This window comes from Micromonospora echinospora (genome assembly GCF_014203425.1).
GTDB classification, from domain to species: Bacteria; Actinomycetota; Actinomycetes; order Mycobacteriales; family Micromonosporaceae; genus Micromonospora; species Micromonospora echinospora_A.
On the sequence record NZ_JACHJC010000001.1, the window covers coordinates 1,700,070 to 1,812,633 of the forward strand.

The 112,564-nt window shown below is 72.1% G+C and carries 109 protein-coding genes and 1 pseudogene (2 of these 110 only partly in view); 61 read left to right on the forward strand and 49 right to left on the reverse strand.

What is annotated here, in order from left to right; genetic code table 11:
• The 3 genes from FHU28_RS08140 to FHU28_RS08150 all read left to right on the forward strand — a co-directional run.
• Positions 1-1,219 carry the 3' portion of a vWA domain-containing protein gene (locus tag FHU28_RS08140; protein ID WP_184682427.1) on the forward strand. It extends 737 nt beyond the left edge of the window, so the window shows 1,219 of its 1,956 coding nt (coding positions 738-1,956); its start codon lies off the left edge, out of view; its stop codon occupies positions 1,217-1,219.
• A gap of 927 nt (positions 1,220-2,146) precedes the next feature.
• Positions 2,147-2,722 (forward strand): hypothetical protein, encoded by a 576-nt coding sequence (locus tag FHU28_RS08145; protein WP_184682430.1) that lies wholly within the window; start codon positions 2,147-2,149, stop codon positions 2,720-2,722.
• Positions 2,723-2,859: 137 nt separating this feature from the next.
• The gene (locus FHU28_RS08150; protein WP_184689344.1) at positions 2,860-3,336 is read left to right on the forward strand and encodes a hypothetical protein; all 477 of its coding nucleotides are present in this window, start codon (positions 2,860-2,862) and stop codon (positions 3,334-3,336) included.
• A 22-nt stretch (positions 3,337-3,358) separates the two neighbouring features.
• On the opposite strand, the gene FHU28_RS08155 is transcribed toward FHU28_RS08150, so the two are convergent.
• A complete protein-coding gene (locus FHU28_RS08155) occupies positions 3,359-4,450 on the reverse strand; it encodes a GlxA family transcriptional regulator (protein WP_184682432.1) in 1,092 nt (363 codons plus the stop codon).
• A 71-nt stretch (positions 4,451-4,521) separates the two neighbouring features.
• Between FHU28_RS08155 and FHU28_RS08160 the strand changes: the two genes are divergently transcribed.
• Complete coding sequence (locus FHU28_RS08160) at positions 4,522-5,820, forward strand: MFS transporter (RefSeq protein WP_184682434.1); 1,299 nt, start codon at positions 4,522-4,524, stop codon at positions 5,818-5,820.
• 27 nt (positions 5,821-5,847) lie between these two features.
• On the opposite strand, the gene FHU28_RS08165 is transcribed toward FHU28_RS08160, so the two are convergent.
• From FHU28_RS08165 to FHU28_RS08175, 3 genes are read right to left on the reverse strand one after another with little or no spacing between them, the layout of a single operon-like run.
• Positions 5,848-6,570: an RICIN domain-containing protein gene (locus tag FHU28_RS08165; RefSeq protein ID WP_184682436.1), complete on the reverse strand. Its 723-nt coding sequence runs from the start codon at positions 6,568-6,570 to the stop codon at positions 5,848-5,850.
• A 48-nt stretch (positions 6,571-6,618) separates the two neighbouring features.
• Positions 6,619-6,903, reverse strand: coding sequence for a DUF427 domain-containing protein (locus FHU28_RS08170; protein ID WP_030501939.1), 285 nt, complete (start codon positions 6,901-6,903; stop codon positions 6,619-6,621).
• 40 nt (positions 6,904-6,943) lie between these two features.
• Positions 6,944-7,414 (reverse strand): aminoacyl-tRNA deacylase, encoded by a 471-nt coding sequence (locus tag FHU28_RS08175; protein WP_184682438.1) that lies wholly within the window; start codon positions 7,412-7,414, stop codon positions 6,944-6,946.
• Positions 7,415-7,505: 91 nt separating this feature from the next.
• Here FHU28_RS08175 and FHU28_RS08180 point away from each other — a divergent pair, with 91 nt between their 5' ends.
• From FHU28_RS08180 to FHU28_RS08215, 8 genes are all read left to right on the forward strand, one after another.
• Positions 7,506-8,891: an FAD-binding oxidoreductase gene (locus tag FHU28_RS08180; protein WP_184682440.1), complete on the forward strand. Its 1,386-nt coding sequence runs from the start codon at positions 7,506-7,508 to the stop codon at positions 8,889-8,891.
• The gene (locus FHU28_RS08185) at positions 8,888-10,231 is read left to right on the forward strand and encodes a class I SAM-dependent methyltransferase (RefSeq protein ID WP_184682442.1); all 1,344 of its coding nucleotides are present in this window, start codon (positions 8,888-8,890) and stop codon (positions 10,229-10,231) included. Before FHU28_RS08180 ends, FHU28_RS08185 begins: the two co-directional genes overlap by 4 nt.
• Before the next feature lie 91 nt (positions 10,232-10,322).
• Positions 10,323-10,883, forward strand: coding sequence for a winged helix-turn-helix domain-containing protein (locus FHU28_RS08190; protein ID WP_184682444.1), 561 nt, complete (start codon positions 10,323-10,325; stop codon positions 10,881-10,883).
• Entirely contained in the window at positions 10,876-11,703 is an 828-nt protein-coding gene (locus FHU28_RS08195; protein ID WP_184682446.1) for an SRPBCC family protein, read from the forward strand. Before FHU28_RS08190 ends, FHU28_RS08195 begins: the two co-directional genes overlap by 8 nt.
• A gap of 78 nt (positions 11,704-11,781) precedes the next feature.
• The gene (locus FHU28_RS08200; RefSeq protein ID WP_184682448.1) at positions 11,782-12,015 is read left to right on the forward strand and encodes a zinc-ribbon domain-containing protein; all 234 of its coding nucleotides are present in this window, start codon (positions 11,782-11,784) and stop codon (positions 12,013-12,015) included.
• Positions 12,016-12,017: 2 nt separating this feature from the next.
• Positions 12,018-12,194, forward strand: a complete 177-nt coding sequence (locus tag FHU28_RS08205; protein WP_184682451.1) for a hypothetical protein — start codon at positions 12,018-12,020, stop codon at positions 12,192-12,194.
• A gap of 81 nt (positions 12,195-12,275) precedes the next feature.
• Positions 12,276-13,346, forward strand: a complete 1,071-nt coding sequence (locus FHU28_RS08210) for a hypothetical protein (protein ID WP_184682452.1) — start codon at positions 12,276-12,278, stop codon at positions 13,344-13,346.
• Entirely contained in the window at positions 13,343-14,848 is a 1,506-nt protein-coding gene (locus tag FHU28_RS08215; protein WP_184682453.1) for a hypothetical protein, read from the forward strand. Before FHU28_RS08210 ends, FHU28_RS08215 begins: the two co-directional genes overlap by 4 nt.
• A gap of 10 nt (positions 14,849-14,858) precedes the next feature.
• Here the strand turns inward: FHU28_RS08215 and FHU28_RS08220 are convergent, their stop codons facing one another.
• The gene (locus FHU28_RS08220) at positions 14,859-15,812 is read right to left on the reverse strand and encodes a S41 family peptidase (RefSeq protein WP_184682454.1); all 954 of its coding nucleotides are present in this window, start codon (positions 15,810-15,812) and stop codon (positions 14,859-14,861) included.
• Positions 15,813-15,890: 78 nt separating this feature from the next.
• Between FHU28_RS08220 and FHU28_RS08225 the strand changes: the two genes are divergently transcribed.
• The 5 genes from FHU28_RS08225 (at position 15,891) to FHU28_RS08245 (ending at position 20,739) form a co-directional block, all read left to right on the forward strand.
• Positions 15,891-16,388 carry an ArsR/SmtB family transcription factor gene (locus FHU28_RS08225; RefSeq protein ID WP_184682455.1) on the forward strand — a complete coding sequence of 166 codons (498 nt, stop codon included), beginning with the start codon at positions 15,891-15,893 and terminating at the stop codon, positions 16,386-16,388.
• A 129-nt stretch (positions 16,389-16,517) separates the two neighbouring features.
• On the forward strand, positions 16,518-18,797 hold the full coding sequence (locus FHU28_RS08230; protein ID WP_184682456.1) for a putative bifunctional diguanylate cyclase/phosphodiesterase: 2,280 nt from the start codon (positions 16,518-16,520) through the stop codon (positions 18,795-18,797).
• Positions 18,798-18,926: 129 nt separating this feature from the next.
• Complete coding sequence (locus FHU28_RS08235) at positions 18,927-19,559, forward strand: hypothetical protein (RefSeq protein ID WP_043326326.1); 633 nt, start codon at positions 18,927-18,929, stop codon at positions 19,557-19,559.
• A 109-nt stretch (positions 19,560-19,668) separates the two neighbouring features.
• On the forward strand, positions 19,669-20,427 hold the full coding sequence (locus tag FHU28_RS08240) for a MerR family transcriptional regulator (protein WP_184682457.1): 759 nt from the start codon (positions 19,669-19,671) through the stop codon (positions 20,425-20,427).
• A gap of 27 nt (positions 20,428-20,454) precedes the next feature.
• Positions 20,455-20,739, forward strand: coding sequence for a putative quinol monooxygenase (locus FHU28_RS08245; protein WP_184682458.1), 285 nt, complete (start codon positions 20,455-20,457; stop codon positions 20,737-20,739).
• Positions 20,740-20,746: 7 nt separating this feature from the next.
• On the opposite strand, the gene FHU28_RS08250 is transcribed toward FHU28_RS08245, so the two are convergent.
• Both FHU28_RS08250 and FHU28_RS08255 read right to left on the reverse strand, forming a co-directional pair.
• A complete protein-coding gene (locus FHU28_RS08250) occupies positions 20,747-22,258 on the reverse strand; it encodes a GntT/GntP/DsdX family permease (RefSeq protein ID WP_184682460.1) in 1,512 nt (503 codons plus the stop codon).
• Positions 22,259-22,279: 21 nt separating this feature from the next.
• Entirely contained in the window at positions 22,280-23,821 is a 1,542-nt protein-coding gene (locus FHU28_RS08255) for a gluconokinase (protein ID WP_184682461.1), read from the reverse strand.
• Between the two features lie 265 nt (positions 23,822-24,086).
• On the opposite strand from FHU28_RS08255, the gene FHU28_RS08260 reads away from it, so the two are divergent.
• Positions 24,087-25,241 (forward strand): hypothetical protein, encoded by a 1,155-nt coding sequence (locus tag FHU28_RS08260; RefSeq protein WP_184682462.1) that lies wholly within the window; start codon positions 24,087-24,089, stop codon positions 25,239-25,241.
• A 6-nt stretch (positions 25,242-25,247) separates the two neighbouring features.
• On the opposite strand, the gene FHU28_RS08265 is transcribed toward FHU28_RS08260, so the two are convergent.
• Together FHU28_RS08265 and FHU28_RS08270 are read right to left on the reverse strand one after the other, a co-directional pair.
• On the reverse strand, positions 25,248-26,522 hold the full coding sequence (locus tag FHU28_RS08265) for a rod shape-determining protein MreC (RefSeq protein WP_184682463.1): 1,275 nt from the start codon (positions 26,520-26,522) through the stop codon (positions 25,248-25,250).
• Positions 26,515-27,036 (reverse strand): SigE family RNA polymerase sigma factor, encoded by a 522-nt coding sequence (locus FHU28_RS08270; protein WP_184682464.1) that lies wholly within the window; start codon positions 27,034-27,036, stop codon positions 26,515-26,517. Before FHU28_RS08270 ends, FHU28_RS08265 begins: the two co-directional genes overlap by 8 nt.
• Before the next feature lie 192 nt (positions 27,037-27,228).
• On the opposite strand from FHU28_RS08270, the gene FHU28_RS08275 reads away from it, so the two are divergent.
• On the forward strand, positions 27,229-28,437 hold the full coding sequence (locus FHU28_RS08275; protein WP_184682466.1) for an aminoglycoside phosphotransferase family protein: 1,209 nt from the start codon (positions 27,229-27,231) through the stop codon (positions 28,435-28,437).
• Here FHU28_RS08275 and FHU28_RS08280 read toward each other — a convergent pair.
• Positions 28,434-29,294 carry an AraC family transcriptional regulator gene (locus FHU28_RS08280; protein ID WP_184682468.1) on the reverse strand — a complete coding sequence of 287 codons (861 nt, stop codon included), beginning with the start codon at positions 29,292-29,294 and terminating at the stop codon, positions 28,434-28,436. The two genes, FHU28_RS08275 and FHU28_RS08280, sit on opposite strands and share 4 nt — an antisense overlap.
• A gap of 121 nt (positions 29,295-29,415) precedes the next feature.
• Here FHU28_RS08280 and yidD point away from each other — a divergent pair, with 121 nt between their 5' ends.
• Entirely contained in the window at positions 29,416-29,787 is a 372-nt protein-coding gene (gene yidD, locus FHU28_RS08285; RefSeq protein ID WP_311773542.1) for a membrane protein insertion efficiency factor YidD, read from the forward strand.
• 142 nt (positions 29,788-29,929) lie between these two features.
• Here the strand turns inward: yidD and FHU28_RS08290 are convergent, their stop codons facing one another.
• Genes FHU28_RS08290 through FHU28_RS08300 form a run of 3 tightly spaced genes read right to left on the reverse strand, consistent with a single transcriptional unit; the run spans position 29,930 to position 32,044 of the window.
• Complete coding sequence (locus tag FHU28_RS08290; RefSeq protein WP_184682471.1) at positions 29,930-30,664, reverse strand: YqjF family protein; 735 nt, start codon at positions 30,662-30,664, stop codon at positions 29,930-29,932.
• Between the two features lie 32 nt (positions 30,665-30,696).
• A complete protein-coding gene (locus tag FHU28_RS08295; RefSeq protein WP_069087558.1) occupies positions 30,697-31,062 on the reverse strand; it encodes a VOC family protein in 366 nt (121 codons plus the stop codon).
• A gap of 46 nt (positions 31,063-31,108) precedes the next feature.
• Positions 31,109-32,044, reverse strand: coding sequence for a hypothetical protein (locus FHU28_RS08300; protein WP_184682473.1), 936 nt, complete (start codon positions 32,042-32,044; stop codon positions 31,109-31,111).
• Positions 32,045-32,156: 112 nt separating this feature from the next.
• On the opposite strand from FHU28_RS08300, the gene FHU28_RS08305 reads away from it, so the two are divergent.
• Positions 32,157-34,322: an MMPL family transporter gene (locus FHU28_RS08305; protein WP_184682475.1), complete on the forward strand. Its 2,166-nt coding sequence runs from the start codon at positions 32,157-32,159 to the stop codon at positions 34,320-34,322.
• 22 nt (positions 34,323-34,344) lie between these two features.
• On the opposite strand, the gene FHU28_RS08310 is transcribed toward FHU28_RS08305, so the two are convergent.
• A complete protein-coding gene (locus tag FHU28_RS08310; RefSeq protein ID WP_184682478.1) occupies positions 34,345-35,007 on the reverse strand; it encodes a response regulator transcription factor in 663 nt (220 codons plus the stop codon).
• Positions 35,004-36,176, reverse strand: coding sequence for a sensor histidine kinase (locus tag FHU28_RS08315; RefSeq protein WP_184682480.1), 1,173 nt, complete (start codon positions 36,174-36,176; stop codon positions 35,004-35,006). Before FHU28_RS08315 ends, FHU28_RS08310 begins: the two co-directional genes overlap by 4 nt.
• A gap of 169 nt (positions 36,177-36,345) precedes the next feature.
• On the opposite strand from FHU28_RS08315, the gene FHU28_RS08320 reads away from it, so the two are divergent.
• From FHU28_RS08320 to FHU28_RS08330, 3 genes are all read left to right on the forward strand, one after another.
• Positions 36,346-36,918: an anthrone oxygenase family protein gene (locus FHU28_RS08320; RefSeq protein WP_311773543.1), complete on the forward strand. Its 573-nt coding sequence runs from the start codon at positions 36,346-36,348 to the stop codon at positions 36,916-36,918.
• A complete protein-coding gene (locus tag FHU28_RS08325) occupies positions 36,915-37,553 on the forward strand; it encodes a hypothetical protein (protein WP_260412860.1) in 639 nt (212 codons plus the stop codon). Before FHU28_RS08320 ends, FHU28_RS08325 begins: the two co-directional genes overlap by 4 nt.
• Positions 37,554-37,787: 234 nt before the next feature.
• Positions 37,788-38,867 (forward strand): DNA cytosine methyltransferase, encoded by a 1,080-nt coding sequence (locus FHU28_RS08330; RefSeq protein ID WP_184682482.1) that lies wholly within the window; start codon positions 37,788-37,790, stop codon positions 38,865-38,867.
• Positions 38,868-38,885: 18 nt separating this feature from the next.
• Here the strand turns inward: FHU28_RS08330 and FHU28_RS08335 are convergent, their stop codons facing one another.
• The 6 genes from FHU28_RS08335 to FHU28_RS08350 all read right to left on the reverse strand — a co-directional run bounded on the left by FHU28_RS08335 (position 38,886) and on the right by FHU28_RS08350 (position 46,634).
• A complete protein-coding gene (locus FHU28_RS08335) occupies positions 38,886-39,347 on the reverse strand; it encodes a very short patch repair endonuclease (protein WP_184682485.1) in 462 nt (153 codons plus the stop codon).
• A 29-nt stretch (positions 39,348-39,376) separates the two neighbouring features.
• Positions 39,377-40,186 carry a DUF6339 family protein gene (locus tag FHU28_RS33235; protein ID WP_221453150.1) on the reverse strand — a complete coding sequence of 270 codons (810 nt, stop codon included), beginning with the start codon at positions 40,184-40,186 and terminating at the stop codon, positions 39,377-39,379.
• On the reverse strand, positions 40,183-41,085 hold the full coding sequence (locus tag FHU28_RS08340; protein ID WP_184682487.1) for a hypothetical protein: 903 nt from the start codon (positions 41,083-41,085) through the stop codon (positions 40,183-40,185). Before FHU28_RS08340 ends, FHU28_RS33235 begins: the two co-directional genes overlap by 4 nt.
• A gap of 19 nt (positions 41,086-41,104) precedes the next feature.
• Positions 41,105-41,227, reverse strand: a complete 123-nt coding sequence (locus FHU28_RS32465; RefSeq protein ID WP_260026159.1) for a hypothetical protein — start codon at positions 41,225-41,227, stop codon at positions 41,105-41,107.
• Between the two features lie 1,754 nt (positions 41,228-42,981).
• Positions 42,982-44,004, reverse strand: a complete 1,023-nt coding sequence (locus FHU28_RS33240) for a PD-(D/E)XK motif protein (protein WP_184682489.1) — start codon at positions 44,002-44,004, stop codon at positions 42,982-42,984.
• Positions 44,001-46,634 (reverse strand): Z1 domain-containing protein, encoded by a 2,634-nt coding sequence (locus tag FHU28_RS08350; RefSeq protein WP_184682492.1) that lies wholly within the window; start codon positions 46,632-46,634, stop codon positions 44,001-44,003. Before FHU28_RS08350 ends, FHU28_RS33240 begins: the two co-directional genes overlap by 4 nt.
• Positions 46,635-48,061: 1,427 nt before the next feature.
• Here FHU28_RS08350 and FHU28_RS08355 point away from each other — a divergent pair.
• Entirely contained in the window at positions 48,062-48,940 is an 879-nt protein-coding gene (locus FHU28_RS08355) for an IS5 family transposase (RefSeq protein ID WP_376700856.1), read from the forward strand.
• A gap of 27 nt (positions 48,941-48,967) precedes the next feature.
• Positions 48,968-49,284, forward strand: a pseudogene (locus FHU28_RS08360) (transposase family protein); the annotation flags it as partial.
• A 32-nt stretch (positions 49,285-49,316) separates the two neighbouring features.
• Here the strand turns inward: FHU28_RS08360 and FHU28_RS08365 are convergent.
• A complete protein-coding gene (locus FHU28_RS08365) occupies positions 49,317-50,216 on the reverse strand; it encodes a phosphotransferase enzyme family protein (protein ID WP_184682494.1) in 900 nt (299 codons plus the stop codon).
• Complete coding sequence (locus tag FHU28_RS08370; RefSeq protein WP_260412861.1) at positions 50,213-51,613, reverse strand: helix-turn-helix domain-containing protein; 1,401 nt, start codon at positions 51,611-51,613, stop codon at positions 50,213-50,215. Before FHU28_RS08370 ends, FHU28_RS08365 begins: the two co-directional genes overlap by 4 nt.
• Positions 51,614-51,959: 346 nt before the next feature.
• Here FHU28_RS08370 and FHU28_RS08375 point away from each other — a divergent pair, with 346 nt between their 5' ends.
• The 9 genes from FHU28_RS08375 (at position 51,960) to FHU28_RS08415 (ending at position 57,516) form a co-directional block, all read left to right on the forward strand.
• A complete protein-coding gene (locus FHU28_RS08375; protein ID WP_116504297.1) occupies positions 51,960-52,190 on the forward strand; it encodes a hypothetical protein in 231 nt (76 codons plus the stop codon).
• Positions 52,187-52,429: a DivIVA domain-containing protein gene (locus FHU28_RS08380; RefSeq protein ID WP_184682498.1), complete on the forward strand. Its 243-nt coding sequence runs from the start codon at positions 52,187-52,189 to the stop codon at positions 52,427-52,429. Before FHU28_RS08375 ends, FHU28_RS08380 begins: the two co-directional genes overlap by 4 nt.
• Positions 52,422-52,676, forward strand: a complete 255-nt coding sequence (locus FHU28_RS08385; RefSeq protein ID WP_184682500.1) for a hypothetical protein — start codon at positions 52,422-52,424, stop codon at positions 52,674-52,676. The genes FHU28_RS08380 and FHU28_RS08385 overlap by 8 nt, the downstream gene beginning before the upstream one ends.
• Before the next feature lie 19 nt (positions 52,677-52,695).
• Positions 52,696-53,076, forward strand: coding sequence for a GIY-YIG nuclease family protein (locus FHU28_RS08390; protein ID WP_184682502.1), 381 nt, complete (start codon positions 52,696-52,698; stop codon positions 53,074-53,076).
• Positions 53,077-53,136: 60 nt separating this feature from the next.
• Positions 53,137-54,429 (forward strand): AAA family ATPase, encoded by a 1,293-nt coding sequence (locus tag FHU28_RS08395; protein WP_184682504.1) that lies wholly within the window; start codon positions 53,137-53,139, stop codon positions 54,427-54,429.
• 75 nt (positions 54,430-54,504) lie between these two features.
• On the forward strand, positions 54,505-54,738 hold the full coding sequence (locus FHU28_RS08400; protein ID WP_073830753.1) for a hypothetical protein: 234 nt from the start codon (positions 54,505-54,507) through the stop codon (positions 54,736-54,738).
• A gap of 47 nt (positions 54,739-54,785) precedes the next feature.
• On the forward strand, positions 54,786-55,091 hold the full coding sequence (locus tag FHU28_RS08405) for a DUF6403 family protein (RefSeq protein WP_184682507.1): 306 nt from the start codon (positions 54,786-54,788) through the stop codon (positions 55,089-55,091).
• Entirely contained in the window at positions 55,088-56,452 is a 1,365-nt protein-coding gene (locus FHU28_RS08410) for a hypothetical protein (protein WP_311773544.1), read from the forward strand. The genes FHU28_RS08405 and FHU28_RS08410 overlap by 4 nt, the downstream gene beginning before the upstream one ends.
• Positions 56,449-57,516 (forward strand): hypothetical protein, encoded by a 1,068-nt coding sequence (locus FHU28_RS08415; protein ID WP_184682511.1) that lies wholly within the window; start codon positions 56,449-56,451, stop codon positions 57,514-57,516. The genes FHU28_RS08410 and FHU28_RS08415 overlap by 4 nt, the downstream gene beginning before the upstream one ends.
• A gap of 27 nt (positions 57,517-57,543) precedes the next feature.
• Here FHU28_RS08415 and FHU28_RS08420 read toward each other — a convergent pair whose 3' ends face one another.
• The gene (locus FHU28_RS08420; RefSeq protein ID WP_073830756.1) at positions 57,544-58,110 is read right to left on the reverse strand and encodes a snapalysin family zinc-dependent metalloprotease; all 567 of its coding nucleotides are present in this window, start codon (positions 58,108-58,110) and stop codon (positions 57,544-57,546) included.
• Between the two features lie 116 nt (positions 58,111-58,226).
• Here FHU28_RS08420 and FHU28_RS08425 point away from each other — a divergent pair, with 116 nt between their 5' ends.
• From FHU28_RS08425 to FHU28_RS08445, 5 genes are all read left to right on the forward strand, one after another.
• The gene (locus tag FHU28_RS08425) at positions 58,227-58,625 is read left to right on the forward strand and encodes a globin (RefSeq protein ID WP_311773545.1); all 399 of its coding nucleotides are present in this window, start codon (positions 58,227-58,229) and stop codon (positions 58,623-58,625) included.
• Between the two features lie 144 nt (positions 58,626-58,769).
• Entirely contained in the window at positions 58,770-59,483 is a 714-nt protein-coding gene (locus tag FHU28_RS08430; RefSeq protein ID WP_184682513.1) for a hypothetical protein, read from the forward strand.
• A gap of 13 nt (positions 59,484-59,496) precedes the next feature.
• Positions 59,497-59,757 carry a class I SAM-dependent methyltransferase gene (locus FHU28_RS08435; RefSeq protein WP_073830758.1) on the forward strand — a complete coding sequence of 87 codons (261 nt, stop codon included), beginning with the start codon at positions 59,497-59,499 and terminating at the stop codon, positions 59,755-59,757.
• Positions 59,754-60,161, forward strand: a complete 408-nt coding sequence (locus FHU28_RS08440) for a hypothetical protein (RefSeq protein WP_184682515.1) — start codon at positions 59,754-59,756, stop codon at positions 60,159-60,161. Before FHU28_RS08435 ends, FHU28_RS08440 begins: the two co-directional genes overlap by 4 nt.
• A 45-nt stretch (positions 60,162-60,206) precedes the next feature.
• Positions 60,207-63,509, forward strand: a complete 3,303-nt coding sequence (locus FHU28_RS08445; RefSeq protein WP_184682517.1) for an ATP-binding protein — start codon at positions 60,207-60,209, stop codon at positions 63,507-63,509.
• 55 nt (positions 63,510-63,564) lie between these two features.
• Here the strand turns inward: FHU28_RS08445 and FHU28_RS08450 are convergent, their stop codons facing one another.
• The 3 genes from FHU28_RS08450 to FHU28_RS08460 are packed head-to-tail and all read right to left on the reverse strand — an operon-like array spanning position 63,565 to position 65,593.
• The gene (locus FHU28_RS08450) at positions 63,565-64,419 is read right to left on the reverse strand and encodes an ABC transporter permease (RefSeq protein ID WP_184682518.1); all 855 of its coding nucleotides are present in this window, start codon (positions 64,417-64,419) and stop codon (positions 63,565-63,567) included.
• On the reverse strand, positions 64,416-65,429 hold the full coding sequence (locus FHU28_RS08455) for an ATP-binding cassette domain-containing protein (RefSeq protein ID WP_184682521.1): 1,014 nt from the start codon (positions 65,427-65,429) through the stop codon (positions 64,416-64,418). Before FHU28_RS08455 ends, FHU28_RS08450 begins: the two co-directional genes overlap by 4 nt.
• 29 nt (positions 65,430-65,458) lie before the next feature.
• Entirely contained in the window at positions 65,459-65,593 is a 135-nt protein-coding gene (locus FHU28_RS08460) for an NAD(P)H-dependent oxidoreductase (protein ID WP_311773546.1), read from the reverse strand.
• A gap of 262 nt (positions 65,594-65,855) precedes the next feature.
• Between FHU28_RS08460 and FHU28_RS08465 the strand changes: the two genes are divergently transcribed.
• Entirely contained in the window at positions 65,856-67,400 is a 1,545-nt protein-coding gene (locus FHU28_RS08465; protein WP_184682524.1) for an MSCRAMM family protein, read from the forward strand.
• 47 nt (positions 67,401-67,447) lie between these two features.
• Here FHU28_RS08465 and FHU28_RS08470 read toward each other — a convergent pair whose 3' ends face one another.
• The 7 genes from FHU28_RS08470 to FHU28_RS08500 all read right to left on the reverse strand — a co-directional run bounded on the left by FHU28_RS08470 (position 67,448) and on the right by FHU28_RS08500 (position 74,600).
• Positions 67,448-68,431, reverse strand: a complete 984-nt coding sequence (locus FHU28_RS08470; protein ID WP_184682535.1) for an aldo/keto reductase — start codon at positions 68,429-68,431, stop codon at positions 67,448-67,450.
• Between the two features lie 108 nt (positions 68,432-68,539).
• Complete coding sequence (locus FHU28_RS08475) at positions 68,540-69,394, reverse strand: aldo/keto reductase (protein WP_184682537.1); 855 nt, start codon at positions 69,392-69,394, stop codon at positions 68,540-68,542.
• Between the two features lie 115 nt (positions 69,395-69,509).
• Entirely contained in the window at positions 69,510-70,685 is a 1,176-nt protein-coding gene (locus FHU28_RS08480) for an endonuclease (protein ID WP_184682540.1), read from the reverse strand.
• A gap of 44 nt (positions 70,686-70,729) precedes the next feature.
• Positions 70,730-71,269 (reverse strand): DUF1697 domain-containing protein, encoded by a 540-nt coding sequence (locus tag FHU28_RS08485; protein WP_184682541.1) that lies wholly within the window; start codon positions 71,267-71,269, stop codon positions 70,730-70,732.
• Between the two features lie 37 nt (positions 71,270-71,306).
• The gene (locus FHU28_RS08490) at positions 71,307-72,062 is read right to left on the reverse strand and encodes an FkbM family methyltransferase (RefSeq protein WP_184689352.1); all 756 of its coding nucleotides are present in this window, start codon (positions 72,060-72,062) and stop codon (positions 71,307-71,309) included.
• 13 nt (positions 72,063-72,075) lie between these two features.
• Positions 72,076-73,788 (reverse strand): alkaline phosphatase family protein, encoded by a 1,713-nt coding sequence (locus tag FHU28_RS08495; protein ID WP_184682542.1) that lies wholly within the window; start codon positions 73,786-73,788, stop codon positions 72,076-72,078.
• Positions 73,785-74,600, reverse strand: coding sequence for a CDP-alcohol phosphatidyltransferase family protein (locus tag FHU28_RS08500; RefSeq protein WP_221453152.1), 816 nt, complete (start codon positions 74,598-74,600; stop codon positions 73,785-73,787). Before FHU28_RS08500 ends, FHU28_RS08495 begins: the two co-directional genes overlap by 4 nt.
• 147 nt (positions 74,601-74,747) lie before the next feature.
• Between FHU28_RS08500 and FHU28_RS08505 the strand changes: the two genes are divergently transcribed.
• Positions 74,748-75,254, forward strand: a complete 507-nt coding sequence (locus FHU28_RS08505; protein ID WP_184682544.1) for an ArsR/SmtB family transcription factor — start codon at positions 74,748-74,750, stop codon at positions 75,252-75,254.
• A 23-nt stretch (positions 75,255-75,277) separates the two neighbouring features.
• Complete coding sequence (locus FHU28_RS08510) at positions 75,278-76,744, forward strand: serine hydrolase domain-containing protein (RefSeq protein WP_184682546.1); 1,467 nt, start codon at positions 75,278-75,280, stop codon at positions 76,742-76,744.
• A gap of 38 nt (positions 76,745-76,782) precedes the next feature.
• On the opposite strand, the gene FHU28_RS08515 is transcribed toward FHU28_RS08510, so the two are convergent.
• The 3 genes from FHU28_RS08515 to FHU28_RS08525 are packed head-to-tail and all read right to left on the reverse strand — an operon-like array spanning position 76,783 to position 79,171.
• Positions 76,783-77,493, reverse strand: a complete 711-nt coding sequence (locus FHU28_RS08515; RefSeq protein WP_311773547.1) for a YqeB family protein — start codon at positions 77,491-77,493, stop codon at positions 76,783-76,785.
• Positions 77,490-78,275: an ABC transporter permease gene (locus FHU28_RS08520; RefSeq protein WP_184682548.1), complete on the reverse strand. Its 786-nt coding sequence runs from the start codon at positions 78,273-78,275 to the stop codon at positions 77,490-77,492. The genes FHU28_RS08515 and FHU28_RS08520 overlap by 4 nt, the downstream gene beginning before the upstream one ends.
• Complete coding sequence (locus FHU28_RS08525) at positions 78,272-79,171, reverse strand: ABC transporter ATP-binding protein (protein WP_184682550.1); 900 nt, start codon at positions 79,169-79,171, stop codon at positions 78,272-78,274. Before FHU28_RS08525 ends, FHU28_RS08520 begins: the two co-directional genes overlap by 4 nt.
• Before the next feature lie 132 nt (positions 79,172-79,303).
• Between FHU28_RS08525 and FHU28_RS08530 the strand changes: the two genes are divergently transcribed.
• From FHU28_RS08530 to FHU28_RS08545, 4 genes are all read left to right on the forward strand, one after another.
• A complete protein-coding gene (locus FHU28_RS08530) occupies positions 79,304-80,530 on the forward strand; it encodes a sensor histidine kinase (RefSeq protein WP_184682552.1) in 1,227 nt (408 codons plus the stop codon).
• Positions 80,527-81,198 carry a response regulator gene (locus FHU28_RS08535; RefSeq protein ID WP_184682554.1) on the forward strand — a complete coding sequence of 224 codons (672 nt, stop codon included), beginning with the start codon at positions 80,527-80,529 and terminating at the stop codon, positions 81,196-81,198. The genes FHU28_RS08530 and FHU28_RS08535 overlap by 4 nt, the downstream gene beginning before the upstream one ends.
• A gap of 70 nt (positions 81,199-81,268) precedes the next feature.
• Entirely contained in the window at positions 81,269-82,693 is a 1,425-nt protein-coding gene (locus FHU28_RS08540) for an ATP-binding protein (RefSeq protein ID WP_184682556.1), read from the forward strand.
• 87 nt (positions 82,694-82,780) lie between these two features.
• Entirely contained in the window at positions 82,781-83,347 is a 567-nt protein-coding gene (locus FHU28_RS08545) for a hypothetical protein (protein ID WP_184682558.1), read from the forward strand.
• Between the two features lie 242 nt (positions 83,348-83,589).
• On the opposite strand, the gene FHU28_RS08550 is transcribed toward FHU28_RS08545, so the two are convergent.
• Positions 83,590-84,369: a D-Ala-D-Ala carboxypeptidase family metallohydrolase gene (locus FHU28_RS08550; protein ID WP_184682560.1), complete on the reverse strand. Its 780-nt coding sequence runs from the start codon at positions 84,367-84,369 to the stop codon at positions 83,590-83,592.
• A 256-nt stretch (positions 84,370-84,625) separates the two neighbouring features.
• Between FHU28_RS08550 and FHU28_RS08555 the strand changes: the two genes are divergently transcribed.
• On the forward strand, positions 84,626-85,267 hold the full coding sequence (locus FHU28_RS08555) for a DUF6642 family protein (RefSeq protein WP_184682562.1): 642 nt from the start codon (positions 84,626-84,628) through the stop codon (positions 85,265-85,267).
• Positions 85,268-85,298: 31 nt separating this feature from the next.
• Positions 85,299-85,763 carry a PPOX class F420-dependent oxidoreductase gene (locus FHU28_RS08560; RefSeq protein WP_184682564.1) on the forward strand — a complete coding sequence of 155 codons (465 nt, stop codon included), beginning with the start codon at positions 85,299-85,301 and terminating at the stop codon, positions 85,761-85,763.
• A gap of 16 nt (positions 85,764-85,779) precedes the next feature.
• Here the strand turns inward: FHU28_RS08560 and FHU28_RS08565 are convergent, their stop codons facing one another.
• Positions 85,780-86,421: an NAD(P)-dependent oxidoreductase gene (locus FHU28_RS08565; RefSeq protein ID WP_184682566.1), complete on the reverse strand. Its 642-nt coding sequence runs from the start codon at positions 86,419-86,421 to the stop codon at positions 85,780-85,782.
• 54 nt (positions 86,422-86,475) lie between these two features.
• Positions 86,476-87,708, reverse strand: a complete 1,233-nt coding sequence (locus FHU28_RS08570; RefSeq protein WP_184682568.1) for a serine hydrolase domain-containing protein — start codon at positions 87,706-87,708, stop codon at positions 86,476-86,478.
• A gap of 55 nt (positions 87,709-87,763) precedes the next feature.
• Here FHU28_RS08570 and FHU28_RS08575 point away from each other — a divergent pair, with 55 nt between their 5' ends.
• The 5 genes from FHU28_RS08575 (at position 87,764) to FHU28_RS08595 (ending at position 92,317) form a co-directional block, all read left to right on the forward strand.
• Entirely contained in the window at positions 87,764-88,357 is a 594-nt protein-coding gene (locus FHU28_RS08575; protein ID WP_184682570.1) for a pentapeptide repeat-containing protein, read from the forward strand.
• 53 nt (positions 88,358-88,410) lie between these two features.
• The gene (locus FHU28_RS08580; RefSeq protein ID WP_184682573.1) at positions 88,411-88,863 is read left to right on the forward strand and encodes a pyridoxamine 5'-phosphate oxidase family protein; all 453 of its coding nucleotides are present in this window, start codon (positions 88,411-88,413) and stop codon (positions 88,861-88,863) included.
• Positions 88,864-89,940: 1,077 nt separating this feature from the next.
• Positions 89,941-90,891, forward strand: a complete 951-nt coding sequence (locus FHU28_RS32470; protein WP_260412862.1) for a hypothetical protein — start codon at positions 89,941-89,943, stop codon at positions 90,889-90,891.
• A 117-nt stretch (positions 90,892-91,008) separates the two neighbouring features.
• A complete protein-coding gene (locus FHU28_RS08590; protein WP_311773548.1) occupies positions 91,009-91,917 on the forward strand; it encodes a hypothetical protein in 909 nt (302 codons plus the stop codon).
• 88 nt (positions 91,918-92,005) lie between these two features.
• Positions 92,006-92,317, forward strand: a complete 312-nt coding sequence (locus FHU28_RS08595) for a hypothetical protein (RefSeq protein ID WP_184682578.1) — start codon at positions 92,006-92,008, stop codon at positions 92,315-92,317.
• A 22-nt stretch (positions 92,318-92,339) separates the two neighbouring features.
• On the opposite strand, the gene dacB is transcribed toward FHU28_RS08595, so the two are convergent.
• The gene (dacB, locus tag FHU28_RS08600; protein ID WP_184682587.1) at positions 92,340-93,923 is read right to left on the reverse strand and encodes a D-alanyl-D-alanine carboxypeptidase/D-alanyl-D-alanine endopeptidase; all 1,584 of its coding nucleotides are present in this window, start codon (positions 93,921-93,923) and stop codon (positions 92,340-92,342) included.
• 193 nt (positions 93,924-94,116) lie between these two features.
• On the opposite strand from dacB, the gene FHU28_RS08605 reads away from it, so the two are divergent.
• A complete protein-coding gene (locus FHU28_RS08605; protein ID WP_184682590.1) occupies positions 94,117-94,398 on the forward strand; it encodes an iron-sulfur cluster biosynthesis family protein in 282 nt (93 codons plus the stop codon).
• Position 94,399: 1 nt separating this feature from the next.
• Here the strand turns inward: FHU28_RS08605 and FHU28_RS08610 are convergent, their stop codons facing one another.
• Complete coding sequence (locus FHU28_RS08610; RefSeq protein ID WP_260412863.1) at positions 94,400-95,422, reverse strand: beta family protein; 1,023 nt, start codon at positions 95,420-95,422, stop codon at positions 94,400-94,402.
• 413 nt (positions 95,423-95,835) lie between these two features.
• Between FHU28_RS08610 and FHU28_RS08615 the strand changes: the two genes are divergently transcribed.
• Together FHU28_RS08615 and FHU28_RS08620 are read left to right on the forward strand one after the other, a co-directional pair.
• Positions 95,836-96,189: a hypothetical protein gene (locus FHU28_RS08615; RefSeq protein ID WP_225980659.1), complete on the forward strand. Its 354-nt coding sequence runs from the start codon at positions 95,836-95,838 to the stop codon at positions 96,187-96,189.
• Positions 96,190-96,444: 255 nt separating this feature from the next.
• Positions 96,445-96,837, forward strand: coding sequence for a cupin domain-containing protein (locus FHU28_RS08620; protein ID WP_013284343.1), 393 nt, complete (start codon positions 96,445-96,447; stop codon positions 96,835-96,837).
• 37 nt (positions 96,838-96,874) lie between these two features.
• Here the strand turns inward: FHU28_RS08620 and FHU28_RS08625 are convergent, their stop codons facing one another.
• Both FHU28_RS08625 and FHU28_RS08630 read right to left on the reverse strand, forming a co-directional pair.
• Positions 96,875-98,056: a threonine synthase gene (locus FHU28_RS08625; RefSeq protein WP_184682595.1), complete on the reverse strand. Its 1,182-nt coding sequence runs from the start codon at positions 98,054-98,056 to the stop codon at positions 96,875-96,877.
• An 8-nt stretch (positions 98,057-98,064) separates the two neighbouring features.
• Entirely contained in the window at positions 98,065-99,099 is a 1,035-nt protein-coding gene (locus FHU28_RS08630; protein ID WP_184682597.1) for a DNA polymerase ligase N-terminal domain-containing protein, read from the reverse strand.
• Between the two features lie 78 nt (positions 99,100-99,177).
• Here FHU28_RS08630 and FHU28_RS08635 point away from each other — a divergent pair, with 78 nt between their 5' ends.
• Positions 99,178-99,960 carry an aldo/keto reductase gene (locus FHU28_RS08635; protein WP_184682599.1) on the forward strand — a complete coding sequence of 261 codons (783 nt, stop codon included), beginning with the start codon at positions 99,178-99,180 and terminating at the stop codon, positions 99,958-99,960.
• Positions 99,961-100,018: 58 nt separating this feature from the next.
• Here FHU28_RS08635 and FHU28_RS08640 read toward each other — a convergent pair whose 3' ends face one another.
• The gene (locus FHU28_RS08640; protein ID WP_184682601.1) at positions 100,019-101,152 is read right to left on the reverse strand and encodes a glycoside hydrolase family 12 protein; all 1,134 of its coding nucleotides are present in this window, start codon (positions 101,150-101,152) and stop codon (positions 100,019-100,021) included.
• A 328-nt stretch (positions 101,153-101,480) separates the two neighbouring features.
• On the opposite strand from FHU28_RS08640, the gene FHU28_RS08645 reads away from it, so the two are divergent.
• Together FHU28_RS08645 and ctaD are read left to right on the forward strand one after the other, a co-directional pair.
• Entirely contained in the window at positions 101,481-102,587 is a 1,107-nt protein-coding gene (locus tag FHU28_RS08645) for an FAD-dependent monooxygenase (RefSeq protein WP_184682603.1), read from the forward strand.
• Positions 102,588-102,714: 127 nt separating this feature from the next.
• Complete coding sequence (gene ctaD, locus FHU28_RS08650) at positions 102,715-104,472, forward strand: aa3-type cytochrome oxidase subunit I (protein ID WP_030501855.1); 1,758 nt, start codon at positions 102,715-102,717, stop codon at positions 104,470-104,472.
• Between the two features lie 532 nt (positions 104,473-105,004).
• On the opposite strand, the gene FHU28_RS08655 is transcribed toward ctaD, so the two are convergent.
• The 4 genes from FHU28_RS08655 to FHU28_RS08670 are packed head-to-tail and all read right to left on the reverse strand — an operon-like array spanning position 105,005 to position 110,854.
• Complete coding sequence (locus FHU28_RS08655; protein WP_184682605.1) at positions 105,005-106,246, reverse strand: MFS transporter; 1,242 nt, start codon at positions 106,244-106,246, stop codon at positions 105,005-105,007.
• Between the two features lie 39 nt (positions 106,247-106,285).
• Positions 106,286-106,867, reverse strand: a complete 582-nt coding sequence (locus FHU28_RS08660) for an isochorismatase family protein (protein WP_184682606.1) — start codon at positions 106,865-106,867, stop codon at positions 106,286-106,288.
• Between the two features lie 11 nt (positions 106,868-106,878).
• The gene (locus tag FHU28_RS08665; RefSeq protein WP_184682607.1) at positions 106,879-108,165 is read right to left on the reverse strand and encodes a nicotinate phosphoribosyltransferase; all 1,287 of its coding nucleotides are present in this window, start codon (positions 108,163-108,165) and stop codon (positions 106,879-106,881) included.
• Positions 108,166-108,181: 16 nt separating this feature from the next.
• Positions 108,182-110,854, reverse strand: a complete 2,673-nt coding sequence (locus tag FHU28_RS08670; protein ID WP_184682608.1) for a LuxR C-terminal-related transcriptional regulator — start codon at positions 110,852-110,854, stop codon at positions 108,182-108,184.
• Positions 110,855-111,046: 192 nt separating this feature from the next.
• Here FHU28_RS08670 and FHU28_RS08675 point away from each other — a divergent pair, with 192 nt between their 5' ends.
• On the forward strand, positions 111,047-112,564 hold the 5' portion of the coding sequence (locus FHU28_RS08675; protein ID WP_184682609.1) for a P-loop NTPase family protein. 45 nt of this gene lie beyond the right edge of the window; the window shows 1,518 of its 1,563 coding nt (coding positions 1-1,518); its start codon is at positions 111,047-111,049; its stop codon lies off the right edge, out of view.

Sequence of the window (112,564 nt, forward strand, 5' to 3'; positions counted from 1 at the left end):
GCAGCGCGAGGAACTGGCCGGACTGATGCGCCAGTCGCTCGGCGACCGGCTGGCCGGTGAGCTGTCCCAACTCGACGCCCACCTGCGGTCGCTGCGGCCGGACCTCAACTGGCAGCGCGGTGAGCGGGTCCGCGGCGACCAGCCGCTCGGCTACGGCGAGGCCACCGGCGCGCTGGACGAGATCGCCGAACTCGACGAGCTGCTGGACTCCCTCGACCAGGACCAGTCCGGCGGCACGCTCGACGACGTCGACGTGGAGGCGGTCGCCCGCACGCTGGGCCGCGACGCCGCCGACGACGTACGCCGGCTGCAGGAGCTGGAACGCGAGCTGCGCCGCCAGGGCTGGGTCACCCGCGACGCGGACGGGCTGACGCTCAGCCCGAAGGCGCTGCGCCGCCTCGCGAGCACCGCGCTGCGGCGTGTCTTCGCCGACCTGACGGCCGGCCCGCGCGGCCAGCACGACCTCCGCACCGCAGGCGCGGCAGGCGAGGTGAGCGGCGCGTCCCGCCCCTGGGAGTACGGCGACGAGCAGCCGCTGGACGTGGTGCGCACGCTCACCCGGGCGGTACACCGGGCCGGGCCCGGAGTGCCGGTGCCGCTCGCGGTCGAGGACTTCGAGGTGGTGGAGACCGAGCGGCGGGCGTCGGCGGCTGTGGTGCTCTGCGTCGACCTGTCGTACTCGATGATCTCGCAGGGCCGCTGGGGTCCGATGAAGCAGACCGCGCTGGCCCTGTCGCATCTGATGGCCACCCGGTTCCCGCAGGACGCGTTGCAGATCGTCGGCTTCGGCCGGGAGGCGATGCCGCTCACCCAGCAGGAGCTGGCGGCGGTGGAGCCGGACATGCAGCAGGGCACCAATCTGCAGCACGCGCTGCGGCTCGCCGGCCGGCACCTGCGCCGCCATCCGGGCGCCGAGCCGGTGGTGCTCGTGGTCACCGACGGCGAGCCCACAGCGCACCTGGACCCGGAGGACGGCGAGGCGTACTTCCACTGGCCGCCGCTGCCGGAGACCATCTCGGCGACGATCCGGGAGGTGGACCGGCTGACCCGGTACGGCGCCACGCTCAACCTGTTCATGCTGGGCGACGACCCGGGACTGCGCCGGTTCGTGGACGCGGTGGCACGGCGCTCGGGTGGCCGGATGTTCACCCCAGACCTGGACGACCTGGGCGAGTACGTGGTGTCCGACTACCTACGCGCCCGCCACGGCCGCCGCTGACGCCCTCGCGCTCCCCTCGTCGATCTTGGACTTGTGGCGCCCAGGATGCCCGGTTTACACCCTTCGCGAGGTGCCACAACTCCAAGATCGCCGACCCAAGGCTCCTCGGGGGAGTTTCTTCGGCGCCCCAACCCGCCCAGGGCTCCCTGGGGCCGCGCGCGATCTTGCACTTTGGTACCCCGCAAACCGCGCGAATGGGACGCCCGGAGGGCTCGAACTGCAAGATCGCGTGCCTGTCGGCGGCCGCTGCGCTCCCGTCCAGCCACACCCCGCCCGAGGGCGTCGATCATGAACTTGACGGCACTCGGTGTCCGTTTTGCCGCCGCCAACCTCATGATCAACCCCTGTGTGGGGGCCTGGGAAGGGCCTCTTCGGGGGTGATCAAGGAGTTTGTGGTCTCGCGGGCGCCCGGAAGGTGCCGCAAACTCCTTGAGCACGGGGCGCAGAGCGAGGTGCCCGGCTGGGCGCGGTGAGGATCTGGCGCGTGTGGGGTGGGTGTCCGGTTCGGGGGTGGTGGGTGGCACTCTGGTGGTGGAATCGTGGGCGGGTCGGTGGCGTTGTAATCAGGTGACTGACCGAGCAAGGCCACGCCCCCTCAAGGCGGCGGCGGGTATGGGAACGGTCCGGGGCTGCCGGTCGTTGAGTTCGGTTGCGGCGGCGTGAGCCGCGGGAATCATCTCGCCCGGCCGGTCGTTGAGCCTGGTTCCGACGACGTGAACCCGCGCCGCCCCGCCGGTGGCGTGAGGCCCCGGGAATGACGCCGGGCCGCGGGTCGTTGGACATCCTTCCGGCGCCGCGCCGAGGCCCCCGGGCCCCGCGAGCAGCCGAGATCCCCCGCGAAGACTTCTGTTGAGCGCCTGACGGTGCTCGCACCCGCGCCGAACCCCCTGTCGGTGTGGGCGTCGATCCCCCGAATGGAGCCCCATCATGAACACGATTCTGCGTAAGAGCGTCCTGGGTATTGCTGGTCTGGCCTTCACCGGTGGCGTGTTCGCCGGCCCGGTCGCCGCGCACGCGGCTGACACCACGGCCAACGCCAAGCCGGTCACGGCCACCGTCCAGTCGGACAAGCTGATCCCGCACGGTGTGCAGGGCAACCAGTCGCGCATCGAGTTGAACGACGAGCAGACCGCGAATGTGAAGGCGATCATCGCGGCCACGAAGAAGGCCGGCATGGACGAACGCGCCGCCGTCGTCTCCATCGCCACCGCGTTGCAGGAGTCGAAGCTGGAGAACCTCGGCCACCTCGGTGACCGCAACGACCACGACTCGCAGGGCCTGTTCCAGCAGCGCCCCTCCAGCGGGTGGGGCACGGTCGAGCAGATCACCGACCCCGAATACTCCACCACCGCGTTCCTGAAGGGTCTGAAGCAGGTCGACGGCTGGCAGGACATGCCACTGACCAAGGCCGCCCAGACCGTCCAGGTCTCCGCCTACCCCGACCACTACGCCCAGTGGGAGCAGCAGGCCGCCGACCTCGTCGCCGAACACTGGAACAAGTAACAGACACACGTGAAAGGCCGGCACCCCCAAGACGGGGTGCCGGCCTTTTCGCCTGTCCGGACCCGTCCGGGTGAACCCGGCGCGGTAGCCGGGGTGGGCGCGGCAGCGGCGGGGGTTGGATGCGACACATGGACGAGGTGGACGTCGCGGCACTACGGCAGGCGTACGACGAACTGCTCGCGGAGATCGACGCGGGCGGGTTCGGGCCGCCGCCGGAGGGTCAGTTGAGCGCTGAGCAGATCGTGGCGCACCTCGCCGCCAACGACGAGCTGATGAGCGAGGCGACTGAGGCGGTGCTGGCCGGCTCGCCGTTCGCCTACTACGACCTGGACACCATCCACCGGCCCCAACTGGACGCGCTGGTGTCCGAGTGCGGCGGGTTGGACGGCCTGGCCGCGCTGTTCCGGGCCACCAGCCAGAAGCTGTGCGCGCTGGCCGAGCGGCTCGGCCCGGCGGCGGAGACACCTGTGGACACGGTGCTGCGCGAGGGCTTCGACCTGGACGTGGACGACTCGCTGCCGTGGGGCAGAGCCCTGGATCTGCACATCCGCGTGCACCTGCCGCTGCATCTCACCCAGCTCCGCGCCCTGCGCCGCCAGCCCCACCTCGCCTGACCGTCAGACCGCCCGCCGCCGATCATGCAGTTGTGGCAGTGGACAACTCCGACACGTCCGGCCTTCCCGGCGCCACAACTCCAAGATCGGCGGGACCAGGCGAGGGCGGGGCAGCGGGCGAAGGCGGGGCGGGGGAGGCCGCGGGGGAAGGGCGGCGGAACGTCCGGCGGTACGCGCTCGGTGCCACGCCCACCCGGGAGTGGAAGTGCTGGCGCAGCGCGGCGGTGGTGCCGAAGCCCGCGTCCCGGGCGATGCGGTCGACGCTCAGGTCAGTGGTCTCCAGGAGCACCCGGGCGTGCTCGGTGCGCTGCTGGAGCAGCCACTGCGCCGGGCTGAGCCCGGTCTCGGAGCGGAAGTGCCGGGTGAACGTGCGGACGCTCATCCGCGCGTGCGCCGCCATCTCGCGCAACGCCATTGGCTCGTGCAGGCGCTGCCGGGCCCACTCGCGGGTGGCGGCGGTGCCGTGGTCCGCGCCCCGGGGCACCGGCCGTTCGATGTACTGGGCCTGCCCGCCGTCGCGCCACGGCGGCACCACGCAGCGCCGGGCCGCCCGGTTGGCCACCGCGCTGCCGTGGTCGGTGCGGACGACGTGCAGGCACAGGTCGATGCCGGCGGCCACCCCGGCCGAGGTGAGCACGCGCCCGTCGTCGACGAAGAGCACGTCGGGATCGAGTCGTACGCCGGGGTGCAGGCGGCGGAAGCGCGGCGCGTACGCCCAGTGGGTGGTGGCCGGGCGGCCATCGAGCAGGCCGGCGGCGGCGAGCACGAACGCGCCGGTGCAGATGGACATGACGCGGGCGCCCCGGGCGTACGCGGCGCGCAGCGCGTCGGCCACCTCGGCGGCCATCGTGCCGTCGCGCAGCGGCGAACCGGCGTGGATGCCGGGGACGATCACGGTGTCGGCGCTGTCGAGGAGTTCCAGGCCGTGGTCGGGGAGCACCTGGAAGCCGGCGCTGCTGCGTACCGGCTGCCCGCCCGGGGTGCAGGTCGCGACGGCGTACAGGGGGACGCCGTCGTCGGTGCGGGCGGCGCCGAAGACCTGGGCCGGGGTGCCGAGGTCGATCGCGATCACGCCGTCGAGGGCGAGGACGGCCACCCGGTGCGGTACGGACATGGCCCGATTATTGCGCACGATGGCTTTCCGGCCACTCGTCGCCGAGGCCATCCCGGTCCGAGACTCGGCTGGTGACCCGATCCCGCCTGCATCCGGCCTGGCTCGTCGCTGCTGTCGCCTTCGTCGCGCTGGTCGGCGCGGCCGGCTTCCGGGCCACCCCCGGCGTGCTGCTGCACCCGCTGCACGCCGAGTTCGGCTGGCCGCTGGCGACCATCTCCGCGGCCGTCTCGGTCAACCTGCTGCTGTACGGCCTCACCGCGCCGTTCGCCGCCGCGCTGATGGACCGGTTCGGCATCCGCCGGGTGGTGGCCGCGGCACTGGTGCTGGTGGCCGTCGGCAGTGGCCTGACCGTGGGGATGACCGAGAGCTGGCAGCTACTGCTCTGCTGGGGCGTCCTCGTCGGGCTGGGTACCGGCTCGATGGCCCTGGCGTTCGTGGCGACGGTGACCGGACGCTGGTTCGTCAAGCGCCGCGGCCTGGTGACCGGTGTGCTCACCGCCGGTGGGGCGGCCGGGCAGCTCGTCTTCCTCCCGCTGTTGGCGGTGCTGGTGCGCGACCACGGCTGGCGCACGGCGGCACTCGTCGTGGCCGGAGGCGCGCTGGCGGTCGTACCCCTTGTGGTGTGGTTGTTGCGCGAGCACCCGGCGGACCTGGGCCGGCCCGCTTATGGCGCGACCGAGGTCGTGCCGCCGCCGCGGCCGGAGGGCGGCGCGGCGGCCCGGGCGGTCGGCGCGCTCGCCGCCGCCGCGCGGACGCGGCCGTTCTGGCTGCTCGCCGGTGGTTTCGCGATCTGCGGCGCGACCACGAACGGCCTGGTGGGTACGCACTTCGTGCCTGCGGCGCACGACCACGGCATGCCGGAGACCACAGCGGCCGGGCTGCTCGCCCTGGTCGGGCTCTTCGACATCGCCGGTTCGATCGCCTCCGGCTGGCTCACCGACCGGGTCGACGCCCGGCTGCTGCTCGGCGCCTACTACGCGCTGCGCGGGGCGTCGCTGCTGGTGCTGCCGAGTCTGTTCGCCGGGTCGGCCCGGCCGAGCATGCTTGTCTTCATCGTTTTCTACGGGCTGGACTGGGTGGCCACCGTGCCGCCGACGGTGGCGCTGTGCCGGGAGTGGTTCGGCGCGTCCGGTGCTGTGGTGTTCGGCTGGGTGTTCGCCGCGCACCAGTTCGGCGCCGCGCTCGCGGCCACCGGTGCGGGCCTGGTCCGGGACCGGCTCGGCGACTACGCGACGGCCTGGTACGTGGCGGGCGCGCTGTCCGTCGGCGCGGCCGGGCTGTCCCTGCTGCTGCGGCGCCGTCCCGCCGACGAGCCCGCGTTCGCGCTGCCGGTGGTCGCGGGCCGGCGGGCCTGGAGCTACCGCGGCTGACCGGCCGGAGTCACCGGGGGTGACCGGTCAGCCGACCGCCCACTGCTGCTCGGGAGCGCCGCTGCACGGCGCCTGCTCCAGCTCGCGGCCGGGCTCGGTGCCCGCGTCGTCGACCTGGGTGCACTTGCCGCTGTGCACGGCGACCAGCAGCGCCACGCCCTCGCCGGCCTGCTGGAACCGCCACTGCTGGTTGGCCTGCCCGTTGCAGGACCACTGCTGCACGTCCGCGCCGTCGTCGGTCTTCGCCTCGTTGACGTCCAGGCACTTGCTGCTCGCGGCGTTGACGAGCAGGTAGGTGTCGTTCGTGACCGGCGTGACCACCCACTGCTGCTCGGGCCCGCCGGTGCAGTCGGCGAGCGCGGCCTGCGCGCCCTCGGCCTCGTCGCCCGTCACGCCGAGGCAGCGCCCGGACGGCACGCCCCGGAGCACCTTCGGGGTGGCCACCGGCGCGGCGGGCTTGGTCGGCGCCGCGCTCGGCGAGGGCGACGACGACGGCGTGGGCTCGGCCGTCGGTTCCACGCTCGGCTCGCTCGGCGCAGCGGTCGGCACTGCCGCCGCCGGCACCACAGGCCGCTCGTTGCCGCCGCCGAGCACGCCGGTGGCGAAGAAGGCCCCGAGGAGTACGCCCGTCGCGCCGACGCCCAGCGCGATCCGCATCAGCGGGTCCTGCGGCAGCCGGAGACCACGGGCGCCACGGGCGCGGCGGGCCCCGTAGACGGTGCCGGACGGGTCGGAGTGCGGGTCGGCCATGGGGGCATAGTGACCCACCGGGGCGGCCGGGTGCCAGTCGAGCCGGTGTCAGTCGACGACCCGGACGTCCTTCCAGAACGCCACCCGGTCGCGGACCATCTCCGCCTCCGGCTTCGGGTCGCTGTAGTACCAGACGGCGTCGGGGCTGGTGGCGCCGCCGTGTTCGAGCGTGTAGTAGGAGGCGGTGCCCTTCCACGGGCAGACCGTGTGGGTGTCGGAGGGACGGATCAGGTCCTCGCGCAGGGCCGTACGGGGGAAGTAGTGGTTGCCCTCGACCAGCACTGTGTCGTCGCTCTCGGCGACGACGAGATCGTTCCAGACGGCTTTCGGCATGTTCTCCACGCTATGCCGCCGGCCGCCCACCGGCCACCGGTCAGCGCGTCGGCTCCTCGTCGGTCACGTCGGCCACCGTCGCGTCGAGCGCGGCCAGCGCGGTGTCCGCGTCGACCGCGACGGCGAGGCCGTGCTCGCCCGCGCCGAGCGTGATCTCCCGGCCGCGCAGCCGCTCGTCGGCGACCACCGGCCAGGCGGTGCTGGACCCGAACGGCGTGATGGTGCCGCGCGCGTACCCGGTGGCGTCCTTCGCCGCGGCGGCGTCCGGCATCGACAGCCGGCTCACCCCGAGCAGGGCGCGCAGCTTCGGCCAGGAGATCACCCGGCCGCCGGGGGTCAGTACGAACAGCAGGTCGTCCTCGCCGCGGCGGATCACGATCGTCTTGACGACGTCCGGCACCTCGACGCCGCGCGCGGCGGCCGCCTCGGCGAGGCTCGCCACCGGCCCGTGCCGGATGACCCGGTACGGCAGACCGGTGTGGTCGAGAGCGGTCAGCGCGGGATTCGCCATGGCGGTCACGGTAACGCGCGTGTCGACGGCGTGTCGGCGAGGCCACCGTGGACGTCCCACGAATTGTCGTACCCGAGCGTAAGGTGATCTCATGCACGCTGTCCGTGATCATGAACGGGCGGTGGACACGCTGCGGCGCTCCTACGCCGCGGTGCCCGCCGGGGAACCCGTACGGCTGGCCAAGCAGACCTCGAACCTCTTCCGGCCCCGCTCCGCGCCGCGTACCCCGGGTCTGGACGTGAGCGGCCTGACCGGTGTGCTCGCCGTCGACCCGGCGGCCCGCACCGCCGACGTGCAGGGCATGTGCACCTACGAGGACCTGGTCGACGCGACGCTGCCGCACGGCCTGATGCCGCTGGTCGTGCCGCAGTTGCGCACGATCACGCTGGGCGGCGCGGTGACCGGGCTGGGCATCGAGTCCACCTCCTTCCGCAACGGCCTGCCGCACGAGTCGGTGCTGGAGATGGACGTGCTCACCGGCGCCGGGGAGATCGTCACGACCCGGCCCCGAGGCGAGCACGCCGACCTGCACCGGGCCTTCCCCAACTCGCTGGGCAGCCTCGGCTACGCCACCCGGCTGCGCATCGAGCTGCAACCGGTCCGCCGGTACGTGGCGCTGCGCAACATCCGGTTCACCCGCCTGGAGGAACTGGTCGACGCCGTCGGCGAGGTGGTCGCCAAGGGCGCCTGGGGTGGCGAGCCGGTCGACGCCATGGACGGGGTGGTGTTCAGCCCCGGCGAGTCCTACCTGGTGTTGGGCACGTTCACCGACGAGGCCGAGGGTGGCCCGTCCGACTACACCGGCCAGGACATCTACTACCGCTCGCTGCGTCGCCGCACCCGGGACACGCTCACCGCGTACGACTATCTCTGGCGGTGGGACACCGACTGGTTCTGGTGCTCGGCGGCGTTCGGGGTGCAGCATCCGGTGGTGCGGCGGCTGTGGCCGCGGCGCTACCGGCGCAGCGACGTCTACCACCGGATCGTGCGGCTGGAGCACCGGCACCAGGTGGCCGCCCGCGTCGACAGGTGGCGGGGCCGCCCGGCGCGTGAGCGTGTCGTGCAGGACGTGGAGGTCCCGCTGGACCGCACGCCCGAGTTCCTGCGCTGGTTCGCCGCGAACGTGGGCATGACGCCGGTCTGGCTGTGCCCGCTGCGGCTGCGCGAACCCGCCGGCCCCGGGTCCGCGAAGGCGTGGCCGCTATATCCGCTCCAACCGGGTGAAACGTATGTGAACATCGGCTTCTGGGGGAGCGTGCCCATCGCGGTGGGCGCCGCCGACGGCGACGTCAACCGGCAGATCGAGCGCATGGTGTCGGAGGTGGGCGGTCACAAGTCGCTCTACTCCGACGCGTACTACGACCGGGCGGCGTTCGACCGGCTCTACGGCGGGGACACCTGGCGCGCCGTGAAGGACCGCTACGACCCGGACCACCGGCTCACCGGACTGTACGAGAAGGCGGTATCCCGAGCATGAGTCTGACCGACCGAACACCCGGGGCGGCGAGCGCCCCGGCCGGCCCGCCGGCGGGCGGCCGGCGTACCGGACCCACAGTCGCGGACGTGGTCCGCGCGGTCACCACCGGCGACCTGCCCGTCCGGGTCACCGGCTACGACGGCAGCACGCTGGGCCCGGTCGACGCCGGGATCACCCTGGCGATCCGTACCGAGCGGGGCCTGTCCTACCTGCTCACCGCGCCGGGTGACCTGGGCATGGCCCGCGCCTACGTCAGCGGCGACCTGGGGCTGGAGGGCGTGCACCCGGGCGACCCGTACGAGGCGCTTCGGGTGATCAAGGACGAGGTGCCGCTGCGGATCCCGGCGATGAGCGAGGCGCTGGCGCTGGTCCGCGGGCTCGGCTGGGAACGGCTGCGTCCGCCGCCGCCCCCGCCGCAGGAGGCGGCGCCGCGGTGGCGGCGGCTGATGACCGGCCTGCGTCACTCGCGTACCCGGGACAGCAGCGTGATCTCCCACCACTACGACGTGTCGAACGCCTTCTACGAGAAGGTGCTCGGGCCGTCCATGACGTACACCTGCGCGGTCTTCCGCAGCCCCGGCGACACCCTGGAGGAGGCGCAGCGGGCCAAGTACGACCTGGTCGCCGGCAAGCTGGCGCTCAAGCCGGGGATGCGGCTGCTGGACGTCGGCTGCGGCTGGGGCGGCATGGTCCGGCACGCGGCCCGGGAGTACGGCGTCAAGGCGCTCGGCGTCACTTTGTCCCGCGCGCAGGCCGAGTGGGCGCGGGCCGCGATCGAGCGGGAAGGGCTGAGCGAGCTGGCGGAGGTGCGCCACCTCGACTACCGGGACGCGCCGCGCGAGCAGTTCGACGCGATCTCCTCGATCGGGCTGACCGAACACATCGGCGTGCGCAACTACCCGGCCTACTTCGGCGCGCTGCGCTCCCGGCTCAAGCCCGGCGGGCGGCTGCTCAACCACTGCATCACCCGCGCCGACAACCGGGCCCCGCACCGGTCCGGCGCGTTCATCGACAGGTATGTCTTCCCGGACGGCGAGCTGGCCGGTCCGGGCCGGCTGATCAGCGAGATCCACGACGCCGGGTTCGAGGTGCACCATGAGGAGAACCTGCGCCAGCACTACGCGCTGACCCTTGCCGGCTGGTGCCGCAACCTGGTCGAGCACTGGGACTTCTGTGTCGGCGAGGTCGGGCCGGGCACCGCAAGGGTGTGGGGGCTGTACATGGCCGGTTCCCGGCTGGCGTTCGAGCGCAACGGCATCCAGCTGCACCACGTGCTCGCCACGCACAGCGGCCCGGAGGGGGTGAACGGGTACCCGTTGCGTCCGGACTGGACGCCCTGACGCGACGTACCGACGAGAGGCCGCGCGGACCGCGCGGCCTCTCGTCAACGCCATTGACAAAGAAGTTTTGTACGTACAAACTGATTTTGCCATGAGAGACGTCCTGTACCTGGAACAGCGCGAGCAGGCCGAAGTCCTGCTCAAGCCGCAGCGCATCGAGGTGCTGCGGCAACTGGCCGAACCCCGCACCTGCACCGAGGTCGCGGGCCGGCTGGACCAGACGCCGCAGCGCGTCTACTACCACGTCAAGCAGCTCGTCGCGGCCGGGCTGGCCGAGCAGGTGGCGCAGCGGCAGGTGCGCGGCATCACCGAGGGCATCTACCAGGCCGTCGCCCGGTCGTACTGGCTCTCGCCCCGCCTTGTCGGCCGCATCGGCGGCGCCCGCCGGGCCCGCGACGAGCTGAGCCTCGGCTACCTGCTCGACCTCATGGAAGAGGTGCAGGCCGACATCGCCGCGCTGGACCGCGCCGCCCCCGAACTGCCGTCCATCGGCGTCTCCGGCGAGATCCGGGTGCCCGCCGAGCGACGGCAGGAGTTCCTGCACGACCTGCAGACGACGCTGCAGGACCTGTTCACGCGCTACGGCGGCGCCGAGGGGGACGCCTTCAAACTCGCCGTGGCCTGCTACCCGAAAGGCGACAAGCATGAGTGAGTCGATGACCATCCGCGCCCGCCTCGCCGCACCGATGGCGACCGTCCGCCGAGCCCTGACCGACCCCGCCGAGCTGCGCGTCTGGCTGGCCGAGCACGCCGAGGTCGAGCTGCCCCGGCGGTACGAGTTCTGGGGCCGCTACACGCCCGAAGGTGACGCGCCACACCAGCGGCTGCTGCACGTCGACGACGGCACACTGCGCTTCATGTGGACGCTCGACGGGGTGGAGACCACCACCGAGTTCGAGCTGGAGCCCGACGGCGACGGCACCCTGCTCACGCTGCGGCAGAGCCACTTCAACTACGAGGAGGCGATGAGCGGCAGCAGCATCCGGGGCGTGCTCCAGACCTTCTGGTACCTGGCGATCGCCAACCTCAACGACCACCTGGACGGACGACCGCTGCTGCCGCGTACCGACTTCACCTCCGCCGACCTGCGCGGCGAGGTGGTCATCGACGCGCCGATGGACAAGGTGTGGACGTCGCTCACCGACTCGGAACAGGTCACTGCCTGGTTCGGCCACCCGATCGGCGTCGAGCCCTGGGAGGGCGGCCGGTACGCGATGGGTGGCCTCGACGCCGGTGAGGCCGCGAAGGTGTTCGACGTGACACCGGGGCGGGCGCTGTCCATCGACTGGGGACCGGTCGGCGTGACCTCCTGGGAGCTGGCGGAGAGCGGCGGCAGGACGAAGCTGACGTTCGTGCAGTCCGGCTTCGACGAGGGCAACCCGCCGTACGCGGCCTGGAGCGGCAGCGTGGCCGGGTGGGCCGAGCTGCGCCGCTTCCACGAGGTGCCCGACTGGCAGCCGATCTGGGTGTAAGGAAGGGCCCCCTCTTAACGCCTCCGGTAGAGGAGGGGGCCCCTTTTAACACGGACCCCGGGTGGGTAATGCCGGGCGATGTTCTTCATCTTCGGGCTGCGCACCAAGGTCGTCAGGTCCGGCGTCGTCACCGAGGTCTGCCGCAACTGCGGCAACCAGGCCGCCCAGGTGATCACCCGCCGGGTCACCAAGTTCAGCCTCTTCTTCGTCCCGTTGATCCCGCTGCGCACCCGGTACTCGCAGCAGTGCACGTTCTGCGGCGCCGAGTACGACATCTCCCGCGCCGAGGCCCAGCGCCTCCCGGTCGGCTGACCGTGACCCGTTTCCTCTACTGGCTGATCGGCCGGCAGCCGGCCGCTCCGATCGCCCCGCCGGTGCACACCGCCGCGCGTCCGCCCTGCACGCCGGGCCGCCGGCACCGTCGCCGTCGTCGTCCGGACGCGGGCGCGCAGTCGCCCCGCGCGCCCTGGAACCGCTCCGCCGGCCGGTGACCGGACGGTCCCCCTGTGTTAACAAGGGGCCCTTCCTCTACCGGAGGCGTTAATAGGGGGCCCTTCCTTACACTTCATCGGGTGGAAGAACGGCTGGCGCAGATCCGGGGTGGTGGACCGCCGCGGCGGCACAACGCCCGTACCATCGCCGCGCTGACCGGCAACCCCGGCTGCACCCGGCGCGCCGTGCTGGACAGCGCGGGCGCGGACAAGCCGGCGCTGGCCGAGCGACTCGGCTTCCCGGCCCGGTTCGGCCAGTCCCGTTTCGCGATCACCCGGGGCAACGCCTTCGAGGCGCAGGTGAAGGCCGACGGCGGGGCGGAACTGCTGCGCCTGGTCGCGGAGCGGCTCGGCGTACCGGTGCCGGAGGGCGCGACCTGGACCGACCTCGGCGCCGACGACGACCGGCCGGAACGGTCGCGGGCGGCGCTGACCGCGAGCGGCGACGGCCCGGCCCTCTTCGACCACCCGCTGCTCGGCCTGGACGTGGCGGGCACCCGGGTGCACCTGGAACCGGACCTGGTCGCCGCCCGGCTGGCCGGCCGGTTCCACGTCGTGGAGATCAAGTCGTTTCCGGTGATCGACGGGCAGGCCGACCCGGGCAAGGTCGCCGCCGCCGCGATCCAGTCCGCCGTCTACGTGCTGGCGCTGCGCGAACTGCTCGCCGCCGAGGGACGCGACCCGGAACTGGTGTCGCACGAGGTGGTGCTGGTCTGCCCGCGTGACTTCGCCAACCAGCCGCTGGCCAGCCTGCTCGACGTGCGCCGGCAACTGCTGGTGCTGCGCCGCCAGCTGGCCCGGATGGCGCGGGTCGAGGACCTGCTCGCCGTCGTACCGGCCGGGTTCACAGTCGATCCCGCGGCCGATCCGGCCACGCTCGCCGCCGCGCTGCACGAGGTGCCGGCCCGCTACGCGCCGGACTGCCTGGCCGCCTGCGAGCTTGCGTACTTCTGCCGGCACGAGGCGCGCGGGCAGACCGGCGCGCTGGGCCGGCCGGTCCGCGAGGCGCTGGGCGGCGTCGAGGAGGTGGCCGACGTGCTGGCGCTCGCCGAGGGCTCGGCCGCTCCCGAGCCGGAGCAGGCGGAGGCCGCCGCGCTGCTGCGGGCCGCCGCGCGCCTGCGCGCCGACGCCCTCGCCGGGCAGACCGCATGAGTACGCTGCGCGCGCTCGCCCGGGCGCAGGCGGTCGCCTCCGGGCGGGCCCAGCCGGTGGCCACCGTCCGCCACCTGCACCTGTCGGAGCGGCCACTGGTGGTGGTGCCGCTCGCGCTGGCCGGTGAGGCGAACGCCCCGCTCGCGGCGATGGTCGGCGCCGCGCCCGACGAGGCCCGGCTGCTCGTGGTGCCGCAGCCACGCAACCGGGACCAGCGGTTCGCGTTCGCCGCCGAGCTGGCCGCGATCGTGCTGCCGTACCTGGACGAGTTCCGTGACCTGACCGAGGCGGTGCCGGTGGACCGGGGCCGGGACGTCCGCCACCGGTACGCCGACGCGCCGCAACTGCTGGTGCCGAACCCGGCCGGGGTCACGTTCCTGCGGTTGTTCGGGCGGTCCACCCGGTTCCGCCGTACCGACGGCGACTATCCCGTGCACCAGTCGGTGCCGCTGCTCGGCCGCTGGCTGACGTTCTTCGCCGAGCGCGCCGAGCAGCCCGGCTCGGCGGCGCTGCTGGCGCTCACCGACGTGTTGACGCTGCACTGGGCGACCGGGCAGAGCACTGTGGAGGATCTGCACCTGCCGGCGGTGCTGGGCTGGCTCGACCCGCCGGCCGGGATGACCGGCGCCGAGGCGGCGGCCCGCGCCGAGGACCCGGCCCGCTGCCCGCCGGCCGGGCCGGCCACCGACCCGGACTTCGACAACCACCGGCTCGCCCCGGCGATCGAGGCGTACACCCGGGCCGAGGACGACCCGGTCGCGCGCGCGGCCGCGTACGACGAGCTCGCCGGCCTGCTGCGGGACCAGCTCGCGCCCACCTGGGAGCTGATGTGGCGCGGCGTGGGGCTGTTGCGGACGCTGCCGGCCGGCGCTCGGGTGGCCGGCCGGTGGGCCGGTGACCGGGACGCGTTCACCGCGCACGCCGAGCACGTCGACGCCGGGGGCGGTCCGCAGCCGCGGCGCGACGGCGCGGTGGCGGCGGCGCTGCGGTTGCAGCGGCTGGAGCGGGCGTCGACCGCGTGGGCGGTGCAGCGCGCCTACGACGATCCGCTGGTGATGGCCGAGCACCGGCTGTCCGGGGAGGCGTTCGTCGGCGAGGTGACGCTCGCCGACCCGGCGCGGGTGGACGACTCCGGCAAGCGGCCGGTGCTGCGCCCGCGCATCCAGGTGGTCACCACCGAGCCGGTGCCGATGCCGGTGGGCGCGAGACTGTTCTCGCCGCAGCGTCCGGGGCAGAAGGCCGCTGTGGTGTTCGTGACGCCGGGGGCGGACGGCAAGACCGAGGTGGTGCTGGAGCTGTCCGGCGGGATGGGCCGAGGGCTGACCGCGCCGCCGGGCAGCGTGCCCGAGGTGGGGGAGCGGATCTGCCTGACCAGCCTGTCGGACGGCTTCCTGCCGGGCGGAGCGTTCCCCGCGCCGGAGGAGACGCCGTGGACGCACGGCGGGCCGCCCGGCGCTGCCGCCGCGCCGCAGGACCCGGCCCCGGCGGAGGACTGGTCCTGACCCGCTCGGCTCAGCCCAGGGCGGCGAGAGCCGTCCGCGCCTCGGCCGCCGTCGGCCGGTCCGGGCCCGCCGCCAGCAGCGCCTCCAGGCTCCTGCGGTACGCGACGTCGTGCGCCCGGCCGGCCGGGGTCTCCACGTCCGGGGTGACGCCGCAGCCCTCCCAGTTCGTGCCGCTCGCCGCGTGCACGGGCCGGGCCACCGGCACCGTCAGCTCCAGGTGCGGGTGCAGCCGGTACCCGATGCGGGGATGCGCGCCGCCCCGGGTCGGTTCGCCGACCACTGTGGCGCGGCCGAACTGCTGAAGGTCGTACGCCAGCTCCTCGCCCCCGGAGAACGTCGCCGGACCGGTGAGCACCTGGACCAGCTTGTCCGGGGCGTACCGGGGGACCGGCAGCCAGGCGGCGCTCCAGAACTGGCGGGTGGCGCCGGAGCGCTCGTGCATGGTGTGCAGATGCGTCGGCTCGGCGAAGAACCAGCCGCAGAGCAGCGCCACCCCGTCCGGGCTGCCGCCCTCGGTGCCCCGCAGGTCGAGCAGGAGCGCGTCGGTGCCGGCGAGCAGCCGCAGCGCGGCGGTCAGCGCGTCGCCGGCCAGGTCGGGCGGGAACACGTACGGCTGGATCTCCAGCAGCCCGACGTTGCCGGGCAGCCGTTGCACCCGGGTCACGCCGCCCATGCCGAGCGCGGCGAGGCGCGCGAAGTGCTCCCCGGCCGGGTCGTCGGCCTTGTCGGACAGCGGCTGCTCGTGGTGCTTGAGCCGCAGGTGCAGGTCGCCGTTCGCCGACTGGAGGTCGGCGGTGACGAGCGCGCCGAGCGTGGCGGGATCGCCTGCCATGGCGTACGCCCCGGCGCGCAGTCGCTCGCGCAGGTGGCCGGCGACCCGGTCGGCGACGTCGGGAATGACGTACTTGTCGGCGACCAGGCGGGCGGCCCGCTCGACGACGGTGGTCACGTCTTCTGGATCCATCGGTTCCCCGTTCTCGTGGTGGGTGAGAAGTAGAGCAGCCGGTTGACAAAAGCGTCAAGAGAAATAGACGCTTTGGCGGTGACCGACGATCCGCTGGAGATCCGCGAGCCGGCCCAGTTCAAGGCGCTGGCCCACCCGTTCCGGCACCGGCTGCTGTTCGCGCTCGGAGCCGGCCCTGCCACGCTCAGCCAGCTCGCCGCCCGTCTCGGCGCGGCGAAGGGCACGGTGGCCCACCACCTCGCGGTGCTGACCGAGGCGGGCATGGTCCGCCCGGCGCACAGCCGCCAGGTCCGGGGCGGCACCGAGCGCTACCACGAACGCACGTTCCGCCGGCTCGTCGGTGCTGACACCGACGCGGGCGCCACGGCGGCGCTGCTGGGCGCGTACGCCGAGGAACTCGCCGGTGACCCCGACCCGCTCGTGCACCTGCGGCACCTGCGGCTCACCCCGGCCCAGGCCGAGCGCCTGCGGTCCACGCTGGACGAACTGGTGGGCGAGGCGGAGGAGGCGCCACCGGGACAGGCGCGCTACGGCGTCCTGGTCTCCCTCTACCGGCACCCGCCCGCGGTCCGCTGACCGACAGCCGTCGACTCTGGCGGCGGCCCCCGGCGCTGACTAGGCTTGCGCCGTCCGTCGTCCTGCCCTCACCGTCGAGGGTGCACGTCTGGAAGAGAGCCGGAGCGCATTGTTGTACCCCAGCTCGACGTGAGCCTCGCCGCCGCGGCGCCGGCCCGTCATCCGCTCGCCGGCCGTGTCGGACTTGCCGCGGCCGCCGTCGCCGTACTCGGGGAGACGGCCTGGCTGGTCGCCCGGCTGCCCGGCGCGGCGCTGGTCAGCGACCTCGGCGCGATGGCGGTGTCGAGCCTGGCGGCGGTGCTCTGCTTCGGCGCGGCGCGGCGCCAGCCGGTCGCGTTGCGCCGGTTCTGGGAGCTGATGGCGGCCACCATGGCCCTCGCCGCGCTCGGCCGTACGGTGTGGACAGTCGAACGCCTCGGTGGGCTGGGCCTGCCGCACACGCCGCTGGTCGCCGGACTGTTCGCCGCCGGCATCGTCACCGGCACCGCCGCCCTGCTCACCTTCCGCGCCGGCCCGCGCAGCCTGATCGGCCGGGCCCGCACCCTGCTCGACGGGGTCATCGTCGGGCTGGCCCTCATCCCGATCGGCTGGGTGGTGGTGTTCCAGGAGATCACCGAGGCCGGCCTGGCCGATCCGATGCGCACGTTCGGCCTGCTCTACCCGATGTTCGACCTGATGCAACTGACCATCCTGGTGGCGGTCGCCGGTCCGGGCCGGCCGATGTGGCGGGCGCTCACCGTGATCGGGGCGGGCCTGGCGATCCGGGCCGGCGCGGACGCCGTCTACGTGTCCCTGGTCGCGCACGGCAACTACACGCCCGGTCACCCGGTCGACATCTGCTGGCCGCTGAGCTATCTGCTGGTCGGACTGGCCACCCGCTATCCGCCGCCGGTCGACGAGGACGGCGAGGACGACGTGGTCGAGTCGCCGCTGCCGCCGTGGTGGCGGGTGGCGCTGCCGTACCTGCCGGTGGGCGGTGCGATCGTCGCGGTCATGCTGTCGCGGCGGCCCAGCGGGCAGACTCCGCACGTGGTCTTCGTCGGCATGATGGCCCTGCTCGGCGTGCTGGCGCTGCGCCAGGGGCTGGCCGCGAACGAGAACCTGCGGCTGGTCGGCCGGCTGCGCCGGCTCGCGTACTCCGACCAGCTCACCGGCCTGCCGAACCGGCTGACGTTCGTGCGGCGGCTGCGCCGGGCGTTGCGTGGGGGCGGGCCGGTCGCCGTGGTGCTGCTCGACCTGGACGGCTTCAAGCAGGTGAACGACAGGTTCGGTCACGCCGCCGGGGACCGGTTGCTGACCACGACCGCGGAGCGCATGCGGGACGCGGTCGGCCCGGACGGGATGATCGCGCGGCTGGGCGGCGACGAGTTCGCGGTGCTGGTGGCCGGGGAGCGCCCGGTGCCGCCCGAGCGGCTCGCGATCCGGCTGCTCGCCGCGCTGGAACCGCTGCCCGGCGAGGAGGACCTCGGCGTCCACCCGTCGGCGAGCATCGGCATCGCCGAGTACGGGCCGCAGCACACCTCGCACACCGACCTGCTCCGCGACGCCGACATCGCCATGTACGCGGCGAAGGCGGCCGGCAAGGCCGCGTACCGCACGTGCACGCCGGAGCTGCGCGAGTCGGCGGTGAGCCGGGCCGAGCTGATCGCCGACCTGCGCCGCGCGGTGGACGAGGGCCAGTTGCTGATGGAGTTCCAGCCCATCGTCGACCTCGACACCGGCGTGGTACGCAGCGCCGAGGCCCTGGTGCGCTGGCGGCATCCCCGGCTCGGCGTGCTCACCCCGGCCCGGTTCCTGCCGCTGGCCGAGGAGACCGGGCTGATCGTGGCGATCGACAGGTGGGTCATCCACGAGGCGTGCCGGGCCGCGGCGACCTGGCGCGCGAACGCGCCGGAGGTGACAGTGGCGGTGAACATCGCCGCCGCTCACCTGTGCCGGCCCGACCTCATCGCCACTGTCACCGGCGCGGTCGCCGCGGCCGGCCTGCCGCCGCGCGCGCTCACCCTGGAACTCACCGAGTCCGCGCTGATCGAGGGCAGCGAGTCGGTGCTGGACCGGCTGTCCCAGCTGCGCGACCTCGGCATCCGGATCGCCATCGACGACTTCGGCACCGGCTACTCCTCGCTGAGCTACCTGCACCGCATCCCGGCCACCGAGTTGAAGATCGACAGGTCGTTCGTGTCCCGGCTGGACGCCGGTGACACCCGCGCGTACGCCACCGTCGAGATGGTGAACCGGCTGGCCGGCGCGTTCGACCTCGCGGTGGTGGCCGAGGGGGTGGAGACGGTCGCGCAGCACGCGGCGGTCACCGCGATCGGCTGCCGGCAGGGCCAGGGCTGGCGGTACGGCCGCCCCACGGCCCTGCCGGACCTGCTTCCCGCGTTGTCCGGGGCGGGCGCGGACCGCTGACCGGCCCGCCCGGGTGGGGGCCGAAGGTCCCGGACAGGACAGGGGATTCGACCCTGCTCACGGGCGGTACGCGCCGTCATGATTATTCTCGTCAGCCAGACGAATACACCCTCCACACGGGAGTCAGATATGAAGCGACGGACGCTCGACCTGCTGTTCAGCATCGGTGGGCTGGGCCTGGCGGTCCTGCTGCTCGTCGTCGGCGTCGTCCTGACGACGAACGCCAACTTCGCCAACGACTACGTACGTTCCCAGCTCGGCGAGCAGAACATCACCTTCACCCCGGCGGACAAACTGTCGGACGAGGAGAAGAAGTCGGACTGCCTGCGCGAGTACGCCGGCCAGAAGATGACGACCGGCAAGCAGGCGGAGTGCTACGCCAACGAGTACATCGGCCTGCACCTGAAGAACATGGCCGGCGGCAAGACCTACGCCGACCTGGGCGAGCCGCAGAGCGCGCTGCGCGAGCAGGTGGCCCAGGCCGAGCAGAGCAACGCCGCCAACCTGGCCGACCTGCAGAAGCAGCTCGCCGAGGTGACCGCCCAGCGGGAGACCGTGTTCAAGGGCGAGACGCTGCGCGGCCTGCTGCTCACCTCGTACGGCTTCAGCGAGTTCGGCCGCAAGGCCGAGCAGGGCGCCCTGGCCGTGTACCTCGGCGCGGGCCTGCTCCTGCTGCTCTCCGCCGCCGGCCTGGTGCACGCCTTCCGCACCCCGCCGACCGCGACCTTCGCCGCCCCGGAGAAGGAGAAGGTCACCAACTGACCGCACCGACGACGCCCCCGGCCGATCATGGTCGGGGGCGTCGTCGTGTTCGCGGCTTGACCCTCACGCAGCGGAAGGCGGCAGCCTTGGTCGCGGAAGGGAGGGAACCATGGCGTACACGGTGGGGCAGGTGGCGCGGGCGGCTCGGGTGACGGTCCGGACGCTGCACCACTACGACGAGATCGGGCTGCTGCGGCCCAGCGGGCGAACGCCGGCGGGCTACCGCCGCTACGACGACGCGGACCTGGACCGGTTGCAGCTCATCCGCTACTACCGCGAGCTGGGGTTCCCGCTTGAGGAGATCGCCGAGATCCTGGACGATCCGGACGCCGACCCGGTGGCGCACCTGCGCCGGCAGCACGAGCTGCTGTCCGGGCGGATCGGGAAGCTCCAGGAGATGGTCGCGGCGATCGAACACGCGATGGAGGCGAGGACGTTGGGGATCCAGTTGACGCCGGAGGAGCGGTTCGAGGTGTTCGGTGACTTCGACCCGGACGAGCACGCCGAGGAGGCCGAGCATCGCTGGGGTGACACCGAGGCGTACCGGCAGTCGCAGGAGCGCGCGGGCCGCTACTCGAAGGAGGACTGGCTGCGCAACAAGGCGGAGAACGAGGACTGGGGGCGGCGGTTCGTCGCACTCATGGACTCGGGCGCGCCGGCTGACGGCCCGGAGGCGATGGCGCTGGCCGAGGAGCACCGGCAGCTCATCACCACGTGGTGGTACGACTGCTCGTACGAGATCCACACCGGTCTGGCCGACATGTACATGGCCGACCCGCGGTTCACCGAGTACTTCGAGACGCTGCGGCCCGGGATGGCCGCGTACCTGAACGAGGCCATCCACGCCAACGCGATCACCCGGGCCTGACCGGGGGTCCGTGGCAGGATGGCCGGCATGCTCATCGTCGCCGGCACCCTCTACGTCGATCCGGCCCGGCGGTACGCCTACCTGGCGTCCTGTGAGGCCGCCGTCCGCGCGGCCCGGGCCGCGCCCGGCTGCGTCGACTTCGCGGTCAGCGCCGACCTGGTCGAGCCGGGCCGGGTCAACGTCTACGAGCGGTGGGAGTCCGACGAGCAGTTGCTGGCGTTCCGGGGCTCCGGCCCGGAGGCCGAGCAGGTGACGGAGATCCTCGGCGCCGAGGTGCACAAGTTCCGCATCTCCGGCGTCGAGGCTCCCTGAGACGTCGCTACAGGAAGACGTCGAGCAGCAGGACGCCGAGGAAGCCGACCACCGAGATGATCGTCTCCATCACCGACCAGCTCTTGATGGTCTGCCCGACGGTCAACCCGAAGTACTCCTTCACCAGCCAGAAACCGGCGTCGTTGACGTGCGAGAAGAACAGCGACCCGCAGCCGATGGCCAGCGCCAGCAGCGCCACCTCGGGACCGCCGAGCGTGTCGGCCAGCGGCGCCACGATTCCGGCGGCGGTGATGGTGGCGACGGTGGCCGAGCCGGTGGCGACCCGGATGCCGACCGCCACGAGCCAGCCGAGCAGCAGCGGCGAGAGGTTCGCGCCGTCGGCGGCGTTCGCGACCAGGTCGCCCACACCGGCGTCGACGAGCACCTGCTTGAAGCCGCCACCGGCGGCGACGATCAGCAGGATGCCGGCGATCGGCGGCAGTGAGCCGCCGAGGAAACCGGAGACCTGGGTACGGCTGAAGCCGGACCGGTAGCCCAGGAAGATCATGGCGAAGATGACGCCGGCGAGCAGGGCGATGATCGGGGTGCCGACGATGTCCAGCGCCTTGCGGCCGGCGGTGTTCTCGGCGAGTGTCAGCTCGCCGATCGCCCGCAGCAGCATCAGCACCACCGGCAGCAGCACGGTGACCACCGCCGCCCACAGCGCCGGGGAGCGGCTGGATCGCCGGCCGGCCGGTTCCTCGATGGCGGCGCCGGGGCGGCCGGTGCCGGGGTTGAGCAGGTCGTCCTCGGTGACCAGGTCGCCGTCGGCGTCGGCCCGGCCGTCACCGGGACGGGTCGGGCTGCGGTCGTCGGCGGCGTCCCGCCGGGTCGGCAGCAGCTCCGTCGGGGCGGTGGCCGACACGTACCGGGCGATGAAGTTGCCGAAGACCGGGCCGGCGATGATCACCGTGGGGATCGCCACCAGCAGGCCCAGGGCGAGCGTCTGACCGAGGTTGGCGCCGAGCGCGTCGATCGCCACCAACGGGCCGGGGTGCGGCGGCACCAGGCCGTGCAGCACCGACAGACCGGCGAGCGCGGGAATGCCGATCTTGATCAGCGGGACATTCACCCGCAGCGAGACGAGCAGCACGATCGGCACCAGCAGCACCACGCCGACCTCGAAGAACAACGGCAGGCCGATGAGCGCGGCCACGCCGGCCATCGCCCAGGGCAGCGCGGTGCCGGAGACCCGGCCGACCACCCGTTCCACGATGCCGTCCGCGCCGCCGGACTCGGCCAGCAGGCCGCCGATCATCGCGCCGAGCGCGATCAGCAGACCGACGCCGCCGACTGTGGAGCCGACGCCGCCGCTGAACGACGTGACGATCTTGTCGACGGGTACGGCGGCGACCACGCCGAGCACCGCCGCGCCGAGGATCAGCGAGAGGAACGGGTGCACCTTGCCCCACGCGATGAGCAGCACCACAGCGGCGATGCCGAGCAGGGCGGCGAGGACGAGTTGGGTGTCACCGGCGTTCGTGAGCGGTTCCGCGGGAGCAGCGAGCAGTGTGACCACGGCGACCACGCCCTTCGGTCGTCAGCGGGGAGGTGCTGTCGGTGGCGGTTCCGGCGGCAGGCTGGGCGCCATCCGCCGCAGGGACGCGAACGTGGGCACGAGCGCGTCGTACAGCTCGGAGAAGAGGGGGAGCAGCGCGGCGTACGTGGCGGCGGAGGCGGGATCCGGGTGGACCGTCTCCTCGATCCGGACCAGATCGGCGGCGACCTCGATCGACCCGATCAGCCCGAGCGCCTGCATACCCAGCAGCGCGGCGCCGAAGCCGGACCCCTCGTGCCCGGCGGGGAACCGCACCGGCATGCCCAGCGCGTCGGCGAGGATCTGCCGCCACAGCGGGCTGCGGGCGAAGCCGCCGCTGGCGCGGACCTCGCGTACCTCGTTGCCGGCCGCCCGGACCGAGGCGAGGACCAGCGCGAGCTGCTGGCAGACGCCCTCCAGCGCGGCCCGGACCAGGTGCGCCCGGCCGTGGCCGTGGGTCAGCCCGACGTACGCGCCGCGCGGTAGCGCGCTCCAGTGCGGCGCCCGCTCGCTCAGCAGGTACGGCAGCATGATCAGCCCGCCGGAGCCGACCGGCGCCTGGGTGGCCAGGTCGAGCAGTTCCTCCTCGGCGTGCTCACCCAGCTCCGGGGCGAGCGCGTCGTTCGCCCACTTGAGGACGATCCCGCCGTTGTTGATGGCGCCGCCGACGACCCAGCGGTCCTCGGTGAGCGCGTAGCAGAACACGCCACCGAGCGGGTCGACGCCGGGGCGCTCCACCATCACCCGCATCGCGCCGCTGGTGCCGATCGAGCAGGCCACCACGCCGGGGCGTACCGCGCCGAGGCCGAGGTTCGCCAGCGGCCCGTCGCCGGCGCCCACCACCAGCGGGGTGTCCGCCGGCAGCCCGGTGGCCCGCGCCGCCCCGGCGGTGAGCCCGGGCAGCACGTGGGTGGTGGGTACGAGCTGGGGAAGCTGTTCCTCGGTGATGCCGGCCAGGCGTAGCGCCTCGGCGTCCCAGGTCAGCCGGTGGATGTCCATCAGGCCGGTGGCCGAGGCGACCGAGTGGTCGGTGACGAGCGCGTCGGCGAGCCGCCGCAGCACCAGATCCTTGATGCCGACCCAGTGCGCGACCCGCTCGTGCAGCTTCGGCTCCTGCTCGGCGAACCAGACCAGCTTGGGCAGCGGCGCCATCGGGTGCACCGGGGTGCCGGTGCGCCGGTGCAGCGCGAGCCCGGACGGCACCGCCCGTAGCCGCTCGGCCTGCGCGCTGGCCCGGGAGTCGGCCCAGGTGATCGACGGGGTCAGCGGGGTGCCGTCGGCGTCCAGCCCGATCAGGCTGTGCATGGCGGTGCTGAACGACAATCCGGCCACCGGTACGCGCAGCTCGTCCACCACCGCGCGGATCACGCCCAGCACTGCCTGGTGGATGAGGTCCGGATCCTGCTCGGCCCAGCCCGGGTTCGGCTCCTCCAGCGGGTAGCCGATCGAGTGGCTGGCCAGTTGCCGGCCGGTGGTGTCGAACGCGACGGCCTTGGAGCTGGTGGTGCCGATGTCCACTCCCACCACCACGGCCGGGTCGCCCACCGGTGCACCTCCTCGCCGCCGGGGGCCGCGGTCCGCCCCGCTGTTGCGGCTGACGTTACCCACGTGTCCACGCGCCCGCATGACGAAGCGGGACCGCCGGAGGCCGGTGGCACGGAACGTGAATCGACGCGGGAGTTTCCGCCGATTGTGGAGGTCAATCAGCCGATCGGTCTAATTGGTGAATTTCGCGTGTCTTCGTACCCCTGCCGGATCGTTGACATGAATGACACCCCGATTGGTGGGCTCGCGCGGCGGAGGAGTCGGCGTGGCGAAGACTGATTCGACGGGTTCCACATGGCGGTACCGGTGGGCGCACCGGCAGAACGAACGGCGGCAGCGGGCCTTCCGCGCGGCCGACGAGGCGTGGCGACGCCGCGACGACGAGCTGTGCCGCCTGCGTACGCTCGCGGTGTCCTTCCACGGCTCGGCCCAGGCCGGCGTCGGCCTGCCGATGGAGCTGGCCTCCGGTGAGGTGGTCTTCTGGACGCTCCCGGCCGCGCAACTGGTGGAGGTGCGGCACACCGCCGTGCTGCCCGCCCCCGAGCTGACAGTCGACCCCGACCCGCCCGTGCTGCGCCCGCGCCGCCCGGAGGGGGTCAAGGTGGTCGACGCCGGGCTCGCGGTGCTCACCAACCGCCGGCTGGTGCTGCTCGGCGGGCGCGGCCGGCGCGACTGGGCGTACGGCCGGATGACCGGCCTGTCCCACGACCCCGGCGCGCCGGTCACCCTGATCCAGGTGCTGGACCGCCGACGTACCTCCGGGTTGCTGCTGCCCACCGGCGCGGTGGCCGACTTCCGGTTCACGCTCACGCTCGCGTTCGCCGACGCGATCGAGCAGCGCGCCGCGGTCGTGGCCGAGCTGGACGAGCTGATCGAGGAGCACGCGGCGGAGCGCCCCCAGCGCCCGCCCGTGCTCACCCCCGCCCAGGCCCGGGTCTCCGCGCTGGTGCCCGGCGGCCGGCGCACAGTGGCGGTCGGCGCGGCGCTCGCGCTCGTCGTGCCGGCGATGCTCTTCGAGTCCAACCCGCCGACCCGGGCCGGCTCGGAGCGCGCCGCCGCGGCCACCCCGGCGGCCACCGACACCCCCTCGCCGCCGCAGGTCGCGCCCGCCGTCCAGGTCCGGCCCACGGCCAGCCCCGAGCCGTCGCGCGCCCGTCCCGCGCCGCCGCGCGGCACGCCCCAGCCGCCGGTCGAGCGCCGCTGCGGCGCCCCGGTGAACCCCTTCGGGTACGACTTCTGCGGCGGCCAGCGGATCCGCAGGCCGGCTGCCGGGGTGTGCGACTGGTTCGAGTGCGTACCCGGGTTCTGGTCCGATCGGGGCTGGCTGGTGCAGTGCCGCGACGGCTCGATCAGCCGCACCGGCGGCCAGCGTGACGTGTGCGCCGGGCACAAGGGGCTGCGCCGGACCGTCTGGCGCTGACGCCGGTCAGGGCGTGGATGGCGTCATGATCGACAGTCTGGTCAGGTTGGCAAGGTCGGCTGTCGGCGTGAGCTCCACGGTGGTCGCACCCGCCACCTTGTCCGCAGCGGCTCGCCCGATCGTGACAGCGCCGACCCGATCGCTCTGCTGGGACGGATCCGGCATCAACACACGATTGGTCCGGTAGACCTGACCACTCGCGGGAATGCCCTCCATCACGAGCCTTCCGCCGGTGCCGCGCACGAAACCCGGAACATTGCTGATGTTCGTGTACACCCGTCCGGAGAATCCGGTGCTGGTGACGAGATCGACACTGGCTTCGCCACGCACGGTGTCGACTGCGGAGACTCGTCCGACCAAGCCTTCGGCGACGACGGCAAGTTGCCCTCGCCGGACTCCCTGATCCTTCGGGAACGCCACGGTGATCTGTTGGCCGTTCCTGCCGATCACCTCTGCGGGCACGGCCCGCGCGTCGCCGTCCACGCCCGCCTCACCAGGCACCTCGAACATCCTCGTGAAGCCGGCGAACGGTCGCTTCGACTTGACGAACCCCGCGATCGTCGTCGTCTGCGCGGTCGCAGCGATCGGAAGCCGTTTCACGACGAGGCGGCTGGTGGGTCCGTCCGGTTCTTGGACGATTTCGTCATCGACAGCCGTGCTCGACACCCGCAGCGCTGTCACGCCCGGCATGGCGAGGGCAATGACATAGGTGCCCGCAGAGTCGTTGCTCACCTCGCCGGCGGCTCCGGACAGCCGTGGACTGACCAGGCTTACCACCTGGGTCTTCACCGGATCAGGCGCCGGCCGATCGACCCGCATCCGCAAGGCGTCCGCCGCACCGGAATCACCCGTGAAGAAGGCCAACCGCGCGTCACCCTGCTTGTCGTATCCCTGCAGGATGACCACTGTCGAGCGCAGGCGTGGATGGCGCGTCGCGACAAGTGCTCGAACATCCCTGTGTGGGCCCGTCGAGCCGGCACGGTCCCAGACGCCGGTGGCCTCCCGAACCAGCCCCGCGTCCACGTCTCCCACCGGAGACCAGCCCAGAAGAGGACCGTCCGGCGGCGGTGCGGCGAGTTGCGGCGGGGACCCGAGTCCTACCACCCGAAACGTCGTGACCAGCACCGCCAAGCACACTGCCGCCGCAGTTCCGGCGGCGATACGCTGCCGCCCGCGACGCCGTTCCGCCCGCCGCATGATCTTGCTTTCATAGCCCGTTGTCGGTATCACCGACTCAGCCAGATCCGCCAGGCCGTCGCGCAACTCGGTCGTGTCATGCATAGCGCACCTCTTGATCAGCGACAGCGTCTGCCTCAACCCACTGCTGACGCAGGGTCCGCAGGCCCCTTGACGAAAGACTCTTGACCGTGCCGACCGAACAACCCATGACGAGCGCCGTGTCCTGCTCCGACAGATCCTCGTAGAAGCGCAGGACGACGGCGGCACGCTGTCGTGCCGGCAGCCCGTCCAACGCCCGGCGGAGCAGGTCGCGCTGTTCCACGCCCACGTACTCGTCTCGTGCCTGGGTCTCCACCAGCCGGCCCAGGGGCTGTTCCCACCAGGATCGGCGTCGCCTCCAGGTCACGAAGGTGTTCACCAGAACGCGGCGAACGTAATGATCGACGCCTTCTGAGCGTTGCAGCCGAGACCACGCCACGACCGTCTTGGCCAGCGTCGTCTGGACCAGATCCTCGGCTTTCCCACGGTCTCCGCACAGCAGGAAGGCGGTCCGAAGCAGCGATCCGTAACGCGCCCTCACAAAGGCTGTCACCTCCTCATCCTCGCGATCGTGCATCGGCCACCCGCACCTTCGGTTTCGATCTCACGGCCACTACTTACGCTCTCGGCCCCAGTAAACGTTGCCGCGACCACGGGAAATCTTTGGCGATCAATTATCTTGGCCCCGCGGGTCGGTGAGAGTGACGACCGGCCCGGCGTCCGATGAATGTGGTCGCCTCCGGTGACGGTTCCCGGCTACCGTCCGGCCGTGTCCCGCACCGTGACGCTCGTCCTGCTCGACGCCACCGGCCGCCCGCTCGGCGCGCTGCCGCCGTTCGACGTGCCAGAGCCGTGGTGGCAGGAAGCCGCCTCGATCGTCGACACCGTCCGGCGTCGCCACGGTCTGGAGGTCGCCGTGCTGCGGCTGCTCGGCGCCGACCGTCCCGCGCCGCCCGGCGGCCACGTCCGCTACCTGGCACAGACCGCCGACGCGCCCGCCGTACCCCTGGAGCCGGTTGCCGTGGACCTCGCGCCGCATCCGCTGCGTCTGCCGTGGGCGCAGGCCGGCGGTCCGGACCGCAGCGTCGCCTGGGCGGCGGGTGAGCTGCACCGGCTCGGCCGTCGAGTGACGGCGGTGGCGCAGCAGCGCACCTGGAATCTCTCCGCCATCTGGCGCCTGGACACCGACCACGGCCCCGCCTGGCTGAAGCAGCTCCCCCCTTTCGCCCGCCACGAGCCCATGCTCCTGGCCTTCCCCGCTGATCAAGGAGTTGGTGTCGGTGACGATCTCCCTGGCGACACGAACTCCTTGATCAACGGGCCGAGGGTGCTCGCCGCGGACGGGGAAGGGCGGATGCTGCTGGAGGACGTGCCGGGACAGGACCGGTACGGGGCCGGGGAGGGGGAGCGCGCCGCGATCGCGGCCGGGCATCACCTGGTGCAGCGGCGGGCGTGTGTGGTCGTCGGTGAGCTGGTCGCGGCGGGGGTGCCGGATCTGCGCGGGGCGGGGCTGGCGGACTGGATCCGCGAGCGGCTGGCCGGGCACGACGTGTCGGCCGCCGCGGCCCTGCTCGACGGGCTCGACCGGCGGTTGCGGCAGGTCGGCGACTGCGGCCTGCCGGACACGCTCGTGCACGGCGACCTGCACCCCGGCAACGTGCGCGGCGACGGGCAGCGGCGGGTGGTGATCGACTGGGCGGACTCATTCGTCGGCCACCCCGCCTTCGACATCCTGCGCCTGACCGAGGACGTCGACGCGGACGCCGCCGCCCGGCTGGTCGACGCGTGGGCGCGGCGCTGGCGTACCGACGCGCCCGGCAGCGACCCGCGCCGGGCCGTCGACCTGCTCCGGCCGGTCGCGCCGCTGCGGCTGGCCGCCGTGTACGCGATGTTCCTCGCCGCCATCGAGCCGAGCGAGCACCCGTACCACGTACACGACGTGCCGGCCGCGCTGGCGCGAGCGGCAGCTACTCCCTAGACCCGGCGGACCGGGATCCACAGCTCCGCGTCGGCGGTGCCGCCGTCCTCGGCGACCCGCACCCGCGAGATCTCCGGCCCCGGGCGGGCCTCGTACGGGTTGGACGGGAACCAAGACGTGAACACGGCCCGCCACAGGTGCTGCACCGCCACCGGGAACGCGCCGGAACTGGAGAACACCGCCCAGTCACCGGCCTCCACCGGCAGGCTGTCCAGGTCGCCGGGCACGTCCGCGCCGGTCACCGCCGCGTACCAGTAGTCCAGCTCGGCGCCCTCGTCGCGGGAACCGGCCAGCTCGGCGCTGACGTTGACAATCCCGCTCGGCTCCTGGTCGGACAGCGCCTCGATGCGACGTACGGTGGCCGGGTCGATGCCCCTGACGAACGCCACGATGTGCGGGTTCATCCCCTCGTGGACGAGCGGCACCCGCGCCGTGAGACCGGCGAGCCGGAAGGCGTCCTTGGTCACGATCCGGTAGTCCATGCTGGTGTTCCCTTCGACGACGAGCCGGAAGGACATCCGGGGCTGGGATCGCAGCACCGCACCGGCGTGCCGGGCCTGCGTCGGCCCGACGCCGTGCACGGCGCGGAACGCGCGGGCGAACGCCTCGTTCGAGCCGTACCCCCAGCGGACCGCCACGTCGAGCAGCGACTCCCGGCCGGCGAGCACGTCCGCGCCGGCCAGCGTCATCCGGCGACGGCGCACGTACTCCGACAGCGGCAGCCCGGCCAGCGCCGAGAACAGCCGGCCGAAGTGGTGCTCCGACACGCCCGCGATCCGGGCCAGCGCGGCCACGTCGAGCGGCCTGTCGAGCCGCTGTTCGAGGTGGTCCAGCGCGGCGTTGAGCCGATCCAGCACCCGTTTCTTCCCTCCTGGTGACGCCTTCGACGCTAGGTTCCCGGACGCCCACCGACCCGATCACACCGGACCCGGTCCGGTCGCCACATCGACACTGGCGAGCGTGTCGCATCATGACGTGGTGATCTTTCGGAAGCGGCACCACAACAAGAAGAAGAGCCGGGACTGGTGCAACTGCGACGTGCCCACCTGTGACGGGCCGGGCTGCTGCGACCTGGGCCTCTTCTCGATGCTGCTCACCCTCGGCTCGGTGACTGCCGGTGTCGTGCGCCGACCCGCCGTGGACCGCGCCGGACGGGCCGCCATCCTCGGTTATCGGCGCTGGCTGTCGCACCGCTGGCCGGCGACCTGCCGCTACACGCCCACGTGCAGCACGTACGGGCTCGCCGCGGTGGAGCGGTACGGGCTGGCGGTGGGCGGTCGGATGGCCGCCGACCGGGTACGCCGATGCCGCCCCGACGTGCCGCACGGCACCCACGACCCGGTGCGCTGACGCCGCTCGCCTCGGGGCCGCTTGTCTCGGGGCCGCGCGGACGTGCCGTCGCCACGTCGGGGAGGTGGCGGTGTCCCGGTACGCCGGATGCCGCCACTTCGGCGACCTGGCGTCGATCAAGGTGCTCAGCAACGGGTGGCGGTCAGCCGACCGTGGTGGGGCCGCCGAACACGACCGGGACGCCGGGTGAGTAGAGCACGCTCACCGGCGGCCCGTCCGGTGCCGGCAGGCCCCCGGCGGTGACCAGCTCGTCGTCCAGGTGCAGCAGCTCGGCGCTGTGCAGCGGCCACTGCGGATGCCAGTTCGGCACGTGCAGGGTGTGGCCGTACGCGCGGGTGTGCAGACCCCAGCGCGCGGTGAGGAAGTGCTCCAGCGGCGTCGGCTCGGGGATGGGCGCGCCGACGCGTACCGTCATCCGGCTGGACGCGCCGGACGGACCGGGCCAGCGGCGGCGGCACCGGTAGGTGAGCGTGTCGCCGGAGCGGTCCAGCCGCATCGCCGACCACTTGTACGGCAGGCGCAGGCTCAGCTGGGCCACCAGCACCGGCACCAGCCGGGACGCGTCGAGCGAGCGGAATACGACAGCGCGCCGCCCGGAGCCGTCGACGGAGTAGAGCCGGATGTTCGTCTCCCAGAACGTGCCGAAGTACGGCACGCCCGGGCCACGGCCGAGCCCCAGCCCGACCATCTGGAACCCGATCAGCCCGACGTAGGTGAGCCCGTCGAACGTGTCCGGCCGGGTGCCGGCGGGCAGCAGTGGCGCCACCCGCTCCGGCGGGACCGCCCAGTGCAGGAACGCCAGGTCGTGCCAGCGCTGTGCCAGCCAGGACCGGCGGATGGCGCGTACCGGAGCGTGCTCGACCGGTTCGATCTCCACCGGTCCATCCTGCCTCCCGGACGCAACCGGACTCACTCCGGCCGGTGGCAGACCGCCTCGACGTTGTTGCCGTCCGGGTCACGGACGAACGCGCCGTAGTAGGTGGCGTGGTATTCCGGCCACTCCTTCGGCGCGTGCAGCACTTCCGCGCCCGCCGCGACAGCCGCGTCGTGGAAAGCGCGCACCGTGGCGCGGTCGGCGGCGGTGAACGCGATGTGCACCGGCACCGGCGTGGCGTCGGACGGCGCGGGCTCCACCCAGAAGTCGGGCTTGTCGACGCCGTAGCCGATCGGGCCGGGCTCCATGAGCCGCCGCGCGCCCAGCGGGGCGAGCACCGTGTCGTAGAAGGCGCCGCTTGCCGCCAGGTCGCGCACCGCTACGGAGAAGTGGTCGAGCACGTCGCCTCCCTGCGATCGTCGTTGACCGCGCCAGGCTACGAGCCCTCTACGACAATTCCGTCGGGCCGGGCGTACGCCGTCGCCGGGCGGTGTCCGCGACGATCAGCAGGCCGGGCACCGCGCCGAGCAGCCAGACCACGCCCACCGGCCAGTGGATCATCTCGCCCACCGCGCCTCGGATCTCCGGCACGTCACCCACCACGTAGGACGCCTCCGGGTCCGTCGTGCGGCAGTCGAGCGTCCACGTACCCGGAGTCGGCACCCGCACGGTCGCCACCCAGGCATAGGTGGCGGCGTCGCCGCCGTAGTCGCCCGGTGGAACGGAGACCGGTTCGGCCGTCCGGACCTCCGAGCCGCCTCCGGTGACCCGGCAGTCCGGGTCCGGTGGGGAGAAGCCCTCCGCGAAGATCGCGTACGCCCCGGCGGCCGGCGCCGTGAACCGGCCCGCCGACGTCGTGTAGGGGCCGACGCCGCCGTACTCCCGAGGGGGTTCGCCGATCGTGCTGTCCTCGGCGCCGAGCCGTACCGTGCTCTGCGCCAGCAGCGCGCCGAACACGACGGCGAGCCCGCCGATCAGATAGCCGCGCCGCGACGCCGGGCCGCCACGGCGGTGGTGGCGCCCGCCGACGGCGTACCCGATCAGCGCCCCGGCCAAAGCAAGCGCCGCGCCGCCGAGCAGCGCCCGCCCCCAGCGGGCCTCGCCGGTCAGCGGAACCACCCACCGGAAGAAGGCCAGCGACAGGGCGAGAAGCACGGTCGTGGCCAGCGTGGATACGCCGACGGCCACGGCGGGGCGCCGGGGTTGGCGGGCCGCCAGCACGGCGGCGAGCACCGGCGCCGCGAGCACGGGCCACCACAGCGCGGTGGAGACCGGCTGGTCCTCCTCCCACCTGTGGGTCCACTCGAAGAGGATCAGTGGCGCCGGTACGGTCGCGGCCAGCCAGGCGGTCAGGACTCCGGGACCGGGCAGCCGCAGGCTCATCAGCCGAGTCTCGGGCACCCGGATCATCGACGAAAGTCCGCGAGCCGTCCGAAAGGGATTGCTCACGCAGCGTAGGATCGCGTGCGACACAGCCGAACACACGGGGGAAACGATGTTCGAGCGCCTGGGCAGATTCGTCGTGGGCAAGGCGTGGTGGGTGATCGGCAGCTGGGTCGTCGCCGCGATAGCGATCATCGCCGCCAGCCCGTCACTGAGCGACATCACCTCCGCGGACCAGGAGAGCTTCCTGCCGCGCTCCTACGAGTCGGTGCAGGCCACCGAGCTGGCCGAGAAGTCGTTCCCGCAGGCGGCCACCGCCACCGCCACTGTCGTGGTCAAGCGTGGCGACGGTAAGCCGCTCACCCCGGCCGACGAGGCGCGCGTGGGGCAGCTCGCCGCCGCGCTCAAGGCCCGGAACATCCCGCAGACGTCCGGCTACCTGACCGGCACGCAGGCCGTCGCGCCGGACAAGTCGGTGCAGGTGGTCACGGTCGGTCTCGACGCCGACAGCCCGGACGACCCGGGCCTGCTCGACGCCGTACGCGATCTGCGTGCCGCCCTCGGGCCGGACCTGGCCGGCAGCGGCCTGACCGCCGGGGTGGCCGGCGACGTGGCGAGCTTCGTCGACAACGAGGACACGTTCAACGACGCGTTCGCGGTGGTCGGCGTCGCCACCATCATTCTCATCATCGGGCTGATCCTGATCATCTTCCGCAGCCCGATCGCCGCGCTGCTGCCGGTGGTGGTGATCAGCGTGGTCATGTCCGTCACCACCGGGCTGGTCGCCGCCGCCGGCAAGGCGTTCGACCTCAACGTCAGCCAGGACCTGCAGACCATCCTGCTGATCGTGCTGTTCGGCATCGGCACCGACTACATCCTGTTCCTGCTGTTCCGCTACCGGGAACGGTTGCGCGCCGGTGACGACAAGCGCACCGCGATGGTCGTCTCGGTGCAGCGGGTCGGCGAGGTCATCACGTCGGCGGCCGGTGCGGTCATCGTGGCGTTCCTGGTGCTGCTGCTCGCCTCGCTCGGCTTCTTCGGCTCGCTCGGCCCGGCGCTCGCCATCGCCGTCGGCGTCATGCTCGTCACCTCGCTGACCCTGATCCCGGCGTTGGTGTCGCTGCTCGGCCGGTGGGTGTTCTGGCCGTCGAAGGCGTGGCAGCGGCCACCGAAGGCGACCCTGTCCCGGCGGCTCGGCGCCGCCGTCGGCCGTCGCCCGGCCGTCGTCGCAGCCGCCTCCGGCGTGCTGCTCGTCGCGCTCGCCGCCGGGGTGCTCGGCTACAAGGCCGACTACGACTTCAGCGCCGGCTTCCCGCAGGACACGGAGTCGGCGCGGGCCGCACAGGACCTCCAGCGCGGCTTCGCCGCCGGTGCGCTCGCGCCCACCGAGGTCTACCTGACCACCGGCAACGGCACCCCGCTCACCGACCAGCAGGTGAACGACTTCGCCGCCGCGTCGGCCAAGGCGCCGGGCGTCGGGCGGGCGCAGCCGCCGGAGCGCAGCGCCACCGACCCCAGCGTCGCCCGGATCAGCCTGCTGCTGAACGAGAACCCGATGTCCAACGAGGCGATCACGCTGGTCCGCGACGACCTGCGGGACGCGCTGCACGCGGCAGCTCCGCCGGGTACCAAGGCCCTGGTCGGTGGCGCCACCGCGATCTTCGCGGACATCAACTCGGCGAACAACAGGGACCTCTCGGTCATCCTGCCGGTTGCCGCCGGCCTGATCGCGCTCATCCTCGGGTTGCTGCTGCGCAGCCTGGTCGCGCCGGTCTACCTGGTGATCGCGGTGCTGCTCAACTTCGCCGCCACGCTCGGCGCGACCGTCTACGTGTTCCAAGGGCTTCAGGGCAACCCGGGCGTCACGTTCCAGCTGCCGATCATCCTCTACCTGTTCGTGGTGGCGATCGGCACCGACTACAACATCCTGATGATCGCCCGACTTCGCGAGGAGGCGCGCGAAGGCCACGAACCGCACGAGGCCGCCGCGATCGGGGTGGAACACGCCGGCCCCACAGTCGCCGCGGCCGGGCTGATCCTGGCCGGCACGTTCGGGGTGCTGATGCTCGCGCCGATCTCGTTCCTCCAGCAGATGGGCTTCGCGGTGGCGATCGGGATCGTGCTGTCCGCGTTCGTCATGTCGATGTTCTTCGTACCGGCGCTTACCGGGCTCATCGGCCACAAGGCGTGGTGGCCGGGGCACGGCGACGAACGGCGCAACGGCGGTGGCGGCGGCCGGCACGCGGCGCCCGAGCCGGCGGACGCGGCGCCGGTCTGACGGCCACCCGCCCCGGCGCGGCTCAACCCTCGCCGGGGCGGACCAGCCCGCTCTCGTACGCGATCACGACGAGCTGCGCCCGGTCGCGGGCATTGAGCTTCTGCAGCAACCGGCTCACGTAGGTGCGGGCGGTGTCGGGGCTCAGGAACAGCGCCTGCCCGATCTCCGTGTTCGACCGCCCGGCGCCCACCTGCGCGAGCACGTCCCGCTCCCGGGCCGTCAGTCCGGCCAGCCGCGCCGGGTCGGCCGCCGGCGAGCGGGCCGCCGCCGCGAGCACCCGCCGGGTGACGGCGGGGGACAGCAGCGCGTCGCCACCGGCCACCGTCCGGACCGCGTCCCGCAGGGCGTCCGGCGCGGTGTCCTTGAGCAGGAAACCGGCCGCCCCGGCGCGGATCGCCTCGAACAGGTATTCGTCGTCGTCGAACGTCGTCAGCATCACCACCTGCACGCCGTCCAGCGTCGGGTCGGTCAGGATCCGCCGGGTCGCCTCCAGCCCGTCTCCGCCGGGCATCCGTACGTCCATCAGCACGATGTCGGGTCGCTGCTCGCGTACCACGGCGAGGCCGCTGCGGCCGTCGCCCGCCTCGCCCACCACCTCGATGTCCGGCGCCCGGTCGAGCAGCGCGCGCAGGCCGGTCCGGACCAGGTGCTGGTCGTCGACGAGGACGACGCGGATCGGGCTCACGCGGCCACCCCCGCCAGCGGCAGACTGACCGCCACGCGGAAACCGGCGCTGCCGGTTTCGACGGTGCTGGTTTCGCCAGTGCCGGTTTCGACGGTGCCGCCCAGGAGGGCGACCCGCTCGGCCATGCCGCGCAGGCCCTGACCCTCTCCGTCCGTCCGCACGGCGGGTGGGCCGCCGCGACCGTCGTCCACCACTTCAAGCGTGAGCCGTCCGGGCGTGGCGCGGACCGTCACGGTGACCCGGGTGGCTTCCGCGTGGCGCAGCACGTTCGTCAACGCCTCCTGCACGACCCGGTAGACAGTGCTGCCCACCACCGCCGGAAGCCTGTCCACCTGCCCTTCGACGCGCAGGTCGACAGCCAGCCCGCCGCGGCGTACGCCGTCGACGAGCGCCGGGATCTGGTCGAAGCCGGGGACCGGCTCCCGTGGTCCGGGTTCGCGGCGCAGCGTGCCGAGCGTGGCCCGCAACTCCGCCATCGCGCTGCCGCTCACCGACCGGATCGCGGCCAGCGCGCTCTCCGCCTGCGCCGGATCGCTGTCGGCGAGCGCCTCCCGGGCGACGGCGGACTGCAACGTGATCACCGACATCGTGTGGCCGAGCGTGTCGTGCACCTCCCGGGCGATGCGCAGCCGTTCCGCCTCGACCTGCCGGGCTGCCTCCCGGTGGCGCTCCTCGTCAGCCGCGACCGCCTGCCGGATCAACGCCGCCCGCAGCGACCTGCGGTTGCGTACCGCGTCGCCGAGGGCGATGACGGCGAGCAGCAACGCCGCCTCGGAGCCCAGTTGCGTACCGACGACGACGCCGATGTCGTCCCCCTCGGCCAGCCGCGCGACCACCGACACGGCCAGCAGACCCCCGGCGACCACAGCGGCCGGAACCACCCGCCCGCGTTCGGACACCCGGTAGAGCACGGCCGCGGCCGGGGCGGCCACCCCGACCGGCGGCAGGCCCAGCGCGTAGTACCCGAGAATGGCGACCGCCGTGGCCAGCAGCGCCGGCACCGGCCACCGCCGGGCGCACAGCACCAGCCCGCCGAGCCCCGCGCCGAACAGCACGGCGAGCGCCGCGCCGCCGGCAGCGGGCCGCTCGGCCGCCACGGCCACCGCGACCAGGCCGAGCGTGGCCGCGGCGAGCAGCGCGTCGGCGCGTCCGGGTGAGGTGTCGGGCACGCTTCGAGCCTAGGTCCGCGCGGCCCCTCGCCGCTGTCGTCCGCAGGCGTCAGGGACAACCCCGAGGCGTACGCCGAGAAGCGACAACCGGTCGCGCGGCCACGCGGACGACGGCCGCCGGCTGCCGACCTAGCGTCGATGGCGTCCCCAATTCGTGAGGAGAACCCTCGTGGTACGCACAAGACTGACCTGGATCGCCCTGATTGCGATGGTCTGGGCATCGATGATGTCGTTCGGCGGGGTGGCCGCCGAGACAGTCATGCTCTATCCGAACATCTTCAACGACGCGCCCGCCTCCCTCGACCGGGCCCGCGAGTTCCTCGTCCACGGCGGCCCGCACGACTACTTCCCGCCGCTCGGCGCGTCGGTGATCCTCAGCAGCGTCGCCGCGACGCTGCTCACCTGGCGCGACCGCCGGCTGCGCTGGTGGGTCGCCGGTGCCACCGCAGTCTTCGTCGTCTGCGAGTTCCTGTTCTCGGCTGTCTTCTTCTGGCCGCGCAACGAGATCATGTTCGTGGACCCGGTGGGGACGCACTCGCCGGAGTACCTGCGGCAGGTCGCGGCGGAGTTCGTCGCCGGGCACTGGGTGCGCTTCGCCGGAGGGGCGGTCACCGCCGTACTGGCGTTCGTCGCGCTGCTGCGGTTCGTGCGCTTGACCGCGCCGGCCTCGGCATCGGATTCCGTGCCGGTTTCGGGACCGTCGTCGGTTTCGTCTTCCGCTTCTTCGGAGGTGACGCGATGAGCGGGGCCCGCCGTACCCTCGGGTTCTCCTGGCCGGCGCTGGTCGCGCTCGCCGCGCTGGCCGCCCCGCGCGTAGCTCTGCACGACCTGGACGTGGTGCCGGAGGGCACGATCGTGGCCGCGCTGCTGGCGGTCGGGCCGCCGCTGTGCTGGGTGGCCGCCGTGCTGTGGCGGCGCCCGCCGCGCCCGTTCCTGACGCTTGTCGTGATCGGGGCGCTGTACGGGGTGTTCCTGGCGGCCGGTCACCAGGTGTTCTGGGACTCGTCGCTGGGGATGGACGCGCCGGGGTTGGCCGGGCTGGCGCCGGGGGCGCGGGAGGCGTTGTTGCGGGGTGCGGCGGCGATGTCGAGCCTGGTCACCGGAACGGTGGTGGGGGTGGCGGCTGGGGCGGTGGCGGTGCTGCTGAGCCGGGTGCTGCCTGTACCAGGTGACCCCCACGCTAGCGGCATTTCCATTGGCTCCTTCCACCGCGCCAACCCAGCAACCATGTCCTCCAGGGATTCGACCGACCCGCGCGCTGTCCTACCCGGGTGTGGCGACCGAGAGATTGTTCAATCACAGCCATCGCCTCAACCCGACGCAGCATCACGTCCTAGACCAGTTCAGTGCCCCTCTGGCACTCTCTTCGGCCCGTGAACGCGAAGCGATTTCGGCGGGAGCGAAGGCCGTTCCGTCGGCACAGACAACGCTTGTCGTATAGGGCTGCCACCCGATACAGGCCGCAAGCGCATCTAGCGCTGAGGTTCCCGAGGCGGCTGCGCAAGGCCCTGGAGCCCGGCTCCACAGAACGATGCTCTGGCTGCGGAAGGCGGACCGCGTGTCGGCCAGCCCCCATTGGCTAGGGGCAGTGGAGCCGGCTAGTGTACTGCCATGCCGAAGATCTTCCGTGTCGTGGACCTCTTCGCCGGGTGTGGGGGGCTTACGGAGGGCCTTCGAAAGACCGGTCGATATGATCCTGTGGGTGCGGTTGAGGTCGACCCAGCTGCTGCCGCCACGTACGCCGAAAACTTTGGCTCGAAGCACATCCGCCCTGAGGGTATTGCCGAGTGGCTGGACGCAGGGCATGCGCCAGAGGCGGACGTTGTCGTGGGCGGGCCTCCATGCCAGGGCTTCTCTAACCTGGGGAAGCGGCTCGATGATGACCCCCGCAACGAACTTTGGCGAGAGTACTGGCGGGCACTCACTCTGATCAAACCCAAGGTATTCGTGGTCGAGAACGTGGGCAGGTTCCTCCGCAGCGCCCAGTACCAGCAGATGAAAGCTGCTGCTGGGAGCGGGGAACTGCGGGATTACGAGCTGCGCGAGGATGTCGTCGTCGCAGCAGCCTTCGGCTCGTCGCAGATTCGACGCCGGGCGATCGTCATCGGTACACACCGCGATCTGAAGCCGATCGATATTCCGGTTTCCCACCTCAATCGAGCGAAATGGAAGACGGTGGCAGAGGCGTTGGCTGATGTGCCGCGCTTCGTTCCCGAAGAAAGAAAAAGTTTGCCATCGGGCTCAAAGACGTACTGGGGCAAGAAGATCCCTGGGCCCTTTGCAAGCCGGTCACTTCACATTACTCGTCACTACGAGGAAATTTCTCGCCAGCGGTTCAAGGCGATCCCTGCGGGCGGGAATCGGTTCGATCTCCCTGACCATCTTAAGTCGCCATGCTGGTTGAAACACACGACAGGCGCAGCGGACGTTATGGGTCGCCTGCGATGGGATCGCCCATCGGTGACGATCCGAACGGAGTTCTTTAAGCCGGAAAAAGGGCGCTATCTTCACCCGACCGAAGACAGAGCCCTGACCCACTACGAGGCAGCGAAGCTGCAGGGGTTTGATGATGACTTTGTCTGGTGCGGGAACAAGCTCCAGATTGCCCGTCAAATAGGAAATGCCGTTCCGGTCGAACTCGCCAGAGCCATCGGCCAGCACGTAGCGGACGCGTTGGACGAGCAGATGTGAGGGGCGGGCGAACGGCTTCTATCGGCTTGTCATCGGCTGCTGAACATTGCGTGACGTCTGGAGCGCGCGGCGATGCTGGCTCAGGATCGCTTCTACTGCCTCAGTCGGATCCTCGTGCTCCCATATCCTGATGACTGACCAACCCATTCCTGCAAGGTGCGCATTGGTCTCGGAGTCCCGGATTTGGTTTGCTTTCAACTTCTCAGACCACCAGTCGCTGTTGGAAGCAGGCTTGGTGCGATGTTCGGGACATGAATGCCAGAAGCAGCCGTCAATAAAGACAGCTACCCGTAAGCGGGTAAACGCAATATCTATAGAACGTCGCGGCATGGCGGGCACCGGCCAGGCCACACGATAGCGGTAACCGCGAGCGTGGAGCAACCTTCGTATCGATACCTCCGGTGCTGTGTCCTTGCGGCGCTGGCGGCTCATTCGACGAGAGACCCCGGACGAGGCCGGGACGGGCAGACGGGTCGCCATGAGCAGAGATTACCCTGAGAGATAGAGCGTCAGGTACGCGGACCCTTGCTGTTGCCCATGCCAAGATTCGTCTTGGCGATAAGCCGTCTAGACTCGTTGCGCTGTTCTCGGACAAGCTCCAAGAGCTCTTGCTGCGTCATCCAGTCGAGATTCAGAAAGGCGGTGAGGCGGAGAAGCCGCCTCAGGGAGTCGCGATGGATGGCCCTCGCTGGCACTCCTTCGTCTATGTCAGCGTCCTCTGCGTGGCAACGAACAATTGCGCGAACCAAGCCAGGAGTCGTTGAAATTGACCGTCGACGAGCCATTACATGATCCAAGTCGGCTTCCCCGAGCCACGGCAATAGCTCGTATGGATCCGCGAGGGACGGATCAAAGAGCACATGTGCGCGCGTCCACAATCTAGCGAGACTGTGTCTCGTCAGGTCGGTGCCCTTGAAACGGTCCGGAAGGTAAAGACCGTTGCGCATGGGAAATCGCCATGCACATATGTGGGGAACCAGAACGAGGGAAAGAAATGCCCAGACCTGGCGCTGCGACGCCTCGCCCGGAACCATGCCCGACCGTTGGTGCAGGTAGCGGGCAGTCGCTCTGTCGAATTCGTTTCTGGCGGCCGTTGTAGGCGGATTGGGGAAGCCGCCAGCTTCAGCTAGCCTCTCTAGCTCATTGCCAAGCGCGCGCAATTCATCAGGGCTGACGCGAGTGCCGCCGGTTGCGGCATAAACTGCTCGGCGGGAGATTACACTGGCCGAAGCTGCAATGTCTTCAGGGTTGCGGCCGTGAAGGCTAGAAAACAATCGTTCCGCCTCGTTCGGAAGCAGCCGCGGATATAGGACGCTCACGGCTTCCTCCCTTTCGGGAACAACAGGCTGTTCTGCACGGCGGCGCGCAACTGAGATGGGTCACGCCTGCGCTCCCCCCGAAGCCGGTCCATCGCATCCCTGAGCGTCTCATTCGGCATCTTCAGGAAGACCCTGATCAGTCCGTGAACCAGAGCGGCAGTAGTCACCTCCCCGTCGCGGTCCGCCGCGTCTGCTTCCGCCGGGAACTCATCGTCTTCCAACGCCCGGCCAACCAAGTCGCACACCACATCCACCGCGAGCGCCTCCCAAAGGACCGACGCCTGCGGCTCGTCGGGATTGCGCACAGCTTCCCCGACCGTTCCGTTATCGTCATTCAGTAGGACGAGTAGGTTACCCATCGCGGCACTGGTCCATTGGGCTGAGTCCACGCTGATATACCAAGCGGCTTGCTCTGGAAGACCTTGCTCCTTGAAGCTAACGGGAGCCACCGGTAGGAGGCCGGCCCCGCCTTCCAGGCTGAGCGACGCGGAGTCTCTCCACAGCACGCTACCCGCTCTGCGGGCGACGAACGGGGCGGCATCCTTGGTGTCTGCCGCCAGAACAATTGTGGTTTCCACTGTAAGGTCGCCCGCGAGATCAGCGCCGAAGATTTCGACCTCGATTATTCTCTCTATGGGTCCCAGAATGCCGTTCGTCGGTATCGGCACAAATATCGCGGCGCGACGTATAAGGGAGGTGGACGGCCAGTATCGCACGTTGAGCGCGAGCGACGCTGCAACGTCCAAACCGCAGTCCGCGAGAAGGGCTGGCAGATCTATGCGCATGCGCCGAGCAAGCCGCAAACGGGTACTGTAATCCCAGCTCTTGATATGATCAGGAGCCGACACGCCGGCCTCTACATGGACCCACGGATCCCCCGCGATGTGAGCATTCGCCATGCGATACGGGTAAGCGTATCTAACCATTGTCGACCTTCTCGACAGAAATTGACACCGCCGCATCTGCTATTGGCAGCACCAGCAACTCCAGTTCACTCGTGCCTTCACCAAGATCGACGAACTCGCCGCACGTCTCACTCACGTCCGAGCGCCACCCCAAGATTTCTGGAATGGCACCTCCGACAGGCCTAGCCGTCTCCAACGCACCCTCACCGGTCACCACCCCGACCTCGCCCCGAAGCCTGGCCGGACCGAAAGCTCGCACCCTCTGAACAAGAACCACCTTTCCCGCCCTTGAGGCGAAGAATGGAGAGCCAATGAGGATCGGCTTCCTCCCGGCCCGGAGCCCAGGTTGTGTACCGACTCCGCGCCCGCGGGCACCTGCGCCGGAGCCGCCGTCGGCCGAAGCCGCGAAGTTCGCTCTCCCTTCATGGGGAACGCCGTCGGTCGGAGGGGCGGGAAAGGCCGCCCCATTTCCACCGACGCTGGCGACGAGGAATCCGAGCCGATGAGCAATCCCTCCGACCGGCACTGCAACGGTCTGTGGAGTCTGTGTTCTCGGCTGTGCAATAGCTGCGCACCGTTCAAGAATGCGTCTGCGCGCTACCCTGACGTAGGTTGCGTGGCGTCCTGTCAGTTGAGCGTCAACCCACGCATCGTGTGTCGGCGGCTCTGACCTGGAAAAGATCGGATCCACCTCGTCGTTCACCTTGAAGACAGCCGTATATCCCGCCTCGGGATGGGGCTTGGGCGGGCCTGGCAGATACTGAACGACGAGATCTGGGCGACGCATGAGCGCTACGTGGTGAGGGGAACCTGCGATTCCCAACTCGGCAGCGGCAGGAGAGTCGGTTTTCGAGCCGAATGTATTTTGGAGGCCAAAGCGTCCCAAATCTTGTCGTGGTCGCAAGCAGGAAACGGTGGTTGCCTGCTCGCTCGTTGCTTCACGATACGCCGCCGCGAAGTTGGCCAGAACGGGGTCGTCGTGTTCACCGGGAACAGGTACCGCTACGCCGTGGACGGAGACTGAGACGTGCATACGAACCGAGCGATCGGCTAAAGTAAGCGGCCACAGATTCCAGGCAGCGGCGCCTGCCAGATGGCGCCCTGCGGATTCCGGAGACATATCCCCGGCCTCGTCTTCTGGGACCGACGGGTCAGAAAGGTCCGGATCGAGTACAACAACGGTAGTGCCTGTTTGGCCCGAACCGAAGCCCGGCAATCCCAGCCGATGCGCAATGGTGTCGGCGGCCTGATCAGAAAACGGATCGCAATGTGTTGTGCCAGGTAGCCCCCACCAGTGGCGGCCGGTGTACGGCACCCCCTTCGACACAGTTGACCCCAGCAGCGCTGAACCGATTAGCCGAGAACGAATGCGAAACCCATCACGGAACCGTGTGTAGATCAGGATGGTGCGGACCCGCGAGGCCAGGAAGAACGCTCCTTTTCCATAGCCGTAAGTCCCTCCTCCGCCGTCGATATCCTGTCGTTCTCCACTGTTCAATACGAATGACAGCCAGCCCCGCTGGTTCGGCTCTGCGTATATATCTGATCGCGTAGGCCCCCCTAAGCCGGAGGTGCCACGGTCCGAAACGGCTAGATATCGGATCGTAGGTCCGCGAAGCAGTGCAGGAAGTGCCCGAGGGGCGCTGGCGGAAGGGGGGGCGTTCGGCGCAAGTAGTTCCACCCATGCATGCCGATGCGCAGGGGACACCGTCACAAGATCGAGGCCAAATGAAACAGCGTCTGAGGTTTTCGCGTCCCAGCTGTTCTGTGCGGACTCGCGAACGAGAACAGTCAGTAGGGAGAGTGAGGGGCGACCTAGCTGATTTAGGAGACCTTCCCCCGTTATTCCGCCATCAGGACGAAAAGGCTGAGAATACCATCCGGCCATAGCTACGCTTCCAAAAACTGTCTCACGCCCTGGTGCAGCGAATAATCCGAGTGTCTGACAGTGTCAAGGTCGACGACGTAGTCGACGCCACAGATTCCTGTCGGAACTAGGCCCGACGGGAAGCTGGCGGGTGTGATGCTCGGAAAACTATCGTCTACCTCGAACAGTCGCTGGTCGACCAGCGAAAAGCTTGAGGCCTGGAGATCCGGAGCAGTCAAGGAGTATATTCCTAGCCTCTCCAGGCACGAAATAATCTTGTACGGCTCGCCGACGCTTAGGCAACGTTGCGCGATCGCTGGAATGTCGTCTGCGCTTCCAGGTGCAGACGTGGCTAGTTTCAGCCACACAACCTTTAAGGTCCCTGATGGCGGTCGTGTTAGTTGTTCAAACCCGTGAACATGAATAGTCCGGCCCTGGGGCGAAGTAGTGGTCTTCACCTCGATGGCATTCCGATGGGTGCGAAAGTCATGAGCGGCCCCACCCGGGCCCGTCCATGTGTCAGCTGCTGCTGAATCGATGGAGAGGAGATGCTCTAGCACCAGGAGCTCACCGTAGAGACCCGCGAGTCGTTGAAGGGTCCACCTCTGCTGACCGCCCAAGAGGGCGCGCCAACCCTCCAAGACCTTAGGTACTGCTTGTTCCGCCGGATTGTTCGAATGGGCGAGGGACATGCATATGTCAGCGACCAGGCCAGTGAATACTCCAGCAAGGGACCTGCGCCTGCATTCGAGATCAAGGAATGTAATCGCCTCATCGCCGACGACTAGCGTTCGTGTCGCGAGATGGACCCCCGAACTCCGCCTGTCTTCGAGGTTGTTCACTTCCCTGCCGACCGGCACCAAAAGGTGCGGCAGCCCATAGGAGTCTAGTGCTAAGCGCAAAGGGCCAGAAGCAGTGCAGAGCGCAAGTTCCGCGCTCTGCAGCGTTCCACCACCGGCGGGAGAGAGCTCTTCGCTCAGTTCCTGCCAGATCGCCTCAAGGGTGCGTCGCAGTGCCGCTTCCTGGCTAGGGAACTCAAGTGTCACGATGCGAAGACCTCACTGTCGAGATCTTGGCGGAGAACCGAGACGTCCTCTGGCTCGTCGTCAGTCGCGGCAGGGAATACTCGCGAAAGGTCCGCCGCCAGATAATCATACTCAACCTCCACGTCATTGCCCCGCATTGGCTTTGGGAATACGAGCGCGGCACCCCAGACCACTTTCGCGCCTTCGATGTTCAAATCTGCGCGATCTCTTCTGGTGGCCTTCGAAAGCGAATCGATGGGGTAGAGGAGGACCAGGCCCTTCTCGGGCTGTTGTCTCGAACGCTCATTCTGCAGGATGACACGGTTGATGTCAGTTAGCTTGCCGAGGTCCAGGTCTAGGCCCTCATCACGGGATCCGGTCAGGGTTTTGATGTCGGCGATATCGTCATTGCCGGACGCGGTCAAACGAGTGCGTACCACCGTACCGACTACACTGCCGTCCGGAAGCTCTACCTGAGGTCGCTGGGCCTCTGGAGGGTCATCCGCGGGAGCGATTCCGAGCACGCCCACGTTCCATGTGCGAAGGCCGCCGGTTTCCATCCGCTTCGCGATGTATGCGGAGATCAGCGGTCCTGACGCATCGGTTGACTTCTCGTGGAAGCGATACGTTCCGACGAATCGGAGGATTCGTTCGCCCGGCACATTCCGCCACAACCTGCGGCTGGGGGGCATCGATCCATCCTGTTTGCCTTCTGCTGCGCTCGCTTCCAAGAGACGCATGACTGAATCAGTGTTGTTGGAGTGCCATATCTTCGCCTTGTGGTCCGGACCAGCGGGGAAGTAACGACTCTCCACCAGGGCGCCCCCGTAGGCGGCGGCTGCGCGGACGGCTGCCTTCTGCTTACTTGGTGCCGTTACCCGCATTTTTGGATGGCATCGTATGCGGACCGCCATTTCCAAGGGGGTCTTGTGCTCGACGAGGAGTCGATCGATCTCGGACCGCATCTCCGCTTCTACGGTTGCTAGGTGAGTAAACCACCGACGCATCTCGGCCGGCATGTAAATGCGCGGAAGGTCTTTATATCCCGGCCGGTAACCGAACCACCGGCCCATCTGGAGCAATGTGTCGTATACGTCGCTGGATCTGACGAAGACACTGACGACTAGGCCCTCCAGGGTGAGGCCACGCGAAAGTGTGTTACCGCCAACTGCGATAACCGTCGCCGCGCCCGACTCGTAGTCGAGGCGGTTCGTGCTGCGATAGTGGTCCATGATTATCTTGGTGTCGTCAATCGCCTTCTCTAAAAATCTTACAGCTTCTGCAAAGCTTACTTCAGTCTCGCAGAGCTCATCGGCAGGTACGCGCCGAGTCTCGCTTTCCCAAAGCTCCCGCAGCTCTGCAGCCAACTCTCGGTCGCCGCACGCAACCTGCTCCGCGACTTCGTTCCGGAAATGCTCTAACGGAGCCTTATATGAGTCGTGTACTCTCGTATCAGAGTGGGCATGGATCAACATGGAGGAGTGGTCTGCGCGCGATGATCGTACTCGCCGCGCGGCGGTCGCCAGCCAGAACCAAAGAATTGCTCTGCGTAGCGATGGCGTGACTTGTGGCTCGAAGGCTGCGATTTCCGCCCTGCGCGACGGGCGCAAGTTGCCCACCTCTTTGTCGGGTATCTCCCTGATCATGTCGAGTCCGCCGGGCACGTCCGCAGGATCTTCTCCATCAAGCGGCGAGCGGCCAAAGAGCGTTTCAGGGCCTTGGTACTCTTCGTTCCTGGGCAAGCTCAGGATAAAGTCTTTCGGGTAAAAGCTTTCTCGGCCTGCTGGATCCGTGAGTAGATTCGCAAAAGGTGTAGCCGTATAGCCGACGTAGCAGACCCGCGGAAGTTGTTCGAGTACGCCGGCGATCAAAGGGTTTATGGTCTTCGTTGCTATTGTTGCCTGGTCCGCTTCATCGTCAATCAGGAGTGCCGGGCAGTTCTGGAGATGGCTGTGTGCACTGGATAGCCACTCCTTCAGCTTGCGCAGCACAACTGCATTCTTCTTAACCACCAGTAGTAGGTGTTGATCTTTGGCGGCGAGGAGTGCTGCGGGGTTGGCCGGCGGAATGAAATCGTGTTCAGGTGTCGTGATCTGATGCCACAGTGTCGGATTTAAACGGACGAGGTCTCGGATGAGCCTGGCTTGAGTCTGGCGCCTGAGTGCATTATGGATGCCCGAGAGTACGATAAACATGCGGTAGCCGCGATCTGCGGCCTTGCAAGTAACGGCTGTGAAGTTGCTGGTTTTGCCGGATTGAACATGGCCGACCACGAGCCCACGCGAGTCGAACGCGGGAGTCGCTGGGTGATCCAGCATGGCGACGACCTTGTCGGACGCGTCGTCGATCGCGTCGACGGCGTCCTGGTCAAGGGTCTTCTGCAGATGTGCTTTGAAGGCGGGCCAGTTGCGGTCGTCCTTGCGAGGGCCTGCGTACCACGGAGTGGCATTTTCTCGCCCCAGACCCAAGGGCTCCTTGAGCTCTAGGATCTTCGTTGTCTCTACCTCATGCCGTTTGATCAGCTCATCAATGAGGTCCTCCGGGACGAAGAGGCTGCGGAGTTGCTGCGTGACTCGATGGGGTGGAGCGCTGTCCAGGAGGCTGCGATATGACTCCCATGCGCCGCTGATGCGGGGGTCACTCGTCGACATCAAGCGCTCCGACCTGAGGGGCGCCTTGGCCAGCCGGGGAAGAGCGACGGCGTCATCACTTGTGGCCGGAGGGCGCGTAAGGATGAGCTTCCGTGACCCTGCCGTCGGAGGCCCTGGCTGCGGGATCTTCACAGAGCCTTAGTAGCACTCGGATCGCTGGAGCGGAAGATGCGCTATCTGAACGTTGCGGGACGTTGCCTGGATGACCGATGGAGGCAGAGCAACTGCTCTATCCTTCTGTTGTCCCGGTTGGTAATCGCAGGGCCATGCACTTTGGCAACTGGTATCGGCGGAGATCCGTAGACCTGTGGTAGGTCCCGGTTGGTTGCTGCGGGGTGAGTCCGAGGGCTGGTTGCAGCGAGTTGAAGTGGCAGCGTGCGGTGGGTCCGGCATCGCTGCCACCGTCTACCGGTCGTCCGTTGAGACCGCCTCTTGGCCGATGCCCGGCTGGCGCCGGCGTGGACCGGGAGCGCCGGTGGGGAGCAGCGTCGAGGGCGGATCAAGTAGTAGGCGCAGCCAGCTGATTGGACGGTGCGGCTGTGCATCCAGCAGGCCTTGAGCGGCCGCTACCTGGTCCTCCGCGGTGGCTGCGAGAGGGGTGACCTGCGCGCTGTGGCAGGCCGACCTGCCGGACCAGAGATTCATGCGCGCAGGCGGGATCCAGCTTCTCGCAACGGTGGAGGTCACTGTCGATATCCCGAGACTCCGTCGTCGGCTGCTCGGTGACGAGGTGATCGTAGATAGCCGCCAGAAGCTTCCGTCACGCCGTCTGTCCCAAACTCGACACTCAGATGCGATGCTGCGTCAGTGGCTCTCTGATGCGGCCTTGAACAGCGGTGCGCCCTTCTTGTGGGCTGAAGCCACCCGGTCGGTGCTCCGGCGTCGGTCGCCGGTAGGCGTTTTCATTCCGGGACTGGATCCTGCGTCCCGCGCCATCGGCCCAGTGTTAGCCGCAGGTGGAAGCGCCTAGAGCACATTCGTAAGTCGCCTTGGACTGGTGCGTGTACGGCGTGGCGGTGGTCGATGGATGAAGAGGTCTCCGGTAAGTGGGTTAGCGACAAGCAAACCTGAATACCGGAGACCTCGTGGCCAGCCTAGCGGCGGCGCGGCATCACCTAAGCGACGTCCAGTGGCGGCACCTGCCTCCATTGCTGCCCGCGGAGTCGTCGGTGGTGAAGGCCGTGCAAGTGGACCAGGGGGCAGATCATCGACGGCATCCGGTGGTGGGTACGCACCTGTGTGACGTGACGTGACGTGACGTGACGTGACGTGACGTGACGTGCCCGCGAACTAAGGCGTGTTTCGTAACTCGGGGTTGGCCGGTTGAAGTCACGGCGTGGCGGTGATCGATAACTGAAGAGGTCTCCGGTACTTGGTACAACGACCAAGAAGCACCATGCACCGGAGACCTCGTGGCCACCTTAGCGGTGACGAGGCGGCATGACCTGACTGACGCGCAGTGGGCTGTCCTGGCCCCGTTGCTGCCTGCTGCGTCGTCTACCGGTCGGCCGCCGAAGTGGGAGAAACGGCAGCTCATCGACGGGATTCGGTGGCGGATCCGGATCGGTGCGCCGTGGCGAGACGTGCCAGCGGAGTACGCGCCCTGGCCGACGATCTACGGACTGTTCCGTCGGTGGCAGCGCGATGGCACGTGGGACCGAATCTTGTCAGCGTTGCAGGCGCAGGGCGACGCCCGGGGACGCATCGACTGGACGGTCAGCGTGGACTCGATGACCAGTCGCGCTCACCAGCACGCCGCAGGTGCCCGCACCGACGGTCATCTGCAGAAGGAACCACCCGGCGGGGTTCATGACGAGCCGGCCGATCACGGGCTGGGCCGCTCCCGTGGCGGGCTGACGACCAAGACGCATCTGGCCTGTGAGCAGGGCCAGAAAGTCTTGTCCCTGATCGTCACCGCCGGGCATCGCGGGGACAGCCCGCAGTTCATCCCGGTCCTGCGCCGCATCCGCGTGAACCGCCTCGGTGTCGGCCGGGCCAGGACCAGACCGATGCTGGTGCTGGCCGACAAGGCCTACACCAGCCGCGCCAACCGCAGATACCTGCGCTCTCGCGGGATCCGGGCGTGCATCCCGAGCAAGAAAGACCAGGACGCCCACCGCAAAGCCAAAGGCTCCCACGGCGGGCGCCCACCGGCGTTCGACCCGCAGCTCTACCGGCTACGCCACGCTGTCGAGAACGGCATCAACAGGCTCAAACGCCACCGCGGCGTCGCCACCCGCTATGACAAGTTGGCCGTCCGGTTCCACGCCGTCCTGACCATCACCATCATCACCGAATGGCTCTGACCGGCTTATGAAACACGCCTTAAGCCCCCATGGCAAACGTTGTATCGGTGGTTCCGCCGGTGGCAGCGTGATGGCGCCTGGCTCGGATCCTGGCCGGGATGCGAGCTGCCGCCGATGCGGCCGGGCGCATCGACTGGAGCGTCAGCGTCGACTCCACGATCAGCTGCGCCATCAACACGCGGCCGGTGCCCGTCGTGACGGGCGCCAGCAGAAGAACCACCGGGTGGGATCTACGCGAGCCTGCCGATCATGCGCTGGGCCGTTCGCGGGGCGGATGGACCACCAAGACACACCTTGCCTGCGAAGAGGGCCGCAAGGTCCTGGCCACCGTCGTCACGGCCGGGCCCACCTGACGGCAGTCGCTTCGCGAGGACGATCAGACGAGATCAGCAAATGGCTTCCAGTGTGGACTGTGTTCGCTCTGCGCCAATGACCGCAATCGCTTGGCGAACTCGGCCGCAACACTCGCCGAACTTGCGAGAAGCGGCGTGGCAGCAGCGATCATTTTGAGCTCGCGGGCTTCTCGCAGAAGGGGCCAGTTGCGGTCGGACATCACGTCGTATTCGTACGCCTCGGCGAGCGCCCGATGCGCCCCGGTCTTTCCGAAGCGGGCCTCGCCCACAGCTACCGCTGCCAGGTCCACCTGCCAAGGCCCAAGACAAGTGGCGTCGAAGTCGCAGAGCAGGATGCCGCACGATGCGTCCCGGAGCAGGTTGCCGACGTGTGCGTCCCCGTGGATGAGTGACTGCTCCACGCGTTGGTTGAGATCGGCGACCTGCGGCTCCAAGCGGTCGCACCACGTCATCAAGTAGTCGTGGTCCTCTGCGCTCAACCCGTCGGCATCTGCCAGGCGTCGACGCGCGTCCCCGATCGGATCCCAGTGGGCCAGCGGGAAGGGCGGGGGTCCGAGCGCATGAAACCGCCGCAGTGCCGAGCCGAGGTCATCCACCGTGGGAGCAGGCACGGCCGGCGGCACGTAGGTCCACACAGAGGCCACCAAGCCGGCGGCCTCAGCCGGTTGCGTCACGCCCGGTGCCAGCCGGATCGTCGGTGCGCCCAGCTCGGCGAACCATCGCGCCAGTTGAACGACCTTTGTCACCCGGTCCTGGAGCCGGTGGGTTCGTGCGATCCGGATGACGAGCCCCGCGCCAGGCAACGCGAACACGGCGTTGTTGGTGAGCCGCAGGAGCCGGGCATCTTGGATCGGCACGTCAAGACTGGCCGCGATCTCCCGCATGGCACAGGTCATCGCCTCTTCCGAGAACCGTCCGCTCATACCGTCGCCGCCGCCCGGGCGATGAGTGTCCGCTCGAAATCGGCAACCGCGGGAAGGTGACGGTGCCGCCCGAGGTCACGACGCAGATTGACAACTCGATCAACGACGCGCCTGGAACTCAACGCTCGCGACTGTTCGACCACACGAACGCCGACACTGACGGCCCGATCAGGCTCGTCGGCGAGGAAGAGCGCGCTGCACAGTCCGACCTCGTTCAGGACCATGCTGCGGATGTTCGCTGGGCCGAAGGCGACAATCGCGTCCTCGACGCTCTGCACAGCCTGTGCCGTATGAGTGCCGACCTGGCGGGCCATGTCCCGGTATACGCGACCGTACTGCGCGAGCAGCTCGCCACGGTCGTAGAAGGCCATCCAGGCCGGCTCACGCTCGGGATCCACACACTCGAACTGATCACTCGCCCGGCCGAGGAGGGCCAGCGCGCTTCGGTGGTCGCCGAGTGCGGCGGTTGAGGCGGCCTCCGCGCCCCAGAGCAGCGCCTTCACCGCCGGGGTTGCCCGGGATCCCAGCTCAGCGTGTGCCAGCCGCAAAGCGGCCAGAGCGTCCTGGTTGTGCCGAAGGTGTTGCAGTTGCTTGGCCTGCGAATAGCGGATCAGGGCCGCCAGCGGAGCGTCGTCACCGGACATCGCGGCCCGCTCGCCGGCGGCGAAATGCCGCTGAGCGTCCGCGTGTCGGCCGGCGTCGAGTGCGGTCCAGCCGGCCAACTGTCGAGCCGCCGCGATGGCCGCGACCAAGCGGGGTGTCAGCCCGGGCCAGTGTGACCAGTCGAGCATGCGGTACACCGACTCCGCGAACCGGGCGACCTCCCGATAGAGCAGACCGCCACCGCATTCGTAGTCGACCGACCGGTAGAGCTCCAGCACCGCATTGAGCCGAGTCACGTCCGCGCTGCCGATGCGGCGAGGACGGGGATCCTCAGTGGCTCCGACCAGCCCGGCTCCCGCCGACACCGCCGCGATGCCGGCCAGGAGGGTTCGCCGGCCCAGGTCTGGTGCCGCGCGGCTCCCGTCGGCCCGAGCGCTGACCGGGGAGTCTGGACCGACGGCGAACCAGAGAGATCCCGGCGGGATGCGGAGCACGATCGCCCAATGCGCCAGCCGGTCGAGATGCACCAGGGCGGGGCCGTTCTCGATCCGGCTCAACTGCGCCTGCGTGATCCCCAGCCACCCCGCGACGACGCTCTGCGGCAACGGGTTCCGCCCGTGGTACGGGTGGTGGCGGTACGCCCGGATCACCTGCCCGAGGTGCCGTCCGGCCAGCGCCGCCCGGAGCGGCTCATGGTCCCAGAACGAGTCGGGTACCGCGGGCGGCGTGCTGAGGCGGTCGCGCTCGGCGGCCTGACACGGCGCGCAGCGTCCCGTGTCGTTGTCGCGCGCCAAGCGCCCGCCGCAGCGGGGGCAGTTCGCAGGTGTCACCGGCAACCTCGCCGTTCTCGGAGAACCTGTGTCCGAAGTCGAGCCTAGCCATTCAACCCGTTTCGGAGCGGCCCGGTATACGCACCGTGCATATCGCCGGATGTCTCGCGGCGGTGACCGAGCGTATGCGGTGTGTGCATGACGACCACGATCATCAGGGCATGCGGCTCCTGTCGGGAAGGACCGAGAGTCGGCGCATGGCCCGGGGCGGGTGCCGGGCTCCGGTGGAACCGTGTCCCCGATCGCGGCTCCCGCCGTCCCCGCCCGCTCCGGCGCCACTCCACGAGAACCGACCCGGAGGCGCCAGCCGATGTCCGCCGTACTCGCCGATTTCCCCGTCCTCACCCCGGTCACCGACGAGGATCTGCTCGTCGCCGCGCTGGCCGTGCGCGTACATGTGCCTGAGCACTGGCCGCAGGGACCGCTGTGCCGCAGCGAGCGCGTCCCGTACCCCTGCCGGCTGGCCCGGTGGGGGAGGGCGACGCTCGCCGCGGCCGGGTTGCCCGACGACGCCGTGGCGGCCGGGATGGTGGCGTCGTGATCTACGTGACCGGGGAGCGGGTGCAGGCGTACCAGGTGCGCAGCGCCGTCTTCGACACCCGCTGGCGCGGGCTGGACCCGGTGCAGGTGCACGACTACCTGCGTCGGGTCGCCGACGAGATGGACCGCCTGCACCGGGAACTGACCACCGCGCGCACCGAATCGGAGCGCGTCCGTCAGGCCCTCCGGCAGTGGCAGTCCCGCCACAACGGCTGCCGGCGACGCGGCCACGATGGCTGAGCCGCGCTGGATCATCCATCTGCCGACCACGCTGACCAGCCAGGACGCCGCTGCCGACCTGGCCGCCGCGCTCGCCCGGTCGCTCGGGCACCTGGATGCCGTCGATTTCGGCGAGACCACGCTCAGCGAGGAGGACGCACAGCACCTGCGGCATCGGGTCTGGTGCGACCATCGGCTGCCGGAGGCTGGCCGCTGCGGGCTACGGGATGGTCACGGCGGGTCGTGCGGGGCGGCGGAGCTGCGCTGACGCCGGTACCGTCCCCGGCGTGCTGGACACCGAAGAGCTGCTCGCCGAGTTCACGTCGCCCCGCCCGTACACAATGGCGGTCGTTGCCGACGCGCCGGCCGCGCCCGGCGTGCACCTGGTGCTCGACGGTGGTGTGGTCGTCTACGTCGGCTACACCGGTAACCTGCGCTCCCGGCTGCGGCAGCACCTCACCGGCAACCGCGACTCGTCGGTCCTGCATGATCAGGTCGGCCAGCTCCTCGACACGCCCGGCCGCGCCGCGACCCGCGACGACATCGCCGGGTGGCTGGGGCGGCGCGAGGTCCGCTGGCTGGAGACCGACCACCCCGAGGGTACGAAGGACGCGCTGGTCCTGGCGTTGCGTCCCCGCTTCAACCGGCAGGTGCCGAAGGCTCGCTGAGGCGGCGCGTGTTAAGAAGGGGCCCCGCCTCTACCGGAGACGTTAAAAGGGGGCCCTTCCTTGCACGAAGCGGAGCAGGTGATCCAACGGGTGCTGCGGGACCTCCGGGAGGGGGCGCACCGCGGCGTCGTCGTGGACTCGCCGCCGGGCGCCGGGAAGTCCACCCTCGTGGTCCGCGCCGCCGTCGAGATCGCCGCCACCGGCGACCCGCTGATGATCGTGGCGCAGACCAACGAGCAGGTGGACGACCTCATCGACCGGCTCGGTCGTCGGGCCCCGGAGCTGCGCGTCGGGCGGCTCTCCGCCACCGACTACCGGCCCACCGGGCGGGTCACCGGGCATCCGGCGGTCCGGGTCGCGGCGAAGGTCGCCGACCTGGGCGGGCCGGCGGTGACCATCGGTACGGCGGCCAAGTGGGCCACCGTCACCGAGGGGAGCTGGCCGTGGGCGATCGTGGACGAGGCGTACCAGATGCGCGCGGACGCGCTGCTGCGCGTGGCGGGGCGGTTCGAGCGGGCGCTGTTCGTCGGCGACCCGGGGCAACTCGATCCGTTCTCCACAGTGGAGACATTCCGCTGGACCGGGCTGACCTGGGATCCGATGCAGTCGGCGGTGGCCACGCTGCTGCGGCACAACCCGGAGCTGCCGGTGCACCGGCTGCCGGTGTCGTGGCGGCTGCCCGACTCGGCCGCGCCCGTGGTGTCGGCCGCGTTCTACCCGTTCACCGGGTTCCGCGCCGGCACCGGTCCGGCCGACCGGGTGCTGACGTTCACCGAGCCGGGCCCGGGGGACGCCTACGACGCCTCGGTGGAGGTGGCCGCCGCGACCGGCTGGGCGTTGCACGAGCTGCCGGCCCGGCACACCGTGCGTACCGACGCCGAAGCCGCCGCGGCCTGCGCGGAGCTGGCGCTGCGGGTGCTGGCGCGCGGCGCGGTGGCGGTGAGCGAGGCCGCGCCGGGCGGCGCGCCGGTCACCGCGGACCGGATCGCCGTCGGGGCCGCGCACCGCGACCAGGTCGCGGCCATCCGGTCCCGGCTGGGCGCGGCCGGGGCGGGCATCACCGTGGACACCGCCAACCGGCTCCAGGGCCGGGAGTACGACGTGACGATTGTGCTGCACCCGCTCTCCGGCCGACGGGACGCGACCGCGTTCCACCTGGAGTCGGGGCGGCTGTGCGTGCTGGCGTCGCGGCACCGGCACGCCTGCGTGGTGGTGGCCCGGGCCGGGATCGGTGAGCTGCTCGACGCGTACCCGTCGACCGAGCGGGTGCACCTGGACGTGCCGGTGAAGTTCCCGGACGGCTGGGAGGCCAATCAGACGGTGCTCACCCACCTGGACGCGCACCGGGCGTGACGAGGGGCCGTCGCGGCATGTCGGGCAAACCGTTCGGATCTTCCGGCGGTCGAGGGCGGTGGGCACGATGGCCGGATGTACCCTCACGACCCGTATCAGCAGGATCCGTACCAGCAGCAGTATCCGCCGCCGCAGTACCCGCCGCAGGCGTACGCGCCGCAGCCGGAACAGCGGACGAACAGGTGGGCGATCGCACTGTGGGTGGCGGTGCCGGCGCTGCTGGTGATCCTGTGCTGTGCCGGCTGTGTCGCGTCCGGGTTCGCGGGCGGGTTCATCGACGGCTTCAACGAGGGCTATTCGTCGTCGTAGGCGTACCTCGACGCGCGCCGCTGGCGGCGGTGCGTTAGACATGGATCATGACCGCGAGCGTGCTGCCCTGGCTGGGTGGGGGCGTGGTGGCCCTGGCGGCCGGGTTCCTCGCCGCGTTGCTGCCCCGGAGACGCGCCCGCGCGCAGGGCCGGCGCGTCGCCTGGTCGTCGGCGCGGGCGGCGATCCACGACGCCACTGTCAGCCGGGACGCGTCCCCGACGGCGGTGCCGGAGGCGGAGCGGCTGCTGGCCCGGGCCGAACTGCTCGCCGCCGGGCGCGGCGGCGCCGACGCGGCCCGGGCCGCGGCCGAGCACGCGCGCCGGGCCGACGAGCTGTGGCGGGCCGGCCGGTGACCGCGCCGAGGCTGCCGGTGCGCCGGGATCTGGTGCGCTGGTCGCTGCTGGCCGCCGCGGCAGCAGTGCTCGTGGTGTTCCTGGGGGCGCAACGGCAGAGCGTGGAGGTCAGCTACGGGCAGTCCCCCTCGGCGGGCGCGCTGCCGCAGGAGGGGTCGGCCGGGGAGTTGAGCGACGCGAGCGTGCCGTCGGTCGAGGAGATGACGGCGCTGGTCGCGGCCGAACCGGTGGTACGGCTGCCCGGGGCGGTCGCGCGCTGGGACGAGCAGCGGGTACGGGCGGCCATCGGTGACCGGGGCACCCGGATCCTGGTCGCCCCTCCGGGTCTGGACGAGGCGGAACGCCGCCGGGTCAAGGACGTGGATGACGCCGAGATCCGGATCGTCGGTACCGAGGTCAGCGGCGGGCTCTACGTGGCCTCGCCGGACGACCTGCCGGGCTGGCGGGCCCGGTTCGCCACCCGCGACGTGACCGGCCCGCTGCTCACGCTGCTGGCCACGCTGCACGACCAGCCGACCCCGCCGGACCGCGACGACCTGCGCTGGCGGGAACCGACCGGCCCGGAGCTGGCCCCGATGGTGGCCGCGTTGCGCGCCACCGGCCGGTACGTGGGCCCCGGCGCCACGCTGACCCGGCTGCCGGAGAAGGCGGCGAGCAGCGCGTTCCCGGACGGGGCCTGGTTCGTGGTGCTGCCCGCGCAGCCGTACGGGGAGCCGCTGCCCGCGTACGGGCCGGCGCTGCACCGGCTCGCCCCGGACCAGCCGCTCGTGGTGATGTACGGGGACTGGATCGAGTACCACGGTCCCGGCGGGGCGGAGTTCGCCGAGGTGGCCGGCGCGAGCTTCTACGCCCAGTTCGGCAGCCGGCTCGGCCGGTACGCCTATCCGCAGCAGAACGTGCTCGGCACGTACCTGGGCCAGGTGACCGACGTGCGGTACGCGGGGCTGTTCGACCGTCCGCTGCCGTACCGCCCGTTCGACCCGCTGCGGGTGGCGCTGCCGGCGCTGCCCTGGATCTTCGCCGCCTGCGTGGCCGGTTTCGTGGTGCTGTCGATCCGTACCGTGCGTGGGGGTGGTCGCCGTCCGGCCGATGTCGGTCCGGGCGGTACGCCGGCCCGGCTGGCCGGGCTCTCCGCGCTCGCAGTGGAGCTGTCGCTGCTCACCGACGCCCGCAGCGACCCGGCGCTGGTGCGGGGCGTGGGCCGGTTGCGGGCGGCCCGGGACGCGCTGGACGAAGGGCTGCCCGACCGGCACGTACGCGAATTGCTGGCCGACGCGGCGGCCGAGTTGGACGGCGTGGCCCGGGACGTGCGGATGCCCGGCTACCGGCCGGACGTCTACCTGCGGGCGAGGCTGTCGTGAGCGGCGTCGCGACCCGGCCCGCGCGGGTGCCCGCCCGGCGGCGTGCGGCGGCGACCGGTCCGCGCCGGCTGCTCGGCCGCCTGGTCGGCACCGCCTTCGGCCGGGCGACGCTCGCCTGCCTGGCGCTGGCCGGCTGGGCGCTGTGGTCCGGCGGCATCCTCGACGGCCCGGCGGCCCGGCAGGTACGCGGCTCGTCGGTCTACGCCGCGCCCGGGGTCGACCTGGACCGGGCTGCCGCCGAGCGGGTCATCGGCAACCGGCGGCTGGTGGTGCTGATCATGGAGCCGGGCGCCGACCTGCGGGAGGCGTGCGCCGACACCAAGCGCGCCACGCAGGGCACGCTGGTGCTGGCGATGAGCCGCGACGGCGAGGACTGGGACACCTACGGCTGCTCCCGGCTCGGCGGCGACGGCGCCAAGGACCTCGGCCGGGCGATGGTTGCCGAGACCACCATCGGCCGGGGCGCCGACGCGTTCGTGGACCGGCCGGTCGAGGCGCTGAAGGTGGTCGTGCTCAACTACGACCGGCTGGTCCGGGCCGGTCTGGTGCCGGACGGGGCTCGTACCATCAGCCCTTCGCTGCCCCGGTACCTGCTGGCCGGTGGCGCGGTGACCGGCGTGGTGGCCGGCGCCGCGGTGCTCTGGTTCGGCGGTCGCCGGGCCGGTCGCCTGGCCGACGCGCGCCGGGCCGGGCGGGACGCGCGCGCCGACGAACGGGCCGCGCTCGGCGCCGCCACCGCGGTGCTCGCGCAGCAGATCATCGACCTGGACGGGTACGCCGGGCCGGCCGCCCCGGCGCACCGGCGGCTGGCCGCCGACTACGTCGGCCTGCTCGACGAGGTGTCCGAGGTGGACGACGACGCCGAGGCGCTGCGCCGGCTCCGGGAGCGGGTCGAGGAGCTGAACCGCCGCGCGGCAGCTCTCGCCGACGACGCCGCGTCCGGTCGGGGCGCGGACCGCACGGGTGGCCGGAAGCCGGACAAGCCGACGGCCGGGCGGCCCGGCAAGGCGGCGGCCGGCGCGGCGGCGGGGAAGGGCCGGACGCGCGGACGGGGCCGGCGGTGACCCGCCGACCCCGTCGTCACTGCGTCGTCAGCGCTGGGCGCCCACCGTCGCGGCGGCCGGCCAGCTGCCGGTGAAGACCTGGGCGGGCGTCGCGCTGCGGGCGGCGAAGCCGAACAGCGAGTCGACCCGGGATGCCTCGGCGGAGCTGGGGTACGGGTTGGTGCAGCTCGTACCGGCGCTGCCACCGGACATCAGGAGGGCGCAGTTGCCGTTGTAGTTGTCCGGCAGGCCGAGGATGTGGCCGATCTCGTGCGTCATGATGCGCAGTGCCGAGTACTGCTGGGCCTGGTTGTAGTCGATCACCACGCGGCCGTTGCCGAGGCTGGTGCGCTGGGCGTACGAGCCGCCGCCGTAGGTGTAGGTGATCCGCAGGTTGGACCCGCACTGGGCCATGTTGATGTTGTTCGTGTAGTTGTTCCAGATCGCCGCCGCCTGCACCGCCGTGTTGGCGAACGGGCCGGCCTGGCTGATGTTGTAGCAGACGTTGCGGACGGCGGCGGAGGCCGGAGCCGGGTTGACGGCTACCGCGCCGAGCGCTGCCAGCGTCGCGGCCGCGAGGGTGGCGAGGATCCGGGACAGCTTGGGCTTACGCATGGTTCACACTCCTTGGGATGGGGGGTGAGCGGAACGCCGCAAGCCTATATATAGGTGTTCATCGATATCAAGTGCCACGGTGAACTGACCGGGCTCGACCATCCGTACCCCTGGTCGTGCGGACCACGGAGCTGGTGACCTGTCCCGGCGAGTCGCGCGACCGGCTCGGTCCGGTCGCCGTACGCGAGGCGGTGCACCGCTGGCTGCGGCTGATCGCGGCGGACGCGGAACTGGCCCCGTACCTGATCGGGGTCGACCGCCGCCGGCTCGCGGCGCTGCTCACCGCCCGGCTGGACACGGCGCTCGGCGGTGTGTGGCGCAGCGCCGGCGGCGCGTTCCCGGCCGGGGCGCCGGACGGCCTGCCGGTCCTCGGTGGCGCGCGACGGCCGCCGTTGAGCGAGGAGCAGCGCTGGCGCGTCCTGGACTATCTGGCCGCCGCGCTCTGGACGCTCGACCTGCCGCCGGCGGCGCTCGTGAACGCCCAGCGGGCCGTCGCCGGACTGCTGCGCGCCTGACCGCGCCCGCGCGGCAGCACAGGAACGGTCATTCACGCCGCCGGGTATCCCCGGCATTCCTGTCAATCTCCCGTCACGCAGGGTGTTTTCCTGATCGCTTCCGGTCGATAACGTCGGGCCACTGCCGTCGACGAAGGGCCGACGATGAACGACAACGGACACCCGCTCGACCGTCGGCGACTGCTCGCCGGCGCGGCGGCAGCCTCGGCGGTCACAGTGACCGGCCTGGCCGTCGCCTCCACCCAAGCCACCGCCGCGGCGGCGCCCGCCCGCCGCGCGACGCCGCTGATCGCCCGGGACCGCATCGCCACCGCCGCGTTGCGCGCGCCCGACGGCTCCGCGCTCGCGGTCGGCGTCCAGACCGACTTCCACGCCCGGCTCGCCGCCTGGCTGGCCTTCTGGTCGGCGAACTCGCCGCCGGCCTGGAGTACGCCGGTGCAGGTGGTCGCCCGGATCGAGCCGGCCGGCGACGCGCTGGTGCTGCACGCGATCCGGCACCGCCGCGACGACGAGCTGCACGCCGGGTTCACCGCCGGCCGGCGCGACGCCACCCACCTGGCCACGCTGGCCAGCCTGCATCACCACTTCCCGAGCGTGCGGGTCCGGCCGGACGGCACGATCCGGGTCGCCGACGGATCCGCCGGGTTCACCGGCGCCCCGGAACAGGTCGCCTTCGCGGTCGCGGCCTGCCGCGAACTGTGGGGCGACGCGGCGGCCACCGCCGACCGCTGGGCGGAACACGCCGCCCGGGTGCTCGCCCGCGCCGGGCAACGCACCGACGCCGCCTCGCACGCCGGCTGGGCGGCCTTCACCCGCACCAGCCTGCGCCGCGGGCTGGGCACCGAATCGTACGAGTGACCGGAGGAAGCACATGGCCCGCAACGAGTTCCGCTTCGTGGTCGACGGCGTCGACCTGAGCGCCGAGCAGCAGACGCTGATCGCCGCGGAGATCCAGAAGGCCGGCCTGGCCGCGCTGCGTACCGCCGACGCGAGGCTGACCAACCCGCTGACCGTCGGCCACGGCAACATCAAGCTGCGCCCCGAGTGGTACGGCCTCTGGGTCATCGACGGCCCGTTCGCCCAGGACCTCGGGCAGAAGATCAACGACATCGGGTTCTGGATCCAGCGGTGACCGACGTTGCCCGGCCGGCCGGCGCGCCGGAGCGGATGTGCCCGAGCACCCCGGCGTCGAACGCCACGGTGTTCCTCGGCATGATCACTCCGGCGGGCCGGGTGGCCTACGTGACCCCGGCCGTACCGGCCGAGGTGGCGCTCGCCGGGCTCGGCGACTCCGACGAGCCGGTCGAGGCGCGGGTCCGGCTCGCCGGCCCGTGCGTCACCTCGTCCTGCGGCTTCTGGACCGGCTCGCACTGCGGGCTGGGCGCGCGGATGGCCGCCTCGTACGCCGAGACCGCCCCGCCCGCCGAGGAGGCGCTGCCGAAGTGCGCCATCCGGCGCACCTGCCGGTGGTTCGCCGAACAGGGACCGTCGGCGTGCCCGGCGTGCGCGCACGTGGTGACCGACGCGCGGACCTGATCGCTCTCCCATCTTGTCGGACCCCTCGACTAGCGTCGGGAGGTCATGGAGCCGCGGTTCGGCGAGGGAATCATCGGGCGGGAGCATCCCGCGGCGCTGTTGCGCGCCGAGGTGGCCCGGCTGACCGCGGGCCACGGCGGCCTCGCCCTGGTCACCGGCGAGCCGGGCATCGGCAAGACCACACTGGTCTCGGCCGCCGCCGACGAGGCCCGGCGACGCGGGGCGCTCGTGCTCGGCGCCGCGTGCTGGGACTCCGACACCGCACCCGACTACTGGCCCTGGGTCCAGGTGCTGCGCCGGCTGGCCCGGTCCGCCGGCGACCCGTCCGGCGCCCGGGAAGCAGTCGACGCCGGGCTGGCCGCCCTGCTCGGCGAGCGCCCCGCCGGGGAGGGCGACGAGCCGGGGGACGACGGTGACCCGGCGGGGGACGACGGCCGGGCCGAGTTCGACAGGCACGACGCGGTGACAGCGGCGCTTGTCGCCGTCGCGCAGTACCGGCCGGTCGTGGTGGTCCTCGACGACCTGCACTGGGCCGACCCGGCGTCGGTCCGGCTGCTCCAGTTCGTCACCCGGCACACCTGGTTCGAACGGCTGCTGTTCGTCGGCACCTACCGGGACGCCGAGGTCGAGTCCGGCGAGCATCCGCTGCGCCCGTTGCTGGTGCCGTTGAGCGCGAAGGCCACCACAGTCACGCTCACCGGCCTCGGCCGGGACGAGGTGGCCGCCCTGATGACCCGCACCGCCGGTCGCGAGCCGGGCGCCGACCTGGTCGCCGAGGTGCACAGGCGCACCGGCGGGAACCCGTTCTTCGTCGAGCAGACCGCCCGGCTCTGGCACACCGACGGCCTCACGGACACCATCGCGCCCGGCGTACGGGAGGTGGTGCGCCGCCGGCTCGACCAGTTGCCCATCCCGGTGGTCGAGGCGCTCACCGTCGCCGCGGTGCTCGGCCACGAGTTCGACAGGGGGACTGTGGCGGCCTGCGTACCCGCGCCGGTCGCCCAGGTCGACCGCATGCTGGGCCGAGCCGCCGCGGCCCGGCTGGTGCTGCCCCGCGGCGGCGGGCGGTTCGTCTTCGTGCACGACCTGGTCCGCGAGACGCTCTACGACGGGCTCGCCGCGGACGCGCGGCGGGCCCGGCACGCGGGCGTCGTCCGGGCCGTCGACAGGTCCGACGCGCTCGCCGACGCGCTCAGCCCCGCCCACCTGGCCCGGCACGCGTGGCTGGCCGGCGCCGAGCTGGACCCGGTACGCGCCGGTGACCTGCTGGTCACAGCCGCGCGGGGCGCCGCCGGCCGGCTCGCCGTGGACGAGTCGGTCCGGCACTACCGGCGGGCACTCGAGCTTCCCGGCGAGCCCGCCCCGCGGGTCCGGCTGCTGCTGGAACTGGCCGGGCTGCTGCACCACATCGGGCCGGCGGAGGAGGTCGAACGGCTGCTGACCGAGGCCGCCGCGCTGGCCCGGCAGGCCGACGACCCCGGCGTGCTGACCCGGGTGGCGCTCACCGCGCACCGGCGGCACTCGGCCATCCGGCGCCGGCTCGACGTCGACGACCTGGTCCGCGAGGCGTACCGGCGGTTGATCGGCGAGCCGGATCCGGAGCGGTCGGTCCGCAGCCTGGTCACCGACCTGATCACCGCCACCGAGACGCTCGCCCGGCACGGCCGGGACGACGAGGCGCTCACGTTCAGCCTGTGGGCCCGCCACGACACCACCTGGGGGCTCGGCACCGCCGAGGAGCGAGCCCTGGTGACAGCCGAGATCCGGGAGGTGGCCCGCCGCGGCGGCGACCGGGAGACCGAGCTGTGGGCCACCGCGCTGCGCTGGGTCGCGCTGCTGGAGCTGGGTGACCCGGGATACCGCCAGGAGCTGGCTGCGTTCGTGGCCGGCGCCCGGCAGGGCGAGGTCCCCCGGCAGCGGATGGCAGCCACGATGGACAGCGGCATCATCGCCGCGTTCCGGGGCGACCTCGCCACCGCCGAGGAGTGCTTCGCCGAGGTGGAGAGCCGCCCCGAGCCGGAGCACTCCGACCACGCCTTCATGACGTACCACATCCGCTGGTCGGTGCTGCTCCTCTACGGCCGGGTCGCCGAGGCCGAGGCCCTGCTCGACAAGGTGGGCGCCGGCCATCCGCAGGCCGAGCTGCTCCGGGCGATCACGGCCGCCGAACGCGGCGACACGGACGCCGTACTGGGGCTCACCGCCGGGATCGAGGCCGCCGGCGCCACGTACCCCCGGTCGGTGTCGCCGCTGTGGCTGCGGCTGCGGGCCCAGGCGGCGGCAGTTGACGGCGACCCGGACCGGTGCGCCGAGGCGCGGGCGGCGCTGACCCCGCACCGGGGGCGGTGGATGGCCGCGCTGTTCGGCTGCGACATCGCCGGCCCGGTCGACCTGTGGCTGGCCGCCGTGGACGCGGCCGACGGCAGGTGGGACGACGCGGTCGCCGGTTACGCGGCGGCCCGGGACGCCGCCGACCGGCTGGGCGCCCGTCCCTGGTCGGTGCTGGCCCGGGCCGGGCTGGTGGCCGCGCTCACAGGGCGCGCCGGGCCGGGCGACGCGGCCGAGGCGCGGCGGCTGCGCGCCGGGACGGTGGCCGAGGCGCGTGCGCTGGGCATGAGACAGGTGCCCGGCCGGCTGGCCCTCGTCCGGGCGGACTCCCCAGCGGTGGCGGTCTCTCCGCTGGCTGCCGTCTTTCCGGCGGCGTCCGTCCCGTCCCCGGTGGCGCTCGCCTCGCGGGTGGCTGCCGCGTACCCGTCCGTCGTCGTCCGTTCCGGCGTGGGGATCCGCGCGCCGGAGGCCGGGCGGCCGGAGTTCTGCCCGGACGGGCCGGTGTGGCGCCTCGGGTACGGCGGTGTGGTGGTGCATCTGCCCGACGCCAAAGGGCTGCACGACCTGCGGTTGCTGTTGAGCCGGCCCGGGACCGACGTGCCCGCGGTCGAGCTGCTCGACCCGGCCGCCGGCCCGGAACTTGTCGCCGCCCGCAGGCTCGGCGCCGATCCGGTGCTGGACGACGAGGCGAAGGCCCGCTACCGCCGGCATCTGCGGCGGCTCGACGACGAGATCGACCGGGCCGCCGTACGCCACGACGAGCGGCGGCTGTCCGCGCTGGACGCCGAGCGGGCCGCGCTGCTCGACCAGTTGCGTACCGCCACCGGGCTGACCGGGCGCAGTCGCCGCCTCGGTGACCAGGCCGAACGGGCACGCAAGGCGGTGACCGGGCGGATCCGGGACACGCTGCGCCGCATCGACGAGCGGCATCCGGCGCTCGCCGCCCATCTGCGCGAGTCCGTCACCACCGGCGGCACCTGCCGCTACCTGCCGCCCGAACCGGTGTCCTGGCGGCTCTGACCGGCCGGTACGCCGGGGTGACGGGGCTCGGACCCCACCACCCCGGCGGACCGGGTCAGTGGCGGTTGTAGCGGTACATGGTCAGCGTGCCGAAGACGGCCACGAAACCGGCGCTCCAGAGCAGCAACCACATCGTGTTCGTGGCGTCCATCGAGCCGGCCATCGCCGCGCGGACCGAGGCGACCAGGTGGGTGATCGGGTTGACCTTGACGAACGCCTGCAACCAACCGGGCATGGTGGACGGTTCCACGAAGACGTTGCTGAGGAACGTCAGCGGGAACAGCACCATCATGCTGACCCCCATCACCGACTTCTCGCTGCGCAGCACCAGGCCGAAGAACGTCCACACCCAGGAGAACGCGAACGAGAAGACCACGAGCAGCCCGATCCCGGCCAGCACCCCGAGCAGCCCGCCGTCGGGTCGGAAGCCGAGCACCAGCCCGACGGTGAGGATGACCACCGCGGCGAGCACGTAGCGCAGCACGTCCCCGAAGATCATCCCGACCAGTGCCGCCGGCCGCCAGACCGGCAGCGTACGGATCCGGTCGAAGACGCCCTTCTCGATGTCGTTGTTCAGCCCGACCCCGGTGTACATGGTGATCATCACGACGCTCGTGACCATGATGCCGGGCAGGAAGAACTGCAGGTACGCACGCGGGCTGTCGGCCAGGGCGCCACCGAACAGGTACGTGAACATCAGCACCATGATGATCGGGAACGCGGTCACGTCGAACAGCTGCTCCGGCACGTGCTTGATCTTCAGCAGGGCCCGCCAGCCGAACGTCAGCGACGCGGCGAGCGGACCCGGCCGGGCCGGCCGTTCGGCCGGGGCGAGCACCGTGGCGAGCGCCTCGGCGGACGGGACGTAGACGGACGGCGGGCGCCCGGTGGTGATAGCGGTGTCGCTCATCGCGCCGCCTCCAGCTCGTCGTCCCGCTCGTCCGCCGGGACGGCCGGGTGGTCGGTCAGGGCCAGGAAGACCTCGTCCAGGCTGGGCTGGCCGAGGGAGAAGTCGTCCACCACGATGCCGGCGCCGGCCAGCTCACCGAGCGCACGGGCGGCCTGCGCGCTCGCCTCCAGGTCGGTGCCGTCCTCGCCCACCCGGGCGGTCAGCGCCACCGGATCCGCTTCGAGCTGCACCGGTACGCCCAGCGCCGCCCGCAGCACCTGCTCGGCCTGGGGCCGCTGCCCCGGATCGCGCAGCCGGATGTGGACGCTGCCGGAGCCGACCGACGACTTCAACTCGCCCGGGGTGCCCTCCGCGATCACCCGGCCGTGGTCGACGACCGCGATCCGGCCGGCGAGCTGGTCCGCCTCGTCCAGGTACTGCGTGGTCAGCAGCACTGTGGTGCCGTACGCCACCACCGCCCGCACAATCGCCCACACCTGGTTGCGACTGCGCGGGTCCAGCCCGGTGGTCGGCTCGTCCAGGAACAGCAGATCCGGGGTGTTGAGGATGCTCGCGGCGATGTCGATGCGCCGCCGCATCCCGCCGGAGTACTTCTTCACCTGCCGCCCGGCGGCCTCGGTCAGCCCGAAGGCGGCGAGCAGTTGGTCGGCGCGGTTCCGGGCGCCCGCGCGGCTCAACCCGAGCAGCCGGGCCAGCAGAATCAGGTTCTCCGCGCCGGTCAGGTCCTCGTCCAGCGAGGCGTACTGGCCGGTCAGGCTCACCCGGGAGCGGACCGCGTCGGCGTCGCGCACGACGTCGTGGCCGAAGACCCGGGCCGTGCCGCCGTCGGGGCGCAGCAGCGTCGCCAGCACCCGTACGGCTGTGGTCTTGCCGGCGCCGTTGGGGCCCAGCACCCCGTACACGGTGCCGGCGGGCACCCGCAGGTCCAGCCCGTCGAGCGCCCGCGTCGTACCGAAGGACCGGACCAGGCCGTCGGCCTCGACGGCCAGGCCGGTGTTCCGGTTACTCATGAATCACTACCTCTCCTTGTCGATGGTGCTCAGCAGGCGTACGGCCGCGCCGACCGCCCCTCCCGCAACGCCCGGCCCCACCAGCGCAACTCGTCGTACGCGACGTCGCTCGCCTGTTTCAACGAGGCCGGGAAGCTGTGGTTGTACTCCGGGGTGACCACCACGAACGCCTGCCGGTCTCACCCCGGAGACGCCAGAAGGCCCGCCAGATCGGATCTGGCGGCGGCCTCCGGCCGCGAGCGGTGGGCGATCGACCGGAAACCGGGGTTATGCGCCTTTCCGCGGAACTCCGCCGAAAGACCTGTCGCGGGCAGTGCGAGGCGTGCCGGTCGCCATATGCTGCGCCGGCATCCGACGCACGGGGGGCGTGTCCCGGTTGTGGCTACTCGGGCGCCTCTCCGTGCATTCAACCGAGAGGGGTTCTGCGTGTCCATCGCCCGAAGAGTCTTCGCCGCGCTCGCCGTGGCGGCTCTGGCCGTCACCGCTTCACCCACCGCCGCCGGCGCGGCCGAGGACCCCGCAGGTGTCCTCCACCTGACCGTCACCGCGCCCGACGGCGCTCCGGCTCAGGGCACCGTCACCGTGGTGGCCGCGGACAGCAGCTACGACGTCAGCCTGCTTCAGCTGGACGAGTCCGGACAGCTCAGCGTCGCGCTGCCCGGCAACGACTACAAGATCGCCGTCAGCCCGGCGTACGGCGATCCCGACCAGCCCGACGACGCGCTGCGCCAGTGGGTGCCGGGCCGGACGAGCTGGGCGCGCGCCGGGACGGTCCGGGTGTCCGCGGGGGACACGACGAACGTCGCCGAACGGTTGCTCGCCCCCAGCTCGTCCACAGTGCGGGCGCGCGACGCGGTCACCGGCGCCCCGATCGGCGGCGTCTGCGTGTTCGTCGACGCCCGCCGCAACCCGTGCGGCGACGCCGAGGTGACAGTGCCGCCGCTGGTCCCCGGCCCGCAGGAGGTTCGGGTCTACACCCAGGACGATTCCCACCTGCCCCGCTACGCGACTGTGACGGTGGCGGCCGACGGCAGCGGCGTCGCCGTGGTCGACCTGACCCCGGCCGCGCACGTGGTCTCCCGGGTGGTCGACGCCGCCACCGGAGCGCCCGTCGCCGGGGCCTGTGTGACAGTGGCGCCCGCCGGCACCGGCGAGCTGCCGGGCGACCCGGGACGGTACTGCTCCGACGCCACCGGCGCGGTCCGCCTCGACCAGCTCGGGGCCGGCTCCTGGAACCTGTTCGCCCGCCCCGCCGGCGGCTCACCGTACGGCGCGCAGTGGGTCGGCGCGACCGGCGGCACCGGTGACGCGAAGCAGGCCCGGGTGGTCACGCTCCGCGCCGGGCAGACGGTCACCGTCCCCGCGATCCGGCTCGACCGCGCCGGCATCGTCACCGGCACCGTGACCAGCGCGGCCACCGGTACGCCGGCGACCTCCGGCAGCGTCACGCTCGCGCCGGTGTCGGGCGGCTCGTCACCGTGGGGCACGGAGCTGGACGCGCAGGGCCGCTACCGCATCGACTGGCTCGGCCCGTACGGCTGGCCGCTGCTGTTCACCACCGCCGACAACGCCACCCAGTGGTCCGGCGGGTTCGCCCTGCGGGGCAAGGCCGAGCCGGTCACCGTCCGGGCCGGCGCCAGCACCGTCTACAACCTCGCCCTGCGCCGGGGCGTCCTGGTCACCGGCCGGCTCGTCGACCCGGAGGGCCGCCCGGTGGTCGCGGAGCTGACGGTGCGCAACGCGCGTACCGGTGAGGTCATCGGCCGGACGTCCGACCGCGACGGTGAGTACGCGCTGCGCGTGCTCGGCCCCCAGCCGGTCACCGTGGCCTGGCTCTGGACGCCGCCGTTCGTCAGCTACGCCGGCTGGTACGACGGCGCGGCCCGGGCGGCCGACGCCACCGAGGTGACCCTGCCGGGCACCGGCAGCCTGCGGCTGGACGTCCGGGTGAGCCGGTTCCCGGTGAGCTGAGCGACACCTCCGGGCCGGGTGGCGCGCCGCCACCCGGCCCGGGCGGGTCACCCGGCCGTGTCCAGCCGGGTCCGCTGCTCCGGGGTCAGCTCCAGGTCGACCGCGCCCAGGCTCTCCTCCAGCTGCGCCACGGAGGAGAAGCCGACGAGCGGGACGGCCGGGATGTCGCCGCCCATCAGCCAGGCCAGCACCACCTGGTTGACCGTGGCCCCGGTCTCGGCGGCCACCGCCCGCAACGCCTCCAGCCGGGCCGGGGTGGCGGGCACCGCGTACTCCTCGCCGAGCCGTTCCGGCCTGACGTACGCGCCCTTGAGCAGCGGCGAGTACGCGACCAGCGTGAGCTGCGGCTCGGCCCGCAGGTAGCTGAGCAGGTCCGGGCCGACCCAGCCGACGTCGCCGTCCCGGTCCAGCTCGCTCGGCACGTCGAGACGCCGGGGCAGGTAGCTGCGGTGGTACTGCAGCACCTCGTACCCGGGCAACCCGGCAGCGGCGGCGAGCGCCCGCGCCCGCTCCACCCGCCAGGCGCGGTGGTTGCTGGCGCCCAGCAGCCCGACAGTGCCCTCGGCGACCAGCTCGGCGAAGCCCTCCACTGTCTCCCGCAGCGCAACCGTGTGGTCCTCGATGTGGGCGTAGAGGAGATCGATCCGGTCGAGCCCGAGCCGCTCCCGGCTGCGTTCGGCGGACTCGCGGATCACCTTCGCCGACAGCCCTTCGGGGTTGTCCACGTAGCTGGTGCCCGGGGCGAGCGGCCGGGCACCGAGCTTCGTGGCGATGACCACCTCGTCGCCGACCCCGCGGCTGCGCCGCCAACGGCCGAGCAGTTCCTCGCTCTCGCCACCCTGGCCCCCGTTCTGCCAGAAGGCATAGTTGTCCGAGGTGTCGATGAACGTGCCGCCGGCCTCGACGTAGCGGTCGAGGATGGCGAACGAGGTGGCCTCGTCGGTGGCGGTGCCGAAGAGCATCGCGCCGAGGCTGAGCACGCTGACCTTGCGGCGCGTCGCAGGGTCGGTGCCGATGGTGCGGTAGCGCATGGATTTCCTCCCCGTCGGAGCTTTGCCGGTCACCCTGCCTCTTCGAGTGCGCGCGAAGTCAAACGTCGAAGGGCCCCGGTTTCCCGGGGCCCTTCGGTGTGCGGCGGTTCAGCTCGGGATGTAGTCGAACTCGTCCGGGTTCGGGCCCGTCCGGCCGGCCTCGCCCTGGTCCAGCGAGGTGAGTCGCTCCATCGCGGTGTCGTCGAGCGTGAAGTCGAAGATCGCGAAGTTCTCCTCGATCCGCTTCGGGGTGGTCGACTTCGGGAACACGATGTCGCCGCGCTGCACGTGCCAGCGCAGCACCACCTGCGCCGGGGTCCGGCCGACCTGCTCGGCCACGTCGACGACCGTCGGGTCGTCGAGCACCCTGCCCTGGGCGATCGGCGACCACGCCTCGGTGAGGATGCCGTGCGCCTTGTCGTACGCGCGCACCTCCTCGTTGCCGAGGTATGGGTGCGCCTCGATCTGGTTGACCGCCGGCACCACGTCCGTCTCGGCGGCCAGCCGCTCCAGGTGCGCGACCTGGAAGTTGGACACGCCGATCGACCGTACGGTGCCCTCGCGCTGCAGGTCTTCGAGCACCTTCCAGGTGGAGACGAAGTCGCCGTCGTAGCGGGTGGGCAGCGGCCAGTGGATCAGGAACAGGTCGAGGTAGTCGAACTTCAGTTCCCGCAGCGTCTGCTCGAACGCCTTGCGGGCGTCGTCCGGGCGGTGGAAGCCGTTGTTCAGCTTGCTGGTCACGAAGACCTCGGCGCGGTCCAGCCCGGAGGCGCGCAGCGCCTGGCCCACCTCGGCCTCGTTGCCGTACATCTGGGCGGTGTCGATGTGCCGGTAGCCGACCTCCAGCGCGGTGCCGACCGCCCGGGCGGTGTCCTTCGGTTCGATCTGGAAGACGCCGAAGCCGAGCTGTGGGATGGAGTTTCCGTCGTTGAGCGCGATGTCCGGAACGCTGTTGGGGGCCATGAGAGTCTCATCTCCGATCGTGCGGTGCCGGGGGCGCGTCCGTGCCGACCGCCCCGGCCGTGCCAACCGGATGTCTCTACCCGCTCGCCACGCTTCCTCACATCGAGGACGAGCGTCAACCCCAGATCGACCGGGCCCACTCCGGGTGGTCGACGAACGGGTTGCGGTTGCCCTGCCAGCGTTCGTGGATCCGCTGGTTGCGTCGCTGCTCGAAGGCGTCCGGCGGGTCCTGGTCGTTCCAGGCCAGCAGCTTCGACAGCCGCCCGAGCCGGGGAGCGGACCCGTTGGAGACCGAGTCGTTCGGTTCCAGGTCCGGCCAGCCGTCGCCGCCCTCGTACCGGATCGCCATGTAGAGGATCATCCGGGCCACGTCGCCCTTCACCGCGTCGCGCGGCTCGAACGAGTCGGCGTCGGTGTAGCAGCCGGGCGCCTCGGCGACCGTGCCGCCGCCCGCGTCGAAGTCCTTGTTGCCGCGCAGCGAGTTGACCGACACGTCCTCCGGCCGCAGGTGGTGCACGTCGGTGCCGGGGCCGGTGGCGGTGCCGAAGTCGCCGTGCGACTTGGCCCAGACGTGCTCCCGGTTCCAGTCGTTCGCGCCGCCGCCGTTGCTGGTCTTGCTCTGCGAGCGTCCGCTGTAGAGCAGGATCACGTTGGCCGGGTTGGCCGGGTCCTGATCGGTGTCCTTGAGCGCGTCCCACACCTGGTCGTAGCTGAGCTTCGTCTGCACTCGGATGATGCCGTGCAGCGCGGTGCGCAGCGTCGGCCCGGTCTTGCCGGCCGCGGCCGCGTAGTAGGCGTCGGGCGTGCCGGTCGGCGCCGGGGTCGCGGTGGGGGAAGGGCTCGGCGTGGCGCCGCCGCTGAGGGCCATGGCTGTCGGGTTCTTCAGCCCGCCGTGACTGAAGTACGCGGTCAGCGCGCCGGTCGCGGTCACCTGCCGCCCGCGTAGCGACGGGTTGGTGAGCAGCCCGAAGGTGCTCCGCCAGGCGGCCGTGACCTGCACGTACAGCATCCGGGCTGTGCCGGTCTCGCCGGCCTGGTCGGCGATGGCGATGGCGGTGTCCGCGGTGAAGCCGGACCTGAGCACCGTGTTGGCGGCGGTGGGCTGGCCGATGACGTAGCCGGTCACGGTGGCGGTCCGGCCGTCCTGGGCGGCAAGTGCCTGGGCCACGGTCAGTGTGGTCGCGGCCGAGGCGGCGCCGGTGACCCCGAGCGGGATCGCGACCGCGACGGCGAGCACGACCGCCGCGACCATCCGCCCGGGTCGCGAGCGGGTGACGCGCTTCATATTCATGACCAGCAATGTTAGGTGCCGCCGGCCGGTTTGAGGAGAGGCGCTCAGCCGGCGGTCAGGTCACGCAGGGCCAGCACCGACCGCAAGTTGCGGGCCGTCGCCACCACACCCAACTTCTTCTCCAGGTACGCGGCGGTGAACTTCGTCCGCCCGTAGCCGCCGGCCGGGAAGTGCAGGTGCGCCTCCCGGCCGATCACCTCGTACTCCATCGTCTCGCCCGGCGGCACTGCCAGCTCGCGGACCCGCGCGGCGGCCGGCGCGGCCGACAGGAACACCACGAGCACCCGCGTGTGGTCGTCCTGCCGGCCCGCGTACGGGCTGGCGGCGGCCACCGCGGCCAGCTCGTCCCCGTCGCGGACCAGCACCGGCACCCGCAGGCCGAGTTCGTCGGCGAGCCGGTTCGCAATGCCCTCGGCAAGCGTCTCCGCCCGGGCCGGTGGGCTGGTGAAGACCACGTTGCCGCTCTGCAGGTACGTCTTGACGTCGGTGTGACCGAGGTCGGTGACGACGCGGCGCAGGTCGGCCATTGCCAGCTTGTTGACCCCGACGTTGACGGCCCGCAGCAGGGCGGCGTACCTGGCCATCGGCCCTCCTCGACTCGTGCTCGGGGCCGACCCTATGTCAGGAGGCCGCCAGCCGGGCGTAGACGTCGCCGGAGCGGCCGGCGGGACGGTACGTCTCCAGCAGGCGCACCAGGCCGGCCGCGTCCAGCCACGTGTCGTTCGCGAAACGCATGGTCTCCACCGGCGAGTAGTTGTAGCGGTAGCCGCCCGCGGACGCGCCGAGCCGTTCCACCAGCTCCAGTGCCTCCAGCGCGGCGTCGTGCGCCGGTGGCAGGTACTCGAAGGACAGCCCGCGCACCGGATGGGTGAGCCCGGACAGCACATCCACCTCGAAGCCCTCGACGTCGACCTTGCAGAACGCCGGTACGCCGTGCCGCGCGACCAGGTCGTCGAGCGTCACCACCGGCACCTCGATCGACCGGTCCCAGCGGACCCCGGCGAAGCTCGGGTCGGCGGTGACCGACTCGATCCAGGACGACGACATGGTGGACACCGTCGGCGTCGCCGATGAGAGCTCCAGGCGCGCACTCCCGGACCGCGCCCCGACCGCCGTCGGCTCGATCACCACGTCGGCGTCCCGCCCGAAGCCCAGGCGCAGCACCCGCAGGCAGTCGGGCTGCGGCTCCACAGCGACCACTCGCGCGCCCAGCCGCCGCCAGGTGCGGACCCGGCCGCCGACGTGGGCGCCGATGTCGAAGGCGAGGTCGCCGGGGGAGAGGAACTGCCCGTAGAGCTGCCGGGCACGCCGGTGCTTGGCCGGCTGACCGTGGTAGACGGCCAGGGAGCGGGTGATCCCCCAGGCCCGCGCGAGCATCGTCACGACATCCCTAACTGTGAGTGGTGGACTGCGGTCCGAACGCCCGCAGGAACCGGTCCCGGAACGACTCCATCGGCCAGACCGGGGCCTGCGGGTCCGGGTTGAGCCCGTCCTGCCAGCCCCATCCGGCGATGCGGTCGAGCACTGCCGGGTCCTTCGCGACGACTGTGATCGGCACGTCCTTGCCGGCGTCGTCGCCGGTGATCGCGCGGGCGGGCTGGTGGTCGCCGAGGAACACCAGCACCAGGTTCTCGTCACCGTACCGCTGCACGTAGGAGATGAGCGTGCGCAGCGAGTACACGACAGCCCGCTGGTACGCCTCCCGGGTGCCCTCCGCCGAGCGGTCGGCGCGCGCCGTCCCCTTGTACACCGAACCGTCGCCGATGTCGTCCCAGTCGACAAGGGGCGGCACCGGCGTCCACGGCAGGTGACTGGAGAGCAGTGGGATCTCGGCCATCACGGGGGTGCGCCCGGGGCCGCGCTCGCGGCGCTGGAACGCCGACAGCGTGTACTGGTCCGGTGGCGAGGAGAAGCTGAACAGCGGTCCCCGGTAGCCGAGTTCCTTTGCGCCGTACAGCGTGTCGGGCTCGAAGAAGGCTGCTTCCGGCCAGGCCCGGTTGAGCGCCGGCATGACGAGCGCGGTCCGCCAGCCGGCGCGCTTGAACGCGCCGTTGAGGGTCATGTGGTCGCTGCGTACCAGGTTGGTGTAGCGCAACTGGTTGTCGGTGCGGATGCCGCTCATCAGCGTGGCGTGCGCGAGCCAGCTTCCACCGCCGGTGGTGGACGAGGTGAGGAACGCGCTGCGGCTGGCGTAGCCGGCCGCGCGCAACTGCCGGGTCCCCTCGTCGAGGACGGCGTCCACCTCCGGGGCGAGGTCCGGATCCTCCAGCGCGACACGGCCGTAGCTCTCCACGAACGTGAACAGGACGTCCTTGCCGCGCAGCGCGGTGAGCATCTGCTCACCCGGCACGTCCCGGAACGGGTCACCGGCGAGCTGCGTGCTCAGCGTCTCCTTGTCGTTCAGGCCCGCCCGCACCTGCCGGGCGCGGTCGAAGACGTCGGCGGCCACGGTGTCTGCGGCGACCGGGACGCCGGGCACGATCTGCGCGCCGAGCACGGCGCAGACCACCCAGGCGGCGGCGAGCGCGGTGACGGCGCGCGTGGTCACCCGGCGGTGGGCGGCAGCGGCGCGGGCCAGCCGCCGCGCCGACAGCGTCACCAGCACCGGTACGGCGAGGGCCGCGACCACGGCCAGGGCGATCGCGCCCACCTCGGCGGTCCCGCCGTACGACTCGGACAGGAACTCCGCGCCCGCGCCGAGGAACGTCCAGTCGGCGATCAGGTCGAAGCGCCGGTCGAGCACCATCGAGAACCCGAGATCGGTGACCTTGAGCACCAGGATCAGGCCGAGCAGCGCGCCGAGCAGCGTGGCCACCACCCGGCGCGGGCGTGCCGGCAGGACCAGCAGCAGGGCGACGGCGAGCAGCCCTTCCACAGGGATGCGGAGCAGCGCGCCGAAGGTGAGCCGGTTGACCTCGCTCGGCGCGACCAGGGCCACCAGCACGAGCACCCCGGCCAGCGCGGTGACCGCCGCGCCGAGCAGCCGCCGGGCGTTCCATGCGCCGGTGGCGCCGTCACCCGGGTCGCTCGTCTCGCTGTCGCCCGGGGGCGCGGTGCCGGCCGGGGCGTCGTCGCCGTCGGCCGGCCGGGACACGTCGGTCACCGGCGTCGCCCGCCGACCTCGGCGGGCTGGCGCACGATCCGCGTGCCCGACGTCCACTCGGACCCGTGGCCCGCCGGTGCTGGGGAGACCGGCGCGGCCGGCAGCACCCGCGGCGCCGGCCGTACCCGGTGCCGCCACAGCCAGCCGACGTCGCGTCCGAACGACTCGACCAGCAGCGCGAGCGCGCCGAACACCACCGCGAGGGCCAGCGGCCGGGGCAGGACGCCCGCCGCCACCACCGTCAGCGCGATGCCCTGGGTGGCGGCGACCACCTTGCGCCAGTAGCGCGGCGGCAGCGAGCCGCGCATCCACGGCAGCACCCAGCCGGCGGCGACGAAGACGTACCGCATTGCGCCGATCACCAGCACCCAGGTGCCGACCTGGTCGGCGACGTACCCGCAAAGGACCAGGACGAGGAAGGAGTCGACCTCCATGTCGAACCGGGCGCCGAGCGCGCTGGTCGTGCCGGTACGCCGGGCCACCTGCCCGTCGACCCAGTCCAGGGAGAGCGCCACGGCGGCCAGCACGACCAGCACCGGCACCGCGATCGGCCCGCGGAACGAGTCGACTGTCAACGCGGCCACCCCGCCGGTGAGCGTCGCCCGGGTGAGCGTCACCCAGTCGGCCGGCCCGAGCCGGTCCGCGCCGGAGCGGCGCAGCCCGTATCCGAGCGCCGCGACCGTCACCACCCCGAAGAGCAGACCGGCCAGCCAGCCGTACGCGCTCAGGCCGACAGTGCCGGCCAGGGCCGCGAGTACGCCGACCTGGAGTATCGCCCCCGCGAATGGATCAGTTCGAACTGCGGACACCATGCCTCCGAGGTAGACGTCACGTACCACACCTGTGTACGGAGAACATGCCCGAACGGTTCGTTCTGATACCGGGAACGCGCCAGCAGTTCGGCGGTCGCCACGCTCTGTCAACTTGAACGTAAGTGCGTACTTCCGTACTTTGACGGCATGGCAAGCGTGGAGGAGCGGCTCGCGGCCCTGGAGGCACAGGTGGCCCGGCTGGTCGGCGACCGGGCCGAGGCCCACCCGGAGACCGAGGTCACACCGGAGGACGTCTTCTGGGCGCTCGACGGCCTGAAGCGGCGCCTGCCCGCCGACGGCGCCGGCGCGGTGCTCTACACCGGCACGGTCCGCACCGGGGACCGGAACTACGACTGGCAGTACGGCGCCACTGTCGACGACCTGCTCGACGACGACTGGTCGGCGCAGGCCGGCACGCTCACCGCACTGGCCCATCCGGTGCGACTGCGGCTGCTGCGGGAGATCCTCGGCGGCCGGCACGGCACCGCCGAACTGGCCGACCTCGACGGTCTCGGCACCACCGGCCAGCTCCACCACCACCTGCGGCAACTCGCCGCCGCCGGCTGGCTGCGCAGCAGCGCACGCGGGCGCTACGACATCCCGCCCGAGCGGGTGGTGCCGCTGCTGGCCATCCTCACCGCCGCCCGCCGCTGATCGACGAACCGGAAGGCAGGACCATGCGTACCCCGACCGTCCTCACCGTCGTCGCCGGCCTCGTCGCGGCGACCGCGGCGGCCGGCCTGATGCCCAGGCCCCCGGAGCTGGGCCGGCGGCAGACCGGCGACGCCGACCTGGCCGCGACCGCCCGGGCCGCTGCCGGCGACCCGGAGGGCCTGCGCGGCCTGGCGGTGGCAGTGGTCGACGGTGGCCGGGTGCGCGTGGCCGGCCTCGGCGACCGGGCTCCCGGCGGGCCGGCCGTCGAGCCGGGCACCCCGTTCGAGATCGGCTCGATCGCCAAGCCGCTCACCGGCATGCTCCTGGCCCACCAGGCGGTGGCCGGGGTGGTCCGCCCCGACGACCGGCTGACCGCTGTCCTGCCCGACGTGACCGGCCCGGCCGGCGAGGTCACGCTCGCCGAACTGGCCAGCCACCGGTCCGGGCTGCCCCGGCTGCCGCTCGACTCACCGGGCGCGATGCTCAGCACCTGGTGGGCGACGTCCACCGCGGGGAACGCGTACGCCGGCAACGACGTGGACCGGATCGTCGCCGACGCCCGGGGCGCCGAGCCGGACGACGACCGTGGCGCCGTCTCCTACTCGAACTTCGGCGCCGCGCTGCTCGGCCAGGCGTTGGCCGCGCGGGCCGGCGTCGGCTACCCGGAACTGGTCGGGCGGGACGTGTTGCGGCCGCTCGGGATGGCCGCCACGGTGGTCGCCACCGAACCAGGTCACCTGCCGGGCGACCGGGCCGAGGGCGCCACCGCCTCCGGCCGGTCCGCCGACCCGTGGCTGGGCGCCGGCTATGCCCCAGCCGGCGTCGGCGTCTGGTCGACCGCCGAGGACCTGGTCCGGCTCGTCGCCGCGATGCTCGCCGGAACGGCACCCGGCGCCGACGCCGCCACGCCCCGCTTCGACGCCGGGGACGACAGCCGGATCGGCTACGGCTGGTTCACCAGCCGCCACCACGACCGGGAGATCGTCTGGCACAACGGCGGCACCGGTGGCTTCCGCGCGTACGTCGGCTACGACCGCGCCGCCGACCGGGGCGTGGTGGTGCTCGGCAACACCACCCGGGACGTGGACCCGATCGGCCTGCGGCTGCTCGACGTCCGGGGTGCGGCGGCAAGCGAGTCGACCGGCCTGGACGGCTGGATCGGCGCCGCGCTCGCGCTGACGCTCACCTTCCTCGGCGGGCTGTCCCTGTGGAGCACCGCCCGGCGCGGAAAGGACCGGGTCACAGTGCTCTCCGACGCCGTCTGGGCGGTGGTCTCCCTCGGCCTCGCGCATCGGTTCGGCGACTGGTCGGTGGTGCCGGGCTGGCTCTGGCCGCTCGGCACCGCGCTGGCCGGGGTGGCCGTGGTGCCGGCCGTCCGCCGGTGGCGTGCGTTGCCTGTCGTCGCCGGGGCCCCGGCCTGGCGGCGCTGGACCGGCGCGGCGCTGTCCGCCGCCTTCGCCGGGCTGGCCGTGGTGGTGATCCTCACCTGAGCGTCGGGACTGCCGGCCCCTTCCCGGTCGCGGCGCCGCTACCGGGACGGCTGTCGCGGGACCAGCCGCCAGTACTGCCGCTTCCGCTCGTCGCGGACCACGACGCCGAGCCGGGCCAGCTCCCCGTGCAGCTCCCGGGTCTCGGCGTCGTGGCCGCCGTCGAGCGCCCGCTGCCGGGCGCGCAGCAGAGCGTCCGCGCCCGGCGGCAGGTCGGGCAGCCCTTCGACCCACCTCCGGTACGCGTCCCGGTGCGGGTCCTGCCCGGTCCACGGCCAGCCCTGCCGGGTGAACGCCGCGCGCAGCCGCTCGGTGTCCAGGTCGGACTTCTCCCGGGCCAGCTCGCCACCGGCGCTGTCCAGCAGCACCAGCGCCTCACCGTCGACGAACACCCCGGCCACGTCGGCGCGGGCCACGTCCCGGCCGTGTCCGTCGCGGTGCAGCCGTACCGTGCGGTGTCCGACCGTGACGGTCAGGCGCTCGCGGACCGCCACCAGCGCCACGAACAGGCCGCCGAGCAGGCCCACCCCGGCCCCGATCGGGTACGACAGCTCGTCCGGCCACCCGTCGAGCAGCTCGAACAGGCCCTGGAACGGGAACCAGGGCAGCCCGGCGATCCAGCCGGACAGCGCCGTCAGCCCGGTGCCCAGCCCGGCCCCGAGCAGCGGGAACCCCGCCCACATCAGCACCAGTTCGCCGCGCCCGCCGTCGACCACGACGTCCTCACCGAGCCCTCGGGCTGCCACGGTCACGACACCTCCCGGCGCAGCGTGCGGACCAGACCGGCGGCCAGCGGCAGGAGCACCCAGGCGGCCAGCGAGACGCCGAGCCGGCCCCACTGCCCGCCGGTCATCTCGGCGCCGAGCAGCGGCTCCATCGTGTACGAGGTGTCGAGCCAGCGGGCCGGCGCACGCAGCGCGGAGATCATCGCGGCGAGCAGGCTCCACACCGTGGGCAGCAGCAGATAGGTGACGATCGCCAGCGGTGTGTTCAGCAGCAGCAGCCCGAAGGCGGCGCCCATCAGCACGCTCGCCACCTGGAACACGGCCGCGTGCGGCAGCAGTTGCCAGTCGAACGTCCAGGCCCCCGCCCCGCCGGTGGCGCGGGCGGCGAGCGTGCCGACCGCGGCGACCGCGAGGCTGACCAGCACCGACGTGAGCGCGGCGAGTACCACAGCGGCGAGCTTGGCGACGATCACCCGCTCCCGGCGGGGCACCAGCGCGAACGTGGTGAGCGCGGTGCGCTGCGACCACTCGCCGGTGATGGAGAGGATGCCGAGCACCGGCAGCAGCAGGCCGACCGGCAGCAGCGACGGGGTGAAGAAGGCGGTGAAGGTCTGGTCCGGCGCGTCGAGGACGAACAACTGCACCACCACGATCACGGCGGCGATCAGCCCGATCGCGATCAGCAGCCATCGCCCGGCCCGGGTGTCGGCGAGCTTGCGCAGCTCCACGGCGGTCAGCCGGGCGAGCGAGGGGCCGGCGGCGACCGCTTCGTGCAGCGCCGGGGCGGTGGGAACGGCTGTGGTGGTCATCGGACTGCCTCCTTGGTCGACGCGCCGGCGGTGAGGGTGAGGAACAGCTGTTCCAGACCGCCGCTGCCGGCCGGGCGCAGCTCGGTGAGGACCAGTCCGGCGTCGGCCGCGGCCTGCCCTACCTCGCCCGGCTCGGCCCGGACGACGAAGCCGCCGTCGGTGCCGGCGGACGCGGGCAGCTCGGCCCGGTCCAGCGTCAGGCGCAGGGCGTGCGGGTCGCGGGCGCGTACCAGCGTGCCGGCGCCCGCGAGCAGCTCGTCCTTGCCGCCCTGGGCGACCACCCGGCCGCCGCCGATCACCACCAGCCGGTCGGCCACCGCCTCCACCTCGCGCAGCAGGTGCGAGGAGAGCAGCACCGTGCCGCCCCGGTCGGCGAAGTCGCGCAGCAGGCCGCGCATCCAGAAGATCCCCTCCGGGTCGAGGCCGTTTGCCGGCTCGTCCAGGATCAGGACCCGGGGGTCGCCCAGCAGCGCCAGCGCCAGGCCGAGCCGCTGCCGCATGCCCAGGGAGTACGCGCCGACGCGGCGCCGGGCGGCGGTGTCGTTCAGCCCGACCCGGTCGAGAGCCGCCGCCACCCGGCCCCGGTCCACGCCCATGGTGCGGGCGGCGAGCGTGAGCGCCTCCCGTCCGGTGCGCCCGGCGTGCTGCGCCGACGCGTCGAGCAGCACCCCGATCTCCCGCCCCGGGTTGGGCAGGTGCCGGTACGGGCGGCCGGCGACAGTAGCGGCACCCGAGGTGGGCGGCGTCAGCCCGCAGATCATCCGCATCGTGGTGGACTTCCCGGCGCCGTTCGGCCCGAGGAAACCGGTCACTGAGCCCGGTTCGCACCGGAAGGTGACGTCCTCGACGGCGGTGTGCCGGCCGTACCGCTTGGTGAGGTGGTCGACTTCGATCATGCCGTTGAGCCTGCCGGGGCCACCCGGTCACGCGCTGCGGCCGGCGGTCGGCGCCGCCGTCGACCTCGGTTCACCGCAGACGTCGACTTTGGTAGCTGGTAGCCGGTCCGGACGGCTTCCTAGCATGGAGCCGTGACCAGCGCCGCCGTACCCGATCATCCCTGGCTCCTGCCGGGCTCCCTGGTGCCCGCCCGGCGGACGCCCCGGGACTGGTTCGTGGACGGCGCGCTGTTTGTGGCCTCGCTGCTCTGGGTGCTGATCACGCACGGCGACGTCACCAGCGCCAGCCCGGAGTTCGGGCTCAACGCCGGTCCGGCCTGGCTGGAGGAGGTCGACCTGCTGATCGGCCTGTGGATCAGCGGGGCGCTCTGGCTGCGCCGGCGCTGGCCGGTCGGCCTGGCGCTGGCCACCGCGCCGCTCGTGTTCTTCTCGGTCACCTCCGGCGTAGCGTTGCTCGTCATCACGTTCACCGTGCTCGTGCACCGGCCACTGCCGGTGGGCCTGGCCCTGTCGGCCTGGAACGTGCTGAGCCTGCCGATCTACCTCGCCGTCCGGCCCGACCCCACGATGCCGTTCTGGGGCTCGGTGATCTGGACCGCGTTGTTCATCGGCGCGATGGTGGCCTGGGCGCTGTTCGTCCGGGCCCGCCGCCAGCTCGTGCTGTCGCTGCGCGACCGCGCCGAGCGGGCCGAGGCCGAGCAGCAGCTCCGGCTCGACCAGGCCCGGCAGCTCGAACGCGGCCGGATCGCCCGCGAGATGCACGACGTGCTCGCCCACCGGATCTCCCTGCTCAGCCTGCACGCGGGCGCGCTGGAGTTCCGGCCGGACGCGCCGCCGGAGGAGGTGGCGCGGGCCGCCGGGGTGATCCGGGCCAGCGCGCACGCCGCGCTCCAGGACCTGCGCGAGGTGATCGGCGTGCTGCGGGCCGAGGTCGGCTCCGAGGCCACGCCGGAACGGCCGCAGCCCACCCTGGCCGACGTGCCCGCGCTGGTCGCCGAGAGCCGCGACGCCGGGGTGCGGGTCGGCGTGGTGGACGAGGTGACCGAGCCGCAGGCGGTGCCCGCGGCGATCGGGCGCAGCGCGTACCGGATCGTGCAGGAAGGGCTGACCAACGCCCGCAAGCACGCGCCCGGGGCGGTGGTGACGGTCCGGCTGGCCGGTGGCCCGGGAGACGGGCTGGTGGTGGAGATCAGCAACCCGTGGCCGGTGGGCAGCCCGGCCACCGCGATCCCGGGCGCCGGTACCGGCCTGGTCGGGATCGCCGAGCGGGTCACGCTCGCCGGCGGCCGCCTGGAACATGGGCGGGACGCCGACGGCACGTTCCGGCTGACCGCCTGGCTGCCCTGGGCAGCGCAGTGAGCGCCCCGGTACGGGTGCTGATCGTCGACGACGACCCGTTGGTCCGCGGCGCGCTGTCGATGATCCTCGGCGGCGTGCCCGACCTGGCGGTGGTCGGCGAGGTCACCGACGGCGCCGAGGTGCCCGAGGCCGTCGCCGCCCACGCCCCGGACGTGGTGCTGATGGACATCCGCATGCCCCGGGTCGACGGGCTGGCCGCCACCGAGGCGCTGCGTGCCACCGCCGACCCGCCCGAGGTGCTGGTGCTCACCACCTTCGACGCCGACGAGCAGGTGCTCCGGGCGCTGCGCGCCGGGGCGAGCGGCTTCCTGCTCAAGGACACCCCGCCTGCCGAGATCGTGGCGGCGGTACGCCGGGTCGCGGCGGGGGAGGCGACACTGTCCCCGGCGGTGACCCGCAAGCTCATCGCGCATGTCACCGGCGCCGCGCCGGCGCCCGGACCGGACCCGAAGCGGGAGCGGGCGGTACGGCTGCTCGACGGGCTCTCCGAACGGGAACGGGAGGTCGCGGTGCTGCTCGGCCGGGGCCGGACCAACGCGGAGATCTCCGCCGAGCTGTTCATGAGCGTGGCGACTGTGAAGGCGTACGTGTCGCGGCTGCTCACGAAGCTCGACCTGAACAACCGCGTGCAGGTGGCCCTGCTGGTCCAGGACGCCGGCCTGGTCTGAGGTGCAGACGCTCTCATTTGCGATAGTCTCAGGGATGAGAGTATCCAGTCTGAGAGCATGAGGTGACGACGTGGCCGGTTTCGTCGGCAGGGGGCGGGAGCTGGCCCGGCTCGACGGCATGTTGGCGCGCGTCGAACGCGGCGGCCGGGCGGGACGGCCGGGGCGGGCGCTGCTCATGCGTGGACGCCGACGGGTGGGCAAGTCCCGCCTCGTAGAGGAGTTCGTCGAGCGCGCGGGCGTACCCCACCTCTTCTTCACCGCCTCGGCGCAACCCACCCACGCCGCGGACCTGCGGCTCTTCGTCGCCGCGGCGGCCGGCTCGACGCTCCCCGGAGCGGGTCTGTTCGCCGGACAGGCGCCGGCCACCTGGGACGCGGCACTCACCCTCCTCGCCGCCGCGCTGCCCACGGACCAGCCCAGCGTCGTCGTGCTCGACGAGATGCCCTACCTCATCGCCACCGATCCGGGCTTCGAGGGCACCCTCCAGAAGGTCTTCGACCGGGAGTTGTCCCGTCGGCCGGTCCTGCTGATCTGCGTCGGCTCCGACCTGGCGATGATGGAGGCGCTCAACGACTACGGCCGCCCGTTCCACCAGCGCGCGACCGAGATGGTCGTGCCGCCCCTGAGCCCCGGCGACGTGGCTGAGATGCTCCAGTTGCCGCCGGCGGATGCCATCGACGCGTACCTCGTCACCGGCGGCCTGCCGCTCGTCCTCGACGACTGGGCCCCCGGCGAGACCGTGCGCGACTACCTCGCCCAGGCCGTCCCGGACCCCACCTCCGCGCTGCTCGTCAGCGGGGAACGGGCCCTCGCCGCCGAGTTCCCGCCGCAGTCCCAGCCGGGCGTGGTGCTGCGCGCCATCGGCTCGGGGGAGCGTACCTCCTCCTCCATCGCGCGGGCCGCCGGCGGAATCCCGCAGGCGTCGCTGCACCGGGCGCTCCGACTGCTGACCGACAAGCGGGTCGTGGAAGCCACCCTTCCGCTGTCCACCCGCCCTTCGCGCGAGACCCGCTACGTGGTCGCCGATCCGTATCTCCGCTTCTGGCTCGCCTTCCTCGACCCGTACCTCGCCGAGATCGAGCGCGGCAGAGGGGATCTGACGCTCGCCCGCATCCACTCGTCCTGGACCTCCTGGCGGGGTCGTGCAGTCGAGCCGGTGATCCGGGAGTCCCTGCGGCGGCTGCCGCCGGGGCACCTGCCGTCCGGGACGGCGGAGGTGGGCGGGTACTGGACGCGTATCAACGATCCCGAGATCGACCTGGTCGGCGGTGACCGGAGCCCGGTGGCCAAGCGGATCACGTTCGTGGGCTCGGTCAAGTGGCTGGAACACGGCACGTTCGACGGGCATGACCTGGCCCGGCTGCTGCACCACCGCGTCCAGTTGCCGGGCGCCGACGACCACACGCCGGTCGTGGCGGTGGTGCGCAGCGGCCGTGCGGTAGACGGAGTCACCGCGCTCGGGCCGGCTGAACTGCTCGCCGCGTGGCGGGATTGAACTGCTGCCGTCATCCGGCCGTACCAGTGGTCGAGGATGTGGTGCGGCCGTTCTGCCGCACCGCTGCCGAGCTGCGGGAGGCCTGCCGTGCGAGTTGGTGAGCAGTCGACGGATCCCATCGACCAGATCCTGGGCGAGGTGCCGGTACCGGCGCCGTTGACCCCCGAGGACGTCCGCCTCGCGGTCCGGGCGGTGGTGGTGCACGCCGCCGAGGAGTGGCCCGCGGGGCCGAAGTGCCGCAACGACGGTTCGTCGTTCCCCTGCCGGTTGCATCGCTGGGGCCGGCGCGTGCTGGAGACACACGGTCTCAACGACCGCCAGATCGACGCGCTGATCCGGCACGGCAACCCGTTCGTGCACGTGCCGTTCCCGTTCGTGCTGACCGGACCGTCCGGCGCCCGTCCGGCTTCCGGGCAGGTCGCCCGCCCGGCCGGTCAGGTGGCGCGGCCCGGCGTACCCGGTCAGGCCGGTCGCCCTGTGCCCGGACAGCCGGCCCGGGCGGTGCCGGGTCAGGTTGCCCGCCCCGCCGCCGCGGCCCAGGCGGCGCGCGGTCCGGTTCCGCGGGTCGCCGCGCCGCCGGTGCGGCCCGGTCCGCGGCCCGTCGCCGGACGGTCGGCTCCCGCCGCCCGGCCCCGCTGGCCCCGGGCGAGCTGACCCGTTGCCGCCGGGCGATCGGACCCCTCCCGTCGCCCGGTCCGGGTGAGGTGACGCCGCGCCTCGCCCGGTTCCCCGGGCCAGCTGACCCCCGGGCCGCTCCGGCTCGGGGAGCTGACGCCCGGCGCCCGGTTCCGGTCGCGTGGACGCCCCGTCGCGGAGTGGCGTCGTTCGTGCCGGAGCATGCCGACGGCGGCCCGGCCGGGGAGCCCCCACCCCCGAGCCGGGCCGCCGTCACCGCATCACTTGACTCCGCAGTCCGGTGCGGACCAGCCCTTCGTGTTCGACGACTTGTCCCGGTTGTTCTCGCGCCGCGAGTCGACGTGCGTGTGGTCGTCGTGGTCCGGATAGCCGGGGCCGTAGATGCCGCTGAAGCCCCGGCTGCGGGCCGAGCGGGCAATGTCGCAGAGGCTGCGGTGCTTGGCGATCAGGTCGGCCGCGTTGCCGTAGAGGTGCTGGCTGTCCGAGGCGCCGCCGACCTGCCTGTTGCAGGCGATGCTGCGGAACCCGCTCGTCACGTAGAGCGGCTTGTCGCCGAGGCTGCGCCGCAGCGCCTCCAGCTTCCACATGGTGCGCAGCGCGTTCTCCCGGGTGGCCGACGCGGAGAGCGGGCCGCCGGCCCACCCGCCCTTGCCGCAGCCGTTGTCCAGCTCGGCGTAGCTGAAGTGCTTCGGCGTGCAGTCGCTGTCCTTCTGCAGGTCGTAGATCCTGGTGAACGTCTGCGGCCCGGCCACGCCGTCGGCGCGCAGCCCGTACGCGGTCTGGAAGCGCTTGACAGCGGCGGCCGTCTCCGGGCCGTACACGCCGTCGACCCGGACGATGCCGCTGTACGCGGCCCAGCCGGCCACCCGGATCTGGAGCTGCCGGACGTCGTCGCCGGAGCTCCCCTGCGACAGTGTCCGGTTCCAGGTGTAGCAGCCGTCGGCGTGCGCCGGTGGTGCGGCGACGACCGTCGCCACGGCGGCCCCGGGCAGGGCCAGCGCGAACGCGACCGCCGCCCGCTTCAGGGTGTTGACGCGCACAGAGTCCTCCCGATGTCAGAGCGAACTGGGCTTGGGACGGGCGCATCGACCGGTACGTCCCGTCCCTCTCACCGTGACAGGTACGAGGATTCTTCGTGGTGATTAGCCGAAATTGTTCTCACTTCAGACGTTTGCTGGGTATTGGCTGTGAATAGTGCCCGTTTGCGAACGCGCTGCCGGGTGTCGCCCGTCGGAGGTGAGCGGTAACGTCTGCTCCCGGACCGGGCGGCGACCTCGACGGGCGGGGAGGTGGGCGTTGGCGCGTGGCGGCGTGTTCTGCGTCGAGGGGCAGTGGCACCGCGACCTCAACGAACGCGGGTCCGTCCTGCCCACGCTCGACCTGCTGGAGCGGCTCGGCCGCATCCGCTACATCCACAAGGACGCGGCCACCCGCGACGAGCTGTTCTATTTCGTCGACCGCTGGCTGCTCAAGCAGTACGCGGACCACCGGGTGGGCTTCTTCGCCATGCACGGCGAACCGAGCCGGCTCTGCCTCACCGACTGGGACTCGGTCGAGCTGTCGGACGTGGCCGAGCGGATGACCGGCCGCTGCGAGGGCCGCCGCCTATACTTCGGCAGTTGCTCGGTGCTGCGCGCGTCCGACGCCACGCTGCGCGAATTCCTCGACGTCACCGGCGCGGCTCTGGTCTGCGGCTTCACCCGCGAGGTGGACTGGGTCGAGTCGGCCGCGTTCGAGACAGTGCTGCTCGACGTGCTCGCCAACGGGCAGCGGCACAACGCCGCCGAGTTGCGGATGCGCTCGGCGCACTGGGCGCCGCTCGCCGCGTACCTCGGTTTCCGGGTGATCTACGCCAACGGCCGCGCCTGGCGGCCCTCGGCCCGACCGCGCGTGCCGGAGCAGGTCACCGCCCAGCGGGCCGGCGGCCGTCCGCGCTGAGAACGATCGACCGGCCTGGTAGAACCGAGGCATGGCACGCAGCATCGCGAAGAACACCCGGGTCGACCGGGACGCCCTGATCGAGTTCCTCCGCCCCCGCCACCACGTCGTGCTCATGACCACCCGCTCCGACGGTCGCCCACAGTCCTCGCCGGTGGCCTGCGGTGTGGACGCCGAGGGCCGGCTGGTGATCTCCACCTACCCGGAGCGCGCCAAGGTCGCCAACATCCGCCGCGACCCGCGCGTCTCCGCGTGCGTGCTCTCCGACGACTGGAACGGCCCCTGGGTGCAGGTCGACGGCGTGGCCGAGGTGCTCGACCTGCCCGAGGCGCTGGAACCGCTGGTCGAGTACTTCCGCAGCATCTCCGGCGAGCACCCGGACTGGGACGAGTACCGGTCGGCCATGGTCGCGCAGGGCAAGTCGCTGATCCGCGTCACGATCGATTCCTGGGGTCCGATCGCCACCGGCGGCTTCCCGGCCCGGCTGGCCGACTGAATCAGTACGCGCCGGATCAGTACGCGACGGTGAAGCGGGCGTTGCCGAACCGGGGATTCTCGATCTCGTCGACGATCGCCACCGCCAGGTCCTCGTAGGTGAGCACCGAACGGCCCTGCGCGTCGGTCACCGGCTGGTCGGTGCCGGTGCGGTAGTGCCCGGTCCGCTCGCCCGGGTGGAACTCCAGCGGCGGCGGCGAGACGTACGTCCAGGTCACCCCGTCGGCGCTGGAGCGGTAGAACTCCAGCGCGTCGGCCTGGCCGTGCGCCGAGTCCCGGTACTCCTCCGGGAAGTCCGGCTCGTCCAGGTAGCGGGTGCCCTTCGGGGTGAGCAGCGTCGAGCCACCGCCGACGTGGATCACCCGAGGTGGGTCCGGCAACTCACGCAGCGTGTCGACGAGCGTCCGCGCGGCGTCGCGCCACAACTCCCGCTCACCGCCGCCGATGGCCACCACCAGCACGTCCGCGTCCTGCGCCAGTTCGCGTACGCTCCGCGCCGACGTGGCGTCGCCGGTCACCGTGCGTACGCCTGGCGGTAGGTAGCCGACCGCCTCCGGACGCCGCACCGCCGCTGTCACCCGGTGCCCCCGCTCGACCGCCTCGGCGGCGATCCGGGAACCCGCCGTCCCGCCGGCGCCGAACACGACGATGTCGCTCATGCCTCACAGGCTAGGCAGCCCACCGGTCGGCGGCGGGAGTTCCGCCGAACCGGCTCAGTCGACGAGCGACGAGTAGACGAGCTGGCGCAACTGGCTGCGCAGCGGGTACGTGCTGGACGGCATCAACTGTGTGAACAGCAGCGCGGTGACCTCCTCCACCGGGTCCACCCAGAACGCGGTGCTGGCCAGGCCGCCCCAGTAGAACTCGCCGACGCTGCTGGGCACGCGCGACGGCACCGGGTCGAGCACGACGGCGAAGCCCAGCCCGAAGCCGATCCCGTCGAGGATCGTCTCGGCGAAGCCCTCCGGCGAGAACGAGGCCAGATCCCGGTTGCCGGGCAGGTGGTTGCGGGTCATGAAGCGCACCGTGCGGGGCCCGAGCAGGCGCACCCCGTCCAGCTCGCCGCCGCGCAGCAGGAACTGGGTGAAGCGGTGGTAGTCGGCCGCCGTGGAGACCAGCCCGCCGCCGCCGGAGTGCCACGTCGGCTCCGCCAGCGCGGCCCGGCCCACCCCGTCGGCGCGTACCGCCTGCCCGGTGGCCGGGTGCGGGGCGTAGAGCGCGGCCAGGCGCTTCGCGTCCGCCGCGTCCACCCACCAGCGGGTGTCGGTCATCCCCAGCGGGCCCAGGATCCGCTCGGCGAAGAACGCGTCGAGCGACTGCCCGGAGATCACCTCGACCAGGCGGCCCAGCACGTCGGTGGAGACGCCGTAGTTCCAGCTCGTGCCGGGCTGGAACAGCAGCGGCAACCGGGCCAGCCCGGCCGACGCGGCGGCCAGGTCCGCGCCCGGCGGCACGTCCAGGTCGAAGCCCGCCGTCCGGTAGAGGCCGTCGACCACCGAGACCTGGGCGAAGCCGTACGTCAGGCCGGCGGTGTGGGTGAGCAGGTGCCAGATGCGGATCGGCTCGACCGCCGGCACCGTGAACGGCTTGAGCACCGAGCCCCGGTCGTAGACGCGTACGTCGGCGAACTCCGGCAGCCAGCGGCTGACCGGGTCGTTCAGCTCGAACCGGCCCTCCTCCCAGAGCATCATCGCGGCGACCGAGGTGATCGGCTTCGTCATCGAGTAGATGCGCCAGAGCGTGTCCGCCTCGACCGGCGTGCCGGCCTCCCGGTCGCGCAGCCCGTACGTCGAGGAGTGGGCGACCTCGCCCCGGCGGGTGACGACGATCTGCCAGCCGGCGAGCCGGCCGTCGTCGACGTACCGGGCGAAGTGCTCGTCGATCCGCGCCAGCCGGGCGGGATCGAAGCCGACGTGGCCAGGGTCGGTGCTCACTGCGACACTCACGACGCGAACCTACCCGCCGGTACCGCGGCCGGAAAGTGTCACTAGGGTCGGTGGCATGCCGGAGCCGGTCGAGGACGTCACCTACCGCCAGCAGGACTGGTACGCCGAGGAGCTGGCCGACCGGCACTTCGTGCGGTGCGAGTTCTTCCACGTCGACCTGACCGAGGCGGTCAGCCGCGGCGCGGTCTTCACCGACTGCGTGTTCGGCAACGTCGCCTTCAACGCCTCCCGGCACACCGACTCGGCGTTCACCAGGTGCTCGTTCAGCAAGTGCAACTTCTTCGAGGCCGAGTTCACCGGCTGCAAGCTGGTCGGCAGCACGTTCGACCGCTGCGACCTGCGTCCGCTGCGGGTCGACCGGGGCGACTGGTCGTTCGTCACGCTGGCCGGCGCCGACCTGCGCGGGGCGCGGATCACCGACGTACGGATGCGGGAGGTCGACCTGAGCGGCGCCGACCTGACCGGCGCGACGCTGACCGGCACGGACCTCTCCGGCGCGCAGCTGCACGCCGCCAAGCTGACCCGGGCCGACCTGCGTGGCAGCGACCTGTCCGCGCTCGATCCGACGGCGGTCGAGCGTTCCGGCGCGCGGATCGACCCGGAGCAGGCGATGGTGCTGGTCCAGGCGCTCGGTTTCCAGGTGGGCTGAGCCGCCGGGAAAGGCGCCGCGGGTTGTCAGGTTTCCGGGACAGACTCGGAGGCATGACATGGTGGTCCGATCTGGTGGCGGCCGAGCCCGACTTCGCGGCGCGGGTACGCGCCCGGTTCGCGGTCCGCAAGCACGGCACGATGGCGACGCTGCGGCGGGACGGCTCCCCGCGGATCAGCGGCACCGAGTTCGACTTCGGCGACGACGGGCAGCTGCGGCTGGGCAGCATGGCCGGCGCGGTCAAGGCCCTCGACCTGCGCCGCGACCCTCGGGTGGCGCTGCACAGCCCCACCGAGGACGCCCCGCCCGACGACCCGTCCACCTGGGACGGGGACGCGAAGATCGCCGGCCGGGCGCACGAGGAGCAGCCCGCCGAGGACGGCTCGCACAGCTTCCGGATCGAACTGACCGAAGTGGTGCTCACCCGGGTGGGTGACCCGCCCGACCACCTCCTGATCGAGAGCTGGCACCCCACCCGGGGCCTGCACCGCCGCACCCGCCACTGACCCGCCGCCCCGCCCCGGCCGACCGCCACACCCGCCCCGCGCGCCCGCGCGCCCGCGCGCCCGCGCGCCCGCGCGCCCCGCGCGCCCCGCGCACCCTGCGCGCCCCGCGCACCCTGCGCGCCCCGCGCACCCTGCGCGCCCCGGGCGCCCGCCGCCCCGCGTCGATCATGAAGTTAACGGCATTCAACGCCCGATTTGTCGCCGCCAACCTCATGATCGACGGGGTTGCCGAGGGTGGGCGCGGTCCGCTGCGCCCGAGTCGCGGGAGATCTTGGTACGAAACGGCCCCTATGGGGGCGCAAAGCTTCCAAGATCTCTCCCGCTGGGGTGTTCGGAGCACGGGAGGCGTGGGAATTGCGGGAGTGGATGCCTTCTCCAAGATCGCGTTCTGTGTCATCCTCCCTACGGCGAGCCACGGGGCCGGGCCGCTCGCCGCCGGTGGCCGAGGGAGGGTCGGTGGCTGAGGACGACATCGCGCGTACCGGGGTCCGGGTCGGGGGCTGGCTGCCCACGCCGGACGACGCGGACGACGCGCCGGAGCGCCCCGTCGGTCCACGCCGCCTACCCGGGGACGCAGATCGGCCGGCGCCCCCGCCGGACGGCGAACGATCACCGTCCGATTCGGACGATCCGGCGCCTCCGGCGCCTCCGGCGGACCTGGATCCGCCTGGTACCGCTGTCTGGCCGCCTCCGCGCACCGCCGGCCCACCCGCTCCCGACCTTCCGGCCGCCGGCCCGTTCCCGGCCGACCCGACCGCATCCGGCCCACCTGCGCCGACTCCACTCGCCCCGGGCCCGCTTAGTCCGGGCTCGCTCGGGCCGGGCCCGCTCGCTCCGGGCCCCATCTCTCCGGGCCCCATCTCTCCGGGCTCGCTCGGACCGGGGCCGCTCGGGCCGGGGCCGCTCGTTTCCGGGGCGGCTGCGCCGGTCGGCCCCGAGCCGCGTCCGAACCCGCCCGGCGGCCGAATTCCGCTGGTCGGGCCGGCTCCGATCGGACTGCACCTGTCCGCTCCGCCGCCGGTCCGACCGGGCGCCGCGCACGATCCGGCCGAACCTGGTCCGCCGCAAGAGGCCGAGGTGGAAGCGAGACCGGGCCGGCACTCCGCCCGGGAGAGTCTCCCGGCGCGCCTCGCTGACCTGGCCGGCGGCCTCGGCGACCTGGCCGGCAAGCTTGGCGTCCTGGCCGGCAGGTTCGGCGTCCGGCTGCGCGCCGCGGCCCGGACGGCGAAGAACCGGCTGAGCCGGGCGCTCGGCCCGGCCCGGCCACCGGCCGATGCCCCGGCCACCCGGGTCGCTGCGGCCCGGGCCCGGCGTCGGCGCCGCCGCGCCGTGCTGGCGGCGGTGGCCGTGACCGGGCTGGTGGCGGCGCTGACGTACGCGGTCCGGTCACCCGCGCCGCCCCCGTTGACCCGGGAGACCGCGCCCGTGGCGGCACCGAGCGATCAGGCGTCGGTCGTGCCGGTTCCCGGCGACCCGGTGTCGCCCGGCGAGCCGCTGCTCGACCTGAAGCTGGAGCCGCTGCCCGAGTCGCTGTCGCTCACCGTGCTCGGCAAGCGGGACTGGCGGCAATGGGGTGGCGCCGGGGCGGACAGCTTCCATCGCAAGGCGGGCGGCACCGGCGAGATCCAGGACCCGGGCGGCGAGCGGCTGGAGCACAACGCCGGGGTGACGGATCTTCAGTGGGTGGACGGCGTGCCGACGGCCCGGGAGGAGGGCACCCGGGCGGGTGTCTTCCAGCGGGGCGCCGGCAAGAGCTTCACGCTCGCCGTGACCGGAAGCGGGGATCTGCGTACCGTCCGGCTGTTCGTCGGCACGTTCTCGGCCGGTGCGCGGCTCGACGTGTCGATCTCCGGCGGCGGCGATCCGGCCGTCCAGGAGGTCGCCCTCGCCGCTGGGGACCGCTTCTACCAGTACGTCATCCGCTTCCGGGCGCCCCGGGAGGAACGGTTGCTGATCACCTGGCGCGCCCTGACGGTTACCGGCGGGCACAACGACGGGGTGGCGCTGCAGGCGATCACGGTAAGCTGAGCCGCCCGACTCCCGGCGTTTGATAACGAACTGGAAACGCCCGTCGGTTGACATATGGCGCAAAGAGCCGCCCGGTGACACCGTGAAGCCCGTCGCGCTCCGGTCGTTCCCGGCGTCGTGACCGGAGCGGAGGGTGTGGTGGGCCAGGAGGACCGTTCGCGTGCCGGCCACGGCTCGCACCGCCACGGCCTTCCGCGTACCCGGTCCGCGCTGCGGCGGCTGCGCCGCCGGCGACGGCTGCTGCTGGAAGGGCTCGCCGCGTTGCTCTGCCTCGCGGCGCTGGCGCTCTACATCGGAGTCGAGCGGCACGACGCGCCACGCGAGGAGCACGCCCGGCTGCCGGCCGCGCCGCCCGGCCGGGTCGGGCTGCCGAACGAAGCCGACGACACAGTGGTCAATCCGGGGTTGCGGCCCCGCCAGCGGCCGCCGTCGCCGAGCCCGACACCGTCCACACCCCCACCCAGTCCCACACCGCCCACGGTGCCGTCGACGGTCGCGGTCAGCCGCGCCGAGGTGCCCGCCACCGTCGACCTCACCGCCGTGGGCACCACCGACTGGGTCCACTGGGGGCTCACCGGCGCCGACCGGACGGTCCGCAAGCGGGGCGGCTCCGGCGAGATCCGCGACGAGGGCGGCCGGGGGCGGCGGCAGAGCTTCAGCAACAACCCCGAGGCGTACGCCTGGCGCGACGGCAACCCGGTCGCGTCGGCGAGCGGCACCATGTCCGGCGTCTACACCTGTCACCGGGGCAGCGGATTCAACCTGGCGGTGGCCGCCGACGGGCAGCAGCGCACGGTGCGTCTGTACGCCGGGCTCTGGATGGCCCGTGGCCGCCTCGACGTGCGGGTCTCCAGCGGCGGCCCGACCACCACGCTGCGGATGGAGGATCCGCACACCGCGCTCACCACCGAGTTCACGATCAAGTTCCGCGCGCCGCGCGGCGCGAAGCTGCTGATGAACTGGACGGTGGAGGAGTCCCTCGGGGACTGCGGCAACGTCAGCCTGCAGGCGGTCGCGCTGCGCTGAGCGGGGACAGTTTGTCCGTCGCGTAGCCGGTCGGGCGTCGTAGGTTTCCGTTGTTCCCGTCCGACCATCCTCTATGGAGGCACGACCGATGACCGGCCCTGCTCCCGTCGCCCCCGCCCGTCCTCGCGCCGACGGTGACGTGCTGCGCGAGATCCCGATGCCGCCGTACGTGACGGTCGAGGACGTCCAGTTCGCGGTGCGGGCGGTGGTGGTGCACGCGCCGCGGGCCTGGTCGGGCGGGACCATCTGCCGCAACGACGCCAGCCCGCACCCGTGCCGGCTGCACCGCTGGGGCCGCCGGGTACTCACCCTGCGCGGACTCCCGCCGGCCGAGATCGACGCGCTCGTCGAGCGGGGTGACCCCGCCGCCGGCCCGCAGCCGTACCGCCCCGGCGCCTAGTACCGGGGCGGCACGGCCCCGGTCAGCAGAGCGCCGGCTTGACCCAGGAGCACTCCCGTCCCTCCGGTACGCGCGGCGACTCCGGCGCGGCCGGCACGGTCCGCCGTCCGGCGGCCGTCTCCCTCTCGGTGTACCCGGCCAGGGCGATCGCGATCTGGTCCTCCAGACCCTTCACGGACGAGGTCAGGTAGTTGTTGAGCACGATCGAGAACGCCAGGAGCCGGCCGTCGGCGTTCGTGACGTAACCGGAGAGCGCTGACGCGCCGGTCAGGCTGCCGGTCTTGGCGTGCACGTTGTTCGCGGCGGCGGTCCCGCCCATCCGGCTGCGCAGCGTCCCGCCGACGAGCCGGTTCGGGTTGCCGGCCACCGGCAGCGCGGCGTACCAGGTGGCGAACCAGGGTTCGGCGCGGACCTCCGAGAGCAGCGTGACGAACTGGGTGGGCGGGACGAAGTTGCGCCGGGACAGTCCGGAGCCGTCGCGCTGGCGCAGCGTGCCGGTGTCCACCCCGGCGTCGCCCACGTACCCGCTGATCGCGGAGAGCCCGGCGGCCCAGGTGCCGGAGCCGGAGAGCACCCGGCCCAGCTCCTTGGTGAGCACCTCGGCGTGGCCGTTGTTGGAGAGCTTGAGGAACGGCACCATGAGGTCGGCCAGCGGCATCGAGTCGTGCCGGGCCAGCGGCTTTGCGGTGTCCGGGGTGGCGGTGCCGAGCACGGTCCGCCCGAGCACCCGTACGCCGTGGCGGCGCAGCGCGGACCGGAACACGTCGGCCGCGTACCCGGTCGGCTCCCAGACCGTCACCCAGTCGCGCTCGGTGGCCGCGCCGAGCGCGATCTGGCCGGTCACCACCACCGTGTTGCCGCCGTGCTCGCGCTCGAACGAGATGGTGGTCTCGCCCTCGGCCACCGTCTCGGCCCGGTTCTCGATGCGCAGCCAGCCGTTGTCCGGCGTCATGGTGATCTTCGGCCGGGTGCCCGCCCGCGTTCCCGGTGCGGCGTTGACGATCACCGTGCCGGCGTCGTAGTCGGTGTCCGGCGCCACGGTGAGCGCGGACACCTGCGCGGCGTAGTAGTAGGGCTCGTCGTCCCAGGTCCAGTCCGGGCCGAGCCGGTCGTTGTCGTACCGGGTGTCGTCGGCGACCAGGTTGCCCGCGACGACCCGTACGCCCGCTGCGGCGACCTGCTCGGCGAGCCGGTCGTAGTCGGCGGCGAGGATGGTCGGATCGCCGCCGCCGCGCAGGTAGAGGTCGCCGGAGAGCATCCCGGCGTGGCGCGGGCCGTCGGCGCTCACGTCGGTGGTGAAGCGGTGGCCCGGCCCGAGCAGTTCCATCGCCGCCGCCGAGGTGAGCAGCTTGGTGTTGGAGGCCGGGATGAGCCGTCGCGTCCCGTTGCGGTCGTACAGCGTGCGGCCGGTCGTGGTGTCGACGACGACCACGCCCGCCTGCGCCCCGTCGAGCCGGCTGTCGGCGAGGATGGCGTCGATGGTGGTGTGCAACCGGGTCTGCGCTGGGGTGGGCGCTTCGGCCGTGGCGGTGGTGGCGCCGGCGGTGGCCGCGGTGGCGACCAGCACCAGCACCGCGAGCGCCCGGGGAAATAGGCGACGATGCATGTGCCGATGCTGCCATGGAGATTTCCTGCGGGAAAGACTCCGGTGTGAAAGGTTATCGCCAGGAGACGTGGCGGCACCGGGCGCCGTCCCTGCCCCCAGCCTAGGGATTCGCCGGGCCGAGGGAGGGAAAAGACCTGTACGTGGGCCTTGTCGCCCACGCGAATCCCGACATCCAGCCATGAGGAGTTCAGCGATGCTGACCATGACCGACAACGCCGTCCTGGTGATTCGTGACCTCGCCGCCCAGCAGGACGTCGCCGACGCGGGCGGGCTGCGCATCGCCGCCGACACCGACGCCGGTTCGCTCTCCATCGAACTGGTGCCGGAGCCGGTGCGGGGCGACCAGGTGGTGGATACCGAGGGGGCGCGTATCTTCCTCGACTCCGACGCCGCCGAACTGCTGAACGACACCTCGGTGGACGCGGTCGTCGACGACGAGGGCGTGGTGCAGTTCGGGTTCACCGAGAAGGAGTGAGTCAGCCGGCGCGGTGGGACTCCCCGCCACGCGGCGAGCGGCCGGTGCGTCCCCGTTCCGGGGCGTCCGGCTCGGCCCACCACGCCCGGCCGCGCTGGTCCCGTTCCGGTCGGACCAGTGCGGCCAGCACCTGCGCCAGGTGGTGTGAGGTGCTCCACGCGATCCAGTTGGCCGGCGAACCCGCGCCCGCGCCGCGCCGGGCCCGCCGGACGATCTCGTGGTCGCCCCAGGAGAAGCCGGCTCCGGCGGGCGGCCAGTGGGGAGCGGCAGTCACGGTGCGGCAGAGGTCGGCGAAGCGCTCGTCGCCCCGCCCGCCGCGCCGCGACCAGCGGTAGACCCACCACGCGTCGTCGGTGGCCCAGCGCAGCGTGGGCACCCGGTCGCCCGGTTCGTCCGCGCCGCGTACCGCGCAGCTCACGCCGTAGTCGCCGTATCCGAGGTCCAGGTCGGCCAGGCGCTGCCAGAGCGACCAGTCGTAACGGTCCAGCCGGACCGGCTCGTCCACCGGGAGCCGGGACAGGGCCGGCGGCATCCCGCCGGCCGCCACCGTCACCGAACGCCAGGCGTGCCGCCGGGCCCATTCCGCCGCGCGTCGCACCCGTGGCTCGGCCAGCCGGACGTCGGCGGTGCAGCACACGTCCCCCGCGTCGAGCAGCAGGTCGCACTGCTCCGGTACCAGGCCGGTCAGCCGCCACACCCGCTCCGCCGCAGCCGTCGCCGCGTCCGGCCCGCTGCGGTCCGGCCCGGTGCGCAACCGGACGACCGCGTGGCGGGTCCAGGCCCGCGCCGCAGCGCCGTGCGCGGCAAGCCGCCGGTCGCTGTCCGCGAGACCGATGACCGGCACCAGCGGTACGCCCCAGCGGATCGGATCGTGTTCCGGGGCGTCCGGAAGCGCCGACACGTCGACGGCGGGCAGCAGTTCGTCGGGCAGTCGCGTGAGCGAGTCCACCGTGGACGGTGCGTCCGCCGGAACGTCGAGAACCGGTGCGAGCAGCGCGGCGGAGGGTCCGTCGAGATGGGACAACGCCTCCAGCTAACCACGCCGCGCGGCCAGCACCGGGCGGTAGACCGGGTCCGCCGGTCGGCCTCGGAGCGACTGCACCATACTTAAATGTAGCCAGCCGACTGCTCTGCGTCACCACTTCTGCTCGGTGCCAGATCCGGCCGCCGATGTCCCGGCGGCCCGCGAGGCGGGGTCGCGGATCGCCGGTGCGGCGGACGTTTCCGCAGGTCAGAGGTGCCCACTGTCCTTGATCGGACAGTTCTGCGGCTGGTTGCCGGGCGGTGCGCCGACATAGCGTCGGAATCACCGAGGGGGACCGCCGACGATCACCCGGACGCGCACGAACGCCTCCTGCCGGCGTACCGGCGGGAGAGAGGATCACCATGCCCAGCCGCAGAGGTAGGAGGGAAACCACCGGCCAGCCGATCCCGAGCATGCGGGAGGCCGCGCGCGCCGACACCGAGATCAACTCGTGTGCGGCCCTGGGGCTGCCGGCCACCGCCCGCGTGCTGTTCGCTGTGGTCGACGCCAACGGCACGCTGGTACGCGGGCTCGGCGCCACCTCGGCCACCCGGCTCGCCGCCGGGATGTACCAGGTCGCGTTCGACCAGGACGTCGCCGCGGCGGCGTACGTCGGAACCGTCGGTCCCGCGAAGCCCGGCGGGCTCGCACCGCAGGGCGTCATCACCGTCGCGCCCCGGTCCGGCATCGCCAACGCCGTCTTCGTGGAGACGCACGGCACGAGCGGCCACGCGGACCGCCCTTTTCACCTGGCCGTGCTCGCCTGACCGGAACGGGCGCGCAGACGAGCGCACGGCGCCGCACGACCTCCGGTCGTAACGTCGCCGCGCTCCGGCCGTCTCCCACCGCCGCAGCCGTACAGGCGGTACGCCAGCGGGGACTTGGCTCGACCGGCCCGTCCCGCACCGGTCTTGTCGGCAGCACTTGCCCCTTCCGACGGGATCCAAACCCGGCCGGCGTGGCGAATTCCACCATCTGCGACTCCCGGCGTGGCGGGCGTGGGTACGGGGTATGAGCGGGCCATGGAGCATTTCACGATCGCGACAGTCGCCGAGAAGAGTCCCGACTTCCGCCGCGTGCTCTGGACCGGGGAGCACACCCAGCTGGTCATCATGACCATTCCGCCGGGCGGCGAGATCGGCGAGGAGGTCCACGAGGGCATCGACCAGATCCTCACGTTCGTCAGCGGCACCGGCGAGGCGCGGGTGGCCGGGGAGAAGAAGGAGGTCGTCTCCGGCGACCTCGTCGTCGTCCCGGCCGGCACGAAGCACAACTTCGTCAACACCGGGCCGAATCCGCTGGTGCTCTACACCGTCTACGGCCCGCCGGAGCACGCCGACGGCGCGGTGCACAAGACGAAGGAGGAGGCGGACGCCGCCGAGGAGGCCGGCGAGGACGAGCCGCCCACCTCCTGAGCAGTCGCCGGGCGGGGCCCCGTCGTGACCTCGGTCGTCAGCCGGGGGCCCCGCTGTGCACCAGGCCCGGGTACTTCAACCCGGCGCCGGTGTTCAGCACCACCACGCGCTCGCCGGGGCGGATCCAGCCACCGGCCCGCAGGTGCCGGGCAGCGGTCAGGCAGGCCGCGCCCTCCGGGCAGAGCAGCAGCCCTTCCCGGGCGGCGAAGTCACGCAGGTCGGTGAGGATCTCCGCGTCGTCCACAGCGATCGCGGTGCCGGCGCTCTCGCGCAGCGCGGACAGGATCAGCTCGTCGCCGAGCGGGGCGGGCACGGTGATGCCGAACGCGACGGTGCGCGCGTCCGTCCACGGGGTGACCCGGTCCTCGCCGGCCGCGAACGCCCGGACGATCGGCGCGCATCCGGTGGACTGCACCGCTACCAGGCGGGGCAGCCGGTCCTCCACCCAGCCCAGTTCGCGCAGCTCGTGCAGCGCCTTGTGGATGCCGATCAGCCCGACGCCCCCGCCGGTCGGGTAGACGATCACGTCGGGCACCTGCCACCCGAGCTGTTCGACGATCTCGTACCCCATGGTCTTCTTGCCCTCCAGGCGGTACGGCTCGCGCAGCGTGCCGGCGTCGAAGATCCGCCCGTCCGAGCCGGCGATCAGCTCGGCGATGTCCCGGCCCGCGTCGTTGATCAGGCCGTCGATCAGCCGCAGGTCGGCGCCGGCGGCGAGGCACTCCTCCCGGCAGATGGTCGGCGCGGCCAGCGGCATGGCGATCGTCGCGCTCATCCCGGCCCGCGCCGCGTACGTCGCCCAGGCCGCGCCGGCGTTGCCGTTCGTCGGCATGGCGATCCGCTCCACGCCCAGCTCCCGGGCCCGGCTCACGCCCACCGACGCGCCGCGGGCCTTGAACGACCCGGTCGGGGTCAGCCCTTCGTCCTTGACGATCAGATCCGCGATGCCGATCTCGTGGCCGTACGCGGGCGCGCGCCACATCGGCGTCCAGCCCTCGCCGAGCGTGGTGACGCACCGGGGGTCGGCCACCGGCAGCAGCTCCCGGTAGCGCCACAGGTCGGCCGGGCGCAGCCCGAACTGCTCCGGGGCGACGGTGGCGGCCACCGCGGCGAGGTCGTAGCGGGCCAGCAGCGGCGAGCCGCAGCCGCACAGGTTCTGCAACACGTCGGCCTGATGTTCGCGCCCGCAGCGCGGGCACTCCAGGTGCGTCAGGTGCACGGTGGTCCTCAGCTCGCGTCGATGCTCAGCCAGTGCCGGCTGCGCCGGCCCGGCTCGTACGGGGAGTCGAGGCGCTTGGCCACCACTCCCGGGAGCCCCTGCTCACGGGCGGCCCGCAGGGCGTCCGCACCGACTCCCGGGAACCACGGCGGAGTCTGCCAGTGCGGACCGGCGAGCGCCAGACCGTCGAGCAGGTCACGGCGTTGCGCGTACGGCACGTCGAGGCTCGGCACGCCCTCCAGCCAGAGCAGGTCGACGGCGAGGAACTGCCCGTCGCGCCGGGTCGGCGGCCGGACCCGCCCGGCCGGGTCGATGCGGACCAGCACGCCGTCGAGCACCGCCTCGGCCGGGGCCAGCGCCTCGGCCATCGCCCGCAGCCAGGGGTACGACCCGGTGACCTCGGTGTCGTCGCCGTCGAGCAGCCGCAGCCGGCCGCCGGAGACGTACGCCATCGCGCGCACCCCCGCCCAGCGCAGCTCGTACCCCCAGGCGGCGGCGTCGCGCGGCAGCCGCCCACCCTCGGCGGGCAGCATCGGGCGGACCAGCTCGGGCATCGGCGTCCAGCCCTGCGGCGCCGGGTCGGTGCGCCTGATCATCCAGTCGCGGCCCCGCCCGCCGGTGGCGAACAGCACGTACCGCCCCTTCGTGCGCTCGCCGTCGAGCACCACGATCACCTCGTCGTCGCGCCACTTCTCGGCCCGGTAGGTGCCGGTGTCGTGCACGGTCATCCGCCCGCCGCCGTACTCGCCGGCCGGGATCTCCCCGTGGAACGTGAGGTATTCCATCGGGTGGTCCTCGGTGTGCACGGCGAGGTGGTTGCGGCCCGGGTCGCGGGGCAGGCCGCGCGGCACCGCCCAGGAGGCGAGCACGCCGTCGTGCTCCAGGCGCAGGTCCCAGTGCAGGCTCCGGGCGTGGTGCTGCTGGATGACGAAGCGGGGCGCGCGCCGCGCGGACCGCTTCCGGCCGGACGCCCGCTCGGGCACCGGTTCCGGGGTACGCGCGGCGTCCCGTTTCCGCCGGTACTCGTCCAGCCGGTCCGCCATTCCCGCATCCTCCCCCAGACGCGCCGTGCGCGCCGGGATGCCGGTGTGTGTGCGACGAACCGGGGTAGAACGGGGGACATGGACCTCGACCAGCCCACCCTTCCGCTCACCGGTGACGTCCGGATCCCGCTGCTCGGCTTCGGCACGTGGCAGGCCACCGGCGAGGCCGGCTACGAGGCCGTGCTCAACGCGCTGGACGCCGGTTACCGGCACCTGGACACCGCGACGATGTACGGCAACGAGAAGGAGGTGGGCCGGGCGGTCAAGGAGAGCGGGCTGCGCCGGGAGGACGTCTTCATCACCACCAAGCTCCCGCCGGACCGGGTGGGCCGGGAGCGGGAGACCATCGAGGCGAGCCTGGCCGCGCTGGACACCGACTACGTCGACCTGTGGCTGGTGCACTGGCCGCCGTCCGCGCCCGGCGACAGCATCCCGGTGTGGCGGGAGATGCTCGCGGCACGGGACGCGAACCTGGCTCGCGCCGTCGGGGTGAGCAACTACTCGATCGGGCAGCTCGACGAGCTGATCCAGGCCACCGAGGAGACGCCGGCGGTCAACCAGATCCGGTGGAGTCCGTCGCTGTACGACCGGCACACGTACGCCGCCCACCGGGACCGCGGGGTGGCGCTGGAGGGCTACAGCCCGTTCAAGACCAGCGACCTGTCCGACCCGGTGCTGGTCCGCATCGCCCAGGCGCACGACGTGTCGCCGGCCCAGGTGGTGCTGCGTTGGCACATCGACCACGAGATCGTGGTCATCCCGAAGTCGGTCACGCCGGAGCGCATCCGGGCCAACTTCGACGTGTTCGGGTTCTCGCTGACCGCCGAGGAGATGCGCGACATCGACGCGCTCGCCGGCTGACGCTCGTACCGGGAAGGGGCGCGATCCGTGCGGACCGCGCCCCTTCGTCACGCGCCGGTCAGCCGCGGGCGCAGGTGGAGCCGTTGAGCGTGAAGCTGCTCGGCGCCGAGTAGCTGCCGTTGAGCGTCGCCTGGTAGCCGAAGGTGGCCGACGCGCCGGGCGACAGGGTGCCGTTGTAGCCGGCGTTGCGCGCGGTCACCGCGGAGCCGCTCTGGCTCACTGTGGCGTTCCACGCGTTGGTGACGGTCTGCCCGGAGGGCAGGTTGTAGTTGAGCGTCCAGCCGTTGATCGTGCCGGAGCCGGTGTTCTTGACAATCACCTCGGCGGTGAAGCCGTTGTTCCAGACGTTCGCCGCCCGGTAGGTGACGGTGCACGACGCGTTGCCCGACGGCGGCGGCGTGGTCGGCGCCGACGTGGTCGGCGGCGGGTTGGAGCCGGTGTTGACGGACTGCGAGAACGAGTTCACCGCCAGCCCGACGCCGCCCTGCCACGGCTCGAAGCCGGCCTGGATGCTGGTCAGGTACCAGTCGTTGGTGATCGCGCCCCGGTTACGGGTGTCGTTGATGAACGCCAGCGCGTCGAAGCTGAAGCTGGGGATGGCCGACGGCGACAGGTACGAGATGACGTTGTTCGAGCCGTTGCTGCCGCGCCAGACCTCCCAGGTCCGGCCCGCGATGTTGGCGGTGCCGACCGGAGAGCCGATGGGCTGGATCGAGCCCTGCCGGTTGAGCCAGATCATGATCTCCATCTGGTTCACCCCGTCCCGCTTGGGCGACGGGTCGAGCCAGATGTCGTACGACGCGTTGAAGATCGCGCCGCTGACGTAGTTGTAGCTGATGCTGGACGGGGCGCTGCTGATGTTCTTCACCTGCACCGGCAGGTTCGTGCCGGGCGAGCAGTTGGTGTAGTGGCAGCCCACGAAGATCGACGGGTAGGCGACCGGCGCCCCGTTGGTCGGCGCGGAGCCGTCCGCCCGGGTGATCGAGAAACCGGTCGAGGTGACGTTGATGCACTGCTGGGCGCTGGTGCCCCAGCGGTTGTTCTGCACCACGTACTTGCCGCCGATGGTGGTCGAGCCGTACTGCTCGCAGATCTGCGTGTCGGCGGAGGCGGTGCCGCCGAGCGCGACGGCGACGATCGTGCCGGCGGCCAGCAGGCCGGCCGCGGCGAGGGCCCTGAGTGGACGCTTCATGATGCTCCTTGGCTCGGCGCGGGACGGCGCCGGTTCGGTCGGTGATACGGACGGGAGCGCTCCCACGATGCAGGGAATACATTTACATGTCTCGAATCATTGCGCAAATGCGCCGGGCTCGTTAACGCTGCGCGTCCGGCCGGTGGCGCGACCGGCGGCCGCCACCGCCCCCTTCCCCCAGATGGAGGCGGGATTCCTGCCGGTGGGACGGGGTGCGCCGCCGACCGGCGGCCCGCGCCAGGGCGAGCGGGCACTTCCGCCGCCTGGTTGCGGCGAGTAATGTCTTGCCTCCAACGCGTGCCGTTCCCCTCCGGAGGCGTAACCCACCATGGGTGGTTCACCCCTGCGCGTCCTCGTCGTCGGCGCGGGCATCGCCGGCCTCGCCGTGGCCCGGGCGCTTCGCCTGGCGGGGTTCCGGCCCGACGTCACCGAGCGGCTGCCACCCACGGAGTCGACCGACACCGGCCTCTACCTACCGGGCAACGCGGCCCGGGCGATGCGCCGGCTCGACCTCGACGGCCCACTGCGCCCGCTCGGCCAGGTGATCCGCCGGCAGCGCTTCCTCGACGCCGCCGGGGCGCCGCTGTGCGAGGTCGACCTCGACGCGCTCTGGGCCGGAGTGGGGGAGTGCCGGGCGCTGCCCCGGGCCGAGCTGCACCGGGTGCTGCTCACCGGCGCCGGCGGCGCGGTCCGGCACGGCGCCGAGGTCAGCACCGTCGACCCGCTGCCCGGCGGCGTGGCGGTCGGCTTCACCGACGGCACCAGCGCGGAGTACGACCTGGTCGTCGGCGCGGACGGACCACGCTCGGCGGTACGCACGCTCGCCGCGCTCGGCGGCCCGCCCCGCCCCGCCGGACAGGTGGTCTACCGGGCCCTGGTGCGCGGCGGCCCCCGGATCGTCGACTGGACCGCCCTGCTCGGCCAGCGGGCCGGTTTCCTGGTGGTGCCGCTCGGCAGCGGGCAGCTCTACTGTTACGCCGACGAGGCCGGCACCGACCTGCCCGCCGACCCGCTCGCCCGCATGCGCGAGCTGTTCGGCTCCTACGGCGGCCCCGTGCCGGAGGTGCTGGACGCGCTGGAGACGGTGTGCGTCGAGCGCACCGAGGAGGTCGAGCTGGGGCGGTGGTTCCACGGCCGGGTGCTGCTCGTCGGTGACGCCGCTCACGCCACCGCGCCGACGCTCTCCCAGGGCGCCGCCATGGCGTTGGAGGACGCCGTCGTGCTCGCCGAGTCGCTGCGCGCCGCCGGCAGCGTCGACGCCGCGCTGCTGGCGTACGAGAGTCGCCGCCGTCCGCGTACCCGCTGGGTGCGGGACCGGACCCGGGACCGCAACCGCACCCGCGACGTGCCGCCGGCGCTGCGCGACCCGTTGCTGCGCGGGCGCGGCGGACGGATCTTCCGGGAGCACTACCGGCTCCTGACCGGCCCGCTCTGAAGGGTGGGAGATCGTAGCCGCCCACCCCACGCGGCGGGGCCACCTACCGGGGACTATCCTCCTTGCGGATGACGGCTGCGCCGATGACCAGCGCGCCGAGCGGGACAACCAGAACCGGAGGCCACTCGTGACCACCGTCGCACCCAAGCCGGTCGTGACCCGGCCCTGGCCGGTCCGGGAGCCGGTCAAGGGGTCGGCCCTCGCGCGGCTGTTGCGCACCACGGACGCGAAGCAAATCGGGATCATGTACATGGTCACCGCGTTCGTGTTCTTCATGATCGGTGGCCTGATGGCCCTGATCATGCGCGCCGAACTGGCGCGGCCGGGCCTGCAGTTCCTGTCGCCCGAGCAGTACAACCAGCTCTTCACGATGCACGGCACGATCATGCTGCTGTTCTTCGCGACGCCGATCGTGTTCGCCTTCGCGAACTACGTGGTGCCGCTGCAGATCGGCGCGCCGGACGTGTCGTTCCCCCGGCTGAACGCCTTCGCGTACTGGCTGTACCTGTTCGGCGGCACGCTCGCCACCGCGGGCTTCATCGCCCCGGGCGGCGCGGCCGACTTCGGCTGGACCGCGTACACGCCGCTGAGCACCGCCGACCACGCCCCGGGCGTCGGCGCCAACATGTGGGTGGTCGGCCTGGCCATCTCCGGTCTGGGCACCATCCTCGGCGCGGTCAACCTGATCACCACGATCCTGACCCTGCGCGCGCCCGGCATGACCATGTTCCGGATGCCGATCTTCACGTGGAACATGCTGGTCACCAGCCTGCTGGCGATCCTGGTCTTCCCGCTGCTGGCCGCCGCGCTGTTCGCGCTCGCCGCGGACCGCCTGATGGGCGCCCACGTGTACGACCCGGCGACCGGCGGCCCGATGCTGTGGCAGCACCTGTTCTGGTTCTTCGGTCACCCCGAGGTGTACATCATCGCGCTGCCGTTCTTCGGCATCATCAGCGAGATCATCCCGGTGTTCTCCCGGAAGCCGATCTTCGGCTACAAGGGCCTCGTGGCCGCCACCATCGCCATCGCCGCCCTGTCGATGAGCGTCTGGGCGCACCACATGTTCGCCACCGGTCAGGTGCTGCTGCCGTTCTTCAGCTTCCTGAGCTACCTGATCGCCGTGCCCACCGGTATGAAGTTCTTCAACTGGATCGGCACCATGTGGCGGGGCCAGATCACCTTCGAGACGCCGATGCTCTTCTCGATCGGCTTCCTGGTGACCTTCCTCTTCGGTGGTCTCACCGGTGTGCTGCTGGCCAGCCCGCCGCTCGACTTCCACCTGCACGACTCGTACTTCGTGGTGGCGCACTTCCACTACGTGCTCTTCGGCACCATCGTGTTCGCCGTCTTCGCCGGCATCTACTTCTGGTTCCCGAAGATGTTCGGCCGGATGCTCGACGAGCGCCTGGGCAAGATCCACTTCTGGCTGACCATGATCGGCTTCCACACCACGTTCCTGGTGCAGCACTGGCTGGGTAACGAGGGCATGCCGCGCCGGTACGCCGACTACCAGGCCATCGACGGCTTCACCACGCTGAACACGATCTCCACGATCGGCGCGTTCATCACCGGTATCTCGACGCTGCCGTTCATCTGGAACTGCTGGAAGTCGTACAAGACCGGCCCGGTGGTCGAGGTCGACGACCCGTGGGGTCACGGCAACTCGCTCGAGTGGGCCACCAGCTCGCCGCCCCCGCTGCGCAACTTCGACCGCATGCCGCGCATCCGCTCCGAGCGGCCGGCCTTCGACGCGAAGTTCCCCGAGCTGGCCGCCGGGCAGAGCCTGGCCGGCCCGCCCGAGGGTGGCGCCAAGCCGCTGACCAGCGAGGTCAACGGTGGCGCCAGCTACCAGGAGGACACCGCAGGCAACCTCGACCAGCGCTGAGCACCGCTCCGCCACGTCGAGACGGGCGCCGCACTCCCAAACGGGGGTGCGGCGCCCGCCCTTTTCCCCGCCCCCGCCCGCCTGTCCCCGCCCCCCGCCCGCCTGGCCTCGTTGATCATGAAGTTGGCTGTACCTCATGTCCGATTTGTCGCCGCCAACCTCATGATCGTCAGGCTGGGGGCGGGATGCGGCACCAGTTCGGGGAAGTGGTGGTGTCCAGGGCCCCTGGACCCAGCTACATCCCCGTACTGGCTTCGCGCCTCCTCTGGTGCTCCGGTGATCAAGGGGTTTGTGTCGTCTCGTTGCGCCTCCGGGCACGCCAACTCCTTGGTCAACCTTTGCAACGTGGGTTCCGGCCATGGGCCGTCTTGCGGCACCAGCTCGGGGGAGTGGCTGTGTCCGGGGTGCGTGGACGCAGCCACTTCCCCGTACTGGCTTCGCCCTTGCCTCGGGGAGGAGAGGCACGGACTCGTTGATCATGTCGGGTGGGGTGGGGTGGGGTGGGCGGAGGGCGGGGACTTTGGCCGAGGGGCTAGCGGGAGGCGAGGGCCAGGTCGGGGTCCGGAGTCGGGGCGGGAACCGGGGTGCGGCGGTGGCGCAGCTCGATCGGGAGCACCGCCAGCGCCACCAGCGCGCCGACCGCGCCCGTGACCACGAAGCCCCAGACGGGCGCGGAGGCGTCGATCACCGCACCGGCCAGCGGCGCGCCGAGCGCGATGCCCACTGTCACGGCGGAGCCGTGCAGTCCCATGGCCAGGCCGCGTACGGAAGGTGGAGCCAGCCGGCTGACCGCGTCGGAGGTGGACGCGAGGGTGGGGGCGCAGAGCGCACCGGCCGGGATCAGCGCGAGACAGAGCAGCCACCAGTGCGACCCGCCCAGCCCGACCGGGATGGTGGCGAGGCTCAGCGCCGCCATCAGCGCCAGCGGGGAGAACGAGCGGCGTACCGCGCCGTAGGCGAAGCCGCCCACCAGTGAGGCGACCGCCCAGGCGGCCAGCACGGCGCCGGTCCAGCCGATCTCGCCCCCGGCGCGGAGCACGGCGACCACTGCGACGTCGGTGCCGCCGAGCACCAGCGTGCCGGCGAGGCTGACCGCCAGCACGGCGAGCAGGCGCGGGGTGAGCCACTCGCGGCGGTGCACGGGCCGCTGCGGCCCGGCCTGCTCGTCGGCGGCTCGCACCGGCGGGTTGAGCAGCCAGAAGCAGATGCCGGAGCCGACGATCCCGGCACCGACCGCCCAGAGCGTCAGGCGCGGCGTGACGGCGGTGGCCAGGGCGACGGCGAGCGCCGGGCCGACCATGAACGACAGCTCCATCGCGATCGAGTCCAGCGCGTACGCGGGTCGGCGCTTCTCCACCGGCACGAGCGCGGCGATCGACTGGCGGATCATCGAGAAGATGGGCAGCGCGAGCAGCCCGGCGAGGAACGCGGCGGGCAGCAGCACCGGGTACGGCAGCGTGGGCGCGGCGGACCAGAACAGCGCCTCGGCGACAGTGGTGAGCACCAGCACCGGCCGGAGCCCTCGGCGGTCGATGAGCCGCCCGAGCAGCGGGGCGCCGACCGCCGCGCCGATCGTCGACGCGGCCCCGACCAGGCCGGCGGCGCCGTAGCCGCGGCCCAGGTCGAGCACCACGTAGAAGGTGAGCGTCACCCCGGTGGCGGTCAGCGGCACGCGGGCCAGCACCGACACCAGCAGCAACGATCGGAGACCGGGTAGGGCGAGCGCCTCCCGGTAAGGCTTCAGATTCACGACGGACCGTACCTCCGGCGCCATCCTGGGGCCGGGGTACGACACCCGCAAGCGATTACCCGGTCAAGCGGCAGTGATCACAGGCTCGCCCACCATGGTCACCCCGGCGCCGTCGAGCGCGCGCAGCGCCACGTCGAGCGTGTCCGGGGCGACCGCGGCGGTCAGATCCAGCAGCACCGTGGTGTGGAAGCCCTCCCGGGCGGCGTCCAGCGCGGTGGCGCGCACGCAGTGGTCGGTGGCGATGCCGACCACGTCGACCCGGTCCACGTCGCGCCGGCGCAGCCAGTCGGCCAGGCACTCGCCGTCGGGCGCGTGCCCTTCGAAACCGGAGTACGCGGCCGCGTGCTCGCCCTTGTGGAAGATCGTCTCCACCCGGTCGGTCGCCAGCTCCGGGTGGAACTCGGAGCCGGACGTGCCGACCACGCAGTGCCGGGGCCAGGAGTCGACGTAGTCCGGCGGGTCGCCGAAGTGGGCGCCCGGGTCGACGTGGTAGTCCTTCGTCGCGACCACGTGGTCCCACCGGTCCGGTTCGGCGGCCAGCAGCCGGGAGATCCCGGCGGCCACCCCGGCCCCGCCGCCGACCGCGAGGGAGCCGCCCTCGCAGAAGTCGTTCTGCACGTCCACGATGATCAGGGCGTTCGCCATCGGGTTCCTCCTCAGCTCGCGGGTACGACGGTGACGGGGACGGCCGGATCCCCGGCGGAGAGCTTGAGCCCCTCCCACGGGATGGAGATCAGGCACTGCCGCAGGTGGTCCCGGGAGTCCTCCAGGGTGGGCAGCTTCGCCGGCTCGCCCGACACCACGTACGAGTGCTGGAGCAACCGGTCGTTGGGCTGCCGGTCCGGCACGCCCTGCGGCACGATGACCTCCTCGGTGGCGGTGCCGGTGGGCTTGTGCCGGCGCACCGCGACCTTCCGGCCGCCGATGGTGGCCTTGTGCTCGGAGCGCTTGACCACCGGCCGCCCTTCCACCTCGACCAGCTTGTAGACCAGACCGGCGGTGGGCGCGCCGGAGCCGGTCACCACCGCGGTGCCGGCGCCGTACATGTCCACCGGCTCGGCGGCGAGCGAGGCGATCGCGTACTCGTCCAGGTCGCCGGAGACGATGATCTTCGTCTCGGTGGCGCCGAGCGAGTCCAGCAGCTCGCGGGACTGCTGGGCGATCACCGCGAGGTCGCCGGAGTCGATCCGGACCGCCCGCAGCTCCGGCCCGGCCACCGCGATGGCGTTGCGGATGCCCTGGGCGATGTCGTACGTGTCGACGAGCAGCGTGGTGTCCTTGCCCAGCGTGGCGACCTGGGAGGCGAACGCGGCCCGCTCGTCGTCGTGCAGCAGCGTGAAGGCGTGCGCGGCGGTGCCGGCGGTGGGGATGCCGTAGCGCTGCCCGGCGGCGAGGTTGGAGGTGAACCGGAACCCGGCCAGGTACGCGGCCCGCGCGGCGGCGACGGCGGCCTCCTCGTGCGCCCGGCGGGAGCCCATCTCGATCAGCGCCCGGCCCCGGGCGGCGGTGACCATCCGGGCCGCGGCGGCGGCGACCGCGCAGTCGTGGTTGAGCACCGACAGCACGAGCGTCTCCAGCACCACGCACTCGGCGAACGTGCCGGACACGGTGAGGATCGGGGAGCCGGGGAAGAACAGCTCGCCCTCGGCGTAGCCGTCGATGTCGCCGGTGAACCGGTAGTCGGCGAGCCACTGCGCGGCCCGGTCGTCCACCACGCCGGTACGGCGCAGGAAGTCGATCTCATCCGGGTCGAACCGGAAGTCGCGGATCATCTCGATGAGCCGGCCGGTTCCGGCGACCACCCCGTACCGGCGCCCGGCCGGCAGCCGCCGGCTGAACACCTCGAAGACGCACCGTCGGTCGGCCGTGCCGTCACGCAGCGCGGCGCTGACCATGGTCAGCTCGTAGTGGTCGGTCAGCAGCGCGGGGCGAAGGGTGCTCACCGCTCCAGCCTAGAGTTCAGTCCGGCTCCGTGCCGTCGTGCCCCGGCATCGACCGCAGCGCGGCCCGCAACTCGCCGCGCCCGGCGACGCCGAGTTTGCTGTAGACGCGCTGGAGGTGGTTCTCCACCGTGCGGGTGGACAGGAACAGCCGCTCCGCGATCGTCCGGCTGGTCACCCCGTCGGCGGCGAGGCGGGCGATCTCCCACTCCCGGTCGCTGAGCGTCGGGCGGAGCAGCCGCAGCGCCGGGGTGGAGATCTCGTCGCAGCGGCTCAGCAGGTCCGCGAGGCGTTCCCGGACCGGCCCGGTGGTGCCGGCGCGGGCGTTCCGCGTCAGGTGCAGCGCCATCGCGGTCGCCTCGGCGGCGTACACGGTCAGCTCGCGGCCGGCGAAGCCGTCGGCGACGGCCAGCAGGGCGTCGGGGGCGCCGTCGGCGACGGCCCGGCCGAACCGGGCGACGAGCGGCGGCAGCACGCCGTCGACCTGTTCGGAGAGTTCCGCCAGGCGTTGCGCCACGGTGCGCCGCCCACCGTCGGTGCAGGTCGGGCCGACCGGCGCGTCGGCCTGGTCGAACCGGACCAGGTCGAGCAGGACGAGCAGCTCGTGCCCGGCCAGGCCGTCCTCGCGCAGCCGGTCGGCTAGCGCGCACAGGTGCTTGGTGGCCGCCGGCAGGTCGCCCGTCGCGGCCTGGACCGCGCCCCGGGCCTGCTCCAACCACGGATAGAGCACTGCCATGCCGGGCGCGTGCGTCCGGTCCGCCTCGGCCATCGCCTCGGCCGCGTGCGTCGCGTCCCCACGCAGCGCGGCGGCCTGGGCGCGCTCGGCATGCGCCAGCCCGGCGTACACGCGGCTGGTGGCGAGCACCGCGCACGCCTCCAGGCTGGTCCGCAGCGCCTCGTCCCCGCGCCCGCGCAGGCGCGCCGCGTACGCCTGGAGGATGGCCAGGTAGCCGGTGCCGAGCCGGAAGTCACCGGCCCCGGCCAGGTCGGCGAACTCGTCGGCGACGATCGCGTCGATGCCGGCCAGGTCGCCGGAGAGCGTCAGCCGGGTGCCCCGGGCCAGCTCCATGGCGAGCTGGAGGTAGGGCATGTCCGCCCGCCAGCACGCCGCCTCGGCCTGCACCCGGGCGATCGCGGTGGCGCTGCGCTGATACTGCCCCTGGGCGGCCTGGAGGTGGGCCAGCGTGCAGCGGGCCAGCTCCCGGGCGGCCATCGGGGCGGCCGGGCGGTCGAGCACCTCCTGGGCCAGCCGGACCGCGACGTCGATGTCGAGCCGGTGCAGCCGCATGGTGGCCTCGAACGCGCGGACCCGGGCCCGGTCGGCGGGGTCGCTCAGCTCCTCGCCGCGCGCGGCGATCTCCTCCACAGTGGACTCGCGGTTGAGCCCCCAGTAGCTGACCATGCCCCGGACCGTCAGCCACCGGCTGCGCCGCCGGTCGTCGTGGATCTCGCAGGCGACCTGGTCGAGCACGCGGATCGCCTCGTCCGGCCGGTCGCCGAACATCAGGATGGTGGCCAGCAGCTCCGCCGCGTCGGTGCCGCCGCCGGCCTCCAGCGCGGCGCGGGCCAGCCGGGTGGCCAGCGGCACGTCGTACCGGCCGAACGCCTGGACCGCGGCGTCGAGCAGCAGGGCGACGTCCTGCGCCGTACCCGAGTCGAGCCGCCACACCGCGACCCGCAGCAGGTCGTCGCGGCGGCGCGTGCCGACCTGCTCCAGCAGCCCGGCGAGGGTGGCCTGCAGCCGGCGGGTGCGGCTGACCGGGCAGTGCCGGCGCATCACCTCGCCGTAGAGCGGGTGCGCCAGGCGGACGTTGAGCCGCCGGTCGTCGTGGATCAGGGTGATGAGCCCGCGCTCCTCGGCCGCCTCCACGTCCGCCGGGTCGACCGCCCGTTCCAGCAGTTGCAGGCCCAGCGGCTCGCCGAAGGCGACCAGCTCGACGACGGCCCGGACGCCGGGGGTGAGCTGGCCGATCCGGGTGTCGATCAGGTCGGTGAGGCTGGGCGCCAGCTCCAGCCGGCCGGTCCAGGTCCAGATCCCGTACGTGCGGCGCAGCTCGTCGTCGGCGGCCAGGACCAGCTCGCGCAGCAGCAGCGGGTTGCCGGCGGATAGCTGGAAGAGCCGGTCGGAGGAGCAGGCGTCGACCGGTCCACCCAGGATGGCGGCGAGCAGCCCGGTGGTCTCGCTGCGGCCGAGCGGGCCCAGCTCGACCAGTTCGACCAGGTCGTCGGTCCAGAGCGCGCGGATCGGCAGCGGGATCTGCTCGCCGTTGCGCAGCGTCCCGATGACAGTGGCGTTCTCGGAGCGGGCGACCAGATGCACCAGCGCGGCCGAGGGCGGGTCGAGCAGGTGCGCGTCGTCGATGGCGAGGACGACGGGCCGGCCGGCGGCCTGTTCCTGGAGGACGTCCACGGCCCAGCGCAGGATCCCGGCGGGGGAGAGCCCTTGCGGCTGCGTGGCGGGCAGCACCTGGACGAGCCCACCGAAGGGGAGCGCGGCGGTGGTGGCGCTGGCCGAGATGGACCAGATGGCGTACCGCTCGGGGGAGAGTTCGGAGACGCCCTCGCGCAGCAGCCGGCTCTTGCCTACCCCGGCGTCGCCGCTGAAGAGCAACCCGCGTCCCTCGGGCCGGCCGATGGTCGACAACAGACGGTTGAGTTCATCTCTACGGCCGACGAACCCCCACCCACTCATCGGGGCAGCATATCGACCGTGTTCCGTCCGCGTGCAGACCGTTACGCAGTGAAGTTGAGTAATCTGGTCATTACCCGATGAGTACCGGAGGTGTTCGCTGTCGGATGGCCGACAGCCGTACTCTTCCGACAGCCCCTGCAACCAGGGAAAGTCGCGACCGGCACCCCGGTCGCCTGACCGGGAGGCCACCTGATGACACCGGGTCCACTCCCCTCGGTCGACGTGCCCGACCCGCGCCGGCAGGCCGGGCCGCCCGGGTGCGCCCCGCTGCCGACCCGGCTCGGGGTGACCACGCCCGGGCCGGGCGATCCGATGGCCGTGGTCGTCGCCGGCCCGGCCGGCGCCGGCCGGCGTGAGGTGATCGCCGGCCTGCTCGGGATCGACTCCGCGACGCTCGCCGTGCCCGCGGGAAGCAACCTGCTGGTCCAGCACGCCGAGAAGGTGATCCGCGCCGCGTACGTGCCGGGCTACCGCCAGCCGCACGCCTACGGCACCCACCCGCTGACGACCGGACCGGCGCTGGCCCGGCCGCCACGCCGGGTCGAGCTGAGCCTGCCCGACCCACTGCTGCGGCACTTCGCGGTGGTCGACACGCCGGACACCGGCACGCTCGGCGTGGCCGGCGGCCGGGTGCTGCGCGACGCCGTCGGCCGGGCCGGCGCGCTGCTCTTCGTGATCTCCGCCGACCAGGCGTTCAGCGCGGCCGAGCTGCACCTGCTCGCCGAGGTGGCACGCGCCCGGGTCGAGGTGTTCTTCGCCGTCACCCCCGGCACGACCGGCTGGACCGCGTCGGCCGAGGGCCCGGCGGCGGATGACGCGGGTTCCGCCGTACCGTCGCCCGGGCGGGCCGGTCCGTCCGGGCCCGCCCGCCGGTTCGACCAGGTGTCGGTCTCCATCGAGGCGCACCGCGCGGCGCTGCTGGCCGCGGTGCCGGCGCTCACCCCGGCCCGGTGGTTCCCGGCCCGCCGGACCGAGCTGCCGCACCTGCGGCGTGCCCTGGTCGGCTGGGCCGCCGACGAGGGACTGCGCCGCGGCAGCGCCAGTCCGCCGGTGCCCCCCGGCGCGCACGGCCGGGTGCCGGTGCTGACCGGCGTCGAGCCCGGCGAGCTGGCCGACCGGATCGACGGAGGGTCCCGCGCCTGTGCCCGCCGGATCCGTCAGCACCTCGCCCTGGAGCTGGCGAACATCCACCTGCGGGTGGTGCAGGAGATCGTCTTCGGGGTCGGCTGCGCCGGCCTGCCGCAGATGCTCGACCGCGAGCTGGAGGCGCTGTCGCTGCTCGCCACCGCCCAGTGCGACGAGGCCGTCCGAGGGCTCGTCGACGACGCCGCCGCCCGGGTCTTCGGGGCGCCGCTGGCCGAGGGCGTACGCGGGCGGATCGCGCACGCGGTGCGCTGGAGCCTGGCCGACCATCCGGACGGCCCGGAGCTGGACCGGGTCCTCCTGGTCACCAGCACGGCCGGGGTGGCCGCGCTGACCGGCGAGGGGGCCCTCGACGCGCTGGCCGGGCTGCCCGGCGGGCAGCGGGACGAGGTGCTCCCGCCCGTCGGCGTCGCGCTCAACGGCGGCTGCTGGCAGCACTGGCGGGCGGCCGACAACAACGACCCGAACGCCGCCCGGTCCTGGGCCCAGCGCGCTCTGCGCGAGGTCGAACTCGAACTGTCCCGCGAGGTGTCCCGCCGCTTCGAGGTGATCCGTCTCTCGCTGGGT

What these genes read in the sequence shown, in the direction of transcription:
- FHU28_RS08145 (WP_184682430.1), top strand. Translation starts at nt 2,147, where the DNA reads ATGAACACGATTCTGCGTAAGAGCGTCCTGGGTATTGCTGGTCTGGCC.
- FHU28_RS08155 (WP_184682432.1), bottom strand. Translation starts at nt 4,450, where the DNA reads ATGTCCGTACCGCACCGGGTGGCCGTCCTCGCCCTCGACGGCGTGATC.
- FHU28_RS08165 (WP_184682436.1), bottom strand. Translation starts at nt 6,570, where the DNA reads ATGGCCGACCCGCACTCCGACCCGTCCGGCACCGTCTACGGGGCCCGC.
- FHU28_RS08170 (WP_030501939.1), bottom strand. Translation starts at nt 6,903, where the DNA reads ATGCCGAAAGCCGTCTGGAACGATCTCGTCGTCGCCGAGAGCGACGAC.
- FHU28_RS08175 (WP_184682438.1), bottom strand. Translation starts at nt 7,414, where the DNA reads ATGGCGAATCCCGCGCTGACCGCTCTCGACCACACCGGTCTGCCGTAC.
- FHU28_RS08180 (WP_184682440.1), top strand. Translation starts at nt 7,506, where the DNA reads ATGCACGCTGTCCGTGATCATGAACGGGCGGTGGACACGCTGCGGCGC.
- FHU28_RS08185 (WP_184682442.1), top strand. Translation starts at nt 8,888, where the DNA reads ATGAGTCTGACCGACCGAACACCCGGGGCGGCGAGCGCCCCGGCCGGC.
- FHU28_RS08190 (WP_184682444.1), top strand. Translation starts at nt 10,323, where the DNA reads ATGAGAGACGTCCTGTACCTGGAACAGCGCGAGCAGGCCGAAGTCCTG.
- FHU28_RS08195 (WP_184682446.1), top strand. Translation starts at nt 10,876, where the DNA reads ATGAGTGAGTCGATGACCATCCGCGCCCGCCTCGCCGCACCGATGGCG.
- FHU28_RS08200 (WP_184682448.1), top strand. Translation starts at nt 11,782, where the DNA reads ATGTTCTTCATCTTCGGGCTGCGCACCAAGGTCGTCAGGTCCGGCGTC.
- FHU28_RS08215 (WP_184682453.1), top strand. Translation starts at nt 13,343, where the DNA reads ATGAGTACGCTGCGCGCGCTCGCCCGGGCGCAGGCGGTCGCCTCCGGG.
- FHU28_RS08220 (WP_184682454.1), bottom strand. Translation starts at nt 15,812, where the DNA reads ATGGATCCAGAAGACGTGACCACCGTCGTCGAGCGGGCCGCCCGCCTG.
- FHU28_RS08235 (WP_043326326.1), top strand. Translation starts at nt 18,927, where the DNA reads ATGAAGCGACGGACGCTCGACCTGCTGTTCAGCATCGGTGGGCTGGGC.
- FHU28_RS08240 (WP_184682457.1), top strand. Translation starts at nt 19,669, where the DNA reads ATGGCGTACACGGTGGGGCAGGTGGCGCGGGCGGCTCGGGTGACGGTC.
- FHU28_RS08245 (WP_184682458.1), top strand. Translation starts at nt 20,455, where the DNA reads ATGCTCATCGTCGCCGGCACCCTCTACGTCGATCCGGCCCGGCGGTAC.
- FHU28_RS08265 (WP_184682463.1), bottom strand. Translation starts at nt 26,522, where the DNA reads ATGCATGACACGACCGAGTTGCGCGACGGCCTGGCGGATCTGGCTGAG.
- FHU28_RS08270 (WP_184682464.1), bottom strand. Translation starts at nt 27,036, where the DNA reads ATGCACGATCGCGAGGATGAGGAGGTGACAGCCTTTGTGAGGGCGCGT.
- FHU28_RS08300 (WP_184682473.1), bottom strand. Translation starts at nt 32,044, where the DNA reads ATGAGCCTGCGGCTGCCCGGTCCCGGAGTCCTGACCGCCTGGCTGGCC.
- FHU28_RS08305 (WP_184682475.1), top strand. Translation starts at nt 32,157, where the DNA reads ATGTTCGAGCGCCTGGGCAGATTCGTCGTGGGCAAGGCGTGGTGGGTG.
- FHU28_RS08325 (WP_260412860.1), top strand. Translation starts at nt 36,915, where the DNA reads ATGAGCGGGGCCCGCCGTACCCTCGGGTTCTCCTGGCCGGCGCTGGTC.
- FHU28_RS08330 (WP_184682482.1), top strand. Translation starts at nt 37,788, where the DNA reads ATGCCGAAGATCTTCCGTGTCGTGGACCTCTTCGCCGGGTGTGGGGGG.
- FHU28_RS08335 (WP_184682485.1), bottom strand. Translation starts at nt 39,347, where the DNA reads ATGGCGACCCGTCTGCCCGTCCCGGCCTCGTCCGGGGTCTCTCGTCGA.
- FHU28_RS08340 (WP_184682487.1), bottom strand. Translation starts at nt 41,085, where the DNA reads ATGGCGAATGCTCACATCGCGGGGGATCCGTGGGTCCATGTAGAGGCC.
- FHU28_RS08350 (WP_184682492.1), bottom strand. Translation starts at nt 46,634, where the DNA reads ATGTCGACGAGTGACCCCCGCATCAGCGGCGCATGGGAGTCATATCGC.
- FHU28_RS08365 (WP_184682494.1), bottom strand. Translation starts at nt 50,216, where the DNA reads ATGAGCGGACGGTTCTCGGAAGAGGCGATGACCTGTGCCATGCGGGAG.
- FHU28_RS08375 (WP_116504297.1), top strand. Translation starts at nt 51,960, where the DNA reads ATGTCCGCCGTACTCGCCGATTTCCCCGTCCTCACCCCGGTCACCGAC.
- FHU28_RS08385 (WP_184682500.1), top strand. Translation starts at nt 52,422, where the DNA reads ATGGCTGAGCCGCGCTGGATCATCCATCTGCCGACCACGCTGACCAGC.
- FHU28_RS08400 (WP_073830753.1), top strand. Translation starts at nt 54,505, where the DNA reads ATGTACCCTCACGACCCGTATCAGCAGGATCCGTACCAGCAGCAGTAT.
- FHU28_RS08405 (WP_184682507.1), top strand. Translation starts at nt 54,786, where the DNA reads ATGACCGCGAGCGTGCTGCCCTGGCTGGGTGGGGGCGTGGTGGCCCTG.
- FHU28_RS08420 (WP_073830756.1), bottom strand. Translation starts at nt 58,110, where the DNA reads ATGCGTAAGCCCAAGCTGTCCCGGATCCTCGCCACCCTCGCGGCCGCG.
- FHU28_RS08430 (WP_184682513.1), top strand. Translation starts at nt 58,770, where the DNA reads ATGAACGACAACGGACACCCGCTCGACCGTCGGCGACTGCTCGCCGGC.
- FHU28_RS08435 (WP_073830758.1), top strand. Translation starts at nt 59,497, where the DNA reads ATGGCCCGCAACGAGTTCCGCTTCGTGGTCGACGGCGTCGACCTGAGC.
- FHU28_RS08445 (WP_184682517.1), top strand. Translation starts at nt 60,207, where the DNA reads ATGGAGCCGCGGTTCGGCGAGGGAATCATCGGGCGGGAGCATCCCGCG.
- FHU28_RS08450 (WP_184682518.1), bottom strand. Translation starts at nt 64,419, where the DNA reads ATGAGCGACACCGCTATCACCACCGGGCGCCCGCCGTCCGTCTACGTC.
- FHU28_RS08455 (WP_184682521.1), bottom strand. Translation starts at nt 65,429, where the DNA reads ATGAGTAACCGGAACACCGGCCTGGCCGTCGAGGCCGACGGCCTGGTC.
- FHU28_RS08470 (WP_184682535.1), bottom strand. Translation starts at nt 68,431, where the DNA reads ATGCGCTACCGCACCATCGGCACCGACCCTGCGACGCGCCGCAAGGTC.
- FHU28_RS08475 (WP_184682537.1), bottom strand. Translation starts at nt 69,394, where the DNA reads ATGGCCCCCAACAGCGTTCCGGACATCGCGCTCAACGACGGAAACTCC.
- FHU28_RS08480 (WP_184682540.1), bottom strand. Translation starts at nt 70,685, where the DNA reads ATGAATATGAAGCGCGTCACCCGCTCGCGACCCGGGCGGATGGTCGCG.
- FHU28_RS08485 (WP_184682541.1), bottom strand. Translation starts at nt 71,269, where the DNA reads ATGGCCAGGTACGCCGCCCTGCTGCGGGCCGTCAACGTCGGGGTCAAC.
- FHU28_RS08490 (WP_184689352.1), bottom strand. Translation starts at nt 72,062, where the DNA reads ATGCTCGCGCGGGCCTGGGGGATCACCCGCTCCCTGGCCGTCTACCAC.
- FHU28_RS08500 (WP_221453152.1), bottom strand. Translation starts at nt 74,600, where the DNA reads ATGGTGTCCGCAGTTCGAACTGATCCATTCGCGGGGGCGATACTCCAG.
- FHU28_RS08505 (WP_184682544.1), top strand. Translation starts at nt 74,748, where the DNA reads ATGGCAAGCGTGGAGGAGCGGCTCGCGGCCCTGGAGGCACAGGTGGCC.
- FHU28_RS08510 (WP_184682546.1), top strand. Translation starts at nt 75,278, where the DNA reads ATGCGTACCCCGACCGTCCTCACCGTCGTCGCCGGCCTCGTCGCGGCG.
- FHU28_RS08520 (WP_184682548.1), bottom strand. Translation starts at nt 78,275, where the DNA reads ATGACCACCACAGCCGTTCCCACCGCCCCGGCGCTGCACGAAGCGGTC.
- FHU28_RS08525 (WP_184682550.1), bottom strand. Translation starts at nt 79,171, where the DNA reads ATGATCGAAGTCGACCACCTCACCAAGCGGTACGGCCGGCACACCGCC.
- FHU28_RS08560 (WP_184682564.1), top strand. Translation starts at nt 85,299, where the DNA reads ATGGCACGCAGCATCGCGAAGAACACCCGGGTCGACCGGGACGCCCTG.
- FHU28_RS08565 (WP_184682566.1), bottom strand. Translation starts at nt 86,421, where the DNA reads ATGAGCGACATCGTCGTGTTCGGCGCCGGCGGGACGGCGGGTTCCCGG.
- FHU28_RS08575 (WP_184682570.1), top strand. Translation starts at nt 87,764, where the DNA reads ATGCCGGAGCCGGTCGAGGACGTCACCTACCGCCAGCAGGACTGGTAC.
- FHU28_RS08580 (WP_184682573.1), top strand. Translation starts at nt 88,411, where the DNA reads ATGACATGGTGGTCCGATCTGGTGGCGGCCGAGCCCGACTTCGCGGCG.
- FHU28_RS08595 (WP_184682578.1), top strand. Translation starts at nt 92,006, where the DNA reads ATGACCGGCCCTGCTCCCGTCGCCCCCGCCCGTCCTCGCGCCGACGGT.
- dacB (WP_184682587.1), bottom strand. Translation starts at nt 93,923, where the DNA reads ATGCATCGTCGCCTATTTCCCCGGGCGCTCGCGGTGCTGGTGCTGGTC.
- FHU28_RS08605 (WP_184682590.1), top strand. Translation starts at nt 94,117, where the DNA reads ATGCTGACCATGACCGACAACGCCGTCCTGGTGATTCGTGACCTCGCC.
- FHU28_RS08615 (WP_225980659.1), top strand. Translation starts at nt 95,836, where the DNA reads ATGCGGGAGGCCGCGCGCGCCGACACCGAGATCAACTCGTGTGCGGCC.
- FHU28_RS08620 (WP_013284343.1), top strand. Translation starts at nt 96,445, where the DNA reads ATGGAGCATTTCACGATCGCGACAGTCGCCGAGAAGAGTCCCGACTTC.
- FHU28_RS08630 (WP_184682597.1), bottom strand. Translation starts at nt 99,099, where the DNA reads ATGGCGGACCGGCTGGACGAGTACCGGCGGAAACGGGACGCCGCGCGT.
- FHU28_RS08635 (WP_184682599.1), top strand. Translation starts at nt 99,178, where the DNA reads ATGGACCTCGACCAGCCCACCCTTCCGCTCACCGGTGACGTCCGGATC.
- FHU28_RS08640 (WP_184682601.1), bottom strand. Translation starts at nt 101,152, where the DNA reads ATGAAGCGTCCACTCAGGGCCCTCGCCGCGGCCGGCCTGCTGGCCGCC.
- FHU28_RS08645 (WP_184682603.1), top strand. Translation starts at nt 101,481, where the DNA reads ATGGGTGGTTCACCCCTGCGCGTCCTCGTCGTCGGCGCGGGCATCGCC.
- FHU28_RS08655 (WP_184682605.1), bottom strand. Translation starts at nt 106,246, where the DNA reads ATGGCGCCGGAGGTACGGTCCGTCGTGAATCTGAAGCCTTACCGGGAG.
- FHU28_RS08660 (WP_184682606.1), bottom strand. Translation starts at nt 106,867, where the DNA reads ATGGCGAACGCCCTGATCATCGTGGACGTGCAGAACGACTTCTGCGAG.
- FHU28_RS08670 (WP_184682608.1), bottom strand. Translation starts at nt 110,854, where the DNA reads ATGAGTGGGTGGGGGTTCGTCGGCCGTAGAGATGAACTCAACCGTCTG.